The 112348-nt window shown below is 72.4% G+C and carries 107 protein-coding genes, 1 tRNA gene, 2 pseudogenes and 1 riboswitch (1 of these 111 running past the window's edge); of the genes and pseudogenes, 52 read left to right on the top strand and 58 right to left on the bottom strand.

Annotated features, from left to right (window positions below; all coding sequences use genetic code 11):
- The 6 genes and pseudogenes from ABZ815_RS22800 to ABZ815_RS22775 all read right to left on the bottom strand — a co-directional run.
- A protein-coding gene (locus tag ABZ815_RS22800) for a metalloregulator ArsR/SmtB family transcription factor (RefSeq protein ID WP_357700944.1) crosses the window boundary here: on the bottom strand, nt 1–131 show its start. The gene continues 238 nt to the left of window position 1, outside the view; 131 of the gene's 369 nt are visible here — the first part of the coding sequence; the start codon lies at nt 129–131; its stop codon lies off the left edge, out of view.
- 87 nt (nt 132–218) lie between these two features.
- Entirely contained in the window at nt 219–872 is a 654-nt protein-coding gene (locus tag ABZ815_RS22795) for an arsenate reductase ArsC (protein WP_357700942.1), read from the bottom strand.
- A gap of 117 nt (nt 873–989) precedes the next feature.
- Nucleotides 990–2219, bottom strand: coding sequence for a GNAT family N-acetyltransferase (locus ABZ815_RS22790; RefSeq protein WP_357700940.1), 1230 nt, complete (start codon nt 2217–2219; stop codon nt 990–992).
- 9 nt (nt 2220–2228) lie between these two features.
- Nucleotides 2229–2564 (bottom strand): metalloregulator ArsR/SmtB family transcription factor, encoded by a 336-nt coding sequence (locus ABZ815_RS22785; protein WP_357700938.1) that lies wholly within the window; start codon nt 2562–2564, stop codon nt 2229–2231.
- A 1400-nt stretch (nt 2565–3964) separates the two neighbouring features.
- Nucleotides 3965–4522: pseudogene (locus ABZ815_RS22780) on the bottom strand (IS5 family transposase); the annotation flags it as partial.
- On the bottom strand, nt 4462–5040 hold the full coding sequence (locus ABZ815_RS22775; RefSeq protein ID WP_357700936.1) for an IS5 family transposase: 579 nt from the start codon (nt 5038–5040) through the stop codon (nt 4462–4464). The gene ABZ815_RS22775 and the pseudogene ABZ815_RS22780, both read right to left, overlap by 61 nt.
- A gap of 182 nt (nt 5041–5222) precedes the next feature.
- On the opposite strand from ABZ815_RS22775, the gene ABZ815_RS22770 reads away from it, so the two are divergent.
- Nucleotides 5223–6815, top strand: coding sequence for a tyrosine-type recombinase/integrase (locus ABZ815_RS22770; protein ID WP_357700934.1), 1593 nt, complete (start codon nt 5223–5225; stop codon nt 6813–6815).
- Between the two features lie 390 nt (nt 6816–7205).
- Here the strand turns inward: ABZ815_RS22770 and ABZ815_RS22765 are convergent.
- A tRNA-Ile gene (locus tag ABZ815_RS22765) sits at nt 7206–7279 on the bottom strand.
- A gap of 238 nt (nt 7280–7517) precedes the next feature.
- Here ABZ815_RS22765 and ABZ815_RS22760 point away from each other — a divergent pair.
- Nucleotides 7518–8045, top strand: a complete 528-nt coding sequence (locus ABZ815_RS22760) for a histidine phosphatase family protein (RefSeq protein WP_357700932.1) — start codon at nt 7518–7520, stop codon at nt 8043–8045.
- Nucleotides 8046–8328: 283 nt separating this feature from the next.
- On the opposite strand, the gene ABZ815_RS22755 is transcribed toward ABZ815_RS22760, so the two are convergent.
- Nucleotides 8329–9261 carry a LysR family transcriptional regulator gene (locus ABZ815_RS22755; protein WP_357700930.1) on the bottom strand — a complete coding sequence of 311 codons (933 nt, stop codon included), beginning with the start codon at nt 9259–9261 and terminating at the stop codon, nt 8329–8331.
- 96 nt (nt 9262–9357) lie between these two features.
- Here ABZ815_RS22755 and ABZ815_RS22750 point away from each other — a divergent pair, with 96 nt between their 5' ends.
- A complete protein-coding gene (locus ABZ815_RS22750) occupies nt 9358–9582 on the top strand; it encodes a DUF6158 family protein (protein ID WP_125631040.1) in 225 nt (74 codons plus the stop codon).
- Nucleotides 9582–9821, top strand: a complete 240-nt coding sequence (locus ABZ815_RS22745) for a hypothetical protein (protein WP_357700928.1) — start codon at nt 9582–9584, stop codon at nt 9819–9821. Before ABZ815_RS22750 ends, ABZ815_RS22745 begins: the two co-directional genes overlap by 1 nt.
- Nucleotides 9822–10032: 211 nt before the next feature.
- Here ABZ815_RS22745 and ABZ815_RS22740 read toward each other — a convergent pair whose 3' ends face one another.
- Together ABZ815_RS22740 and ABZ815_RS22735 are read right to left on the bottom strand one after the other, a co-directional pair.
- Nucleotides 10033–10194, bottom strand: a complete 162-nt coding sequence (locus ABZ815_RS22740; protein ID WP_357700926.1) for a hypothetical protein — start codon at nt 10192–10194, stop codon at nt 10033–10035.
- Nucleotides 10191–11822 carry a sodium:solute symporter family protein gene (locus ABZ815_RS22735; RefSeq protein ID WP_357700924.1) on the bottom strand — a complete coding sequence of 544 codons (1632 nt, stop codon included), beginning with the start codon at nt 11820–11822 and terminating at the stop codon, nt 10191–10193. The genes ABZ815_RS22740 and ABZ815_RS22735 overlap by 4 nt, the downstream gene beginning before the upstream one ends.
- A gap of 76 nt (nt 11823–11898) precedes the next feature.
- Between ABZ815_RS22735 and ABZ815_RS22730 the strand changes: the two genes are divergently transcribed.
- Entirely contained in the window at nt 11899–12678 is a 780-nt protein-coding gene (locus ABZ815_RS22730; RefSeq protein ID WP_357700922.1) for a putative hydro-lyase, read from the top strand.
- On the opposite strand, the gene ABZ815_RS22725 is transcribed toward ABZ815_RS22730, so the two are convergent.
- Nucleotides 12587–14860: an excinuclease ABC subunit UvrA gene (locus ABZ815_RS22725; protein ID WP_357700920.1), complete on the bottom strand. Its 2274-nt coding sequence runs from the start codon at nt 14858–14860 to the stop codon at nt 12587–12589. The two genes, ABZ815_RS22730 and ABZ815_RS22725, sit on opposite strands and share 92 nt — an antisense overlap.
- A 52-nt stretch (nt 14861–14912) precedes the next feature.
- Between ABZ815_RS22725 and ABZ815_RS22720 the strand changes: the two genes are divergently transcribed.
- Nucleotides 14913–15533 (top strand): TetR/AcrR family transcriptional regulator, encoded by a 621-nt coding sequence (locus tag ABZ815_RS22720; protein WP_357700918.1) that lies wholly within the window; start codon nt 14913–14915, stop codon nt 15531–15533.
- Here the strand turns inward: ABZ815_RS22720 and ABZ815_RS22715 are convergent.
- Nucleotides 15475–16071, bottom strand: coding sequence for an AAA family ATPase (locus tag ABZ815_RS22715; protein ID WP_357700916.1), 597 nt, complete (start codon nt 16069–16071; stop codon nt 15475–15477). The two genes, ABZ815_RS22720 and ABZ815_RS22715, sit on opposite strands and share 59 nt — an antisense overlap.
- A gap of 85 nt (nt 16072–16156) precedes the next feature.
- Here ABZ815_RS22715 and secY point away from each other — a divergent pair, with 85 nt between their 5' ends.
- Entirely contained in the window at nt 16157–17446 is a 1290-nt protein-coding gene (gene secY, locus ABZ815_RS22710) for a preprotein translocase subunit SecY (protein WP_357700914.1), read from the top strand.
- Between the two features lie 23 nt (nt 17447–17469).
- On the opposite strand, the gene ABZ815_RS22705 is transcribed toward secY, so the two are convergent.
- From ABZ815_RS22705 to ABZ815_RS22695, 3 genes are all read right to left on the bottom strand, one after another.
- The gene (locus ABZ815_RS22705) at nt 17470–18159 is read right to left on the bottom strand and encodes a response regulator transcription factor (protein ID WP_357700912.1); all 690 of its coding nucleotides are present in this window, start codon (nt 18157–18159) and stop codon (nt 17470–17472) included.
- Nucleotides 18160–18257: 98 nt separating this feature from the next.
- Nucleotides 18258–19370 carry a histidine kinase gene (locus ABZ815_RS22700; protein ID WP_357700910.1) on the bottom strand — a complete coding sequence of 371 codons (1113 nt, stop codon included), beginning with the start codon at nt 19368–19370 and terminating at the stop codon, nt 18258–18260.
- A 107-nt stretch (nt 19371–19477) separates the two neighbouring features.
- The gene (locus ABZ815_RS22695; protein WP_357700908.1) at nt 19478–20383 is read right to left on the bottom strand and encodes an aryldialkylphosphatase; all 906 of its coding nucleotides are present in this window, start codon (nt 20381–20383) and stop codon (nt 19478–19480) included.
- Nucleotides 20384–20531: 148 nt separating this feature from the next.
- Between ABZ815_RS22695 and ABZ815_RS22690 the strand changes: the two genes are divergently transcribed.
- Nucleotides 20532–20987 carry a TIGR02611 family protein gene (locus tag ABZ815_RS22690; protein ID WP_357700906.1) on the top strand — a complete coding sequence of 152 codons (456 nt, stop codon included), beginning with the start codon at nt 20532–20534 and terminating at the stop codon, nt 20985–20987.
- 73 nt (nt 20988–21060) lie between these two features.
- Nucleotides 21061–21990, top strand: coding sequence for a hypothetical protein (locus ABZ815_RS22685; RefSeq protein WP_357700904.1), 930 nt, complete (start codon nt 21061–21063; stop codon nt 21988–21990).
- Here ABZ815_RS22685 and ABZ815_RS22680 read toward each other — a convergent pair.
- Nucleotides 21985–22305 (bottom strand): co-chaperone GroES, encoded by a 321-nt coding sequence (locus tag ABZ815_RS22680; RefSeq protein ID WP_357700902.1) that lies wholly within the window; start codon nt 22303–22305, stop codon nt 21985–21987. The two genes, ABZ815_RS22685 and ABZ815_RS22680, sit on opposite strands and share 6 nt — an antisense overlap.
- 86 nt (nt 22306–22391) lie before the next feature.
- On the bottom strand, nt 22392–23318 hold the full coding sequence (locus tag ABZ815_RS22675) for an endonuclease/exonuclease/phosphatase family protein (RefSeq protein WP_357700900.1): 927 nt from the start codon (nt 23316–23318) through the stop codon (nt 22392–22394).
- 55 nt (nt 23319–23373) lie between these two features.
- Between ABZ815_RS22675 and ABZ815_RS22670 the strand changes: the two genes are divergently transcribed.
- Nucleotides 23374–24627 carry an ArgE/DapE family deacylase gene (locus ABZ815_RS22670; protein WP_357700898.1) on the top strand — a complete coding sequence of 418 codons (1254 nt, stop codon included), beginning with the start codon at nt 23374–23376 and terminating at the stop codon, nt 24625–24627.
- 19 nt (nt 24628–24646) lie between these two features.
- Here the strand turns inward: ABZ815_RS22670 and ABZ815_RS22665 are convergent, their stop codons facing one another.
- Nucleotides 24647–24964 carry a rhodanese-like domain-containing protein gene (locus ABZ815_RS22665; RefSeq protein ID WP_357700896.1) on the bottom strand — a complete coding sequence of 106 codons (318 nt, stop codon included), beginning with the start codon at nt 24962–24964 and terminating at the stop codon, nt 24647–24649.
- 37 nt (nt 24965–25001) lie between these two features.
- Here ABZ815_RS22665 and ABZ815_RS22660 point away from each other — a divergent pair, with 37 nt between their 5' ends.
- On the top strand, nt 25002–25640 hold the full coding sequence (locus ABZ815_RS22660) for a helix-turn-helix domain-containing protein (protein WP_357700894.1): 639 nt from the start codon (nt 25002–25004) through the stop codon (nt 25638–25640).
- Here ABZ815_RS22660 and ABZ815_RS22655 read toward each other — a convergent pair.
- Genes ABZ815_RS22655 through ABZ815_RS22645 form a run of 3 tightly spaced genes read right to left on the bottom strand, consistent with a single transcriptional unit; the run spans nt 25637 to nt 28523 of the window.
- Nucleotides 25637–26446, bottom strand: coding sequence for an ABC transporter ATP-binding protein (locus ABZ815_RS22655; protein ID WP_357700892.1), 810 nt, complete (start codon nt 26444–26446; stop codon nt 25637–25639). The genes ABZ815_RS22660 and ABZ815_RS22655 overlap by 4 nt on opposite strands.
- Complete coding sequence (locus ABZ815_RS22650; protein WP_357700890.1) at nt 26446–27453, bottom strand: iron chelate uptake ABC transporter family permease subunit; 1008 nt, start codon at nt 27451–27453, stop codon at nt 26446–26448. The genes ABZ815_RS22655 and ABZ815_RS22650 overlap by 1 nt, the downstream gene beginning before the upstream one ends.
- Nucleotides 27450–28523, bottom strand: coding sequence for an iron chelate uptake ABC transporter family permease subunit (locus ABZ815_RS22645; RefSeq protein ID WP_357700888.1), 1074 nt, complete (start codon nt 28521–28523; stop codon nt 27450–27452). Before ABZ815_RS22645 ends, ABZ815_RS22650 begins: the two co-directional genes overlap by 4 nt.
- Nucleotides 28524–28608: 85 nt before the next feature.
- Here ABZ815_RS22645 and ABZ815_RS22640 point away from each other — a divergent pair, with 85 nt between their 5' ends.
- Nucleotides 28609–29625 carry an ABC transporter substrate-binding protein gene (locus tag ABZ815_RS22640; RefSeq protein WP_357700886.1) on the top strand — a complete coding sequence of 339 codons (1017 nt, stop codon included), beginning with the start codon at nt 28609–28611 and terminating at the stop codon, nt 29623–29625.
- Here the strand turns inward: ABZ815_RS22640 and ABZ815_RS22635 are convergent.
- Together ABZ815_RS22635 and ABZ815_RS22630 are read right to left on the bottom strand one after the other, a co-directional pair.
- The gene (locus ABZ815_RS22635) at nt 29619–32036 is read right to left on the bottom strand and encodes a helicase-associated domain-containing protein (RefSeq protein ID WP_357700885.1); all 2418 of its coding nucleotides are present in this window, start codon (nt 32034–32036) and stop codon (nt 29619–29621) included. The two genes, ABZ815_RS22640 and ABZ815_RS22635, sit on opposite strands and share 7 nt — an antisense overlap.
- Before the next feature lie 77 nt (nt 32037–32113).
- The gene (locus ABZ815_RS22630; RefSeq protein ID WP_357700883.1) at nt 32114–32608 is read right to left on the bottom strand and encodes an ATP-binding protein; all 495 of its coding nucleotides are present in this window, start codon (nt 32606–32608) and stop codon (nt 32114–32116) included.
- Nucleotides 32609–32840: 232 nt separating this feature from the next.
- Here ABZ815_RS22630 and ABZ815_RS22625 point away from each other — a divergent pair, with 232 nt between their 5' ends.
- The 5 genes from ABZ815_RS22625 (at nt 32841) to ABZ815_RS22605 (ending at nt 35817) form a co-directional block, all read left to right on the top strand.
- Nucleotides 32841–33662, top strand: a complete 822-nt coding sequence (locus ABZ815_RS22625) for a helix-turn-helix transcriptional regulator (RefSeq protein WP_352323686.1) — start codon at nt 32841–32843, stop codon at nt 33660–33662.
- Nucleotides 33663–33899, top strand: coding sequence for a DUF397 domain-containing protein (locus ABZ815_RS22620; protein ID WP_352323675.1), 237 nt, complete (start codon nt 33663–33665; stop codon nt 33897–33899).
- Nucleotides 33900–33987: 88 nt separating this feature from the next.
- A complete protein-coding gene (locus ABZ815_RS22615; protein ID WP_357700881.1) occupies nt 33988–34239 on the top strand; it encodes a hypothetical protein in 252 nt (83 codons plus the stop codon).
- A 43-nt stretch (nt 34240–34282) separates the two neighbouring features.
- Nucleotides 34283–35041, top strand: coding sequence for a hypothetical protein (locus ABZ815_RS22610; RefSeq protein ID WP_357700879.1), 759 nt, complete (start codon nt 34283–34285; stop codon nt 35039–35041).
- A 20-nt stretch (nt 35042–35061) separates the two neighbouring features.
- A complete protein-coding gene (locus ABZ815_RS22605; protein WP_357700877.1) occupies nt 35062–35817 on the top strand; it encodes a maleylpyruvate isomerase family mycothiol-dependent enzyme in 756 nt (251 codons plus the stop codon).
- A gap of 52 nt (nt 35818–35869) precedes the next feature.
- Here ABZ815_RS22605 and ABZ815_RS22600 read toward each other — a convergent pair whose 3' ends face one another.
- Together ABZ815_RS22600 and ABZ815_RS22595 are read right to left on the bottom strand one after the other, a co-directional pair.
- On the bottom strand, nt 35870–36454 hold the full coding sequence (locus ABZ815_RS22600; RefSeq protein WP_357700875.1) for a histidine phosphatase family protein: 585 nt from the start codon (nt 36452–36454) through the stop codon (nt 35870–35872).
- Entirely contained in the window at nt 36447–37373 is a 927-nt protein-coding gene (locus ABZ815_RS22595) for a TIGR03621 family F420-dependent LLM class oxidoreductase (protein WP_357700873.1), read from the bottom strand. Before ABZ815_RS22595 ends, ABZ815_RS22600 begins: the two co-directional genes overlap by 8 nt.
- Before the next feature lie 59 nt (nt 37374–37432).
- Between ABZ815_RS22595 and ABZ815_RS22590 the strand changes: the two genes are divergently transcribed.
- The 9 genes from ABZ815_RS22590 (at nt 37433) to ABZ815_RS22550 (ending at nt 45561) form a co-directional block, all read left to right on the top strand.
- Nucleotides 37433–38200, top strand: coding sequence for a phytanoyl-CoA dioxygenase family protein (locus tag ABZ815_RS22590; RefSeq protein ID WP_357700871.1), 768 nt, complete (start codon nt 37433–37435; stop codon nt 38198–38200).
- Nucleotides 38185–39141, top strand: a complete 957-nt coding sequence (locus ABZ815_RS22585) for a phosphotriesterase-related protein (RefSeq protein ID WP_357700869.1) — start codon at nt 38185–38187, stop codon at nt 39139–39141. The genes ABZ815_RS22590 and ABZ815_RS22585 overlap by 16 nt, the downstream gene beginning before the upstream one ends.
- The gene (locus ABZ815_RS22580) at nt 39138–40331 is read left to right on the top strand and encodes a cytochrome P450 (protein ID WP_357700867.1); all 1194 of its coding nucleotides are present in this window, start codon (nt 39138–39140) and stop codon (nt 40329–40331) included. Before ABZ815_RS22585 ends, ABZ815_RS22580 begins: the two co-directional genes overlap by 4 nt.
- 83 nt (nt 40332–40414) lie before the next feature.
- Entirely contained in the window at nt 40415–41272 is an 858-nt protein-coding gene (locus tag ABZ815_RS22575) for a Gfo/Idh/MocA family oxidoreductase (RefSeq protein ID WP_357700865.1), read from the top strand.
- A gap of 36 nt (nt 41273–41308) precedes the next feature.
- Nucleotides 41309–41416, top strand: a riboswitch (cobalamin riboswitch).
- Between the two features lie 71 nt (nt 41417–41487).
- Nucleotides 41488–42465 carry an ABC transporter substrate-binding protein gene (locus ABZ815_RS22570; protein WP_357700863.1) on the top strand — a complete coding sequence of 326 codons (978 nt, stop codon included), beginning with the start codon at nt 41488–41490 and terminating at the stop codon, nt 42463–42465.
- Between the two features lie 2 nt (nt 42466–42467).
- A complete protein-coding gene (locus ABZ815_RS22565; protein ID WP_357700861.1) occupies nt 42468–43514 on the top strand; it encodes an iron ABC transporter permease in 1047 nt (348 codons plus the stop codon).
- Nucleotides 43511–44287, top strand: a complete 777-nt coding sequence (locus tag ABZ815_RS22560) for an ABC transporter ATP-binding protein (protein WP_357700859.1) — start codon at nt 43511–43513, stop codon at nt 44285–44287. The genes ABZ815_RS22565 and ABZ815_RS22560 overlap by 4 nt, the downstream gene beginning before the upstream one ends.
- The gene (locus ABZ815_RS22555) at nt 44284–44922 is read left to right on the top strand and encodes an adenosylcobinamide amidohydrolase (RefSeq protein WP_357700857.1); all 639 of its coding nucleotides are present in this window, start codon (nt 44284–44286) and stop codon (nt 44920–44922) included. Before ABZ815_RS22560 ends, ABZ815_RS22555 begins: the two co-directional genes overlap by 4 nt.
- A gap of 21 nt (nt 44923–44943) precedes the next feature.
- A complete protein-coding gene (locus tag ABZ815_RS22550) occupies nt 44944–45561 on the top strand; it encodes a Uma2 family endonuclease (RefSeq protein ID WP_357700855.1) in 618 nt (205 codons plus the stop codon).
- Here the strand turns inward: ABZ815_RS22550 and ABZ815_RS22545 are convergent.
- A complete protein-coding gene (locus ABZ815_RS22545) occupies nt 45527–47212 on the bottom strand; it encodes a hydantoinase B/oxoprolinase family protein (RefSeq protein ID WP_357700853.1) in 1686 nt (561 codons plus the stop codon). The two genes, ABZ815_RS22550 and ABZ815_RS22545, sit on opposite strands and share 35 nt — an antisense overlap.
- On the bottom strand, nt 47209–49200 hold the full coding sequence (locus ABZ815_RS22540; protein ID WP_357700851.1) for a hydantoinase/oxoprolinase family protein: 1992 nt from the start codon (nt 49198–49200) through the stop codon (nt 47209–47211). Before ABZ815_RS22540 ends, ABZ815_RS22545 begins: the two co-directional genes overlap by 4 nt.
- Before the next feature lie 102 nt (nt 49201–49302).
- Here ABZ815_RS22540 and ABZ815_RS22535 point away from each other — a divergent pair, with 102 nt between their 5' ends.
- From ABZ815_RS22535 to ABZ815_RS22510, 6 genes are all read left to right on the top strand, one after another.
- Nucleotides 49303–50781, top strand: a complete 1479-nt coding sequence (locus tag ABZ815_RS22535; RefSeq protein ID WP_357700849.1) for a zinc ribbon domain-containing protein — start codon at nt 49303–49305, stop codon at nt 50779–50781.
- Nucleotides 50781–52475, top strand: a complete 1695-nt coding sequence (locus ABZ815_RS22530; protein WP_357700987.1) for a protein kinase — start codon at nt 50781–50783, stop codon at nt 52473–52475. Before ABZ815_RS22535 ends, ABZ815_RS22530 begins: the two co-directional genes overlap by 1 nt.
- A gap of 70 nt (nt 52476–52545) precedes the next feature.
- Nucleotides 52546–53202 (top strand): response regulator transcription factor, encoded by a 657-nt coding sequence (locus ABZ815_RS22525; protein ID WP_357700847.1) that lies wholly within the window; start codon nt 52546–52548, stop codon nt 53200–53202.
- Nucleotides 53203–53272: 70 nt separating this feature from the next.
- The gene (locus ABZ815_RS22520) at nt 53273–55336 is read left to right on the top strand and encodes a DUF6421 family protein (protein ID WP_357700845.1); all 2064 of its coding nucleotides are present in this window, start codon (nt 53273–53275) and stop codon (nt 55334–55336) included.
- Entirely contained in the window at nt 55333–55962 is a 630-nt protein-coding gene (locus ABZ815_RS22515; protein ID WP_357700843.1) for an SDR family NAD(P)-dependent oxidoreductase, read from the top strand. The genes ABZ815_RS22520 and ABZ815_RS22515 overlap by 4 nt, the downstream gene beginning before the upstream one ends.
- Nucleotides 55959–57008, top strand: coding sequence for a low specificity L-threonine aldolase (locus ABZ815_RS22510; protein ID WP_357700841.1), 1050 nt, complete (start codon nt 55959–55961; stop codon nt 57006–57008). Before ABZ815_RS22515 ends, ABZ815_RS22510 begins: the two co-directional genes overlap by 4 nt.
- 51 nt (nt 57009–57059) lie before the next feature.
- Here ABZ815_RS22510 and ABZ815_RS22505 read toward each other — a convergent pair whose 3' ends face one another.
- The gene (locus ABZ815_RS22505) at nt 57060–58481 is read right to left on the bottom strand and encodes an NAD(P)/FAD-dependent oxidoreductase (protein WP_357700839.1); all 1422 of its coding nucleotides are present in this window, start codon (nt 58479–58481) and stop codon (nt 57060–57062) included.
- Nucleotides 58482–58537: 56 nt separating this feature from the next.
- Nucleotides 58538–59179, bottom strand: coding sequence for a DUF305 domain-containing protein (locus tag ABZ815_RS22500; RefSeq protein ID WP_357700837.1), 642 nt, complete (start codon nt 59177–59179; stop codon nt 58538–58540).
- Between the two features lie 121 nt (nt 59180–59300).
- On the opposite strand from ABZ815_RS22500, the gene ABZ815_RS22495 reads away from it, so the two are divergent.
- A complete protein-coding gene (locus ABZ815_RS22495; RefSeq protein ID WP_357700835.1) occupies nt 59301–60002 on the top strand; it encodes a DUF3105 domain-containing protein in 702 nt (233 codons plus the stop codon).
- 59 nt (nt 60003–60061) lie between these two features.
- On the opposite strand, the gene ABZ815_RS22490 is transcribed toward ABZ815_RS22495, so the two are convergent.
- The gene (locus ABZ815_RS22490) at nt 60062–60343 is read right to left on the bottom strand and encodes an EF-hand domain-containing protein (protein WP_357700833.1); all 282 of its coding nucleotides are present in this window, start codon (nt 60341–60343) and stop codon (nt 60062–60064) included.
- Between the two features lie 74 nt (nt 60344–60417).
- Nucleotides 60418–61533 carry an alanine dehydrogenase gene (gene ald / locus ABZ815_RS22485; RefSeq protein ID WP_357700831.1) on the bottom strand — a complete coding sequence of 372 codons (1116 nt, stop codon included), beginning with the start codon at nt 61531–61533 and terminating at the stop codon, nt 60418–60420.
- 166 nt (nt 61534–61699) lie between these two features.
- On the opposite strand from ald, the gene ABZ815_RS22480 reads away from it, so the two are divergent.
- Nucleotides 61700–62617, top strand: coding sequence for an excalibur calcium-binding domain-containing protein (locus ABZ815_RS22480; RefSeq protein WP_357700829.1), 918 nt, complete (start codon nt 61700–61702; stop codon nt 62615–62617).
- Here ABZ815_RS22480 and ABZ815_RS22475 read toward each other — a convergent pair.
- From ABZ815_RS22475 to ABZ815_RS22465, 3 genes are read right to left on the bottom strand one after another with little or no spacing between them, the layout of a single operon-like run.
- Nucleotides 62614–63996, bottom strand: coding sequence for an NCS2 family permease (locus ABZ815_RS22475; protein ID WP_357700827.1), 1383 nt, complete (start codon nt 63994–63996; stop codon nt 62614–62616). The two genes, ABZ815_RS22480 and ABZ815_RS22475, sit on opposite strands and share 4 nt — an antisense overlap.
- Nucleotides 63997–64055: 59 nt before the next feature.
- Nucleotides 64056–64289: an EF-hand domain-containing protein gene (locus ABZ815_RS22470; RefSeq protein WP_357700825.1), complete on the bottom strand. Its 234-nt coding sequence runs from the start codon at nt 64287–64289 to the stop codon at nt 64056–64058.
- Nucleotides 64273–66486, bottom strand: coding sequence for a molybdopterin cofactor-binding domain-containing protein (locus ABZ815_RS22465; protein WP_357700823.1), 2214 nt, complete (start codon nt 66484–66486; stop codon nt 64273–64275). The genes ABZ815_RS22470 and ABZ815_RS22465 overlap by 17 nt, the downstream gene beginning before the upstream one ends.
- Nucleotides 66487–66581: 95 nt before the next feature.
- Here ABZ815_RS22465 and ABZ815_RS22460 point away from each other — a divergent pair, with 95 nt between their 5' ends.
- Nucleotides 66582–68111, top strand: coding sequence for a helix-turn-helix domain-containing protein (locus ABZ815_RS22460; RefSeq protein WP_357700822.1), 1530 nt, complete (start codon nt 66582–66584; stop codon nt 68109–68111).
- Nucleotides 68112–68113: 2 nt separating this feature from the next.
- On the opposite strand, the gene ABZ815_RS22455 is transcribed toward ABZ815_RS22460, so the two are convergent.
- Nucleotides 68114–70924 carry a BTAD domain-containing putative transcriptional regulator gene (locus tag ABZ815_RS22455; RefSeq protein WP_357700820.1) on the bottom strand — a complete coding sequence of 937 codons (2811 nt, stop codon included), beginning with the start codon at nt 70922–70924 and terminating at the stop codon, nt 68114–68116.
- Complete coding sequence (locus tag ABZ815_RS22450; RefSeq protein WP_357700818.1) at nt 70921–73719, bottom strand: BTAD domain-containing putative transcriptional regulator; 2799 nt, start codon at nt 73717–73719, stop codon at nt 70921–70923. The genes ABZ815_RS22455 and ABZ815_RS22450 overlap by 4 nt, the downstream gene beginning before the upstream one ends.
- Before the next feature lie 452 nt (nt 73720–74171).
- Between ABZ815_RS22450 and ABZ815_RS22445 the strand changes: the two genes are divergently transcribed.
- The 4 genes from ABZ815_RS22445 to ABZ815_RS22430 all read left to right on the top strand — a co-directional run bounded on the left by ABZ815_RS22445 (nt 74172) and on the right by ABZ815_RS22430 (nt 78679).
- Nucleotides 74172–75455, top strand: a complete 1284-nt coding sequence (locus ABZ815_RS22445; RefSeq protein ID WP_357700816.1) for a helix-turn-helix transcriptional regulator — start codon at nt 74172–74174, stop codon at nt 75453–75455.
- Between the two features lie 44 nt (nt 75456–75499).
- A complete protein-coding gene (locus ABZ815_RS22440) occupies nt 75500–76111 on the top strand; it encodes a copper resistance CopC family protein (RefSeq protein ID WP_357700814.1) in 612 nt (203 codons plus the stop codon).
- A complete protein-coding gene (locus ABZ815_RS22435) occupies nt 76108–78084 on the top strand; it encodes a cytochrome c oxidase assembly protein (RefSeq protein ID WP_357700812.1) in 1977 nt (658 codons plus the stop codon). Before ABZ815_RS22440 ends, ABZ815_RS22435 begins: the two co-directional genes overlap by 4 nt.
- 205 nt (nt 78085–78289) lie before the next feature.
- Nucleotides 78290–78679, top strand: a complete 390-nt coding sequence (locus ABZ815_RS22430) for an ATP-binding protein (RefSeq protein ID WP_357700810.1) — start codon at nt 78290–78292, stop codon at nt 78677–78679.
- A gap of 33 nt (nt 78680–78712) precedes the next feature.
- Here the strand turns inward: ABZ815_RS22430 and map are convergent, their stop codons facing one another.
- A complete protein-coding gene (map, locus tag ABZ815_RS22425; protein ID WP_357700808.1) occupies nt 78713–79561 on the bottom strand; it encodes a type I methionyl aminopeptidase in 849 nt (282 codons plus the stop codon).
- A 32-nt stretch (nt 79562–79593) separates the two neighbouring features.
- Between map and ABZ815_RS22420 the strand changes: the two genes are divergently transcribed.
- On the top strand, nt 79594–79770 hold the full coding sequence (locus tag ABZ815_RS22420; protein WP_357700991.1) for a hypothetical protein: 177 nt from the start codon (nt 79594–79596) through the stop codon (nt 79768–79770).
- A gap of 7 nt (nt 79771–79777) precedes the next feature.
- Here the strand turns inward: ABZ815_RS22420 and ABZ815_RS22415 are convergent, their stop codons facing one another.
- Both ABZ815_RS22415 and ABZ815_RS22410 read right to left on the bottom strand, forming a co-directional pair.
- The gene (locus tag ABZ815_RS22415) at nt 79778–80425 is read right to left on the bottom strand and encodes a cyclase family protein (RefSeq protein WP_357700806.1); all 648 of its coding nucleotides are present in this window, start codon (nt 80423–80425) and stop codon (nt 79778–79780) included.
- Nucleotides 80422–80673 carry a hypothetical protein gene (locus ABZ815_RS22410; RefSeq protein ID WP_357700804.1) on the bottom strand — a complete coding sequence of 84 codons (252 nt, stop codon included), beginning with the start codon at nt 80671–80673 and terminating at the stop codon, nt 80422–80424. Before ABZ815_RS22410 ends, ABZ815_RS22415 begins: the two co-directional genes overlap by 4 nt.
- Before the next feature lie 73 nt (nt 80674–80746).
- On the opposite strand from ABZ815_RS22410, the gene ABZ815_RS22405 reads away from it, so the two are divergent.
- Nucleotides 80747–81688, top strand: a complete 942-nt coding sequence (locus ABZ815_RS22405; protein ID WP_357700802.1) for a LysR family transcriptional regulator — start codon at nt 80747–80749, stop codon at nt 81686–81688.
- Nucleotides 81689–81734: 46 nt separating this feature from the next.
- On the opposite strand, the gene ABZ815_RS22400 is transcribed toward ABZ815_RS22405, so the two are convergent.
- The gene (locus ABZ815_RS22400) at nt 81735–82313 is read right to left on the bottom strand and encodes a hypothetical protein (protein ID WP_357700800.1); all 579 of its coding nucleotides are present in this window, start codon (nt 82311–82313) and stop codon (nt 81735–81737) included.
- Between the two features lie 111 nt (nt 82314–82424).
- Between ABZ815_RS22400 and npdG the strand changes: the two genes are divergently transcribed.
- A complete protein-coding gene (npdG, locus tag ABZ815_RS22395) occupies nt 82425–83078 on the top strand; it encodes an NADPH-dependent F420 reductase (RefSeq protein WP_221761998.1) in 654 nt (217 codons plus the stop codon).
- Here the strand turns inward: npdG and ABZ815_RS22390 are convergent.
- The 6 genes from ABZ815_RS22390 to ABZ815_RS22365 are packed head-to-tail and all read right to left on the bottom strand — an operon-like array spanning nt 83075 to nt 88624.
- Complete coding sequence (locus ABZ815_RS22390) at nt 83075–83680, bottom strand: response regulator transcription factor (protein ID WP_357700798.1); 606 nt, start codon at nt 83678–83680, stop codon at nt 83075–83077. The genes npdG and ABZ815_RS22390 overlap by 4 nt on opposite strands.
- A 43-nt stretch (nt 83681–83723) precedes the next feature.
- Nucleotides 83724–84821, bottom strand: coding sequence for a sensor histidine kinase (locus ABZ815_RS22385; RefSeq protein WP_357700796.1), 1098 nt, complete (start codon nt 84819–84821; stop codon nt 83724–83726).
- Nucleotides 84822–84840: 19 nt separating this feature from the next.
- Nucleotides 84841–85560 (bottom strand): ABC transporter permease, encoded by a 720-nt coding sequence (locus ABZ815_RS22380; RefSeq protein ID WP_357700794.1) that lies wholly within the window; start codon nt 85558–85560, stop codon nt 84841–84843.
- Nucleotides 85557–86438: an ABC transporter ATP-binding protein gene (locus tag ABZ815_RS22375; RefSeq protein WP_357700792.1), complete on the bottom strand. Its 882-nt coding sequence runs from the start codon at nt 86436–86438 to the stop codon at nt 85557–85559. The genes ABZ815_RS22380 and ABZ815_RS22375 overlap by 4 nt, the downstream gene beginning before the upstream one ends.
- 46 nt (nt 86439–86484) lie before the next feature.
- Nucleotides 86485–87174 (bottom strand): alpha/beta hydrolase, encoded by a 690-nt coding sequence (locus ABZ815_RS22370; RefSeq protein ID WP_357700790.1) that lies wholly within the window; start codon nt 87172–87174, stop codon nt 86485–86487.
- Between the two features lie 13 nt (nt 87175–87187).
- The gene (locus ABZ815_RS22365) at nt 87188–88624 is read right to left on the bottom strand and encodes a PLP-dependent aminotransferase family protein (protein WP_357700788.1); all 1437 of its coding nucleotides are present in this window, start codon (nt 88622–88624) and stop codon (nt 87188–87190) included.
- Between the two features lie 60 nt (nt 88625–88684).
- Between ABZ815_RS22365 and ABZ815_RS22360 the strand changes: the two genes are divergently transcribed.
- Both ABZ815_RS22360 and ABZ815_RS22355 read left to right on the top strand, forming a co-directional pair.
- Nucleotides 88685–89857, top strand: a complete 1173-nt coding sequence (locus tag ABZ815_RS22360; protein ID WP_357700786.1) for an aminotransferase class I/II-fold pyridoxal phosphate-dependent enzyme — start codon at nt 88685–88687, stop codon at nt 89855–89857.
- Between the two features lie 47 nt (nt 89858–89904).
- Complete coding sequence (locus ABZ815_RS22355) at nt 89905–90840, top strand: serine/threonine dehydratase (protein ID WP_357700784.1); 936 nt, start codon at nt 89905–89907, stop codon at nt 90838–90840.
- Between the two features lie 13 nt (nt 90841–90853).
- On the opposite strand, the gene panB is transcribed toward ABZ815_RS22355, so the two are convergent.
- Complete coding sequence (panB, locus tag ABZ815_RS22350; protein WP_357700782.1) at nt 90854–91681, bottom strand: 3-methyl-2-oxobutanoate hydroxymethyltransferase; 828 nt, start codon at nt 91679–91681, stop codon at nt 90854–90856.
- 133 nt (nt 91682–91814) lie between these two features.
- Between panB and ABZ815_RS22345 the strand changes: the two genes are divergently transcribed.
- The 3 genes from ABZ815_RS22345 (at nt 91815) to ABZ815_RS22335 (ending at nt 95461) form a co-directional block, all read left to right on the top strand.
- The gene (locus ABZ815_RS22345; RefSeq protein ID WP_357700780.1) at nt 91815–93041 is read left to right on the top strand and encodes an MFS transporter; all 1227 of its coding nucleotides are present in this window, start codon (nt 91815–91817) and stop codon (nt 93039–93041) included.
- 253 nt (nt 93042–93294) lie between these two features.
- Nucleotides 93295–94836: an MFS transporter gene (locus ABZ815_RS22340; RefSeq protein ID WP_357700778.1), complete on the top strand. Its 1542-nt coding sequence runs from the start codon at nt 93295–93297 to the stop codon at nt 94834–94836.
- Nucleotides 94837–94843: 7 nt separating this feature from the next.
- A complete protein-coding gene (locus ABZ815_RS22335) occupies nt 94844–95461 on the top strand; it encodes a TetR/AcrR family transcriptional regulator (protein WP_357700776.1) in 618 nt (205 codons plus the stop codon).
- Between the two features lie 38 nt (nt 95462–95499).
- Here ABZ815_RS22335 and ABZ815_RS22330 read toward each other — a convergent pair whose 3' ends face one another.
- From ABZ815_RS22330 to ABZ815_RS22310, 5 genes are all read right to left on the bottom strand, one after another.
- Complete coding sequence (locus tag ABZ815_RS22330) at nt 95500–96609, bottom strand: DNA alkylation repair protein (RefSeq protein ID WP_357700774.1); 1110 nt, start codon at nt 96607–96609, stop codon at nt 95500–95502.
- A gap of 94 nt (nt 96610–96703) precedes the next feature.
- The gene (locus ABZ815_RS22325; protein ID WP_357700772.1) at nt 96704–98473 is read right to left on the bottom strand and encodes an NAD+ synthase; all 1770 of its coding nucleotides are present in this window, start codon (nt 98471–98473) and stop codon (nt 96704–96706) included.
- A gap of 32 nt (nt 98474–98505) precedes the next feature.
- Entirely contained in the window at nt 98506–99972 is a 1467-nt protein-coding gene (locus tag ABZ815_RS22320; RefSeq protein WP_357700770.1) for a BTAD domain-containing putative transcriptional regulator, read from the bottom strand.
- Nucleotides 99973–100021: 49 nt separating this feature from the next.
- Nucleotides 100022–101902 (bottom strand): ATP-binding protein, encoded by a 1881-nt coding sequence (locus ABZ815_RS22315; RefSeq protein WP_357700768.1) that lies wholly within the window; start codon nt 101900–101902, stop codon nt 100022–100024.
- Nucleotides 101903–102007: 105 nt separating this feature from the next.
- On the bottom strand, nt 102008–103210 hold the full coding sequence (locus ABZ815_RS22310) for an MFS transporter (RefSeq protein ID WP_357700766.1): 1203 nt from the start codon (nt 103208–103210) through the stop codon (nt 102008–102010).
- A gap of 58 nt (nt 103211–103268) precedes the next feature.
- Here ABZ815_RS22310 and ABZ815_RS22305 point away from each other — a divergent pair, with 58 nt between their 5' ends.
- Nucleotides 103269–104234, top strand: a complete 966-nt coding sequence (locus tag ABZ815_RS22305) for a DUF5937 family protein (RefSeq protein ID WP_357700764.1) — start codon at nt 103269–103271, stop codon at nt 104232–104234.
- 38 nt (nt 104235–104272) lie between these two features.
- Here ABZ815_RS22305 and ABZ815_RS22300 read toward each other — a convergent pair whose 3' ends face one another.
- The gene (locus tag ABZ815_RS22300) at nt 104273–105253 is read right to left on the bottom strand and encodes a terpene synthase family protein (RefSeq protein ID WP_357700762.1); all 981 of its coding nucleotides are present in this window, start codon (nt 105251–105253) and stop codon (nt 104273–104275) included.
- 8 nt (nt 105254–105261) lie between these two features.
- Nucleotides 105262–105807, bottom strand: coding sequence for a hypothetical protein (locus tag ABZ815_RS22295; protein ID WP_357700760.1), 546 nt, complete (start codon nt 105805–105807; stop codon nt 105262–105264).
- 152 nt (nt 105808–105959) lie between these two features.
- Here ABZ815_RS22295 and ABZ815_RS22290 point away from each other — a divergent pair, with 152 nt between their 5' ends.
- Nucleotides 105960–107321, top strand: a complete 1362-nt coding sequence (locus ABZ815_RS22290; RefSeq protein WP_357700758.1) for a glutamine synthetase family protein — start codon at nt 105960–105962, stop codon at nt 107319–107321.
- 12 nt (nt 107322–107333) lie between these two features.
- On the opposite strand, the gene ABZ815_RS22285 is transcribed toward ABZ815_RS22290, so the two are convergent.
- Both ABZ815_RS22285 and ABZ815_RS22280 read right to left on the bottom strand, forming a co-directional pair.
- Nucleotides 107334–107678, bottom strand: coding sequence for a YciI family protein (locus tag ABZ815_RS22285; protein ID WP_357700756.1), 345 nt, complete (start codon nt 107676–107678; stop codon nt 107334–107336).
- Between the two features lie 52 nt (nt 107679–107730).
- Nucleotides 107731–108324, bottom strand: a complete 594-nt coding sequence (locus ABZ815_RS22280) for an AAA family ATPase (protein WP_357700754.1) — start codon at nt 108322–108324, stop codon at nt 107731–107733.
- A gap of 466 nt (nt 108325–108790) precedes the next feature.
- On the opposite strand from ABZ815_RS22280, the gene ABZ815_RS22275 reads away from it, so the two are divergent.
- Complete coding sequence (locus tag ABZ815_RS22275; protein ID WP_357700752.1) at nt 108791–109504, top strand: hypothetical protein; 714 nt, start codon at nt 108791–108793, stop codon at nt 109502–109504.
- Between the two features lie 83 nt (nt 109505–109587).
- Here ABZ815_RS22275 and ABZ815_RS22270 read toward each other — a convergent pair whose 3' ends face one another.
- A complete protein-coding gene (locus ABZ815_RS22270; RefSeq protein ID WP_357700750.1) occupies nt 109588–110436 on the bottom strand; it encodes an alpha/beta hydrolase in 849 nt (282 codons plus the stop codon).
- A 107-nt stretch (nt 110437–110543) separates the two neighbouring features.
- Here ABZ815_RS22270 and ABZ815_RS22265 point away from each other — a divergent pair, with 107 nt between their 5' ends.
- Nucleotides 110544–111230 carry a type 1 glutamine amidotransferase gene (locus ABZ815_RS22265; RefSeq protein WP_357700748.1) on the top strand — a complete coding sequence of 229 codons (687 nt, stop codon included), beginning with the start codon at nt 110544–110546 and terminating at the stop codon, nt 111228–111230.
- A gap of 96 nt (nt 111231–111326) precedes the next feature.
- Here ABZ815_RS22265 and ABZ815_RS22260 read toward each other — a convergent pair whose 3' ends face one another.
- The gene (locus ABZ815_RS22260) at nt 111327–111905 is read right to left on the bottom strand and encodes an HXXEE domain-containing protein (protein ID WP_357700746.1); all 579 of its coding nucleotides are present in this window, start codon (nt 111903–111905) and stop codon (nt 111327–111329) included.
- 91 nt (nt 111906–111996) lie between these two features.
- Between ABZ815_RS22260 and ABZ815_RS22255 the strand changes: the two are divergent.
- Nucleotides 111997–112348, top strand: a pseudogene (locus ABZ815_RS22255) (bifunctional glutamine-synthetase adenylyltransferase/deadenyltransferase); the annotation flags it as partial.

The raw sequence follows: 112348 nt of genomic DNA, 5'->3' as shown, positions 1-112348 counted from the left end.
ATGGACAGGATGCGCAGCCGTACGGGGTCGCCCAGTGCCTTGAACACGCGCGCCACCCCGGCCGCCTGCTCGCTGTCCAGCGGTTCGCGGGTCAGCGGCGGGCTGCACTCCAGGATCTCCAGCAGTTCCATCCACTGCCCTTCCGTATAGACGTTTATCGAAATAGATGCATGTCTATATTGACATCTGTCTCTGCGTGCTCGGAACGAGGAGTACTCTCAGCCGGCCGGGACGCCGATGTCGGCCAGCAGGGCGCGGACCCGGCGCTCGACATCGTCGCGGATCGGGCGGATCTGCTCCGGCGTCTTGCCGTCGGGGTCGTCCAGGTCCCAGTCCAGGTAGCGCTTGCCCGGGTGGACCGGGCAGGCGTCGCCGCAGCCCATGGTGACCACCACGTCGGCGGCCTGCACGATCTCGCTGGTCCACGGCTTGGGGAACTCACCGGTGATGTCGATGCCGCGCTCGTGCATGACCTCGACGACGGCCGGATTGATCAGCTCGCCGGGCTCGGTGCCGCCGGACCAGCCGAGGGCGCGTTCGCCGGCCAGGTGGGCGAAGAAGCCGAGCGCCATCTGTGAACGGCCGGCGTTGTGCACGCACAGGAACAGCACGATCGGCACGCTGCTGCCGTCCTTGCCCTCGACGCGGGCCAGCGCGCGCAGCCGCTGGCGGGCGAACCGCTCGGCCAGCAGCGGCAGGTAGTTGGCGATGACGGCACGGCCGGCGAACTGGTCGTAGCTGGTGTGCAGGAACCGCTCGATGGTCTCGGTGCCGAAGGTGCCGGCGAACTCCTCGGCGAGCGTGCGCCCTGCGGTGAGCAAGGCGTGCTGCTGATCGACGGTCAGATCAGCGTGGCGGTAGGTGCTGTCCATGAAGGGCTCCGGCGGCGTCGCTCATATCGACGGCTGTCGATTTCGATGCTCATCGATATTGGCAGCCGTCGATGTCGTGAGGATGAACGCCAGGCCAACATCGGCCCTCGTGGTTGCTCATGCGCCGATCACCGCGCTGCGGCGTTCGATCAGCAGCACGTCCCGCCAGACGCCGTGATGCCGGCCGATGCGCTCGCGCGTCCCCACCACCTGGAACCCGAGCGCCTGGTGCAGGTTCAGGCTCGCGGCGTTCTCGCCGAACACGCCCGACTGGATCGTCCACACGCCGGCGTCCTCGGCGGCGGCGATGAACGCCGCCAGCAGGGCCCGCCCGATGCCGTGGGCCTGGCAGCCGGGATGGACGTAGATGCTGTGCTCGACCACGCCCGCATACACCGGTCGGGACGACACCGCCGAAGCCGCCACCCAGCCGAGCACCTCGCCGGAGTCGCCATCGGTCGCCACATACCGCAGGTGTGGCAACCGGCTCGCGCTGAAGCCCTCCCAGCTGGGTGCGGTGGTCTCGAAGCTGGCCTGGCCGGTGTCCAGCCCGTCCTGGTAGATGGCCAGCACCTCGGCGGCGTCGCTCTCGCGCATCGGCCGGATCTCCAGGCCGGGCCCGATGGCGGGCTTGACGGCCTGGACGATGGCCGAGTGCACCCCGTCGCCGTGATCGGCGCTCAACGTGATGGCGACCTGGACGAAGCCGGCGGCGACGAGCAGGTCCCGGTACTCCTGCACGGTGAGCGATCCGGCGGCGCAGCCGATGCGCTGCTCGGCCCGCCGTCGCGCCTGCTCGTCGAGCACCTGCGCGGTGACGACGTCGCTCACGCCGAACCGGCCGCCAGGCCGCAGCACCCGGAACGCCTCGGCCAGCACCGCCGCCTTGTCGTCGGACAGGTTGATCACACAGTTGGAGATGACCACGTCCACCGTGTGGCCGGGCAGCGGGATGGCCTCGATCGTTCCGTGCAGGAACTGCACGTTGGCCACGCCTGCCTGTTCGGCGTTGCGCCGGGCCAGTTCCACCATGGCGGGGCTGGCGTCCAGGCCGAAGGCGGTGCCGTACAGGCCGACCCGGCGGGCTGACAGCAGCACGTCGATGCCGCCACCGGACCCGAGGTCGAGCACCGTCTCACCGGCACGCAACTCGGCCACGGCGACCGGGTTTCCACACCCCAGGCTGGCCCGAAGCGCCCCCTCGGGAAGCGCGGCGGTGTCGTCGTAGCCGGCCGGGCCGAAACCGCCGTCGGTGAAGGCGGCGGGGTCGCAGTCGGCGATGCGTTGCCCGTCGAGCGCGCTGCGGGCCAGGGCGGAGTAGTGGTCGACGATCTCGTCGTGTGCCATGGGATCTCCTCAGTCGCAGACCGGTGCGGCCGGCACGGGGTTGCCCATCACCACGTCCGCGGCGGTGGGGAAACAGCTCACGCAGTTCTCGTTGATCCGGTACAGGCTGGAGGTCCCCTGCCGCTCCACCAGGACGAACCGCACCTCGGACAGGATCTTCAGGTGGTGCGACACGGTGGACTGCCCCACTCCGGAGGCGGCCACGATCTCGCCCACGCTCATCGGCTCGCGCCGCCGCGCCAGCAGCGACACGATCTGGATGCGGGTGGCGTCGGCCAGGGCCTTGAACCAGCTCGCGTACTCCTCGGCCTCGGCACGCGGCAGAGGCTCCTTCGCTTCATTCATCGAACATCGACGATAGACGATTAATTGCGAAGAGGGAAGCCCGGCTTGCGGACTTCGACGTAGGGCATCGGCCGTCGCGTTCGGGATCTACGCCATCCGTGCCGAGAGCCTGGTGCGCATCTGCCGCAGGCCCCCTGGACTCGCGCGTCTCGTTCGGGAGGACGGCGCGGGAAACAGACCCAGATGCCAACAGCGACCTTCGGCGCAGGACGACCCGCACCGGCCTTCAGCGAGTAGGCAACAATCGCCAGACAGGACAACCAGTAGTCATGCCGGTCAAGGCCGGGACGGTACTCGAAGGAGCCTTGGCAAGTATCACCGAGCCGCATGACTTGACCGGAGAAATCTCGGATCGATTTGATGCGCGAAGTAGAGCACAACAGGCTTGACCGGTGCTTGGGCGAGTATGCGATCAAGCCCGGCGTGTTCCGCTCGTTTATCTTTCCATCCGGCCCTGCTGGTGGGCGTTGTGCGGTCGAGGCGCGCGGTAGTCGACAGCTCGAACCCAGACATTTTGCCCCGCTGTCGGGTCCCAATGCGCCGGGCGCGTGCCGAAGAGCATGTGATGAGCATGAACTCGGTCATTCTCGCCTCTCGGAAGAGGCTCAGGAACCGAGAAAGCCCAGGTCGGGCAGGGTGTGGAGTGTAGGGCGCCCGGGGCTCGAACCCGGAACCTACGGATTAAAAGCCCGCAGCTCTGTTTGTGCGTGTCAGAGCATGCCGCATTCTGTCCCACCCGTTCAAAAGGTGTCAGCGCGAATGCGTCGATGTCGGGATATACATGCACGAAGCGACCGTCGGTGATCCGTTCGTATATGTCGCGAGTAAAGCCATGCGCTGCTGCTGATTGCTGGAGCTGCTCGGCTCGGAGTCCGATGCCGGTTTGACCAAGAGTTGGCCTCCCGTCCTGTCCTAACTCGGCCTTTCTGGCCGGTATTTAGATCAGTGACAGGGGTGATTGGCCCGCCAGATCGGGGCGTCCGATGGTGACCGTACAGTCCAGCTACTTCGCCGGATCTTCATGTGCCTGTCGCGCAAGCTGAGGCTGCCGCCGTGCGATCGGCGAGGGGCTCTCTGCGTGAGGCTGGCGTTCTCCGGCGAGGCATGTAGCCCGAGGGCCCGGTCCTGGGTGCGACGTGGGCCGGGGCACTGTGACCAGCGGATATCGCTTGACATGGGTGGTGAAGGTGGGCGTCGATATCGACCGCCCCGGGCCAGCCGGTGGCGCCCGCGTCCCCCGCTACGGTCCCTTAACGGCCCGTACGGGCCGACCGGTGCCGCCCTCCGTGCCGGGGCGCGGCAATCCCCGCTCCGGGCCGCCGACGGCGGCCCTTGCGGTGACGGACACGGTACACCGAGCGCTGCCGGTGGCGTCTAGAGCCTGTACGGAGTTCGGATCTCTAGGCTGGTCGGAGGCTTCGGATCCATAAGACGGCCCCGCGTAGGTGCAAGCCGGCCAGATAGCTGTCGGGTGTCTTGTCGAACCGGAAGGCCAGCCCACGCCACTGTTTGATCCGGTTGATGCAGCGTTCGGCCGTGTTGCGCTGCTTGTAGAGCTCGGGATCATGGGTGACCGGCCGACCACCGGCAGATCCGCGCTTCTTGCGGTTGGCCGCCTGGTCGGCCTTCTCCGGAATGACCGCCTTGATCCGACGCCGACGCAGGTAGGCGCGGTTGCCGCGCGAGGAGTACGCCTTGTCTGCGGCCACCGCGCCCGGCCGGGTGCGGTGGCCGATCGGCAGGCGGATCTTGATGCGCTCCAGCACCGGGCGGAACTGCGGGCTGTCCCCGGCCTGGCCGGCGGTCAGGACGAAGGACAGCGGACGGCATCGGCCATCGGCCGCCAGATGCACCTTGCTGGTCAACCCGCCCCGGGAGCGGCCCAGCTTGCCGGCCTTCAGCCGGAACCGGTAGCGGCGTCGCAGCAGTCGCCGCTCGTTCCTCTCGTCGTCGTCCCCGTCGTCCCCGTCGTCCCCGTCGTCCCCGTCGTCCCCGTCGTCCCCGTCGTCCCCGTCGTCCCCGTTGTTGTTGTCGCTGCTCTTTTCGTTGTTGGGGTTGCTGTCGGGGGCGTTTTGCCTCCTTGGCGAAGCCCCCTTTCCTGCTCGACGGCTTCTTCCAGGGCTGCGCTCAGCTCACCGTCCAAGACCATCCCGGCGGCATGATGGTGGGCGCGCACGGTGGTGGAGTCGACGCTGACCAGGTCGAGGTCGGCCTGTCCCCGGCCGGCGGCCTCGGCGATCATGGCCTGCATCAGCTGCTCGAACACGCCGTCCCGCGCCCAGGTGCGGAACCGGTCGTAGGCGGTGGACCATGGCCCGTACTCCTCCGGCAGGTCACGCCAGGGGCTGCCGGTACGAAACCGCCACATCACCGCGTTGAACAGCCGCCGCAGATCCGGGATCGGACCCCGCTCACCCAGCGGTAAGTGGGGCTCGATCAAGGACCATTCTTCGTCGGTGAGGTCTCCACGCGCCATGTTCGATGGCCTACCAGGACTGCCGGCCGTACCGCAGGCAATCCCTCTGATCTCAACTCCGTACAGGCTCTAGCAGCGGCCGAACCGTACGGGGCGCCGGTGTGGGGAGCGCCGCAGCAAGCGCGACGTCAGGCAAGCCGGCGACGCGAAATCAGCGAACAAAGGAAGGCGCAACAGCGACGATGAACGGAACCACCTTCAAGACGTGTTCCTGCCGGGACGAGGCGACCGGCAAGAGGCTGGGCAAGGCGTGCCCGAAGCTGCGCCGCCCCGGTGGCAGGGAACGCTGGAGCAGCACCCACGGCACGTGGGCCTACCAGCTGGAGCTGCCCGCACACGCTGACGGTCAGCGGCGTAACCCCCTGCGGCGTCGCGGCTTCGCTAGCCTGGAGGAGGTCGAGGCTGACCTGGAGCAGGCCCGGGCGCTGCTGGCGTTGGATGAGGACCCGCACGTGCAGCGGAAGATCACCGAGCTGATGCTGGCCGTGCTCAAGGACAGCAAGGCGCTGCCGCCGGTGGAGGAGGTGCGCCGCAAGGTCCGTACCCGCCAGGACCTCAACCCCACCGTCACAGTCGCCGAGTGGATGGAGGAGTTCCTGCGGCGTAAGCGGAAGATCGATGTGACCACGCGCCGGTCGTACGAGGCGCACATCCGCCTGTACTTCACCCCCTACCTCGGTGACATCCGGCTTGATCGGCTGCGGGTGTCGGATGTGGCGGGGATGTTCGATGCGATCGAGGAGTTCAACGACGTCATCGTCACCGCCCGCGCCAGCGGCGATCCCGAGGAGCGGGTCAAGGTGCGGTATCGGCGGCCGGTGGGCCCGGCCACTATGCATCGCATCCGCGCCACCTTGCGGCATGCGCTGAACATCGCGATCAAGCAGGATCGGCTGATCGACTTCAACCCGGCCACGGTCGTCGAACTCCCTGACGCCGAACGGCCGAAGGCGCTGGTGTGGACCGATGAGCGGGTCGCCGCCTGGAACCGGGATCTGCAGGAGCGGCTCGATGTCGAGCAGCGGCGGCGCGGCGCTCGGCTCAGCCGTGCTTGCATGATCAACGTGTACGCGTCCGTGCCGCGTCCGTCGCCGGTGATGGTGTGGACGCCCTCGCACACCTTTGCCTTCCTCGCCCAGGCGGCTACCCATCGGCTGTTCGCGCTGTACCGGTTGATCGCCTTGCGCGGGCTGCGCCGGGGTGAGGCGGTCGGGCTGCGGTGGAAGGACGTCGACCTGGCTGCCGGGACCGCTGGGGTGCACTGGCAGATCACCCAGCTGGGGTGGGAGCCGGTGCAGGGCAGGCCGAAGACCGAGGCAAGCGACCGCACCATCGCCTTGGACGCCGACACCGTCACGGCGCTACGCGCACATCGCAAACGGCAGGCGGCCGAGCAACTGGCCGCGGGGGAGGCGTGGACGGACAGCGGGTTCGTCTTCACCGACGAGCTCGGCCGGCCACTGCATCCGCAGCAGGTCAGCGACCAGTTCTACCTGCTGGCCTTCCAGGCGGGGTTGCCACCGGTGCGGCTGCACGACCTCCGCCACGGCGCCGCGTCGATCATGCTCGCTGCCGGGGTCGATCTGAAGGTCGTGCAGGAGACGCTCGGGCATGTTTCATCCACCTTCACCCGAGACACCTACACCAGCGTTTACCCAGAGGTGGCCCGCGCCGCCGCCGAATCCACCGCCGCCCTCATCAACACCGCAGCCGCAGGCGCCCAGAGCGCCCGGCTGATCACACTGCCGAACCACACCGGCGACGCCACCATCTGATGCAGCGAGCCCGGCGGGCCCGCCCGGTTCGTGGGCGGGCCTTGCTTGTTTGTCTATACGGCTGTCGCGGAGACGGTGCTGCAGCCCTCTGCGAGAAGCAGCGGATCTTTTATCTGCTGGCTGGAAACGCCCGGGAAGCCTGACGGGGCGGCTTGGGCGAGACTTGACCCCGCCTGAGGTCATTACTGGCTCGCGACGCCGTCCAGGCCTTCTTGCTTGATCTTCTGTTGGTCGTCGCCGGGGTCTGAACTGACGATGGCGGTCTAAATGATCTACCGGCATACACGGTGCGTACACAAGAGCAACCATCGAGCAACCAACCATGATCAACAACAAGATCCGAGGGTGGCGAGAAGCGAGAAACCCCAGGTCGGATGCGGTTTTGATGAGTAGGGCGGGTGGGACTTGAACCCACGACCCACGGATTATGAGTCCGATGCTCTGACCGGCTGAGCTACCGCCCCTGGATTCAGTTGTGGCGTGCGGTGTGCGGCGGGTGGATCTTGGTGAGGCTCGCGCATGTCAAGGCTAGAGCATCGGATCCGGGTGTCGCACGGCCGGACGGGGACGGTGTCCCGCGGACATCATTCCATGCCCGGCAAGGTTGGTGGAGTCGTGTCGATCATATTCGGGTCTCGGTTACGGGTCGTGTTTGCTGTGGGCGGAATGAGGGGGCTTGAGGGGCGGAGGTACGGTGCCGTCATGGCGGTCAAAGTGGTGTACGAGACCCATTCCATCACTGTGGACAACGAGATCGGGGTTGCCACCGGGTGGCTTCCCGGGGAGTTGTCCGAGCGGGGGCGGGAGCTGGCCGCCGAGCTCGGGATGCGGAGGCGGGGAGTGGACGTCGTCTACTGCTCCGATCTGCGCAGGGCGGTCGAGACGGTGGAGGTGGCGTTCGGGGGTGGGAAGGAGGTCCGGCTCGACGCGCGGCTCCGGGAGTGCGACTACGGCAGTTACAACGGGCGGCCCGTGAGCGAGGTCGCGGCCCTGCGCAGGGGGCACATCGACACGCCTTGGCCTGGTGGGCAGAGTTATCGGCAGGTCGTGGCGGAGACGGCCGCATTCCTGGGGGAGCTGCGGGAGGAGTGGCAGGGGGCCACGGTGCTGGTGGTGTCCCATTCGGCCAATCGGTGGGCGTTGCAGAACCTGCTGGAGGGGACTCCGCTGGAGGATCTGGTGGATGCGCCGTTCGCGTGGCAGGAGGGGTGGGAGTACCAGGTGGAGTAGTGCCTCGCCTGGAGGTGGGTCCCCGGGGGCCGGGGTGCGGGGGCCCGATCGGAGGTGGGCTCGTCGATGAGGTGGACGTGGGTGTCGGCGGGGTCGCCAGGGCGCCGGGGCTCTTCTGGGCGTACGTCGGCGGCGTTCGGTGGACATGGCTGATGCGCCGATCGCGTTCGCGATCAGCGCCGGTGGGTCGAGCTGGTTGTCTCCTTGCCGCCGGGGGTGTCGCCACGCCACGTTAACGGCGGGCCCGGGGGGCGAGGAGTACTACTTCACTCCTATCAGGGTGTTATGGAGCGGTGCCGTACGCCGGGTTGCGTACGAGCCAATCGGAGTAGACCGGACTGCGACGTACGGCCTCGGTGTGCGCCTGTTTGGCCTGGGCGACGACCCAGGTGGCGTCGGGGGCGGTGGGGTGGCGGCCGAGGAGCTGCCGCCAGCGCAGCGGCGCGCCGGAGAGCGGGACCATGGCCAGCCCGGGCAGGGCCTGGTGGGTCGCCTGGCAGAGCACCACGGCGCGGCCCACCTGGGCGAGGTGGGTGCAGGTCGGCACGTCCGTCTCGTAGATCGTCTCGGGGGTGAAGCCGGCCCGTGCGCACGCCATGGCGAAGCAGTCGGCGAAGCAGCCGTCGCCGGGCGTGACCGCCCATTGTTCGCCGGCCAGGTCGGCCAGCTCCACCTCCTTCTCCTTGGCGAGCGGATGGTCCTCGCCGACGAGGCAGAAGACCGGGTCGAGGCTGATCGTCTCCCACAGGAGTGTTCCCGTGGGGGTGCCGGAGTCGCCGCAGGCGCCGGTCAGCACGTAGTCGAGGCGGCCGAGCTCGACCATGTTGATCAGCTCGTGCGTTGACCAGGACGTGAACGTGGTGACCGTGCGCTCCGCGGCCAGCCGGTCGACCAGGCCGCCGAGTATCGGGCCGTTGGTGGCGCCGATGCGGAAGCCGGGGGAGGGGGTGTGGGCGAATCGTACGGCTTCGTCCTGCAGTTCCTTTGCCGCGGGGAGCAGCACGCGCGCCCGGGCGAGAACCAGCTCGCCGAGTCGCGTGGGCCGGGCCCCGTGACGGTCACGTTCGAACAGGGCGCCGCCGAGCACCCTCTCGATACGTTTGAGCTGGGCGGTGAGGGCCGGCTGCGCCAGCCCGAGCAGGGACGCGGCCTTGCTCACACTTCCCGCGTCCGCTACCGCGCGGACGATCCTGAGGTGCCTGAGCTCGAGGTCCATAACGGGAAGGTAAGGCGACGAATCGCTCCCAAACAATGGCTATATGTCAGGAATTGTGACAGATATTGTCGGGGGTGTCTGGGGTAGAGGGAACCCATGACGACGATGGGAATAGATCCGGCCCAGCTCAGCGACGAGGATGTGGTACGCGAGCTGCGGCAACTCCATGCCACTCGTAGTGACACATTCTTCCATGGATCAGACGATGCTCTGGCACGTCACACTTCCCGTACCAATGAGCTAGAGGCAGAATACCTTCGCAGGTTCCCCGACCGCGAGGTCGATCCGGCCCGGCTGCGGGAGGGGGCGAGGCAACGTTGATGTCCGAGGGGCATGACGTGCAGGAACTGTCGGACGTCGACATCCACGTCTACGAGGCGGTGGCCTCGCAGGCGATCGAGTCCGACGGCGTGGCCGGGCTGGAGGCGGTGATCCGGGCGACCGGCCTGGAGGGGGACGAGGTGCGCGAAAGCCTGGCCACCCTCGCGGGCCGGGGGTACGTCGTCCCGCGTGGCGACGGGTACGGCCTCGGTCCCCACACCTTCGAGGTCGAGTACTGACGCCGAGGTTCCGGGGCGGGGGCGCGTACCGGATCCGGGTTCGGAGGGCGAGGGCCGAGCACAAGAACGGGCGCGGGCGGCTCCGGCCCGGTGCCACAGCGGCGCCGGGCCGAGCCCCCGGAACAAAACCGGACCATCGGCCCCCGCACGACCCCCGCACGGGCCCGGAGTGGGCTCAGAGGGGCCTCGGGCAGGGGAGGGGGTCGGAGGGTCAGATCGGGCGGATGCGGGCCCAGGCGACGAAGGCGGCGCCGAAGACGGCCATCGGAAGCCCCGTCCACAGATTGACCACGTCCCCGAGCACCCCCGCCACGATCAGGATCACCCCGTACAGCAGGAACAGCCCGCCGATCACCATCCGGATGTCACTCACAGGATCACTCCGTACAAGAGGGCGGCCAGAATGACGGCGCCGGTGCCGAGCAGCACCGGCGAGCGGTACCAGCGCCGGTCGCCGGCGAGGGCGTCGTCCTCCAGGTCCACGGCGCTCAGGCCGTACACCAGGCCGCGCAGTTCCGCCTCCGGCTTGGGCGTGGTGACCAGCGTGACGATCACCGACACCAGCACGTCCACCACGAAGGCCACGCCCGCGCCCCAGAAGCTGGCGTTCAGCTCGGTGCCGAAGTTCACCACCCCGGCCTTGTACGCGAAGTACGACGCGAAGGCGCTCGCCGTCCCCGCCAGCAGCCCCCAGAACCCCGCCCACGGCGTCATCCGCCGCCAGAACAGCCCGACGACGAACGTCGCGAACAGCGGCGCGTTGAAGAAGCTGAACAACGCCTGCAGGTAGTTCATGATGTTGGAGTAGCCGGCCGCGATGAACGCCGTGCCCACGCCGAGCGCCACCCCGGCGACGGTCGCCACCCGTCCCACCTTCAGGTAGTGGACGTCCGGGCGGCCGGGCCGTACGTGCGCCTGCCAGATGTCGTTGGTGAACACCGTGTTGAACCCGCTGATGTTGGCCGCCATCCCCGCCATGAACGAGGCCAGCAGCCCGGTCACCGCGACGCCGAGCACGCCGTTCGGCAGCAGGTCGCGCATGAGCAGCGGGATCGCGTCGTTGTAGTCCTGGCCCTTGCCCAGGTCGCCGAAGAGCACCAGCGCGATCATCCCCGGCAGCACCGTCACCAGCGGGATGAACAGCTTGGGGAAGGCCGCGATGATCGGCGTCATCCGGGCCGCGTTGGTGTTCCTGGCCGACAGGGCGCGCTGCACCTCGGCGAAGTTCGTCGTCCAGTAGCCGAAGGAGAGCACGAACCCCAGGCCGAAGACGATCCCGATCCAGTGGGCCTGCATCGGGTTGGAGCCCGCGGTCCCGGCCCAGGTGTGCAGGCCGCCCTCGCCGAGCGCGCTCCGGCGCACCTTGTCGAACAGGCCGGACACGCCGCCGACCTTGATCAGGCCGAGCACGGTCAGCGGGATCAGCCCGGCGAGGATCACGAAGAACTGCAGCACCTCGTTGTAGATCGCCGAGGACAGGCCGCCGAGCGTGATGTAGGAGAGCACGATCAGCGCCGAGACGACCACCGACACCGGTAGCGGCCAGCCGAGCAGGGCCTCCATGACCAGGGCGAGCGCGTACAGGTTCACGCCGGCGATGAGGATCTGCGCGACCGCGAACATGAGGGCGTTCAGCAGCTGGGTGGCGCCGTTGAAGCGCCTGCGCAGGAACTCCGGGACGCTGCGCACCTTCGAGCGGTAGTAGAAGGGCATCATGACGATGCCGAGGAACACCATCGCGGGGACGGCGCCGATCCAGTAGTAGTGCACGGTCATCGCGCCGTACTGGGCGCCGTTGGCCGCCATGCCGAGGATCTCGATCGCGCCCAGGTTGGCCGACACGAACGCCAGCCCGGTGATCCAGGCGGGCAGCCCCCGGCCCGCGAGGAAGAAGTCGAGGCTGGAGCTGATCCGGCGGCGGGCGGCGATCCCGATCGCGAGCACGGTGGCGAAGTAGACCGCGATGAGGAGGTAGTCGAGGAGGTTGACGTCTAATCGCACAACCGGCCCGCTACCCGGAAAACACCGCGATAGCCGCGTTGTGGACCGCGTGCACCGGCCGCCATAGTGTCGAAGGGTGGACGTCGCCACCTTGAGCCCCGCACAGGCGCGGGCGCGCTTCCGCGCCGGTGAACGGGTGCCCACGGCGGGCTGGTGCCGCGGCTGGACGCAGGCCAACTTGATCGCCGTGCCCGCCCGGCTGCGGTACGAGCTGCTGCTGTTCGCCCACCGCAACCCCAAGGCCTGCCCCGTCCTGGACGTGGGCGAGCCGGGCGCCTGGTCGACCACCCTGTTCCGCGGCGACCTGCGGACCGACCTGCCCGGCTACCGCCTCTACCTGGGCGGCGAGCCGGTGGCCGACCTGGACGAGGTGACCGGCCGGTGGCGGGCGGACCTCGTGCCGTTCCTCATCGGCTGCAGCTTCACCTTCGAGGGGGCGCTGCTGGCCGCCGGGGTCCCGGTACGGCACCTGGAACAGGGCCGGAACGTGCCGATGTACCGCACGAACGTGCCGTGCGAGTCCACCGCCACGCTGTCGGGCCCGCTCGTCGTCTCGATGCGGCCGGTCCCGGAGGAGCTGGTGGAGACCGCTGTCGAGGTGACCGGCAGGTATCCGCGGGTGCACGGCTCGCCGGTGCACGTCGGCGACCCGGCCGCGATCGGCGTCCTCGACCTGGACCGGCCCGACTTCGGGGACCCGGTGGAGGTGCGGCCCGGCGAGGTGCCGCTGTTCTGGGCCTGCGGGGTGACGCCGCAGGCGGCGGTCATGGCGAGCGGCGTGGAGTACGCGATCGGCCACCTGCCGGGCCATATGGCCGTGCTGGACGCCCGGGATGACGACTATCGAGTGACTTGATCAGATATTTCGCGGTATAGGTGGATGCTTCGGTCAGTTCGGCCGGAGTGCCCTCGAAGATCACCTCGCCGCCGTGCCGGCCCGCCTCGGGGCCGAGGTCGATGACCCAGTCGGCGTGCTTGACCACGTCGAGGTCGTGCTCGACGACGACGACCGTGTCGCCCTCGTCCACCAGCCGGTCGAGCAGGGCCAGCAGCGTGTCGACGTCGGCCATGTGCAGCCCGGTCGTCGGCTCGTCGAAGACGTACACCTGGCCGCGCTCGCGCATCCGGTGCGCCAGCTTCAGCCGCTGCCGCTCCCCGCCGGACAGCGTGCTGAGCGGCTGCCCGAGCGTCAGGTAGCCGAGCCCCAGCGCGCCGAGCCCGCCGATGCCGGGCAGGTCGAACAGCCCCGTGGCCTCCTCGGCCGTCATCGCCAGCACCTCCGCGATCGTGCGGCCCGCCACCGTGTACGACAGCGCCTCCTCGCTGTACCGGCTGCCCCCGCAGGCGTCGCACGCGCGGGTCACCGGGTCCATGAACGCCAGGTCCGTCCGGATCTCGCCGCGGCCCTTGCACACCGGGCACGCGCCGGCCGAGTTGAAGCTGAACAGCCCCGGCCGCACCCCGTTGGCGTCGGCGAACAGCTTGCGCAGGGGGTCCATGGCCTCCAGGTACGTCGCCGGCGTCGAGCGCGGCGACCCGCCGATGGCCGACTGGTCGATGAGCACCACGTGCGGATGGCGGGCGACCAGCTCCCGGCGCATCAGCGTGCTCTTGCCCGACCCCGCCACGCCGGTGACCGCGGTGAGCACGCCGAGCGGCACGCGTACGGTGACGTCCTTGAGGTTGTGGGCGTTCGCGCCCTCGACGGTCAGCCAGCCGGACGGCGCGCGGACGGCGTCCTTGAGCCCTGTGACGCGCCGCATCATGCGGCCGGTCAGCGTGTCACCGGACGCCAGCCCGGCCACCGTGCCCTCGAACACGACCCGGCCGCCCCGCGTGCCCGCGCCCGGCCCCATGTCCACCACGTGGTCGGCCAGCTCGATCAGGTCGCGGTCGTGCTCGACGACCAGCACCGTGTTGCCCTTGTCGCGCAGCTCCACCAGCAGGTCGCCGAGCAGGTGGACGTCACGCGGGTGCAGCCCCACGCTGGGCTCGTCGAAGATGTACGTCATGCCGGTGAGGCTGCTGCCCAGGTTCCGCACGGTCTTGAGCCGCTGCGCCTCGCCGCCCGACAACGTCGGCGTCTCCCGGTCGAGGCTGAGGTAGCCGAGCCCGATGGCGTCGATCCTGCGCAACGACTCCACCGCCGCCTCCGCCACCGGGTCGTCCAGGCCCTCCAGCACGCCGATGAGGTCGGTGACCTCCATCGCGCAGTGGTCGGCGATGGACAGCCCGCCGATGAGCGAGGCCAGCGCGGCCGCGTTGAGCCGCCGGCCGCCGCACTCCGGGCACGTGCCCTGGCGCACGTACGGCGCCGCGGCCTTGTCGAGCCGGTCGAGGTCGCGCTTGAGGTGGACGCGCTCGAACCGGGTGACCAGGCCCTCGTAGGTGTTGGTGTACTCGCCCCGGTTGACCTTGAAGCCGCCGCCGTACAGCAGCAGGTCGCGCTCCTCGGGCGTGAAGGCGCGCACCGGCTTGTCGGGGTCGAACAGCCCGGACCTGGCGTAGAGCTGCCACACGTACGACCCGGGCGGGGCCATCCGGATCGCGCCCTCGTTCAGCGACAGCTCCTCGTCGAGCAGCCTGCCGAGGTCGGCCTCCACCTTCTTCCCCAGGCCGTCGCAGACCGGGCACATGCCCTGCGGGTCGTTGAACGAGTACGCCGTCGCGGGCCCGGCCGACGGCTCGCCGCGCCGCGAGAACAGCACCCGCAGGATCGCGTGCACCTCGGTCATCGTGCCCACGGTCGAGCGCGCGCCGCCGCCGACCGGCCGCTGGTCCACGATCACGGCCGCGGTCAGGCCGGACATGCGCTCGGCGCGCGGGCGCTCGTGCTTGGGCAGCCGGTTCCTGACGAACGCGCTGAAGGTCTCGTTGAGCTGCCGCTGCGACTCCGTGGCGACGGTGCCGAACACGATCGAGGACTTGCCCGACCCCGACACACCGGTGAACACGGTCAGCCGCTCCTTGGGCAGCCGCAGCGTGACGTCCTTCAGGTTGTTCTGCCGCAGGCCGATCAGCTCGATGTCGCGCGACACGTGCCACACCTCCCATAGCTTTGGCTACTACCTATAGCTTAAGCTAATACACGTGGCTGACATTCCCGACCGGCGAGCGCGACGGCGAGCCGAGACACAGGCCGAGATCCTCGCCATCGCGCTCGACGTGATGGCGGAGGAGGGCGTCGCCGGGCTGAGCCTGGCGACCGTGGCCAGGCGGCTCGGCATCCAGCCGCCCTCGCTGTACAAGTACTTCCCGTCCCGGCACGCGGTCTACGACGCCCTGTTCAGGCGCGGGCAGGAGGGCTACCTGGAGGCCGTGCGGCGGGGGGCCGAGCCGCACGAGCCGGGGCTGGCGGCCATGGGCCCGTCCCTGGAGGCCGGGGCGCGGTGGATCATGGAGAACCAGGTGCTGGCCCAGCTGATGTTCTGGCGGCCGGTGCCGGGGTTCGCGCCCTCGCCCGAGGCGTACGCGCCCGCGCTGGCCGTCCACGAGCACTTCGCCGTCCTGATCAGGGCCGCCGTCGAGCGCGGTGAGCTGCGTGCCGACGCCGCGGGTGAGGACGGGCTCGCCCTGGCCGCGAGCCTGATCGCCGGGCTCGTCTCCCAGCAGCTCAGCAACGAGCCCGGCGCCTCCTACGAGGAGGGGCGGTTCACCCGGCTCGTCCCCCGGCTGCCGGCGGTGTTCGCGGCGGTATACCCGCCGCCGTGAGCTGGTCGCCGACCGATGGCGCGCCCGGCCGGTTGTCGATCTCCAGGTGCGGCACGACGGGCGGCTCGTCCACGCGGACGTTCCGCAGGTAGTCGGCGAAGGCGGCCAGTTTGCCGGCGTCCCTGCCCAGGCCGCGCGCCTCCAGCCGGGCACGCAGCGTCGGCCCGTCCGAACGCACCCACAGCAGGCGTACGGGCGGCCCGCCCAGCTCCCCGGCCCACCGCGTCCAGCGCGCCGCGTCGTGCACCTGCGTGGTGAACGGGCCGTCGAGCAGCACCGGGCAGCCGTGGCCGCGGATCTGCGCGGCGAGCCTGGTCAGGCCCTCGTACTCATGGCGTTTGACGTGCCGGTCGTACCAGGGGCCCTCGCGCTCGCCCTGGTCGCGGCCGTGCGCCCGCAGGACCTCCGCGACGAGCCCGCCGTAGACGGTGTCCTTGTCGAGCAGCGCGGGCACTGGCGACAGGCGGGCCAGCAGCTCGGCCGCCACCGTGGACTTGCCCGCCCCCGGCGGCCCGCTGATCACCCACACGGTCGTCATGCGATCAACCTACGCGGATCTGCGTACACGGGTGCCTCGCCTGGACGGACGACGTCCGGCGCGCCCGCCGACAGACTTCCTGCTCATGCTGACCGTCTTCGCCAGAGCGTTCCGGGTGCCGGAACTGCGCAGGAAACTGCTGTTCACCCTGGGACTGATCGTGCTGTTCCGCCTCGGCCAGATCATGCCCGCCCCCGGCGTGGACGTCGTGGCCGTACGGCAGTGCGTGGGCTCGGCGAGCGGCGGCGTCTTCGACATGATGCAGATGCTCAGCGGCGGCGCGATGCTCCAGCTCTCGGTGTTCGCGCTGGGCGTCATGCCCTACATCACGGCCAGCATCATCATGCAGCTGTTCGCCGTCGTGGTGCCGCGCCTGGACGCGCTCAGGAAGGAGGGCTCCAACGGGCAGGCCCGGATCACCCAGTACACCCGATACATGACCGTCGGCCTCGCCGTGCTGAACGCCACCACCATCGTCGCCATGGCCCGCTCGGGGAACCTGCTGCCCGGCTGCGCCCGTCCGCTGCTGCGCGACCAGGGGCTCTTCGCGGTGTCGGTGATCGTGACGACGATGGTCGCGGGCACCTGCGTGGTGATGTGGATGGGCGAGCTGATCACCGACCGGGGGATCGGGAACGGCATGTCGATCCTGATGTTCACGCAGGTCGTGGCGGTGTTCCCGGGGTACATGGCGAAGATCTTCGTGCTCACGCCGTTCGGGTTCGGGGTGATGCTGGCGGCCGGGCTGTGCCTGGTGGCGGCGGTGGTGTTCGTCGAGCAGGCACAGCGGCGGGTGCCCGTCCAGTACGCCAAGCGCATGGTGGGGCGGCGCATGTACGGGGGGAGCAGCACGTACATCCCGCTCAAGGTCAACCAGGCGGGGATCGTACCGGTGATCTTCACCTCGTCGCTGCTCTACGTGCCGACGCTGGCCGCGCCGCTGCTCGGCGCGGAGGCGGGCGCGTGGGTCTCGCGCAACCTGACCGCCGGCACCCATCCGCTCTACATGACCGTGTACGTGCTGCTGATCGTCTCCTTCGCCTACTTCTACGTCTCGATCACCTTCAATCCCGTCGAGGTGGCCGACAACATGCGGCGGTTCGGGGGGTTCGTGCCGGGGATCCGGCCGGGCGTGCCGACGGCCCGCTACCTGGCGTACGTGCTGTCGCGGCTGACCGCGCCCGGAGCCGTCTACCTCGGCGTGCTGGCGCTGCTGCCGCTGGTGGCGTTCGCGATCCTGCGCGACCCCGGCACCCAGCAGAACTTCCCGTTCGGCGGGACGAGCGTGCTCATCATGGTCGGCGTGGGGCTGGACACGGTCAAGCAGATCGAGGCCCAGCTCCAGCAGCGCAACTACGAGGGCTTCCTCAGGTAGCCCCCGGCCCTGCCCGATGCCGCTCAGGTCGGCAGTGCGAGGCCGGCCCGCATGGCGAACACCACGAGCTGGGCCCGGTCGCGGGCGCGCAGCTTGACCATGGCCCGGCTGACGTGGGTGCGCACGGTGTCGGGGCTGATCACCAGCTCCCCGGCGATCTCGTCGTTGGACCGGCCCGTCGCCACCCACGCCACCAGCTCGCGCTCGCGCGGGGTGAGCGTGTCCAGGCCCTCGACGGGCTCGGCGCCGCTGCGGCCGAACAGGCCGATGACCTTCCTGGTGATGGACGGCGACAGCAGCGCCTCACCCGCGGCCACCACCCGCACGGCGTTGACCAGCTCGTCGGGCGCGCTGTCCTTGAGCAGGAAACCGCTCGCCCCGGCCTGGAGGGCGGCGAAGACGTACTCGTCGACGGCGAACGTGGTCACCACCACGATCCGGGTGCCGCCCAGCGTGGGGTCGGCGGCCACGGCGCGCAGCGTGGCCAGGCCGTCGGTGCCGGGCATGCGGATGTCGAGCAGCAGCACGTCGGGACGGGTGCGGCGGATCAGGTCGAGTGCCGCCGCGCCGTCGGCCGCCTCGCCCACGCACTCCATGCCGGGCTCCCGCTCCAGCAGCGCCCGCAACCCCATCCGCACCACGGCCTGATCATCCGCAACCGCCACCCTGATCACCGGCTCCCCGGAAGTGGGGTGGTGTGCGTCCCTGATCACGGGCTCTCCGGAAGCGGGTCGTGGGGCGTTCGTGATCACCGGCTGCCCGGAGGCGGGGTCGGGGGTGTCCGGGGCCGGGCCGTGGGGGGTGTGGGTGGTCATGCCGTGGGCCGGGGGAAGCGGGCGGTCACCTGGAAGCCGCCGCCCTCGCGGGGCCCGGCGGTGAACCGGCCGCCCGCCTCGGTGACGTGGGCGCGCATCCCGGCCAGCCCGCGGCCCTCGTCCGCGCCGTTCCAGCCCGCGCCGCGGTCGGCGACCTCCAGCACGAACGCGCGGTGGTCGTGCGCCAGACGCACCGACGCCCTGGTCGGCCCGGCGTGCCGGAGCACGTTGGTGAGGGACTCGCGGACCACCCGGTAGACGGCGCCCTTGAGGTGAGCGGGCACGGCGGGGTCGGCCGGCTCGACGTCGACGGGCAGCCCGGCGGCCCGTACGCCCGCGATGAGGCCGGGCAGGTCGGCGGCCGGCGGGTCGATGCCGTCGAGCGCGGCGCGCAGGTGGGCGAGGGCGGTGGTGCTGGTCTCCCTGATCGCCCGGAGCGAGGCCCGCGCCTGCTCGGGGTCGTCGTCGAGGGCGACGAGCGCGAGCCCGGCCTGCATGGCGATGGCGGCCAGCCCGTGACCGGCGGCGTCGTGCACCTCCCCGGCGATCCGCGCCCGCTCGGCCGCCACGACCCCCACCCCACCGGGCACGGCGTCGGACGCGCCGGGGCCGGCGGTCGTGCGGCCCGGAAGCAGGCACGCGCCCGCCACGAAGGCGTCGCCGTCCGCGACGGCCTGGCCGGGACGGACGGTGGCCGCGGGATGGGGTACGGCAGGTGCCGGAATCCCCCACGCCGCACCCGGCCGGGGCCCACGAACCGGAGCCGCACCACCGGCCACCGTGTACGGCGGCGCCCCGTCCTCCGGGGTGAGCGTGTACGGCGGCGCGGTGTCGAGGGCGTATGGCGGTGCCGCGGCCTCGAAGGCGAGGGTGTGCGGTGGTGGGGCGGTGTCGGCGGTGTGGGCCGAGGGCGGGGGTTCGGTGTCGGCCGCGGCGGCCGCCGCGGCCGCTCTGGCCTGGGCGAGACCGCTGAACGACCACGGGACGGCCAGCCACCCGGCCCAGGCCAGCATGACCACGACCGGGATGTCACCCACCCGGTTCAGGCGCGACAGCGCGGCGAACGACCCGCGCAGGCGCCCGCCGCGTTGCGTGTGCTCGCTCACCATCCCCCACCCGGCCAGGCTCGTGTCGTCCCGATCCTAGCGAGTTCCTAGCGGCACGGTTCGATCGCGGGCCCGTCCGGCCGCCCCGGGACGATCTTGCCGGGAGGGCGTCAGCGCATCCCGTCGGTCAGCCAGCGCAGGGGGTTGTCGCGGGTGATCAGGCGGATGACGTCCTCGGCGGTGCCGGCCTCGCGCAGGCGGGGGAGCACGCTGTGGAACAGGTGGGCGTAGCCGCAGCCGCCGTAGCGCTGGACCTGGGCCACGCGGCTCAGTCCGGTGCTGAGCAGCAGGCGGTCGGCGTGGCCGTCCTCGATGAGGCCGAGCGCGATCCTGGCCGCCTGGTCGGGGCCGAGCGCCACGGCGCTGAGACTGACGTACGCGCCCGCCTCGGCGATCTTGCGGGCGCCGCCCAGGTCGCCGGAGTAGCCGACGGTCACGCGGGAGCCGGGCAGGTTCTCGCCGAGCAGGATCTCCAGCAGCGCCAGGGCGTTCTGGCCGTGGGTGGCGACGGGCAGGCGCGACTGCCGGGAGGCGCGGGCGGCGGCGCGCAGGCAGCGCTCCTCCCACGCGGTGGGCTCGGCGCCCCAGCTGCCGACCTCGCCGATCACGCCGGGGAAGACGCCTGTGCCGTCCACGCCGCTGGAGATCTCGGTCATCAGGCGCCGGGTGAGCTGCTCGACGTCCTCGTCGCCGACGCCGGTGAACGGCTGGGCGAAGAAGCCGGTCGAGGCGATCACCGGCACCCGGCTGCCCGCCGCGATGCGGGCCAGGGCGGCGGCGTCGCGGCCCATGCCGAGACAGGTCAGGTCGACGACCAGGTTGAGCTCGTCGGACTGGCGGAGCTCACGGAGCTCCGCGGTGACAGTGGTCTCCTCGTCGAGCCAGCGGTGCGGGTCGGAGTCGATGCCGACCGCCCAGCGCATGTCGTTGCGCAGATGCTCGTGGGGGAGTACGGCTCCGTTCACGGCGGCCGCGCGAATGGGGCCGGTGACGGTGCGAAGGATGACCTCGGGCATAGCAGACATTAACCGATAGTTACCGAATCCTGTGCCCCACGTCCGGAAATTTTACCCTTAGTCCCGTTTGGTGAGCTGCTAGTGGTCTGCAAGTGTTCCTGCCGGTGTGGGCCTTATCCTGAAGGGAAGCCGACGACACGGGGGAGACGTGCCGATCCAGAACTCCGAGACGGGCGACGCCGACGTGATGAAGGACGAGGCCGCCGAACGTTCCGCCATGCCCGGCCGCCGTACCGGCCTGAAGGGCTGGCTCGACGGCGTCAGGTCCACCCGCGCGGGCGCGCTCACGTTGAAGATCGTGGTGGGCGCCATCGGCGCGGTGATGGTGGTCGGCGGCCTGATCATGGTGCCGTTCCCCGGGCCGGGCTGGCTCGTGGTGTTCGCCGGGCTGGCGGTGCTGGCCACCGAGTTCCACTGGGCCCACCGGGTGCTGGAGTTCGGCAAGCAGACCCTGCACGCCTGGACGCAGTGGTACAAGCGGCAGGGCTGGACGGCGCGCATCCTCGTGCTGCTGGTGACCGTGGCCGCCGCCGGGGTGATCGTCTACTTCGGCATGCTGACGCTCGGCATCGACCTGCTGGAAATCGCCCAGCGCTTCGTCTGATCCGGCGAAGGGCTTTCAGACCGGGTCGTTATCGTTCCCGGAATCGCGGCCTTTCCCTGCCTATTCTGCGGGCGTGATCGCTCACCTCGCCGTCGCCTTGTCGCTGACGTTCCTCGCTCCGGCCGCCGCCAGGGCCGACCTGGAATTGCCGGGAACCGGTGGAATGAAATATCAGGAAAAGTCGGGCGATCCCGTACGGCTCAGCGCGTACGGCCTCGGCACCGCCGGCACCTACCTCCGCGCCGCCACCGGCGACGCCTTCACCCGGCAGAAGAGCCTGTCGGAGGTGTCGGTCTCGCCCGACGGACGCCTGACGGCCGGGGTGCCGTCGTCGTACCGGGCGGGCTTCGACTCCGTGGTCGTCACCGACCGGACCACGGGCAAGACCGCCACGATCCGTACCGTCAAGAAGCCCATGACGGCCTCCTACGCCTCCTGGTCCAGGGACGGCAGGAAGGTCGCGCTCACCGTCGAGCAGAAGGTGAGCGGGACGTGGCGGGTGCTCGGCTTCACGGTCGTGGACGTGCGCGCGGGCACCGCGAGCACCGTCCGGGTCGCCGGGCTCGCCCGGCGGGCCGGCTTCTGGTGGAGCCCCGACGGCAACCTCGTCAGCATGTACGGCACCGGCCTGCGCGTCTACCGCCCCGCCGACGGCACGGTGCTGCGCACGTACGCGGACGTGGGCCTGCCGACCGGCCCCGAGGACTCCTACGCGCCCTCGGGCAAGCGCCTGACGACCTGGTGCCCGTCGCGCTTCAAGGAGCAGGTCTGCCTGGTCGACCTCGCCACCGGCACGATCGCCCAGCGCGTGGCCGTCAAGCCGGAGGCCCTGTTCGGCTGGTGGGACGACAGCCACCTGATCGCCGTCACGAAGGCCGGGAACGGCCGCCGCCTGTCGGTGCTCGACCTGACCGGCCGCACGACGCGCGTGCTCGCGGACGTGCCCGCCGCCACCTGGGCCGCCGAGCTGTGGGTCAGCTTCGCCAGGACCCGCGTGTCATAGGTAGAGGCCCGTGCCGTGGTCGGTCTCCTGGGTGGCCACCGCGTGCAGGTCGCGCTCGCGCATGACCAGGTAGACCCGCGCGTGCACCTCGACCTCGAACTGGTCCTCCGGGTTGAACAGCACCTTGTCGCCCACCTTGACCGCGCGCACGTTCGTGCCGACGCCGCAGACCTCGCCCCACGACAGCCGGTTGGCCATCTTGACCGTCGCGGGGATGACGATGCCGGAGCCGCTGCGCCGCTCCTCGGCCTCCTGCTCCAGCCGGATCATCACGCGGTCGTGCAGCATCTGAATCTCGAACTTGGGCGCTTCCACGGGTCACAGTTTACGAGCCGCCGCGCCCCCGCCGGTCCGCGATCGTCCCAGGTCCCGCCGGACGCCGGTCAGGGCCCGGTGGTGGGTCAGGGCAGCCGGAGCTCGGCGTACACCGGGCGGTGGTCGCTGCCGATCGGCCCGAGCACCCGGAAGTCCCGCACCGCCATGCGGCCGTCGGCCAGCACGTGGTCGATCGCCACGCCGGGCACCGGACCCCATCCGCCCCACGTCGGCGACAGGCCCCGGCCCATGGCGGCGGCCGCGTCCCGGTAGCCCGCGGCCAGCAGTTCGCGGACCGGGCGGTGGTCGAGCGTGGCGTTGAAGTCGCCGGCCAGCACGCGCAGCCGTCCGCCGCCGCGCGGCAGCCGTTCCAGCCCCGCCAGCCAGCACGGCTGCCGGCCCATCCGTTTGGGCGCGCAGGGATGCACCGAGACGATCTCCAGCCGGGCCCCGCCGGGGTGCGTCAGCACGGCCGTGGCCTGCCCGAACCCGCCCAGCTTGATCAGCTCGCCGGCCGCGAGGGGATGGCGGGCGTACACGGCCGAGCCGCCCACGCCCTCGGTGGCCCGCGTCACCGCGTACGGCAGCGGTTCGCGCACTCCCGCCGCCTCCAGCCGCCGCTCGGCCGCAGGCGTGAACTCCTGCAACGTGAGCACGTCCGGGCGCAGCGATCTGACCAGCCGGGCCAGCTCGGCCGCGTCGGCCGTGCCCACCAGCAGGTTGGCGGCCAGCACGCGCAGCGTCGCGCCGCCCGCGGCGGCCCCAGCGGGCTCAGGGAGGGCGCGCGGCAGCACCGCGACGCCGAGCGCCAGCACCGTGACCAGCGCGACCGCCCCCGCGGCCCACCGCCGCAGCAGCCCGGCGAGTGCCAGGCTCAGCACCGCGCCCGCCGCCGCGTGCGGCGTGAACGCCACCATCGGCACCCACGGCCAGTCCGGCTCGAACCCGCTCACCCGCACCGCCGCCCACACGGCGAACGGCGTCACCGCGATCCAGCTCATCCAGGTACGCACGCCCTGTATCACCACATGTCCTGCAAGGAGTTCACGGCGTGAGAAAGTGTGCTCCATGCGCGACGTGGAAGCCAGGGTCCTCAACGCCATCGACGAGACGGAGACGGTCGGCCTGCTGGCCGAGACCGTGCGGGTCCCCAGCGTGACGGGCACCGACGCCGAGTCCGACCTCCAGCACCGCTTCGCCCGCCTGCTCACCGAGGCCGGCCTGGACGTGGACGTCTGGAAACTCGACCTCGCCGGTCTCACCGCCCAACCGGGCTTCCCCGGCACCGAGGCCCCCAGGCGGGAGGGCTACGGCGTCGCCGCCGTGACCGAGGGGGAGGGCGTGCCCGCGCTCGCCCTCCAGGGCCACGTGGACGTCGTCCCCACGGGCGACCTGGCCAAGTGGGAGGGCAGCGACCCGTTCGCCGCCCGGATCACCGGCGACGTGCTGCACGGCAGGGGCGCCTGCGACATGAAGGCCGGCCTGGTGGCCAACCTGGCCGTCGTACGGGCGCTGAAGCGGGCGGGCGTGCGCCTGGCCAGGCCGCTCGCCGTGCACTGCGTGATCAGCGAGGAGGACGGCGGTCTCGGCGCGTTCGCCACCCTGGCCCGGGGGCACACGGCGGAGGCCGCGGTGATCACCGAGCCCACCAGCGGCGCGGTCATCACCGCCAACGCCGGCGCGCTGACCTTCCGCCTGGAGCTCGCCGGCCGGGCCGCGCACGGCGCCACCAGGTACGAGGGCGTCAACGCGATCGAGGTCTTCTGGCCGGTGTTCGAGGCGATCAGGCGCCTGGAGGCCGAGCGCAACCGGGACGTCCCGGAGATCTTCGGCGGCAACCCGATGCCGTACCCGATCGAGGTCGGCACCGTGCGTGCGGGCGACTGGGCGAGCACCGTGCCCGACCTGCTGGTCGCCGAGGGACGCCTCGGCGTGCGGCTGGAGGAGGACCCGGCCGCGGCGCGGGCGGCCTTCGAGGAGGCCGTCGCCTCGGCCGCCCACCCGTGGCTGCGGGACAACCCGCCCGCGGTGACCTGGCCGGGCGGCCAGTTCGCCAGCGGCCGGCTGCCCGCCGGGCACGAGCTGCTCGGCGAGGTGAACCGGGCCGTCTCCGACGTCGCGGGCCGCCGTCCGGCCGAGGCCGCCGCGCCGTACGGGAGCGATCTGCGCCTGTACGTGGCCGGCGGCGTCCCGACCCTGCACTACGGCCCCGGCGACGTCCGGTTCGCGCACGCGCCCAGGGAGCAGGTCGAACTGGCCGAGCTGCGCGAGGTCACCCGCGCGCTGGCGCTGCTCGCGGTCCGCCGCTGCGGCGTCCTGTGAGCAGTTCCCGGTACGACGGTCACAGGGACGACTCGACCGGCAGGCCGGCCCCGACCCAGTCCTCGATGCCCTCGACGTACCGGCGGACGTCGGTGTAGCCGAGCGCGGTCAGCCGGTTGGCCACGGCCTTGCTGTTGCCGCAGGCCGGGTTGGAGCAGTAGGTGACGATGGGGGCCTCCTTGTCGGGCAGCAACTCGGCGGCGCGCTCGGCGACCTCGCTCTCGACCAGCGCGACGGCCCCCGGCAGGTGCTGCTGGGCGTAGTAGGAGCCGCCGAGCGTGTCGAGCACGGTCACGCTGCCCAGACGGGCGTGCAGTTCCTCGCGGGTGATGGTCATTGTGGCCTCCAAGAGAAATGGACTAAAGTCCGGATGTGTGGATGGCCAGAAAGTTAACGGACCGCAGTCCGGTTCGTCAAGCGAGCCGCTGGAGCTGCTGACCGGCAAACCGGTCAAGGAACGCGCGGACGCGGCGCGCAACAGGGAGAAGGTGCTGGCCGCCGCCGCGCGGCTGTTCGCCGAGAAGGGCGTGGAGGCCGTGTCGATGGACGCGGTCGCCGCCGAGGCGGGCGTCGGCAAGGGCACGCTGTTCCGCAGGTTCGGCGACAAGTCGGGGCTGGCGGTGGCGCTGCTGGACGCCCGCGAACGCGACCTGCAGCAGCGCGTGCTGTCCGGGCCGCCGCCCGTCGGCCCCGGCGCGCCCGCCGCCGAGCGCCTGACCGCCTTCACGGCCGCCTACCTCGACTACCTCTACGCCCACCTCGACCTGGTACGCATGTCCGAGACGGCCAGCCCCGGCGCCCGCTACCGCATCGGCGCCTACCGCTTCTGGCATCGTCATTGTGCGATCCTGCTGGCCGAGGCCCGTCCGGGCGCCGACGCCGACGTGCTCGCCCACACCCTGCTGGCCGCGATGGGCGCGGAGGCGGCCGGGGTGCTGCGCGAGGAGTACGGCCGCGAGCGCGCCGTCGCGGGTGTCACCGCCCTGGCCGACGCCCTCGCGCGGCCGGTCTAGCCCAGCGCGGGGGCGGTCACGCGCCGCCGCGCCTCGGGGACGATCATCGGCGTCCCCGTCTGCGGGTCCTGGATGATCTCGCACCGCAGGTCGAACACCCGGCGGACCAGCTCGGACGTGACGATCTCGGCCGGCACGCCCTCGGCCACGACCTCGCCGGCCCGCATGACGATCAGGTGGGTGGCGTACCGGCACGCCTGGTTGAGGTCGTGCAGCACGGCCACCATGGTCCGGCCGGCCTCGTGCAGGTCGGCGCAGAGGTCGAGCACCTCGATCTGGTGGGAGATGTCCAGGAACGTGGTGGGCTCGTCCAGCAGCAGGATCGGCGTCTCCTGGGCCAGTGCCATGGCCAGCCACACCCGCTGCCGCTGCCCGCCGGACAGCTCGTCCACGATCCGGTCGGCCAGCTCGGCGACGTCGGTCGCGCGCATGGCCTCGGTCACGGCCGCCTCGTCGGCCCGCGACCACTGCCGCATGAGCCGCTGGTGCGGGTACCGCCCGCGGGCCACCAGGTCGGCCACGCTGATCCCGTCGGGCACGATCGAGCTCTGCGGCAGCAGGCCCAGCCGCCGCGCCACCTCCTTCGACGGCAGCGAGGTGATCACGCTCCCGTCGAGGTGCACGGCGCCCTTCCTGGGCCTGAGCATCCTGGCCAGCGCGCGCAGCAGGGTGGACTTGCCGCACGCGTTCGGGCCGATGATCACCGTGAAGGACTCGTCCGGGATCGCCACGCTGAGGTCGGTGGCCACGACGCGCTGGTCGTAGGCGAGGGTGAGGTCGGTGCCCGAGAGGCGAGGGGCGTCCATCAGTGGCGGTCCTTCCGCAGGAGCAGGGCGAGATACGTGCCGCCGACCGCGGCGGTGACCACCCCGACCGGGAGCTGGGCCGGGGCGAGCAGCCGCTGGGCGACCAGGTCGGAGGCGGTCAGCAGCACGGCCCCCATGAGCGCCGACGTGCCCATGGTGACCCCGGGGGAGCGGGTCAGGCGGCGGGCGATCTGCGGCGCGGCCAGCGCGACGAAGACGACGGGCCCGGCCGCCGCGGTGGCCACGCCGGTCAGCAGCACCCCGGCGGTGACGGCCACGGCCCGTACGGCCTCGACCTTGACGCCCATGGCCTTGGCCGCGTCGTCGCCCATCTCGATCATCCGCATCGGCCGCGCCACCAGCGCGCACACCGGCAGCAGGACGGCCAGCGCCACCGCGACCGGGATCGCGTGGTCCCAGCCGCGCCCGCTGAGGCTGCCGGTCAGCCACGCGCCCGCGGTGGCCGCGTCGTTGATGTTGGCCCTGGTCAGCAGGTAGTTGTTGACCGCCAGCAGCAGCGTGTTGGCGCCGATGCCGACCAGCACCAGCCGGTAGCCCTGCACCCCGCGCCGGAACGCCAGCGCGTAGACCAGGACGGCGGTGACCACGCACCCGGCCAGCGCGCCGCCCGCGATCGTCATGGCCGACCCGCCCGCGACGACGGCGACGATGCCGCCCGTCGAGGCGCCGGCGCTGAAACCGATGAAGTCGGGGCTGCCCAGCGGGTTCTTGGTCAGGCTCTGGAAGATCGCGCCGCCCGCCCCGAACGCCGCCCCGACCAGCAGCCCGGTGACCACGCGCGGGGCCCGCAGCTTACTCACGATCAGCTCGGCGACCGGCGTGCCCTGGCCGAACAGGGCGTCCAGGACATCGGGCACGGAGACGGTGAACTCGCCGGTCGCGATCGCCGCCACGGCCACCCCGCAGCCGATCGCCACGAGGGCGGCGCAGACGAGCAGGGACCGGGGCGCGAGCCGTACGGACCACGGGCCGACTCGTACGGTCACAGCGCCGTCACCCGCCTGCGCCTGGCCAGCAGGATGAAGATCGGCGCGCCGATCACCGCCCACACGATGCCCACCTGCACCTCTCCCGGACGCGCGATCAGCCGTCCGACGACGTCGGCGCCCAGCAGCAGCACCGGCGCGGCCAGCGCCGAGTACGGCAGCACCCACCGCTGGTCGCCGCCCACCAGCGCGCGCACGGCGTGCGGCACGACCAGCCCGACGAACCACAGCGGCCCGGCGGCGGCGGTCGCGGCCCCGCACAGCAGCGTGACGGCCACGCCGGTGAGCACCCGCGTCCTGCCGACGGCGACGCCCAGCGAGCGCCCGGCGTCGTCGCCGAGCGAGAGCATGTTGAGCGGCCTGGCCAGCGTCAGCCCGAGCGCCAGCCCCGCGACCATGAACGGCGCCAGCCGCACCAGCGTGTCCGCGCTCTGCCCGGCCAGCGAGCCGGTCAGCCAGAACCGCATGCGGTCGAAGGTCTGCGCGTCCATGCGCAGGATCGCCGAGGCCACCGCCGTGAACACCATGCCGAGCGCGACGCCGGCCAGCGCCAGGCGTACCGGGCCGGCACCGGAGCGGCCGGCCGAGGCCAGCGCGTAGACGACGACGGAGGCCACCGCGGCACCGCCGAAGGCGAACCAGACGTAGACGGCGGGGTCGGACAGGCCGAACAGGCCGAGCGCGAGCGTGACGCCGAGCGCGGCGCCCTCGTTGATGCCGAGCAGCCCGGGGTCGGCCAGCGGGTTGCGGGTCAGGCTCTGGATGAGCGCCCCCGCCAGGCCCAGCGTCGCGCCGACGCCGATGCCAAGGAGCGTTCGGGGGATGCGCAGCTCGCGGATGACGACGTGGTCGCTGGAGCCGTCCGGGGCGAACAGCGCGTCGATCACCGTCGAGAGCGGCATCGACCGTGCCCCGAGCGCCACGCTCGCCGCGGCCACCAGTGCCAGCACCCCCGCGGTCACGACCAGGCCGGTCACCAGCACGGTGGCGGGCCGGCGGGGTCGCGGGCCCTCCACGGTCGCGGCCGGTCGCCCGGTGGCGGGCTCAGCGGTGTCCTCTGCCGGGCGCACCCGACCCCCTCTCGTCGCGGTCAAACTTAGGTAAGGCTAATCTAATGCCTCGGCATGAAGGCAAGCCTAACCTTAGGAGATGGACATGTCGGGACCGGTACTCGCGCGCAGGGGCTTCCTGGCCGCCACGGTAGGGCTCGCGGCGGCCCTGACACTGTCGGCCTGCGGCGGCACCGAGGCGGCGGGCGGCGGCGCGTCCGCGTCGGCCGCGCCCTCCGGCACGGCCGCGCGGAGCTGGACGTTCACCGACGACCGTGACAAGAAGCTGGACCTGCCCGAGCGCCCCTCCCGGGTGGTGGCCCAGGTGGGCGCGGCCGCCGCGCTGTGGGACTTCGGCGTGCGCCCGGTCGCCGTCTTCGGCCCGCACAAGCTGGCCGACGGATCGAGCGACCCGCAGGTCGGCAACGTCGACATCACCAAGGTCGAGGGCCTGGGCAACGTCTGGGACGAGTTCAACGTCGAGAAGTACATCTCCGTCCAGCCCGACCTGCTGGTCAGCAGCATGTACGTCAAGGGCACCCTCTGGTACGTGCCGGAGAAGTCGAAGGAGACCATCGAGCAGGTCGCCCCCACCGCCGGCGTCATGCTCACCGGCCGCAGCGCCACCCAGGTGATCGGCAAGTACGAGGAGCTGGCCAGGTCGCTGGGCGCAGACCTCCAGGGCGTGCCCGAGGCCAAGGCCCGCATGGAGGCCGCGACCAGGGAACTGGCCGCCTTCAAGGACCTCAAGATCCTCATGATGTCCGGCGGCGCCGACGCCATGTGGGTGGTCAACCCGCCCGAGTACCCCGACATCGTGCATCTCACCGAGAACGGCCTGAACGTCGTCAAGCCCTCGAAGGTCGACGACGGCGGCTTCTTCCAGACCCTGAGCTGGGAGAACGCCGACACCTACGACGCCGACGTGATCCTCTACGACACCCGCACCCAGTCGCTCAAGCCCGAGGAGATGCTGAAGAAGCCCACCTTCGCCAAGCTCCCGGCGGTCAAGGCCGGCCAGTACTACCCGTGGCGCGCCGAGGCGCCCTTCAGCTACCAGGGCTACGCGGCGTTCCTGGAGGAGCTGGTGTCGAACCTGAAGAAGGCCGAGAAGCTTCAGTAGGCTCCGCGCACCTCGACGATCTCGGCGAGGGGGAACTCCAGGTAGTCGCCCGCCTCCTCGCACCAGGCGTCGAGCGTCCCGGCGCGCAGCTCGCCGTGGCTGATGGTGGCCGTCAGACCGTCGGTCAGCGTGATGCCCGCCCGGACCCCGCGGTCGACGACGAAGCCGAGCAGCGACTGCTGGGCGGTCGGCAGCCTGTTGGCCATCCGGCCGATGACCGCCCAGGTGCGGCCGTGCTTGTCGGAGTCCTCCCGGCCGGCCGCGACCAGGCGGCGGGCGTGCTCGTGCGGGTCGGGGGCCGGCTCGGCGATCACGTACGTCGGCTGCGCGCCGGAGCCGGCCGCGAACTCCGACAGCTCGGCCACCTGCCCGCCGGGCAGCAGGATCAGCTTGCCGTTGTGCGGCTCCTCGGCCCTGGCCCGGTGGATGGTGATCTCGCCGGTGTCGGAGACGGGCACGGGGGAGTAGCCGTTCTCGCGCAGGGCGGCCAGCGTGCGGTCGGCCGGGGCGGCGCTGATCAGCACCGTGGGGGCCAGCAGCCGCAGCCCCAGCCGGGCCAGCCGCCGGTGCCCGGCGATCTCGGCGAGCAGCCCGGTGTCGCCGGCCTGCACGACGCAGCCGACCGTGGAGACCGTCACCTCGCCGTGCCGGCGCGCGGTGTCGCGCACCAGGTACTCAAGGGGCTGCGGGATCGTGCCGACCGCGGCCAGCTCGTCGAGCAGCTCGTCGGCGTCGTAGCCGTGGTCGAGCGCGCCGCGCACGCTCTCGGTGGTGAAGCGCCACACCGAGGCCGCGCCGCGCGACTCGCGCTCGGCCACCCGGTCGAGCAGCGCCGCCAGCTCGGCCGACGGCGGCCCGGTCACCACCGCGGTGAGGTCGGGGCCGAACAGCGCGCTCCTGCGCACGCTGGCCAGCGCCCTGGTGGACGCCTCGGCCAGCACGGGATCGTGCTCGACCTGCGGGACGGCGTCGTCGTTCTCGTCGCCGGGGTCCGCGGTCAGCCCGGCCAGGGCGCGGCCGAGGTCGGTGAGCGCGCCGTTGGCCAGCAGGCCGAGCAGCGTGGCCTCGTCGAGGACGGCCGGCGCGCACTCGGCCAGCAGCGCCTGGTCGAGCAGCGGGGCGTGCCAGTGGACGTTGCGCACGAGGCTGTCACGGTCGGCGAAGGCGGTGCCTGCGGGCAGGTGGGCCAGCGCCGCCAGCACGGCCCTGCGCACCCTGGCCACCGCGCTGCCCGAGGGGTCGTCGCCGAGCACGGTGGCGTACTTGCCGTCGACCTTGCGCAGGGACGACCGTTCCATCCGCCACCATGCCGACAGCAGCACGCGCAGCCGGGCCGAGCCCTCGTCGAGGCGCCAGCGGTCGAACCGGTCGGTGGGGATCATGCCGCCTGACTGCTCGTCCCAGGCCAGCAGCCTGGCCACCGCGCAGACCTCCAGCAGCAGGCGGGTCTCGTCCTCGTCGCAGCCGGTCTCCTTGGCCACCCTGCGCACCTCGCGCACGCCCACGCCGCCGGTCTTGAGCAGCGGCAGCGGGTTCTTGGAGGTGTTGTCCAGCAGGGCCGCGCACCGCTCCACCACGTGCGGCGCGGCCAGCGTCATCAGGTGGTCGACCTCCTCGGGGTCGACCGGGATCGAGGCCACCTCGGGAGCCTCGGGCTGGAACGGCGGGTGGTAGCCGGGGCCGCGCACGCACAGCGCCACCTCGCGGGGGATCTCGGCGACGTGCCAGCTCGGGCGGAACAGCAGGCCGTGGTCGGCGCACCACTTCTCCGGCGTGCCGGGGACGACGAACCGGCCGCCGTCGACGTCGCGGGCGGGGCCGTCCCAGGCCAGGCGGCCGAGCAGGGCGAGCGTGCCGTCGGGGGCGGTGGCCGCCAGCCGGTCGAGGCGGCCGGGGTCGGACAGCAGCTCGATGACGCGGGCGATCGTGCGCCGCTTGTTGCCTTGGGCGGGCAGGCCGAGCACGCGGGCCAGGGCGCGCAGGGCGTCGTTGCTGATCGTCCAGGAGTTGAGGTAGTGCTCCAGCGGCTCGCCCAGGCCGAGCGGCGCCGCCCACCAGCGCGCGACGCCCTCGGCCAGATGGATCACGCCGTCGGGGTCGGGCCAGGCCAGCGCGTGGTCATGCAGATGGTCGAGCCAGGGGGTCACGGTCTCACCCGGGACGCCGAGGAAGGCGGCCAGCCCCTCGGGCGTCGGCCGGCTCATGGTCAGGCCCGCCTCGGCCAGTTGCAGGGCGGGCAGCGGCAGCCCCCGCATGGCCTCCATGACGGCGAAGCCGTTGCCCAGGCGCTGGGCCAGCGTGTCGAGCCGGCGGGGCCAGGGCGGCGCGATGGCGTCGGGCCTGTTGGCCAGGATGCGGGCAAGCCTGTTTTCGTCTAGTGTTCGCAGCCAGCCGAGCAGGTGATCTTCCATCTGTCAGCACTCTCATGGGGTCGCGTGGGACTCACCGTGAGCCATGACCATCCACGGTAGTGCAGAGCACCCCTCCGTCAGGAGAGGACTGCCCAGACGATCTTGCCGTGGGGCGCGAGTGCCGACCACCCCCAGCGGAGGCTGAGCGATTCGACGATGTGGAGACCCAGGCCGCCGGTGTCAAGGGGGCCAGGGTATCGCAGCACGGGCACCGAGGTGCCGGGATCGGTGAACGCGCTGGTGACGAGTCCGCCGCGGCGCACCAGGGACATGTGGACCGGGCGCTGGCAGCGGGGCTCGTCGAGGCGCAGGCCGTGACGCAGGGCGTTGGTCGCGAGTTCGGAGACCACCAACTCCATGTTCTCGACCAGCTCGCCGAGCCCCCAGCCGGACAACGTCCCCATGGTGAAGCTGCGCGCGGAATGGACCGAGGAGGCGGTGGGGGGGAGCACGTACGTGGCGCTCGCGGACGGGCCGGTCACCAGGAGATCGCGAGCCGCCTCCGGCCACCAGCCGACGGGCGGCCACCAGTCGAACGTGGTCCACTGGCCGGGCGCCGTGGTGGATTGCACGTGATCATTCTGCGCCAATCTCTCGTGCAGGTGCAAGAGCGAATGCACGTGCAGACAACTCGTGCAGGCGCTACGGTTCTCCCCAAGTGGTCAATATGGGGGAAAGGGGATCTTGTCCGCGGCCCATGATCTTTCGGCCGCTAAGTGACAGACTGTGTCTTCAAGGAAACGACACAAGGAGCAGCACGTGTCCATTGATCCGCCCGGCTCCGGTTCGACCGTTCGGCGCATCATGCTGGGTGCGAGCCTCAGGCGCCTGCGCGAGGCCTCTGGTCTCGACCGCGGCCAGGCCGGATTCCACATCCGGGCGTCCGAGTCCAAGATCAGCCGCATGGAGCTCGGGCGTGTCGGGTTCAAGACACGTGACGTGGAAGACCTGCTCACCCTGTACGGCGTCGTCGACGATGCCGAACGCCGTGCCCTGCTGGAGATGGTCCGCGAGGCCAACACCCCCGGGTGGTGGCACAAGTACTCCGCCGAGCTGCCCTCGTGGTTCACGACGTACGTGGGCCTGGAGGAGGCCGCGAGCGTGATCCGCACCTATGAGGTGCAGTTCGTGCCCGGCCTGCTGCAGACGGCCTCGTACGCGCGATCGGTCTTCCAGCTCGGCAACCCCGATGCCAGTCCGGACAAGATCGAGCGCCGCGTGCACATGCGCATGCAGCGCCAGGAGCGCTTCACCCAGAAGGACGGCCCCAAGCTGTGGGCCGTCATCGACGAGGCGGCGCTCAAACGGACCATCGGCGGGCGGGAGGTCATGTCCGAGCAGCTCCAGCATCTGCTGGAAGTCGCCGCCCTTCCCAACATCACCCTCCAGGTGATGCCCTTCAGGTTCGGCAAGCACGCCGCCGAGGGGGGCGCGTTCAGCATCTTGCGGTTTCCCGAGTCCGACCTGTCGGACGTTGTCTACGTCGAGCAGCTCTGGGGTGCCCTGTACCTGGACAAACGTGAGGACATCGACCCGTACCTCACCGCCATGGAGCAACTGTGCGTGGAAAGCACCACGCCAGGGGGCACCGTCGAGCTCATCGGCGGTCTTCTCAGAAAGATGTAGATGAACCACACCTACAACGGCATGCCCGCGGCCGACCTCACCCAGGTCGCCTGGCGCAAGAGCCGCTACAGCAACTCGCAGGGCAACTGCGTGGAGCTCGCGGAGCTTCCCGACGGAGGGATCGCGGTCCGCAACTCGCGCTTCCCCGACGGTCCTGCTCTCATCTATACCCGCGACGAGATCCGGGCCCTGGTGCTCGGCGCGAAGGACGGCGAGTTCGACGGCCTCCTCGTGTAACAGCCTGTTCACCTCCGGCGCGCTCCCGTAACGGGGGCGCGCCGGTGGCGTAACCGGCCTGGACCTTCCGCCGGTCAGGATGGCGGACATGCTCGACCGGATGAATCTCTACCCGATCGCCGACGACGTGCTGTTCGCGCCGGGCGGCAAGGTCGTGGTCCGCACGTACGGCGTGGCGCCCGCGGGCGCCTCCATCTCCTACCGCACCTGGGTGACCGGGCTGCGTGACCAGCCGCGCTACTGGCACTGGGGGCACTTCGAGGACGCCGCCTCCGGGCACCGCCGGGTGCTGGAGTGGCTGACCGGCAGGGGGCCGCAGCCTTCCCAGGCGCTGACCTGATCGCTATTCTCGTGCCAAGCAAATGCTTGGTAGAGGAGGCGTGGTGCGGCGCGCGATCCACCTGCTCGAAGAGGTCGACTTCCGGCCGATGAACTCCCGGCGTCCGCTGGAGTACCTGACCTGGCTGACCCGCTACAAACGCGAGGACGAGAGCCGCGCCGAGCCCGCCCTGACCTCCGGCATGTCCATCAGGTCGCGCGAGATCGACCTCGTCGGCGCCTTCTACGCCGTGGGCATCACCGGGCACCCCCAGTTCAAGGCCGTCACGCTGTGGGACTGCCACGGCGGGTGGGACGGCGGCTGGCGCCAGATGATGAACATCTACCAGGGCGTGGACGAGCGCCTGTTCCTGTCCGACATCGACGACCTGCGCTTCTCCGCCTTCTCCAGACCGCTCGGCGCCGCCCCCGGCTGCCCGCCGCTCGGCGAGGCCCCCGCCGCCGAGTTCTACCTGTTCGAGAGCGCCCGCGTACGCCCCGGCGCCGCGCTGGACTACCTGGAGGCCGTCCGCACCGAGCGCGCCCCGCTGCTGGCCGAGCACGGCCACACCCTGACCGGCCTGTACGAGGTGCTGTTCTGCGACACCGAGGCCGTCACCATGTGGGCCGTCTCCCTCGACGACCACCTGGCCGCCCAGCGGGCCCGCGACGCCGCCCTCGGGCTCGACGACGAGGTCCGGCCCGATCCCCGGCTGCTCGACTGGGGCAGGCGGGCCCGCGGCTACCTCGAAGGCCCCTGGCGTGAGACCCTGCTCGCGCCGTTTCCCGGCAGCCGCCTGGCGCGGGGGGCGCGGCCGGGTTAACGTCGGCCGCGGAGGCAGCCATGACGGACCCGTACCTCTACGGCGCGGGCGAGGGGGACCACCTCGCCGCGTGCCCGGCCGTCGCGTCCGTGGCGGTGCCGTACGCCGAGCAGGTGGCGCTCATGGGCGACCTGCTCGCCGGGCTGAGCCCGGCCCAGTGGGACGCGCCGATCGCGCGGCACGGCACGGTCCGCGACCTGGTCGGCCATCTGGCCGCCAACGACGGCGCCGTGGCGTTCGTCATGGGCCTGCCGGGCGCGTCCGGGGACCACCGGCGCTGGCGGGAGCAGGCCGGGTCGCTGGTCGAACGCCTCTCGGTGGCAGGGGAGGTGCTGCTCGGGGTCGAGGTGGGGCTGGCGGGGGTGCGTCCGGCCCGCGCGCCGCTGCGCCAGGCCCTGATCCAGCGCACGTTCGAGACCTGGACGCACGCCGACGACATCAGGGCCGCGACCGGCCGCCCGCCCGTGCCGCCGCGCGACGGGCACGTGCGCCTGGCCGCCGGGTTCGGCCTGGCGCTGCTGCCGCGGGCGCTGAAGGGGCCGCGCCGCGACGTCCGGGTCACCGTCGTGCTGACCGGCCCCGGGGGCGGCACGTGGACCGTCCCGCTCTCGCGCGCCCCCGGCCGGGTCGCGGCGCTCGTGTCGGCGGACGCGGTGGACTTCTGCCGGCTCGTGGCCGGCCGCCGGCCCCCGGACGCCTTCACCTGCGCGGTGGAGGGCGACCCCGGCCTCGCCCGCGCGCTGATCCACGCCGCCGCCACCCTCGGCTGCGACTGACGGGGCCGCCGGACGACCGGCGAGTTCGAGCCGCGACCGACGGGACGGGCCGTCAGGCGGCCGGCGAGTTCCAGCTCAGCAGCACCGGCTCGGAGTGCTCGAAGCCGAGCCGCGAGTAGGTGCCGGTGTCGAGCCTCAGCAGCCGGCCGTCCGCCGCGTCGAGGCCGAGCCAGCGGGCGGCCAGCACACGCAGGAAATGGCCGTGCGCCACCAGCACGACCCGCCCCTCGGCCCGCCGGGCCCGCTCGATCACCCGGTCGGCGCGCGCGGCCACCTCGGCGGCGCTCTCGCCCGGATGCTCGGCGTCGCCGGGGATCACGCCGTCACGCCACAGGTACCAACCCGGCCGGGTCTTCCTGATCTCCACCGAGGTGATGCCCTCGTAGCCGCCGTAGTCCCACTCCCACAGGTCGGGGTCGACCTCGTAGTCCGTCAAACCGGCCAGCTCCGCCGTACGGCGGGCCCGCTGCGCGGGGGAGACCAGCGCCAGCCCGAACGTGCCCTCCTTGACCAGCGGCGCCAGCGCCCTGGCCTGGGCCTCCCCGTCGGGCGTCAAGGGCAGGTCGGTACGGCCGGTGTGCTTGCCGACCGTGCTCCATTCGGTGGCTCCGTGCCTCAGCAACAACATCTCATCCATGTGGTCCATCATCCGGCAGGCCCGCCAGCTCCTCGACGATGGGGGTGAAGGCGGGCAGGTCGCGCTCGTGGTGCAGCACGAAGTAGGACACGCCGTGCTCGTCGCGCCAGTGGCGGAGCTTGTCCACGATGTCGCGGCGGGTGCCGAGCAGCACCTGCGGCGTCTCGCCGAGCCCGGAACTGTCGGCGGCGCTCCACGACTCCTCCGGCTTGCGCTCGCCCACCTGCATCACGCTGGTGCCGACCTCCAGCAGGTGGTGACGGGGGCCGCGGCGCAGCAGCGCCAGCTTGGCGAGGAACGCCTCCAGGCCCGCGTCGCGCGGGTCGGGGCCGGTGCCGTCCGGCTTGACGCGGGTGCCGAGGTTGACGATGTCGGCGTGCTCGGCGGCCAGGCGCAGCATGCGGGGGCCGCCGCCGCCCAGCAGGATCGGCGGGTGGGGGCGCTGCATCGGCGTGGGCGCCTGCTCCAGCCCGGCCAGCCGGTAGTGCTCGCCCTCGTAGGTCAGCGGACCGCCGGCCCACAGCCCTTTGATCACCTCCAGGGCCTCGCGCAGCCGGTCGAGGCGGACGCCGGGCGGGTCCAGCCGCAGCCCGGCGCCCGCGTACTCGCCGGCCATCCAGCCGGTGCCGAGGCCCAGCTCCAGCCGTCCGCCGGAGAGCACGTCGAGGGTGGCGGCCTCCTTGGCCAGCACGGCCGGGTGCCGGAAGTCGTTGGCGAACACCAGCGTGCCGACGCGCAGCCGGGTGGTGGCGCAGGCCGCCGCCGTCAGCGCCGCGACGGGCGCGAACCGGGGGCCGACCAGATGGTCGGGGACCAGCAGCACGTCGAAGCCGGACGCCTCCAGCCGCCTGGCCTTCTCTGCCCACGCCTTGCCGGACCGCGCCTCGCGCAGCACCGCGCCGAACCTGAACCGTCGCACGGCAACCTCCTCGCGCCGGATCTTAACAAGCGCTTGCTTGGAATGGCACACTGGTGGCCATGGAGATCCCGGTACGCCAGGCGACGGACGACGAGGTGGCGTTCTTCGGCGCGCACGGCTGGGTCCGCCTGGACCGGCTGGTCGACCCCGGCACGGTCGCCGACCTGCGCGAACGGGCCCGCGAACGCCTGCGGGGCCGCAGCCGGGCCGGGGACACCCCGGTCGACCGGGCCTTCGGCCAGTCGCGCGACGTCGCCGCCGAGGACGAGCTGTTCGGCGCCCTGAGCACCAGCCCCGCCATGGGACGCAACGCCGTACGGCTGCTCGGCGGCGTGCGGGCCGTGCGCGTCCAGGTCACCAACCTGCTGGTCAAGGAGCCGGGCGAGCACGGCGCCACCGAGTTCCACCAGGACTTCCCGTGGATGCCCATGGACCGCTCGGCCATGCTGACCGTGTGGCTGGCGCTGGCCGACGTGCCCGCCGACATGGGATCGCTGCGCTTCTACAGCGGATCGCACCGCTGCGGCCTGCTCGGGCGCAGCTTCACCCGCGCCGGGGACGACCAGCTCAGCCAGCATCCCTGGATCGGCGAGCTGGAGCTGTCGCCGCCGCTCGACCTCAGGGCCGGGGACGCCACCGTGCACCACGCGCTCACCGTGCACGGCGCGCCCGCCAACCGCCGCGACGCCGCCCGCCTGTCGTTCACCGTCACCTACTTCGACGCCGACGCCCTCTACACCGGGCTGCCGTACCGGCAGACCGACGGGCTCGGCCTGGAGGTCAACCGGCCCTTCGAGCACGAGAGGTTCCCGTGCCTGAGACCGTGAGAGGGCCGGTCGCCGACCTCGGGGCGACGCTCATGCACGAGCACGTGTTCGGGCTCAGCCCGGAGATCCTGTGGAACTGGCCGGACGTCCCCGAGGGCTGGGACCTGGAGAAACGCGCCCGCGAGGCGGCGGCCAAGCTCGACGCGCTCAAGGCCGGGGGCGTCGACACGATCGTCGACCTGACCGTCGTCGGGCTCGGCCGGTACGTCCCGGCCGTCCAGCGGGTGGCCGAGCTGACCGAGGTCAACATCGTGGCCGCCACCGGGCTCTACACCTACGACGCGCTGCCCCCGTACTTCGGGAACCGGGGGCCCGGGTCGTTGTTCGGCGGCCCGGACCGGCTGGCCGAGTTCTTCGTCCGCGACATCGAGGAGGGGATCGGGCGGACCGGGGTCAAGGCGGCCATGCTCAAGTGCGCCTCCGACCACCTCGGGATGACCAAGGGCTGCGAGCGGGTGTTCCGGGCCGTGGCCGAGGCCCATCTGGCCACCGGCGCGCCGATCACCACGCACTCGCACAGCGCCTCCAGGGGCGGGCTGGAACAGCAGCGGCTGCTCGGCTCGCTCGGCGTGGACCTGGAACGGGTGGTGATCGGGCACGCGGGCGACTCGACGGACCTGGCGTACCTGGAGGAACTGGTGGCGGGCGGCTCCTACCTGGGCATGGACCGGTTCGGCATCGAGACGATCAGTCCGTTCGAGGACCGGGTGGCGGTGGTGGCGGCGATGTGCGAACGCGGCCACGCCGGACGGATGGTGCTGGGTCATGACTCGTACTGCTTCAACGACCGGTTCGACCCCGACGTCGTACGGCGGCGCCACCCGAACTACCACCTCCTGCACATCTCCCGCGACGTCGTGCCCGAACTGCGCGAGCGCGGCGTCACCGGCGACCAGCTCCACCAGATGCTCGTCGACAACCCCCGGAGGATCCTGCGATGACCGAGGACTTCGACGTCGCCTCCGACTGGCACGTCGCCGCGCCGTACGACTTCCTGCGCCGCCTGCGCGCCGAACAGCCGGTGTTCCGCAGCGAGCACCTGGGCGCGTACGTGCTGACCCGCCACGCCGACGTGCGCGCCGCGTACGGCGACCCGGCCCGCTTCTCCTCCGAGGGGTCGCTGACGATCTCCCGCAGCCTCACCCCGCGGACCCGCGCCAAGCTGGGCGAGCACGGCTCGTTCCTGTCCAGCTTCGTGGCCAACGTGGACCCGCCCGACCACACCCGCCTGCGCCGCTCGGTCTCCCGGGCCTTCACGCCGCGCGCGGTCGCCGCCATGGAGGAGCGCTTCCGGCGGCTGAACGAGGACGTCCTCGACCGGGTCGCCCCCCGGGGCCGGGCCGACTTCGTCGGCGAGATCGGCCACGAGCCGTCGATCAAGCTGACCGCCCGGTTCATCGGCGTGCCCGAGGCCGACGAGGCGTTCGTGCAGGCGCACGTCAAGGACTGGTTCATGCTGTTCCTGTCGCCGCAGCCGCCCGCCCGCCAGCTTGAACTGGCCGACAGCTTCCTGGCCTACCTCGACTACGTCGACCGCCTGGTGGCCGCCCGCGCCAAGGACCCCCGGGACGACTTCACGTCCCTGATGACCTCGCTGATCGGCGACGAGCTGTCCCACCGGGAGGTCGTCGAGCTGATCTCCACGATCCTGCTCGGCGGCAACGACACCGTCCCGAACCAGCTCGGCAACAGCGTCCTGCGACTGCTGCGCGAGGACGCCTGGCCGGTGCCCCCGGCGCTGATCCCGGGGGCGGTCGAGGAGTGCATGCGGATCGACGGCGCCTCGCTGGGCTCGTTCCGCCACACCGTCCAGGACGTCGCGCTGCACGGTGTGACGATCCCGGCGGGCTCGCTCGTCCTGCTGTCCACCGACTCCGCCGGGCACGACGAGACCGTCTTCGCCGACCCCGAACGGTTCGTGATCGACCGCCCCAACGCCGCCGACCACCTGGTCTTCGGGTACGGCATCCACTTCTGCGTCGGGGCGGCGCTCGGCCGCCTCCAGCTGCGCACCGCGCTCGACGTCCTCGGGCGCCGCCTGCCCGGCCTGCGGCTCGCCCCGGACGCGCCCGTCGTCCACCGCAGGTCGCTGGTGGGCCGCGGGCTGAGCGCGCTGGAGGTGGAGTGGTGACCCGGGCCCGGCCGCAGGGGGCCGGTGGGAGGGGAACGAGGAAAGGGATCTAAGGTCGGGAGAAAGCGGACTTAGGGGGATGGATGGAGCCGGTCGCGGTCGGGTTGATCGGGGCGGGGCCCTGGGCGGAGATGGCGCACGCGCCGATGCTGGCCAGAGGCCCGCACACCCGGCTCGCCGGCGTCTGGGCCCGCCGCCCCGACCAGGCCGCCAGGCTCGGCGCCCCCGTGTTCGAGCGCGTCGAGGAGCTGTTCGACGCCTGCGAGGCCGTGGCGTTCTGCGTGCCGCCCGGCGTGCAGGCCGAGCTGGCCGTCCGCGCCGCCCACGCGGGCAAGGCGCTGCTGCTGGAGAAGCCGCTGGCCGACTCGGTCGAGGGCGCCATGCGCGTGGCCGAGGCCGTGGCGGAGACGGGCGTGCCCTCGCAGATGATGCTCACCATGCGTTACGCGACCCCGACGCGCACGTTCCTGGCCCGCTGCGCCGAGATCCGGCCGTTCGGCGGGCACGCCGTCAACATCTCCGGCGCGCTGCTCGGCGACAACCCGTTCGCCACCCCGTGGCGGCTGGAGCGCGGCGCCCTGCTGGACGTGGGCCCGCACGTGATCGACCTGCTCGACGCCGCGCTCGGCCGGGTCGTCGGCGTGCGCGCGCACGGCAACCCGCTCGGCTGGACCGGCCTGCTGCTGGAGCACGAGGGCGGCGCGGTCAGCGAGGCGTCCCTGTGCATGGCGGCCGTCGGCGACCTGCCGCCCTCGACCGTCGAGGTGTACGGCAGGACCGGCAACGCCGTCCTGCTGCCCGGCGACGAGGACCCCTTCGAGACCGTGGCGGAGGAGTTCGCCCAGACCGTCCGGCGCGGCGGCGGCCACCCGCTCGACGCGGCGCACGGCCTGCGGCTCCAGGAGATCATCGCCGCGGCGGAGGAGCAGCTCGCCCGCTGAGTCCGCGCACCCTTGACGCCGAGGACGTCTGCGGCATTGATAACGTTTGTCCGACGCGCAGTGCTGCAGCGAAGTCCGGTGCGAATCCGGCGCTGTCCCGCAACTGTCATAGCCAGGTCGCCTGCCTCTGCGCCGACGTCATCAACCCTCGTGGAAAAGGGTGATCCGTCGCTCATCGCGGGTCTCTCGGTTCCGACAGTGTGAAAGGACTACTCGTGAGGCCCGTACGCACGGCCTTCGCGGGCGCGCTGCTGGGAACGCTCGTCCTGGCCGGATGTGGCCAGACCGGCGCCAATGTCGCCCCCTCGAATTCCCCCACCGATTCCCCCACCGCCCCCCCTGCCACGACCGCGGCGGCGAGCACCGGGGACTTCCCGGTCACCGTCGAGGCCGGCAACGGCAAGGTCACCCTCGCCAAGAAGCCCGAACGCATCGTCTCGCTCTCGGCCACCCACACCGAGACGCTGTTCGCGCTCGGCGCCGGCCCCCAGGTCGTCGCGGTGGACGACCAGTCGAACTACCCGCCCGAGGCCCCCAAGAGCGACCTGTCCGGCTTCAAGCCGAACGTCGAGGCCATCGTCGCCAAGAAGCCCGACCTGGTGATCCTGTCCAACGACCAGGACAAGATCGTCGCCGAGCTGGCCAAGGTGAACGTCCCCGTCCTGCTCGAACCGGCCGCGACCAAGCTGGAGGAGGCGTACGAGGAGATCGCCGAGATCGGCGCGGCCACCGGCAACAAGGCCAAGGCCGACGAGGTCGTCACCGGCATGAAGACCGCCATGGACAAACTGGCCGCCGACGCCCCCAAGGACAAGAAGCTCACCTACTACCACGAGCTCGACCAGACGCCGTACGCCGCCACGTCCGGGACGTTCATCGGCCAGGTCTACGCCATGTTCGGCCTGACCAACATCGCCGACCAGGCCCCGGACGCGGCGGGCGGCTACCCCAAGCTGTCGGCCGAGTTCGTCGCCCAGGCCGATCCCGCGCTGATCTTCCTGGCCGACGTCAAGTGCTGCCAGCAGAGCAAGGAGACGCTGGCCAAGCGGCCCGGCTGGAAGAACCTGTCGGCCGTCAAGAACGACCAGGTGATCCAGCTCGACGACGACCTCGCCTCCCGCTGGGGCCCGCGCGTCGTGGACCTGGCCGAGGCGATCGGCGCGGCCGTGGCCAAGGCCGGCGGCACGGGCTGACGGTGACAGGCAAGGCGCAGCCGTCCAGGGCGCGGCCTGTGTGGGTGGCGGGCGCCCTGGTCGTGCTGGCCCTCACGATGGTCGCCGGGCTGCTCGGCGGCGCGGCGGACATCTCGCCGTGGCAGGTGGTCCTCCAGGTGGTGGACTGGCTGCCGTTCGTCTCGGCCGACTCGGGCCTCGCGCCGGTCGAGCAGGGCCTGCTGTACGAGCTGCGCCTGCCCAGGGTGCTCGTCGCCGCGGTCGTGGGCGGCCTGCTGGCCATGGCCGGCGCCGGGTACCAGGGCGTGTTCCGCAACCCGCTGGCCGACCCGTACCTGCTGGGGGCCGCCTCCGGCGCCGGGCTGGCCACGACGCTGGCCATCGTGCTGCTGCCCGGCGCCGGCGCGAGCATCCCGGTCGCCGCCTTCGCGGGGGCGGTGGGCGGGGTGTTCCTGGCGTACACGCTGGGCAACGCGGCCGGCCGCTCCGGCGGCCCCGGCGGCGGCACCGCGACCCTGGTGCTGGCCGGGGTCGCGGTCACGTCGTTCCTGACCGCGATCCAGACGTTCGTCCAGCAGCTCAAGGTCGAGGAGCTGGAGCGCATCTACTCCTGGATCCTCGGCGACGTCGGCGGCGGTTGGGACCAGCTCCTGCTGGTCCTGCCGTACGCCGCGGTCTCCTCCGTCCTGCTCCTGCTGCACGGCAGGATGCTGGACGTGCTCAGCGTCGGCGACGAGGAGGCCGGCAGCCTCGGCGTACGGGCCGGCCGGGTACGCCTGACCGTCCTCGTGGCCGCCTCCCTGGCCACCGCGTCGGCCGTCGCGGTCAGCGGGCTCATCGGGTTCGTCGGCGTGGTCGTGCCGCACGTCGTCCGGCGGCTGGCGGGCGGGTCGTACCGGATCGTGCTGCCGCTGTCGCTCATCGGCGGCGCGGCCTTCCTCGTGGCGGCCGACCTCATCGCCCGTACCGTGATCGCGCCGGCCGAGCTGCCCATCGGGGTCGTCACGATGTTCGTCGGGGCGCCGTTCTTCGTCGGCGTCCTGCGCATGACCAGGCGGGTGGCCACGTGATCGGCGTATCGGCCCTGTCGGTGCGCCTGGGCGAGCGCGACGTGCTGACCGGCGTGGACGCGCACGTCCGGCGCGGCGAATGGCTGGCGATCATCGGGCCCAACGGCGCGGGCAAGTCCACGCTGCTCAAGACCGTCATGGGCGCGATCGTCCCGCACCGCGGCGAGGTCGTGCTCGACGAGCGTCCGCTTGCCGCGCTCAAGCCCCGCGAGCGCGCCAGGCTGCTGGCCTACGCCCCGCAGACGCCTGCCCTGCCGCCCGACATGACGGTCTTCGACTACGCCCTGCTGGGGCGCACGCCGTACATCCCCTACCTGGGACGGGAGAGCGGGCACGACCGTGACGTGACCGCGTCCGTGCTGGACCGGCTGGACCTGACCTCCTTCGCCGGACGCCGCGTCGGCGAGCTGTCCGGCGGCGAGCGCCAGCGCGTCGTGCTGGCCAGGGCGCTGGCCCAGCAGGCCCCCGTGCTGCTGCTCGACGAGCCCACCACCGCGCTCGACCTCGGCCACCAGCAGCAGGTGCTGGAGCTGGTCGACCGCCTGCGGCGCGCCGACGGCCTGACCGTCGTCACCACCCTGCACGACCTGACCGTCGCCGGCCTGTACGCCGACTCCCTGATGCTGCTGGCCGACGGCCGCGCCGCCGCCGCCGGCCGCCCCGACCAGGTGCTCACCGAGGCGCTGATCGGACGGCACTTCGAGGCCCGTGTCAAGATCGAGCCGGGCCCGGACGGCCGGCCCGTGGTCCACCTGGTACGAGGGGGAACGTGAAGCTGACCTATCGCGTGGAGGAGGGCACCCGGCTGGGGTCCCTGCTGTGGGAGTTCGGGCCCGGCTTCCGCATGATCTCCTCAGCCATGCTGGGCGGCGGCATCGGCCCCCGCGAATGGGTGCTGAACGCCCAGGTCGTGGCCGGTTACGCGCGGATGGACCCGGTCGACCACCTGGTCGAGCTGGGCCCGCCCGGCCCCGGCGTCGGCATGCTGACCGCCGCCTCCGTCGACCGGTACGTACGGGCCGCCGACGGGGGAGCGGAGGCCGTGGCCACCGTCGGGCTCCGCGTCCCCACCTGGGCCGCGGCCCCCGAGGGCGCCGCCGACCCCGAACTCGCCCCCATGCGGGCGGGGACCGTCAACATCGTGACCGTCCTGCCCGTCGCCATGACCGACGCCGCCCTGGTGAACCTGGTCATGACGGTCACCGAGGCCAAGACCCAGGCGCTGATCGAGGCCGGCTACCCCTGCACGGGCACCGCCTCGGACGCCGTCTGCGTGGTCGTCCCGCAGGACGGGCCGGAGCAGGTGTTCGGCGGCCCCCGCTCGGAGTGGGGCGCCCGCGCGGCCCGCGCCGTCCACACCGCCGTCCGCCGCGGCGCCGAGTCGTGGCGGCCTGGTGACTACAGGTGACCATTTTGGGGGAAGTAGCATGTGGACAAGGGCGTGACTCCCGATACTGAGTGGGTGACCGCATTGGCGATCGAACCGACTACGAGGCGCACCGTTCTTCCCGGCGCACCGCCGTTCACTGTCGACGACCTGCTCAGGTTCCCCGACGACGGGAACCGCTACGAGCTCTTCAACGGGAGTCTGGTAGTGAGTCCTGCCCCCACCCCCCCGCACCAGGATGCGATCTTCCTGCTTCAGACGATCCTGCACCGCGACCTGCCGCCGCAGCTGAAGGTGTACTCGACCGTCAACGTCCGCGCCTCGCAGAGAGACCTCTTCATCCCGGATCTGGCCGTCGTCCCCAGGGACAAGGCCAGAAACGTCAAGCTCGTCTTCGAGGCCGCCGACGTCCTGCTGGCCGTTGAGGTGGTCAGTCCGAGCACCAAGACTCATGACCGGGGAAACAAGGCGGCCGCCTACGCCGCTGCGGGAATCCCCGCCTATTGGCGTATCGAACTCGACGAAGGGCCTTCGCTCTACGTGTATGAGCTCGACGGCGACTCCTATCGTGAACCCGTCGCCCACAAGGCCGGCTCGATGGTGAGGCTGTCGTCACCCTGCCCGGTCAGCTTCGATCCCGAGGAACTGGTCGACTACTGAAGCCGTAGTCGTTCGCGGCGCCTTCGGGGGTGATGTGGCCTGATTCCAGGTCGGCCTGGATCGCCGCCGGGTCCCTTTCCGACGGGGGGCCGAGGCCGCCGCCGCCCGTGGTCTCCACGACGAACGCCTCGCCCGCCGCGAACCGCACATTGTTGACCTTCGAGGCCAGGCGTTCCAGCCGCCCGTCCAGGTGGCGCTTGTGGAAGCCGCCCACCCTGCCGGGCAGGCCGCCGTCCCGGCCCGGGGGCGGGAGGCGGAGGCGGTCGCCGCGGGTGGTGACGTGGCAGTCGGCCAGGAAGCGGTAGACGGTACGCGAGCCGAGCCCGCCCCGGAAGCGGCCGGGGCCGCCGGAGTCGGCGATCGTCCCGACCGACTCCACGATCAGCGGGCAGCGGCTCTCCACCGGCTCGGCCTGCGGTACCGAGTTGCGGCCGATGCCGAAGTGCACGCCCGTCGCGTCCGGCCCGTCCAGCCCCTGCCGGGCGCCCACCCCGCCGAAGTCGTAGGACAGGTGGATCCAGTACGGCGCCCCCACCGCGGCGATCGAGAACGGCTGGAGGATCCCGCTGGCCGCGATCGCGCGGTCCGGCATCGCGTCCGACATCGCCTGGAACACGGCCTCCATGGCGGCGTAGATGGGGACGTACCGGCCGCCGCAGGGGTACGGGGAGCGGGCGTTGAGCAGGGAGCCCTCCGGCAGCACGACCTCGATCGCGCGCAGGCAGCCGTCGTTCATCGGGATCGTCGGGTCCAGGAAGCAGCGCACCGCGAAGACGGCCGCCGCCAGCGACTGCGAGGCCGAGGCGTTGATCGCGGCGGGCACCTGCGGCCCGGTGCCGGTGAAGTCGAGGACGGCCGCGTCCCCGCCGAGCGTGACGGCGACCCGTACGTGGTGCGCCACCCCCGGCCGCATCCCGTCGTCGTCGATCGGGTACGACGCCTCGAACCGCCCCCGGGGCAGCTCCGCCAGCGCGGCGCGGGTCCGGGTCTCGGTGTGGTCCAGGTAGTCCGTGACGCCCGCGGCCAGGCCCTCCTCTCCGTACTCGGCCAGCAGGGCCTCCACGCGGGAGGCGGCCACCGCCGTCCCGGCGACCAGGGCCCGGACGTCGCCCATGACCTTGTCGGGCGTGCGGCTGTTGGCCCGCAGGACGGCCTCCACGGCGGGTTCGAGTCCGTCCCGGGTGGCCAGGCGGACCGGCGGGAGCTGGAGCCCTTCGAGGAAGATGTCGGTGGCCAGCGGGGCCATGCCGCCGGCCGACAGCCCGCCCAGGTCGGAGACGTGGATCATGGTGGCGGTGAAGTACGCCGGGACCCCGCCGGCGAACACCGGCCGGTAGACCAGCAGGTCGTTGGTGTGCACGCCGCCCCGGTAGGCGTCGTTGAGCGCGTACGCCTCGCCGGGCCGCATGGTGTGCGGCGGGATGTCCTTCAGCAGCTCGGGCAGGGCGACCTTCAGGGCCATGCTGTTCATCAGCGTGGTCGCCATGGACTGCGCGACCAGCCGTCCGCCGGCGTCCAGGATCGCCGCCGAGGCGTCGGACCCCTCCACGATGAACGTCGAGTACGCCGACCGCACCACCACGATGCTGGCCTCCTCGGCCGCCACGACCAGCGCGTTCCTCAGCACCTCGGCGGTCAGGGCGTCGTTCACGCGGCGCCCTCCAGGGTCAGGCGCACGGCGCCCGACACCTCGTACGAGGCCAGCCAGCCGGGCGGGACCACGATCGTGGATCCGGCGTCCTCCACGATCGCCGGGCCGCGCACCCGGCCAAGGGTCCGGCGGGTGTGCACGGGGACGTCGACCCACCCCCCGGCCTCGGGGAAGTACGCCCTCCTGCGGCCCTCCGCGTCCCCGCCAGACCCAGGTGCGGCGGGCGTGGCAGGCGTGGCGGGCGTGGCGGCGTCGGTGACGCGGACGCGGTAGCTGACCAGCTCGATCTCCCCCTGCTGGACAATCCCATACACCTGCGCATATTTCGCGAAGAATCGCGCCGCCAGCTTCTCCCGCGACTCCGACCAGTCCACGGTCAGGTCGTGCGACTGCCCCTTGAACCGCACGTCCACCGACCGCGTCACCCGCACCTCCGCGAGGCCCAGGTCGGCGGCGGCGTCGGCGGCCAGGTCGGCGAAGATCCGCTCCGGGTCGCCGGCGTCCAGGCGCGACAGCACCCGGTCCGTCGACAGCGCCCCCGACAGCAGCCCGGCCGCCGAGGCCACCCCGCAGTGGGCGGGCACCACCACCGTCGCGATCCCGAACCGCCGCGCCACCCCGGCCGCGTGCATCGGTCCCGCGCCCCCGAACGCCACCAGCGCGAACCCCCGCGGGTCGATCCCGCGCTGCACCGTCACCACGTGCACGGCGGCGGCCATCGAGGCGTTCACGATCTCGTGCACGGCGTGCGCCGCCTCCTCCCGCGACACGCCGAGCGGCCCGGCCAGCCGGTCCAGGGCCTTGGCCGCGAGGGACGCCGAGAGCGGGATCGAGGCGGAGGAGAGGTAGCCGAGCACGAGGTCGGCGTCGGTGACCGTCGGCTCGCCGCCGCCGAGCCCGTAGCAGGCGGGCCCGGGGGAGGAGCCGGCCGACCGCGGCCCGACGCGCAGCGCGCCCGCCGGGTCCAGCCACGCGAGGCTGCCGCCGCCCGCGCCGACCTCGGCCAGGTCGATGGCCGGCGTCTTGATCGGCACGCCGGTGCCCGCCCGCCGCCCGCCGAAGCTGCCCTTGCCGCCCACATGGAACTCGTGCGTGATCTCCGGACGCCCTCCGCGCACCGCGCACGCCTTGGCCGTCGTGCCGCCCATGTCGAACGAGATCACGTCCGGCAGCCCGGTCCCGGCCGCCGCCAGCACCCCGGCGGCCGGGCCCGACTCGATGGTGGACACCGCTCGGCGGGCGGCCAGCTCGGCCGAGACCACCCCGCCGCCGGACTCCATGACGTGGACGGGCGCGCTGATCCCGATCGCGGCCAGGCGCTCGCGCAGGCGCGACAGGTAGGAGGTCATCAGCGGGCCGATGTAAGCGGACATGATGGTGGTGGTGGCGCGCTCGTACTCGCGGATCTCGGGCCAGATCTCGCAGGAGGCCACCACGTGCGGCACGTGCTCGCGCAGGATCGACGCGGCCCGCCGTTCGTGGGCGGGCTCGGCGTAGGAGTGCAGCAGGCAGACGGCCGCCGAGGTGATGCCGCGCCGGGTGATCTCCGCCGCGGCCCGCCGTACCGAGGCGGGGTCCAGGGGCCTCAGGACGGCGCCGCGGGCCGAGACGCGTTCGTCCACCTCGAAGCAGTCGCCGGGCGCGACCGGCGGAGGGGGCGGGGTGAAGCGCAGGTCGTACCGGTCCTCCTCGACGCGGGCGTAGCGGCCGAGCGGGACGGCGGCGCGGAAGCCCCGGGTGGTCACGAACGCCACCCGCGCGCCCGTGCGTTCGAGCACGGCGTTGGTCGCCAGCGTGGTGGCGTGCACGACCCGGGTGACCTGGGCGGGGTCCACGGACCCGAGCGCGCGAGTAACGCCGGTGAGTATGCCCGCGATGGGGTCGTCGTGGGTGCTCAGACACTTGGCCACCGCGGTGACGCCGCCGGGGCCGCTCAGGACCACGTCAGTGAAGGTGCCGCCGACATCGACGCCGATCGCGAACCCCATCCCGGTACGTTAAGTCCCCGAGCAAGCGCTTGTCTATGTATTGATCCCTTGACTTACGGCATCTGATTGGGAACCTGGACCTATTCAGTGTTTGGAGCGAAGATGGCGCGCATCACAGCTCTGGCGGGCGGCGTGGCGGCGGTCCTCGTGCTGCTCGCGATCCCTCTGCTCGCGGCCCCCGCCGCCGCCCACAACCATCCGAGCGGGATCACCGACCTGGTGACGCCGGCCGTGGTGCGGGTGGAGGCGGTGTCCCACGTCGAGATCACCCTGCTCGACCACATCGGCGAGCTGAAACACGTGGAGCGCTCCTACGACATACCGTTCGCGTCGGGCACGGGGGCCGTCGTCAACCCCGAGGGCGACGTCGTCACGCTCCGGCGCAACGCCGTCAACCCGGACGACGTCGCGATCTACGCCGCCAACAAGATCTTCGCCGAGCACCACAAGGTCAAGATCCCGCTCGACTACAAGAAGCACACCCTCAAGGACGACCAGCTCAACCACCACCTGCAGGAGTGCTACCCGCCGAAGACCAGCACCGCCACCTGCATCATCGACGTCACCACCGACATCACGGTGTTCCCCAACGTCTCGCCGCCGAGCGCGGGCCTGAAGTACAAGTGCATCAAGGCCGGCAAGACCCCCGACACCCCCGCCGTGCTGGTCCCGCTCACGCCCGCCGCCGGCAGCGTCGGCATGCCGACCGCGCCGCTCGCCGACAAGGTGCCCGACCAGGAGGGCTCGCCGACCAACGTGGCCGGCTTCACGGGCCGTCCCGGGCCCGGCGTCCAGGAGACCGTGCAGATCGCCCACCTGGCCAAGGGCGGCCAGGCCGGCGCGACCGGCCGGCCGTTCGCCGACCCGGAGAAGAAGGTCGACGAGCCGGTCAAGCTGGGCGCCCTGGTCGACCAGGGCCTGGCCGGCGCGCCGGTGATCGGCGACAAGGACGGGCACGTGATCGGCCTGCTCATCGGCGGCGGCAAAGAGGCCACCATGCTGGGTGTCAGGGAGATCACCGCCACCCTCGCCGCGGCCAAGGTCGCGCCGCGCAGGGGCGCGATCGACACCGCCTTCGAGGCCGCGCTGACCCGCTACCACACCAAGTACTACACCGAGGCCGCGCCGGGCTTCCAGCGCGTGCTGGAGCTGTATCCCGGCAACGTGGTGGCCGCCACGCTGCTCAAGACGTCCCTGGCCAAGCGCGGCGGGCCCGAGGACCAGGGCACCAAGCAGGCGGTGGCCCCCGTGTCGCGGTCGACGCCGATATGGCCGTTCCTGGTGGCGGCCGGGGTGCTGTTCATCGCCGCGGGCGGCGGGGTGTACCTGCTGTGGCGGCGGCGGGCGCCGGACAGACCGGCCGAACTGCCCGAGCCCCTGGCGGCGGCCCCGCCGTTCGACGACGCCGGGAGCCAGACCGTCGTCGTACGGCGCTCGCAGCCGTTCCAGATGGTCCCGCAGCAGCAGCAGGTGATGACCGCCCCCGACACGCCGCCGGTCAAGTACTGCACCTCGTGCGGCATGAGGCTCGGCCCGGCCCACCGATTCTGCGGCTACTGCGGCCATCCCATCGAGACGTGATGCAATTGAACGACAGATCGCTCATCGGCCAGGAGGTGGCCGGGTACTACATCGAGGACATCGTCGGCAAGGGCGGCATGGCCGTCGTCTACCTGGCGCTCGACCCCCGGCTCAGCCGCCGCGTGGCGCTGAAGATCCTCAACCCGGTGCTCTCCGTGGACGACCGGTTCCGCCAGCGGTTCATCCTGGAGTCCAGGACGGTCGCCAGCATCGAGCACCCCAACATCATCCCCATCTACGAGGCCAACGCCGACGCCGACGGCGTCCTGTACATCGCCATGCGCTACGTGGACGGCCTCGACCTGCGCAGGCTCATCTACGACCGGGGTCCGCTGCCGATCGCCCAGGCCAACCAGATCTTCGCCCAGACGGCCGCCGCGCTCGACGCCGCGCACGCCCACGACCTGATCCACCGCGACGTGAAGCCGGCCAACATCCTGCTCGCCGGCGACCACGTCTACCTGACCGACTTCGGCATCACCAAGCACCGCTCGTCGATCTCCGGCCTGACCCAGACCGACCAGTTCATCGGCACGCCCCGGTACATGTCGCCCGAGCAGATCAACAAGGAGCACATCGACGGCCGGTGCGACCAGTACGCGCTGGCCTGCGTGGTCTACGAGGCGCTGAGCGCGCGGCTGCCGTTCCAGCGGGAGAACGACATCGCGCTGCTGTGGGCGCACCTGGCCGAGCAGCCGGTGCCGCTGACGCAGCTGCGGCCCGAGCTGCCGCCGCAGGTGGACACCGTGATGTCGCGCGCGCTGGCCAAGGCGCCCGAGGAGCGCTACGCCACCTGCTCCGAGTTCGTGACCGCGCTGCGCGACGCGATCAGCGGCCAGGACGCCGAGCCGGGCGGCCGGCACCCCTCGGGGCCCCACCCGGTCCCGCACGCGGCGCCGGTTCCGGGGCCGGTTCAGGGGCCGGCCACAGGGCCCCGTACCGGGCCTCAGGTGGCCCCTCAGACCGGATCGCGACTCAGTCCGTACGCGGTGCCGCAGACCGGCCCGCACGGCCTGGGACAGCCCTCCGGGCCGCACGCGGCCAACCCGCACAGCGCGGCCCCCACCCATCCCACGGCCCCGGCCAGGCGTCCGGGGCGGCTGCCGATCGTCGCCGTCACACTGGTGGCCGCCGTGGCCGCGCTGGCGCTGGTCGCGATGATCATCTTCAACCACCGCGGCGACACCTGGTCGCGCTACGCCGCCAGCGCCGCCGCGCCGCTCGCCTTCGACTACCCCGGCGACTGGACCGCGCGCACCCACCAGGACCTGTTCGCGGTGGCCTCGCCGCACGCCACCGAGTTCGAGTCGCTGTTCGTGGCCGGTCCGGGGGCCGACTGGTCGGCCGTCTCCCAGATCGTCGCCGACGACCCCGACAGCGCCGTGGGCGTGTACGTCCAGGTCTCCGACACCCTCGACGCGGGCGGCGACTCCGAGCAGATGAAGAGCAAGATGGACAACCTGCTGCCCGGCCAGGTGGACCTGGGCAAGCCGGTCCAGGACCAGGCGGGCGACAGCCCGGCCACCCGCTTCGACGGCGCGCTGCACGACCCGGCCAGCGGCACCCGGCTCGGATTCGTCAGCTACGTCATCGACCGGCAGCCCAAGACCATGCTCGTGATGTACTTCTGTGCCAGGAACACCTGCGACGACGCGGTCCAGACGCGCATCAGGCAGAGCGTGCGCCCTTCGTAGACTTGTAACTGACTTGTGCCCGGCTTGACCTGGGTGTCCAAGCCGGGCATCCGGCGTCTACCCTCCGCGTGTGGGCATACGAATCGTCATCGCCGACGACCAGGCGATGGTCAGGGCCGGGTTGCGCATGGTCGTCGAGAGCGACCCCGGCATGGAGGTCGTCGGCGAGGCCGGCGACGGACGCGAGGCCATCGCGGTGGCCCGCCGCACGAGACCCGACATCGTCCTCATGGACATCTCCATGCCCCGGCTCGACGGGCTCGCCGCGGCCAAGGAACTGCTCGACACCCCCTCGCCGCCCAAGGTCATCACGCTGACCACGTTCGACACCGACGAGAACCTCTACGCCGCGTTGCGCGCCGGAACCAGCGGGTTCCTGCTCAAGGTGTCGCCGCCCGAGCAGCTCCTGGAGGCGATCAGGGTGGTGCACTCCGGTGACGCGCTGCTAGACCCGGCCGTGACCAGCCGGGTCATCGCCACGTTCGCCGGGCGCGCCGACCCCACGCCCTCGCCGATGCTGGCCGAGCTGACGCCGCGCGAGCTGGAGGTGCTGCGGCTGCTGGCCAGGGGCCTGACGAACGCCGAGATCGCCAGAGACCTGTACGTCGGCGAGGCCACCGTCAAGACGCACGTGGCCAGGGTGCTGATGAAACTGTGCCTGCGGGACCGGGCCCAGGCGGTCGTCTTCGCCTACGAATCAGGGGTTGTGCGCCCGGGTGCGGCCTGAGGTTTGACGGACAGGGGGGTACGTATGTGTATATTTTCCGTAAGAAGGCGGTAGTAACAGGAGATATTTCATGCCATCGTTCCCCCGAGTGCTGTTCGACGAGGCCCACAGCGAGTCGTGGACCATCCGCCGCGACGTCGCCGAGACCATCAATCCCGCCCACCCCGACGACAACAGCTACGCGCGCGCGGCCGCCGCGCTGCGCCATCTGGGGCACGACGTGCTCGCCCACACCGAGGGCTCCCTGACGGCCGGGACCCTGGCCGGCCAGGACGTGCTGGTGATCGCCCACCCGTCCGGCGACCGGTGGGAGCGCACCACCGGCCAGGGCAGCCCCGTCTTCGCCGCCGCCGAGCTGGACGCCGTCGAGTCGTTCGTGGCCGAGGGCGGCGGGCTCGTGGTGCTGGCCGAGGAGGAGCAGGACAAGTACGGCAACAACGTCGCCGAGCTGCTCTCCCGCTTCGGGGTGGGCGTCGGTCACACGACCGTGCGCGACCCGGGGAACGCCCATCGCGAGGTCGCGACCTGGGTGCTCGGCGAGCGTGCCACGGGCGACGGCGTGCTGGCCGGCGTCCAGCGGGCCTGCTTCTACCGCTCGGGCGTGCTGACCGCCCCCGAGGAGGCGACGGTCCTGTTCGCCACCTCGGCCACCGCCGACCCGGCGGGCGCGCCGCTGGCCGTCGCCCTGCGGCACGGCAAGGGCCGGGTCGTCGTGTTCGCCGACTCCGACCTGTTCGGCGACGACTCGATCGAGGACTACGACCACCGCAGGCTCTGGGGCAACGTGATCACCTGGGCCGCCCGCGTCCCCGGCGGCGACGAGGCCGCCGGAGCCCGGGACGAGGCCAAGGCCGCCCTGTTCGCCCGGCTCAAGGAGGCCGTGGAGGAGCTGAGGCCGCTGCAGGTCAAGGACGGCTCGGTGCCGGAGGAGAAGGAGCGGGCCAAGGCGCTGGTCGCCGAGATCGGCCGCCGCGTGGGCGAAATTTCGCCTTACTTCCCCCATGACGCCGCCTACCTCCAGGCCGTCCAGGACGACCTGGCCGCCTGGGCCGACCAGGACCTCGGCGTGCCCGACTTCCTCGGCGCCCTCGACCTGTTCCACCCCGACACCCAGCGCGTGGACGGCCTGGAGCACGTCGTGGTGTTCCCCATGTACACCCAGAACGGCAACCTCCACCGCAACCTCGAAGCCGTCTGGATCCGGACGATCTGGCCCGACTGGCTGGCCCGGCTGGAGGCCGGCGGCTACGACAACCCGATGTTCGTGCCGATCGCGTTCGAGGACTTCACCTCCGGCTACGACACCCACTCGGCCGTGCTGTTCCCCGAGACGGTCGCGGTGCGCCAGGCGCCCGCCCGCTTCACCTGGGGCGGCATCTTCGCCGACCGCGAGGCCGCCAGGTTCCGGCGGGTCTCGGCGGCGGCCGCCGCCACCCTCAGGCTCGACCTGCCGCCGGACGCCGCCCGCCTCCTGGACTCCCAGCAGCTCGCCCAGGACACGTTCGTGCTGTGGGACCTGATCCACGACCGCACGCACAGCCACGGCGACCTGCCGTTCGACCCGTTCATGATCAAGCAGCGGATGCCGTACTGGCTGTACTCGCTGGAGGAGCTGCGCTGCGACCTGACCGCGTTCGGCGAGGCCGTGGAGCTGGAGGCCAAGGGCGTGCCGCACGCCCGGTACGTCCAGCTCGCGATCCTGTTCGACCGGCTGTTCAGGTTCCCGGTCACCGGTGACCGGGTGCGCAACTACGACGGGCTCGGCGGCCAGCTGCTCTTCGCCTACCTGCACCGCAACGACATCGTCCGCTGGACCGACAACCGGCTCACGATCGACTGGGAGCGTGTCGCCGACGGCGTGGCCGACCTGCGGGGCGAGGTCGAGAAGTTGTACCGCGACAGCATCGACCGCTCCAAGCTGGCGCACTGGCTGGCCGCGCACGAGCTGGTCGGCGCGTACGTGCCGCCGGCCCCCGGCTCGGTGTGGGCCAAGGGCGTGCAGGCGCTGCCCGAGGAGCAGAAGGCCAAGGTGGACGCGGTGCTGCCGGACGAGTTCCCGCTCAGCATGTTCTACGAGGCCCTGCGCCGTAAGCTGACAGACGTGGTCGATTCGACTAAGGGGATCCGCGCATGATCATCCTGGTGACGGGGGCCGGCGGCCCCACGGGTGAGGCCGTTTCCGAGCACTTCCGCAAGCAGGGGCACACCGTGATCGGGGTCGACAAGGACGACGTCGACCTGCTCGACCGCGCGGCCGTCCAGGACCTGGCGGCGCGGATCGACGCCGAGCACGGCCGGGTCGACGGCGTCGTCCACCTGGTCGGCGGCTGGCGCGGCTCGCGCACGTTCGCCGACACCAGCCTGGAGGACTGGGACGTCCTGCACGACCTGCTGATCCGCACGCTCCAGCACGTGTCGCTGGCCTTCGAGCCGCTGCTGCGCAAGAGCGACAACGGCCGGTTCGTCATCGTCTCGGCCAAGGCCGCCCAGCGCCCCACGGCGGGCGGCGCGGCCTACTCAGCGGCCAAGGCGGCCTCGGAGGCGTGGACGCTCTCCCTGGCCGACGCGCTGTCCGGCACGAACGCGGCAGCGGTCATACTGGTGGTGAAGGCCCTGGTCAACGACGCCATGAGGGCCGCGAAGCCGGAGGCGAAGTTCCCCGGCTTCACCGACGTCGGCGACCTGGCGGAGGCGATCGCCGGCCTCTACGACCGCCCCGCCGCAGACATCAACGGCACCCGATTGGACCTCACTTCTTGATCCCCCGGCACGACCCCCAGCTCAAGGCGTTCGCCAGCGACAACTACGCCGGCGTGCACCCGGAGATCCTCCAGGCCATCGTCCAGGCCAACGGCGGTCACCAGATCGCCTACGGCGACGACGTCTACACCGAGGCGCTGCAGCAGGTGTTCCAGCGGCACTTCGGCGACCGGGCGCGGGCCTGGCCGGTCTTCAACGGCACGGCGGCGAACGTCGTCTCGCTGCGCGCGATGACCGCCCACTGGGAGGCGGTCGTCTGCGCCGAGAGCGCGCACATCCACACCGACGAGGGCGGCGCCCCCGAGGTGGCGGGCGGCATCAAGCTGCTCACCGTGCCCACGCCCGACGGCAAGCTCACCCCCGAGCTGATCGACCGCCAGGCGTGGGGCTTCGGCGACGTGCACCGGGCCCAGCCCAAGGTGGTGTCGATCTCCAACACCACCGAGTGGGGCACGGTCTACACGCCCGAGGAGATCGCCGCGATCTGCGCGCACGCGCACGAGCTCGGCCTGCTCGTCCACCTCGACGGCTCGCGGCTGACCAACGCCGCCGCCGCGCTCGACGTGCCGATGCGGGCCCTGACCACCGACGCGGGCGTGGACGTCCTGTCCTTCGGCGGCACCAAGATCGGCCTGCTGTACGGCGAGGCCGTCGTGGTGCTCAACCCGGAGGCGGCCACCGGCGTCGACTACATCCGCAAGACGTTCATGCAGCTGTCGTCCAAGATGCGGTTCGTCTCGGCCCAGTTCGAGGCGCTGCTCTCGGGCGACCTGTGGCTGCGCAACGCCCGGCAGGCCAACGCCATGGGACGGCGGCTGGCCGAGGCCGTGGCGCGCATCCCGGGCGTCACGGTGCCCCGGCCCGTCGAGGCCAACGCGGTCTTCGCGATCCTGCCCAAGGACGTGACCGAGCGGCTGCAGAAGCGCTTCCGCTTCTACACCTGGAACGAGGCGACCGGCGAGGTGCGCTGGATGTGCTCCTTCGACACCACCGAGGCGGACGTCGACGCGTTCGCGGCGGCGGTCGCCGAGGAGATGCGGGCCTGACCGGCGGCCTTCTGACCGGCGGTCAGGAGGCCGTCCGCTCCACCGGAGCCGTCAGGAGGCGTGCCGCTCCGCCTGGGTGGCCAGGCGGGCGGCCTGCCAGCCGCCCATCCCGTGCACGCCGGGGCCCGGCGGCGTGGCGGAGGAGCAGAGGAACACCCCCGGCAGCGGGGTGCGCCACGGCGCGGGCGACCAGACCGGCCGCCGCACGAACTGGACCAGGTCGTTGAGCCCGCCGCCGATGTCGCCGCCGACCAGGTTGGGGTTGGCCGCCTCCAGGCCGGCCGGGCCTGTCGCGTGCCTGGCCAGCACCCGGTCGCGGAAACCGGGCGCGTAGCGTTCGATCTGGGCCTCGACGGCGTCCGTCATGTCCGCCGGCGAGCCGTTGGGGACGTGGCAGTAGGCCCACAGCGTGTGCCCGCCCCTGGTCGGATCGGCCGCGTACGGCTGCACGACCAGCACGTACGGGCGGGGCGAGAGCCGTCCGGCGGCGACCTCGGCCTCGGCGAGCGTGATCTCCTCCAGCGTGCCGCCGAGGTGCACGGTCCCGGCCCGCGCGACCTCCGGGTCACGCCACGGCACCGGCCCGTCGAGCGCCCAGTCCAGCTTGAAGACGCCGGGCCCGTACCGGTAGCGGCGCAGGCTCCGGCGATACCCGGCTGGCAGGTCGGCCATCGCGAGGAACTGCCGGGGTGTCACGTCGAGCACCACCGTCCGGGCGTCGAGCTCGTCGAGCCGCTCGACCCGGTGGCCGGTGACCGCCTCGCCGCCCAGCGACCTCAGCTCGGCCACCAGGGCGTCGGCCAGCACCTGCGAGCCGCCGCGCACGACCGGCCAGCCGACCAGGTGCGCCAGCGCCCCGAGCACCAGCCCGTAGCCGGCGCTGGTGGGGGAGCGCAGGTCGAGCATGGCGTGCGCGGACAGCCCGGCCAGCAGCGCCCGCCCCTCGACGGTCCGCAGCGCCCCCCGGCCGAACGTCGTGGCCGGCAGCACGGCCGCCGCCCCGAACCCGGCCGCCCGCGCGAACGTGCCAGGACCGGCCCGCCACGGCCCGAGCGGGCTGAGCAGCAGGTCGATGAGCGGGAACCCGCCCCGCGCCGCCGCGCCCGCGGTCGCCCGCCACACCCGGCCGTCCCGGCCCAGCCCCTCGGCCGTACGGGCGGCGTCCCGGTGCAGGAGCACGGCCGGACGGTCGTCGAGCGGATGGGCGGCGGCCACCGGAGGGTGGGCGAACTCGACCCCCTTGAGATCGAGCGCCCGGAACGCGGGCGAGGCCAGCGCCATCGCCATCACGGTGGCGCCCAGGTCGTGGACCCTGCCGGGCAGCGTCAGCTCGCCGGAACGCAGCCCGCCGCCGAACCGGTCGCCCGCCTCCAGCAGCAGCACCTCACGCCCGGCGCGGGCCAGCATGACGGCGGCCATCAGCCCGTTGGGCCCCGAGCCCACGACGACGGTCTCGGCTCCTGCGGTGATCATGGCGCCCGCCCTTCCCGCTCCGGGTCTCCAGCCTCTCACGCGCCCCCGCGCGGGGCTCAGGAGGCCAGGATCGACGGGTACGGCTGCGCGCCACGCTGCCTGAGCAGGTCGGTCATCAGCTTGATCTCACCGCTCTGCCCCTGGACGATCTTCTGGGCCATGCTGACCACCTCGTCCCGCTTGGACAGCTTCAGCAGCCCCTCGGCCATCTCCACGCCGCCCTCGTGGTGGCGGATCATGAGCTGGAGGAACAGCACCTCGGCCTGGACGCCCTGCAGCTCCTTGAGCTTGGCCAGCTCCTGCGGCGAGGCCATGCCCGGCATCGCACCCGGCATCGCGCCCGGCGCGGCGGGCGTGGCCCCGTGGCCGTGGCCCGCCATCCAGGCCATCGGCCGCTGGTCGGTCGCCTGACCGAGATCCCACTGCTGCAACCAGCCCTGGAACATGCCGCGCTGGTTGGACTGCGTGGTGATGATGTCGAAGGCGAGGTTCCTGATCTCCTTGGCCGGGCCCTTGTCCCGGATGACGAACGCCATCTCCACGGCCTGCGCGTGATGCGTGGCCATGTCGCGGGCGAACCCGGCTTCGGGCGAGGAGTCTCCAGGAGTGCCGTCCCTGCCGAACAGCAGGGCCGCCGCGGCGGCGAGCACCAGCACGGCGCAGAGGATCAGAACGGGTTTTCTTGCGGGCTTTTCCATGGCCGCTCCAGACTACCCATGCCCCGCGCGAAGCTGTGATCCGACGCTTATGCGCCCCTTATTCTCCGCATACGCCGGTAGGGCATAGGGTGACCGCAGTCAGTACGCCGATGGAGGGACGATGACGAAGGAGAAGGCGCAGGCGAGGCGCGAGCATCTGCAGAAGATGCGGGCCGAGCAGCAGCGCAAACAACGCCGCGCCGCACTGCTCATGTGGGGGACGGGCGGTCTCATCGTCGTGGTCCTCGTCGGCGTGGTCGGGATCTACCTGGTCAACCAGGCCCGCGCGACCTCGCTCGACGCGGTGTCCAGCTACAAGTACGAGGCCGGCCAGCACGTCGCCAAGACGGTCACGTACAAGGAGACCCCGCCCGTCGGTGGCGAGCACAACAACTACTGGCAGCAGTGCGCGGTCTACGACAAGCCGATCCACAACGAGCACGCGGTGCACTCGCTGGAGCACGGCGCGGTCTGGATCACCTACCGCCCCGACCTGCCCAAGGCGCAGATCGACGCGCTGAAGGAAGTGGCGACCTCCACGGGCCAGCAGGACTACATGCTGGTGAGCCCCTACCCGGGCCTGCCCGCGCCGCTGGTCGCCTCGACGTGGGGCCACCAGCTCAAGCTGCAGGACCCCGCCGACCCCAAGCTCAAGGCCTTCATCAAGAAGTACCAGAACGGGGCCGACACCCCTGAGCCGGGCGCCATCTGCGGCGGCCAGGACGCCATCACCACCACGTCCGACCAGGCCCCGCTGCCGCCCGAGCCGACCGGCAACACCCCGATGGAGACGCTCGCTCCCTCGCCCACCCAGTCGAAGTAGCACGCGTTCGAAGCACGTCGAAGGGCCCGGCTCCGGCCGGGCCCTTCGACGTGTTCCCGCTAGAGTTCGCCGACGAGCAGGCCGCGGCGCAGGCGCGCGTACTCCTCGAAGGTGATGCGGCCGTCGCGGTCGGCGTCGAGGGCGTGGACGTGGGTGTCCCAGGCGTCGACGAACGCCTCGACGACCTTCTTCGCCTCGGGGGTGTCCGGCCGCGCGCCGGCCCGGTGGATGCGGTGCCGGGCCAGCGCGACGTAGTCGTCCCTGGTCAGGAAGCCGTCGCCGTCGGTGTCGAGGTCGTCGAAGTTGCGTTCAGCGCTGTCGCGCAGGAGCACCGGGTCCATCAAGCCTCCACGGTCACGGGTCGTCATCGTCTTGTGACTCACCGTAACCCGTCGGTTCTCCGGAGGCCAGGCGCTCAGGCCAGCACCTCCTCCAGCGGCGACCACTCCAGGCCGTGCGCCTCGGCCACCGGCCGGCTGGTCAGGCGTCCCTCGTGGGTGCTCACGCCCGCCGCCAGGGCGGAGTCCGTACGGACCGCCTCGCGCCAGCCCTTGCCCGCGACGGCCAGCGCGTACGGCAGCGTCACGTTGGTCAGCGCGAACGTCGAGGTGTGCGGCACCGCCCCCGGCATGTTGGCCACGCAGTAGAAGACCGACTCGTGCACCCGGTACGTCGGCTCGGCGTGCGTGGTCGGCCGTGAGCCCTCGAAGCAGCCGCCCTGGTCGATCGAGATGTCCACCAGCACCGAGCCCGGCTTCATCCGGCTCACCAGGTCGTCGGTGACCAGCATGGGCGCCTTGGCCCCCGGCACCAGGACCGCGCCGATGACCAGGTCCGCCTCCAGCACGGCCTTCTCGACCTCCAGGGTGTTCGACGCGACCGTCTGGCAGTGGCCCTGGTAGATCATGTCCGCCTGGCGGAGCTTGTCGATGTTGCGGTCGAGGAGCAGCACCTCGGCCTGCATGCCGAGCGCGATGGCGGCGGCGTTCATGCCGGACACCCCGGCGCCGATCACCACCACGTTCGCCGCCCGCACGCCGGACACGCCGCCCATGAGCACGCCCCTGCCGCCCTGCGAGCGCATCAGGTGGTACGCGCCGACCTGCGGCGCCAGCCGTCCCGCCACCTCCGACATGGGGGCGAGCAGGGGCAGCGAGCCGTCCTTGTTCTGCACGGTCTCGTACGCGATGGCCGTGACGCCCGAGTCGAGCAGGGCCCTGGTCAGCGGGCCCGAGGCGGCCAGGTGGAGATAGGTGAACAGGATCTGGCCCTTGCGCATCCGGTGGTACTCCTCGGCCACCGGTTCCTTCACCTTCATGATCAGGTCGCACGTGGCCCACACCTCGTCGGCGTGCGGCGCGATGACGGCGCCCGCCGCGGCGTAGTCGTCGTCCGGGATGGCCGAGCCGAGGCCCGCCTCCCGCTCGACGTGGACCTGGTGCCCGTGGCGTACCAGTTCGTGGACGCCCGCCGGGGTGAGTGCGACGCGGTATTCGCTGTTCTTGACCTCGCGGGGAACTCCGACCTTCATGGGGTCATCCCTCGTTCGCGTGGAAAGTTGCCGACAACCTGCATTCTCATTTCCATTTTTCCTCCGATCTCACGGAAAGGTGAGGATTTTTCGGCTGATTACCCCGCTGCTGCCCGTCCTCGATAAGCTCACCGGCAGCCCGAACGTCAGGATGGGGTCGTCAACGATGGACAAAGCGGTAGAGGCGCCTCCCGCGGAGCCGGAAGAGCCGGCCGAGCCGAGGGCCAGCCGTCTCACCACCATCGTCCTGACCGTCTCCCTCGTGCTCGTCGTCGCCGTCGCGGGCGTGCTCGGCACGGTCGCCGTCCTGATGACCAGGAGCCCCAACAGCCCGCTCCTCGGCGGCGCGCCGCCGCAGCGCCTGGCCACGCCCCTGCACTTCGCGCCGGTCAAGGAGACCAAGACCGCGCCCTGCCCCGGCGAGCCGGCCGTGCTCGACGAGCAGCAGACCACCTGTTACCTCCTGGAGGACGGCGTCACGGTCGGCGCCGTGCAGCGGATCGAGGCCGTCCGGGGAAGTGACGGCTCGTACTCGGTGCGCATCGCCGTCGCGCCCGTCTTCAAGGACCGGCTGGTGCGGCTCATCGACGAGCTCCAGCCCACGCAGCGGCAGCTCGCGATCGTGCTGGCGCCCGAGGGCGAGCAGACGCCCAAGACGGTCCTGGCCGCGCCGGTCGTCACGCAGAGCATGGACGGCGACAGCCTGAGCATCGTGGGCCTCACCAAGGAGGACGCCGACGCGCTGGTCACCCGCATGCTCGGCACGCCCGCGTCCCAGCCCGGGCAGCCCCAGCCGTCCCAGCCGGCCACGGACCAGCAGCCCCAGCAACCCGCGGACACGGGCCAGGGCACCGTGACCACCGGTCCGACCACTGGCTCCACCACCGGCCCGACCACCGGCCCGACCACCGGCTCGACCGCCCCCGCGGGCGTCGGGCGCGTCCCCGACAAGCGCTACGCGAGCTGCAAGGAGGCCCAGGCCGCCGGCGACGGCCCCTACACGCGCGGAACGCATGAGGAGTACTCCTGGTATCCCGACCTCGACGGCAACGGCGTGGCCTGCAACAGCGGTGACATCCGCTAACCGAACAGAGCCCGGAGGCCGTCGATCCCGAAGTAGGCCAGGAAGACCAGCGAGACGGCCCACAACAGCCACGGGATCTCCGCGAAGCGTCCCCGGGCCGCCTTGATCAGCGTGTAGGAGATCACCCCGGCCCCCACCCCGTTCGTGATCGAGTACGTGAACGGCATCAGCGCGATCGTCAGGAACGCCGGTATGGCCAGCTCGATGTCCGTCCACGGCACGTTCTTGGACTGCGTCATCATCAGCGCCCCGACCAGCACCAGCGCGGGGGCCGCCGCGGCCGCCGGGACCACCGCGGCGATCGGCGTGAACAGCAGCGTCAGCCCGAGCAGCGCCCCGGTCACGACGCTGGCCAGCCCGGTGCGCGCCCCCTCTCCCACACCGGCCGCCGACTCGACGAAGACGGTGTTGGCCGAAGCGCTGACCGAACCGCCGATCATGCCCGCGACGCCGTCCACGGTGAGGATGCGGCCCAGCCGCGGCACCCGTCCCACCTGGTCCACCAGCCCGGCCTCGTCGCTGACGCCGATGATCGTGCCCATCGCGTCGAAGAAGCCCGACAGCACCAGCGTGAACAGCACGACGGTCGCGGTCAGCGCGCCCGCCCTGACGAACCCGCCGAACAGGTCGAACTGCCACACCAGCCCGAAGCTCGGCGCCGAGACCAGGGACTCGGGCATGTGCGGGACCACCACGCCCCACTCCTCGGGCGGGATGGGGACCACCGAGTTGACCAGGACGGCCAGGACCGCGGTGACCGCGATGCTGATGAGGATGGCGGCCGGGGTCCTGCGCACGTACAGGACGATCATCAGCAGCAGGCCGGCGCAGAAGAGCGCGACCGGCCAGCCCGTGAGGTGGCCGGTCGCGCCGAGCTGCACGGGCGTGCCGCTTCCCCGGGCCACGAAACCCGCGTCCACCAGGCCGATCAGGGCGATGAACAGGCCGATCCCGACGCTGATCGCGTGCTTGAGCGCCAGCGGGATCGCGTTCATGATCAGGGTGCGCAGCCCGGTCACGGCCAGCACGATGATGACCGCGCCCTCCAGCACGACCAGGCCCATCGCCTGCGGCCAGGTCATGTGCGGCGCGGCCTGGTAGGCGACCACCGCGTTCAGCCCGAGCCCGGCGGCCAGGGCGAAGGGCGCGTTGCCGACGAACGCCATGAGCAGCGTGGAGATCGCGGCCGCCAGCGCGGTCGAGGTGGTCAGCTCGGCGATGGACAGCCGGGCGCCGGTGACGTCCTTGGCGCCGGCCAGGATGATCGGGTTGAGCAGGATGATGTAGGCCATCGCCATGAAGGTGGTCAGGCCGCCGCGGACCTCGCGTCCGACGGTCGTCCCCCGCCCGGTCAGCTCGAAGAGTCTGTCGAGCACCACGCAGTCCCCCTCATCATGATCGAGGGGAGTGCGGGTCACCTACCCGGCGGGGGACATGATCACGCTTTCTCGTGCCGCCCGTGGCCGACCAGGCCGACGAACTCCTCCAGCCCGATCCGGCCGTCGCCGTCGGTGTCGGCGGCCTTGATGAACGCCTCGATCTCCTCCTCGGACGCGCCGTGCACCCCCAGCGCCTCGTTGGCCTGCCTGATCTCGGCCGCGGTCAGCAGACCGTCGCCGTCGGTGTCGAAGCGACTGAACTCCGCCTCGGCGGCTTCACGACCGCTCGCCATCGGATACCTCCCCGTGATTGGACAAGGCGATATCTTCCGGCCTGACCGGAACGCGAGTCAACCGGAGCCCGGTGGCGGCGCGTACGGCGGCGACGACGGCCGGGGTGGAGGAGAGCGTGGGCGGCTCGCCGGCGCCGCGGAGGCCGTACGGCGCGGACGGGTCTGGATTTTCCAGGATTTTCAGCTGCATGGGCGGCATGTCGAGCATGGTGGGGATCAGGTAGTCGGTGAACGACGGGTTCAGCACCCGGCCCTCGCGTACCTGGATCTCCTCCATGAGCGCCAGCCCGAGACCCTGCGCCGTGCCGCCGTGGATCTGACCCTCCAGCGCCTGCGGGTTCATGATCCGGCCCACGTCCTGCACCGCGGCCAGCTCCACGACCTTGACCAGCCCCAGCTCGGTGTCCACGTCCACCACCGCGCGGTGCACGCACAGCGCGAGCTGCGTGTGCGAGTCGCCCTGCCCGGTCACCGGGTCCATCGGGTACGTGGGCCGGTGCCGGTACTCGCGGATCTCCTCGATCGGCCCGAACCTGGCCAGCGCCTCCCGCGGCGGCAGCCCCTTGAACCGCTCGCGCACCGCCTCGCAGGCCGCCTTCACCGCACCGCCCGTCACGTACGACTGCCGCGAGGCCGACGACGAGCCCGCCGAGCCCACGGAGGTGTCGGCGGTCGCCACGGTCACGTCCTCGATGCCCAGCTCGGTACGCGCGATCTGGCCCTGGACGGTGACCAGCCCCTGGCCCATCTCGGCCGCGGCGGTGTGCACGGTGACCCGCGGCTCGCCGCCCACCAGCTCGGCCCGCACCCTGGCCGTGGAGTAGTCGTCGAAGCCCTCGGAGAAGCAGATGTTCTTGAGGCCGACGCCGTAGCCGACGCCGCGCCGCACCGACTCGCCGTGCGTGGTCTGGGAGACGCCGCCCGGCAGCGCCCGCAGATCCGCCTCCGTACGGGCGGCGGGCATCGGCATGGCCTCCAGCTCGCGCAACATGCCGGCCAGCGGCGCGGGGGAGTCGATCACCTGGCCCGTGGCCAGCGCCGAGCCCTGGGAGACGGCGTTGCGCACCCGGATCTCGACCGGCGACAGGCCGCACGCCTCGGCCAGCCGGTCCATCTGCGACTCGTAGGCGAAGCACGCCTGCACCGCCCCGAACCCGCGCATCGCCCCGCACGGCGGGTTGTTGGTGTAGACGCCCACCGCGTCGATCCACACGTTCGGCACCTCGTACGGCCCCGCCCCCAGCGACGCCGCGTTGCCGACCACGGCGGGGGAGGAGGAGCAGTACGCGCCGCCGTCCAGCAGGATGTCGGCCTTGACGTAGACGAGCCGGCCGTCGCGGGTCGCGCCGTGCTCGTAGCGCATCCGGGCCGGATGGCGGTGCACGTGGCCGAAGAACGACTCCTCACGGCCATAGACGATCTTGACAGGGCGGTTCAGGCGCAGGGCCAGCATGCACGCGTGCACCTGCATCGACAGGTCCTCGCGGGCCCCGAACGCGCCGCCGACGCCCGACAGCGTCAGCCGTACCTTCTCCGGCGGCAGGCCCAGGCAGGGGGCGAGCTGGTCGCGGTCCACGTGCAGCCATTGGGTGGCGATGAACAGGTCCACGCCGCCGTCCTCGGCCGGGACCGCGAGCCCCGACTCCGGGCCGAGGAACGCCTGGTCCTGCATGCCGACCTCGTACTCGCCGGTGACGACGACCTCCGCCTCGAACGTGTCGCCCTTGCGCACCGGCTGGCGTCTGACGTACTCGCGGGACTCGCGCGGGTCGGTCACCGCCGGGCGCGGCTCATAGGCGACGACGATGGCCTCCGCCGCCCTGCGCGCGGTCTCCGGATGCTCGGCGGCCACCAGCGCCACCGGCTCGCCCTGGTGCCGGACCTGGTCGATGGCCAGCACGGGCTGGTCCTTGTGGTCGAGTCCGTAGAACTTCTCGCCGGGCACGTCCTCGTGCGTCAGGACGGCCAGCACGCCGGGGATCCGCAGCGCCGGGCCCACGTCGATCGAGCGGATCCAGGCCGAGGGGTGCGGGCTGCGCAGCGTCACGCCCCACACCATGCCGTCGAGCCACAGGTCGGAGGAGTAGGCGAACTCGCCGGTCACCTTCAGCGCCGCGTCCGGCCGCCGCGCGCTCGTGCCGACCCCCTCGGACCCGCCGACGCCTTCGGACCTGGTGGAGTGGACCGTCTCCGTCATCCTCCGAGTAGAGCACCGGCCCGGCCCGCCCTCCTATGCCCATGACGTGAAATCCCGGTCATCCCTTGACACAACGGCCTTGTATATTCCTCCAAGTGCGCATCAGTGACCTGCTGGCGATCGACGAGCTGGGTCTGAGGCTGCTGTCCGGCGACCCGGAGCGCGAGTTCGGCATGGTTCACATCACCGACCTGCCCGAGCCGGGGCGCTACCTGTCCGGCGGCGAGCTGGTGCTGACCGGGCTGATGTGGCGCGACACCGCCGCCGACTCCGCCCGCTTCGTGGCCGCCCTGGTCGAGGCCGGGGTGTCCGCCCTGGGCGCGGGCGCGGCCCGGCTCGGGCACGTGCCCGCCGACCTGGTCACGGCCTGCCGGCGGGCCGGGTTGCCGCTGGTCGAGGTGCCGGTCGAGGTCTCCTTCCGTACGCTGGCCGAGCTGGTCGCGCCCCGGTTGTCCGGCGACGCCCGCGACGCACTCGGACGCCACCGCAGGCTCGTGGCGGCCCTGGCCGAGGGCGCCGACCTGCGCGGGCTGTTCGAGCTGACCGCCGCCGAGCTGGGCGTCACCGGCGCCGTCCTGTCCGCGTCCGGCGAGGTGGTCGTCGGTACGGCCGCCGATCCCGTGGGGCTGGCCAGGGCGTACCTGGCCGCGTCCCGGCTGCCCGCGTTCGCCGGCGGCGCGACGCTCTTCGCCGTCGGCCGCGGGCACCGGGCGGCCGGCTGGGTCCTGGCCTGCGACGGCGACCTGCTCGGCCGCGCCGACCTCGGCTACGAGCTGGCCGCCTGCGTGGCCCTCGAACGCGGCCGCCTGGAGGAGGGCCGCCGGGTCGAGCGCCGCCTGGCCGGGCAGCTCGTGGCGGCCGCCCTGGCCGAGTCCGACGTGGCCGAGCTCAACGCCCGGCTGCGCACCTGCGGGATCGGCGCGGACGAGCCGTACGCGGTGGTCAGCGCCACCGCGCCGCGCCCGGGGGCGGCCCGCGGCCCGTCCCCGGCGGTGCTCGGCGGCCGGATCGTGGAGGAACTGCTCGCCCGCGAAACCGTGGCCGCCCCCGCCGCGGGTGTGCCGGCGGGCAGCGGTGGCGCGGGGGCCGACGGTGGGGCGGTGGCCGTGGTGGCGTTGCGGGGCAGGACCGCCGGGGAGCTGGCCACGCGGTTACGGGCCGGGGCCGCCGTGCTGGCCGCGCTGCCCGGCACCCGCCTGAGCGTCGGCCTGAGCGGCGCGCTGACCGGCGCCGCCGCGCTCAAGGGCGGCGTGGAGGAGGCCGGGCACGCCATGCGGCTGGCCGAGGCCCGCGACGGCGGCGTGGTCACCAGCGACGAGATCTACACCCACGCGCTGCTCCTGGCCACCGTGCCCGGCGACGTGCGCCGCTCCTTCGCCGACCGGCTGCTGTCCCCGCTGCTGGCCTACGACCGCCGCCACCAGTCCTGCCTCGTACGCACGCTCGACGTCTTCCTCGACTGCTCGGGCTCCTGGAACGCCTGCGCCGAACGGCTCCACGTGCACGTCAACACGGTCCGGTACCGCGTCCGCAGGATCGAGGAGCTGACCGGCAGGGACCTGTCGGCGATGTCCGACCGCGTCGACTTCTTCCTCGCCCTGCGCGACACCACCCCACCCCGCTGACCTCACGCCTCCCGCTCCGCCGCGCCCATCGCCTCCCGCACGGCCGCCAGCTCGGCCTCGGCCTGCCGCTGCCACAGGGTGTTGCCCCAGGAGTCCGCGTCGGCCACCGCGCCGGTCGCGTGGGACAGCGCCTCCTCCAGCCGGCCGAGCATCCTGCAGGCCCTCGACATGGTGATGAAACGCTCGACCATGAACCGGTACCCGGTCCTTTCGAGCAGCTTCATCGCCCCGCTCATGTGCTCCAGAGAGAGCTCGGGGTCGCCCAGGTCGAGCACGACCTGCGAGAGGATGGCCCGCGCGTGAGCCTCATGCGTCGTGTCGCCGCTCTCGCGCGCCGCGGCCAGGGCCCGCTCCAGAGGGTCCCGCGCCCGCGCGGGGTGGCCCATGCCCTGATGGATCGTCCCGAGCATGAGGCAGGCGAAGCGGACGCCGACCGGGGAGCCGATGCTCGTGGCGACCGCGAGCTGCTGTTCTGCGTGGGGCAACGCCTGTTCGTAGAGCTGCTTGGCGACGTAGGCGTTCGACAGGTTCCCCAGCACCCGCATCTGCCCGAAGCCGTCGCCGAGCCGCGTCGCGATGGCCAGCTCGGCCTCCAGGTGGGGGATCCCCTCCTCAGGACGCCCCGTCAGACGCAGCCCGTTGGCGACGTGGCCGTGGGCGATCTGCGCGCCGGCGTCGTCGCCCAGCCGTTCGCACACCCGCAGCGCCATGGTGTTGAGCGTGAGCATGTCGTGACCGTCGTGCACCCGCTGCTGGTGCCACAGGAGCGCGAAGGCCAGCGTCACGCCCAGCTCCGCGATCTCGTCGTCGGCCGAGCCCAGCGCCTGGACGGCCGCCGCGTTCAGGACGTGCGCCTCCTGGAGCAACCAGCCCTGCGCCTCCTCGGCGGTCGAGAACTCGTGCGCCGGGCCGTCCACGTGCCGGGCGAGCTGCACCCGATGCGGATCGATGACGACGCTGGCCAGCCGCGCGGACGCGGCGAAGTAGGCCAGCGCCCGCATGACGGGCGGTTTCCAGTCCTCGGGGCGCAGCTCGCCGGCGAAGAGCCTGACGAGGTCGTGCAACTGGTACCGGCCCGGTTCGGACTCCTCGACCAGGTGCGCGTCGGCCAGCCGGTCGAGCGCCCGCCGCGCCTCCTCCACCGCTGTGCCGAGCAGCGTCGCCGCCACCTCCAGGGTGACGTCCGGCACGTTCAGCAGGCTCAGCAGCGGCAGGGCGTCCGCGGCCAGCCGGTCGAGGGGACGCGGGCTCGTCGCCAGCCCGGTGTGGCTGCCGCTGAGGCTGGAACGTACGGCCAGGTCGCCGGCGGTCAGCTCACGCAGCCGGTCGCGTTCGTCCGTCAGCCGCGAGGCCAGCGTGCCCACGGTCCACTCGGGATGGTCGGCCAGGCGCGCGCCCGCGATCCGCAGCGCGAGCGGGAGGCCGTCGCACAGGCCCACCAGGGCGGCGGTGTGGCCGGCGTCGGCCGACACCCGCTCGTCGCCGGCCAGGGTGGACAGCATGGCCACGGCCTCGGGCCCGGGCAGCGGACGGAGCCGCAGCTGCACGCAGTCGTCGCCCGCCGTGAAGGACTCCCTGCTGGTCACGAGCACCGTCACGCCCAGCGGCGTGCCGAGGAACGGCCTGATCTGCGCCAGGCCGGCCGCGTCGTCCAGGAGCACCAGCAGCTTCCTGCCGTGCAGCCTGCTGCGCCACATCGCCGCCGCCTCGTCCACGTCGACGGGGATGTCCGCGTTCGAGGCGCCGATCCCGCGCAGCAGCCGTGCGGCGATCTCGTGCGCCGGCATCGGCGCGACGCCCGGCGTGCCGCCGCGCAGGCCGACGGCGAGCTGCCCGTCCGGGAACCGGTCCTCGACCATATGCCCCACGTGCACGGCGAGCGCCGACTTGCCCACCCCCGGCGGCCCGGAGACGGCGACGACGGGATGGGGCGGCCCGTCCTGCGGCGCCAGCAGCGACCTCAGCCGGGCCACCTCCTGGGACCGGCCGACGAACCCGATGAGATCGCGCGGCAACTGCCGGGGCACGGCGGGACGGGCGGACGGGGGCTCCTCGTCGCCGCCGGACAGGACCAGCCTGTGCGCCGCGCGCAGACCTTCGCCGGGCAGAACGCCGAGCTCTTCGTCCAGGGTGCGCCTGGCCCTCTCGTAGGCCAGCAGCGCGTCCGCCTGGCGGTCGGCGCCGTGCAGCGCCAGGACGAGCAGTTCGTGCAGGTGCTCCCGCAGCGGATGACGTGCGACCAGCTCTCGTAGACCGACGACGGCCTCGCGGTGTCGCGCGAGCCGGAGCAGGGTCTCGGCGCGGGCCTCGGAGGCGCTCAGGGACAGCTCCTCCAGCCGGGCGCGCTCGGCCTCGGCGAAGGGACCGGTCAGGCCGCTCAGGGCCACGCCGTGCCACAGGGCCAGCGCCTGGTCCAGCACGCGCAGGGCGTCCTCCCCGTGGGCGGCGCCGAGGAGGCGTGCCTCGTCCAGCAGCTCTGTGAACAGGCAGGAGTCCACCTGGCGCGGAGAGAGCAAGAGCCGGTATCCGCCGGACTCCCCGACGAGGACCGTCGAACGCCGGCGGGGCTCGCGCCCCGGTTCCAGCGCCCGCCGCAGCCCCGCCACGTACGTGTAGACGCTCTGCTCGGCGCTGGCGGGCGGACGCTCGCCCCACAGGCCCTCCAGGAACTGCCTCATCGTGACGACCCGGCCCGGGGGAGAGGCCAGCATCGCGAGGACCGCGCGCTGCCGCGCGGGCCCGAGGTCGGCCTGCTCGCCGTCGAGCACAGCGGTCACCGGGCCGAGCAGGCGGATGCCGATGCCGTCGGTCATCGGCACCTCGCGCGGGCCTCGTGCACGGCGGCCTGCTCTTCCCTGGCCTCCGTCTCCCACTCCGCCAGCCCGTCGGCCCCGGCCACCGCCTCGGTGACGTGGGCCAGCGCCAGGTCGAGCTCGCCCATGGCCCGGTACGTGCGCGACAGCCCGACCAGGTCGCGCAGCCGTCCCACCCGGTAGCCGGCCCGCTCGATCAGCTCCAGGGCGATGAGGTAGTGGGGCAGGGCGTGCTCCGGCTCGCCCCGGCCGAGGTGCACCCGGCCGAGGACCGCGCGCAGCTGCGCCTGGTGCGTCCGGTCGCCCACCTCTTCGGCCTCGGCCAGGGCCTGGGTGAGGATCTTGTGGGCCTCCTCCGCCCGGCCGCGGGCCTGGTGGGCCTCGCCGATGACGAGCATGGCGTACCGGGCGCCCACCCGCGCGCCGATGAGGTCGGCGATCGCGAGCTGCTGTTCGGCCAGGACGATCGCCTGCTCGTACTGGCCGTCGTTGACATACGTGTTGGCGAGGTTGCCCAGCGCGCGCTGCTCGGAGAAGGCGTCGCCGAGCCGCCTGGCCAGGGCCAGCTCGGCCCGCAGGTGCTCGACGGCCTCCTCGTGCCGCCCCCGCATGCGCAGGGTGTTGGCGAGCAGGCCCCGGGTGTGCATCATGCCCTCCACGTCGCCGAGTCGTTCGCACACCTCCAGCGCCGCCGAGCTGAGCTCGATCATCTCCCGCGTCCGGAAGCTCCGCTGGCAGGGCCATTCCAGGGCGAGGGTGAGCGCGACCCCCATCGCGGCGACGTCGTCGTCCTGGGCGGCGAGCGCCTGGCGGGCCGCGGCCTCCAGCACGCCCTCCTCCTCCTGCAACCAGGCCGTCGCCTCCTCCTGACCGGCGACCAGGTGCGCGGCCGCCTCGGGAGCCGGGCCGCGCAGCACGCGGTGCGGGTCCATGACACTGCCGGCCAGCCGGGCGGAGGCCGCGTAGTACGCGACCGCCCGCAGCACCGGCTTCTTGGAGTCGGGGGGACGCAGCTCGCCCGCGAACAGGCGGACGAGGTCGTGGAGCTGGTAGTGGCCCGGCCGGGGACGGTCCAGCAGGTGCGCGTCGGTCAGCCGCTCCAGGGCCAGGTCGGCGTCGGCGGGATCGGCGTCGAGCAGCGCGGCGGCGGCCTCGGCGGTGATCTCCGGCACGTGCAGCAGGCCCAGCAGGGACAGCGTGCGGGCGGCCAGCCGGTCGAGGGGACGCGGGCTGCGTTCGAGCGCGGTGAGGCTCGCCGCCAGACCGGCGCGGACGGCCAGGTCGCCGGCCACGAGCTCGTGCAGCCGCCGCCGTTCGTCGCCCAGCCGGCCGGCCATCGTGGCGACGGTCCAGTCGGGGCGGCTGGCCAGGCGGGCCCCAGCGATGCGCAGCGCCAGCGGCAGGCCCTCGCAGAGCCGTACGAGCTCGGCGGTGTCGTCCGCGCCGGCCCGCACGCGCTCCTCGCCGGCCAGCCCGGCCAGCATCGCGGCCGACTCGGCCTGGGACATCCGGCCGAGTTCGAGCTGGTAGGAGTCCTCGCCCCAGGTCATGCTCTCGCGGCCGGTCACCAGCAGCGCGGTGCCGAAGGGGGTGGACAGCAGCGGGCGGATCTGCGCCAGGTCGGCGGCGTCGTCCAGCAGGACGAGGATCCGGCGGCCGTGCAGGAGGCTGCGCCACATCGCCGCCGCCTCGTCCAGGTCGGCGGGTACGGCGTCGGCCGCCACCCCCAGCCCCCGCAGGAACCGGCCGAGCACGTCGAGCGCGGTCAGCGCGGGCAGCTCCGGCGTCGCGCCGCGGCAGTTGACGAACAGCTGGCCGTCGGGGAATCGGTCCTGCACCAGGTGGGCGGCCTGGGCGGCCAGCGCGGACTTCCCGACGCCCGGCGGCCCTGAGACGATCACCAGCGGCGTCGGCGGACGCCCTTCGCCGGGGGCCAGCCGCCTCTCCAGCTCCTCCAGCTCGCGCGAGCGGCCCACGAATCCGGCCAGGTGGCGCGGGAGCTGGCGCGGCACGCCGTCACCGGGCCAGGGCCAGGACTCCCCGCGCAGCACCAGTTGGTGACACTTGCGTAACCCCTCGCCCGGCGTCAGGCCCAGCTCCTCCAGGAGCAGGACCCGGCCCTCGTCGTAGACCTCCAGCGCCTCGGCCTGACGGCCCGACCGGTAGAGGGCCAGCATGAGCAGCTCGCGGGCGCGTTCGCGTAACGGATGGCGGACGGTCAGGTCGCGCAGGTCGTCGGTGATCTCGTGGTGGCGGCCCAGATGTAACAGGCTCTCGTAGCGCTGCTCCAGCGCGGTCAGGCGTAACAGCTCCAAACGGGAGCGCTCCCGTTCGGCGAACGGGCCGGTCAGGCCGCTCAGCGCGGTGCCGCGCCACATCGCCAGGGCCTCGTCCAGGATCTGCACCGCCCGGCGGTCGTCGCCGTCGCGCCGGCACAGCAGGGCGTCGTCGAGCCGCGCGGCGAAGCGGAGGGAGTCGACCTGTCCGGGCTTGATGTCGAAGACGTATCCCGCGTCGGTGCCCGCCAGCAGCCGCGACGGTGCCCGCCGCCCGCGGTCGGGCTCGAAGGCGCGGCGCAGGCCGGCGACGTAGGTGTAGACGCTCTGCTCGGCGTTGCGCGGCGGTTCGTCGCCCCACACCTCGTCGACGAGCCGCCTCATCGGGACGGGCCGGGCGGCGGCCGAGGCGAGGACGGCCAGGGCGGCGCGCTGCCGGGCCGGGCCGAGATCGAGGGGCTGGAACGCGCGTTCGGCGCGCACGGTGCCGAGAAGGCGAATGTAGATGTCGTCGCTCACGCGTCCTCCCCGCTTGGGCCCCACGCCCCCCTTAACAGGGCAGCGTAATCACATTTGACGGGCGGTAAAGCGGATGGGCGACTGTAGATCAAATGTAGACGGCGTCCGGTAGGCTCGCCGCCAGATGCCGGAAGAGGGGGCACATCCAGGAGTTTCGGGGGCCGGGTTGCCCCCTGTTTGCCGGTGAGTACACGCCTACGGGCCAGGTGCGGTTCTGAGCCCAGACGTACCCTGTACCCCCTCTTGCGGATTGTGTCAGCAGCAGTCCTGGTCGTCCTGGAACGAAGTGAGGGCAGACGTCGAAGCCTGTGCGGCCGTAACATTGCCTCCAACAGTCACCAAGGCGACAACCACGGTGACTAGCGCCGACAGGGCAATACGCATGCGCATGGGGGGTTCTCCCTCGCCTATGTGGGGTTGCTCGGACCTCATCCTCTCAGGGAGCAACGACTGTGACCACTTCTGACCTGGTCGGACTCCGCATCAAGACCGTTCGGCGGCAACGTGGCCTGTCCCAGGCCCAGTTGGCGCACCCAGAGTTGTCGGACAGCTACGTCTCCTTGATCGAGAGTGGCAAGCGTACCCCGACCCCCGCGGTCCTGGAGCTGCTGGCGCAGAAACTGGACTGCTCGCTGTCCTATCTGATCAACGGCGTGACCGCCGAGCAGATGGAGGACATCGAGCTGGCCCTCGGCTACGCGCGCCTGGCGCTGGAGAACGGTGAGATCTCCGAGGCCCGCACCCGCTACACCGAGCTGCTGGCGAACAACAACCTGACAGGCTTGACGGCCCTCCGTCAAGAGACCGAGTTCGGGCTCGCGTTCGCCACCCACGCCAGCGGCGACTTCGACGGCGCGATCGCCATCCTGCTCCGGCTGTCGGCGGAGGAGGTGTCCTCCGACCGCCGCATCGAGATCGCCACGAGCCTGTGCCGGGCCTACCGGGAGAGCGAGCGGCTCACCGAGGCGGTCGAGGTCGCCGAGCAGATGCTGAGCAGCAGCACCCGGCCCGCGTGGAACGATCTGCTGGTCGAGCTGGGCGCCGGCTTGCTCGCGGCGTACCGGGAGCGCGGCGACCTGCTGCGCGCCCGGCAGTTCGCCGCGGAGCTGCTCAACGCCGCCGACGCCCTCGGCACCCCCCGCTCCGTCGTGGCGGCCAACTGGCAGGCCTCCAACACCGCCTCCGCCACCGGGCACGCCGAGGAGGCGCTGTCCTTCGCCGAGCGGGCCATGGCCGTGCAGCTGGAGACCGGGCAGCCGGGCAGCGTCGCCAGGATGCGGCTCGCGCTGGCCCGCAAGCGGCTGCTGGCCCGTCCCGAAGAGGCCGCGGCCGTGCGCGACGTGCTGCGCGGAGCGGTCGTGGAGTTCGAGCAGACCGCCACCAGCACCGTCGAACGGGCGCGGGTCCTCGTGGAACTGGCCCGTGCCGAGTGCGTGACCGGCGACCTCGGCGACTCCGTGGAGCACGCGAGCAGGGGCCGGGCGCTGCTGCCCAACACCGGCATGGCGCTCAGGGCCGAGGCGGACCTCCTGCTCGGCTGGGTCTACGGCTCGGTCGGCCGGATGGACCAGGCCGAACGGCACCTGTCCTCCGTACGGGAGTCGCTGGCGCCGTTGCCCGAGTCGCGCCGGTCGGCCTCCACCTGGTACGCCACCGCCGAGACGATGGAGAAACTGGGCGACTCCGACGGCGCCGTCGACGCCTACCAGCGGGCACTCGCCTGCGCGGGTCTATAGCGAGGTCAGGACCGGGCGGTGGCGTCGGTAGCCTTGGTGATGCCATGAAGAGTTCCCCGCTCGCGGCACTCACCGCGATTCTCGCCGCCCTGTTCGTGCTCGGCACCGCCACGCCGGCGCTGGCCCACGACTCACTCAAGACCAGCGACCCGGCCAAGGGCGCCAAGGTCGAGGCTCTCGACGAGGTCAGGCTGGAGTTCACCGCCAAGGTGCGCATGCCGTTCGTCATCGTCCGGGGCGCGGGCGAGGCCGTCTTCCAGGAGGGCAAGCCGGAGCTCGACGGCGCGGTGGTGCGGCAGGCGGTCAAGGGGCCGCTGCCGGACGGGAAGTACACCATCGCCTACCGGGTCGTCTCCTCCGACGGGCACCCGCTGGAGGGCGAGATCCCCTTCACGGTCGAGGGGGCCCCGGCGCCCTCCCCGAGCGCGTCGGCCACCGATCCGGCCACCGATTCGAGCACCGATTCGAGCACGGCCGTGCCCTCCACCGCCGCCCCCGCTCCCTCCACCGCCGCGGCGGCCGCACCGGCGGCCGAGGTCGACCAGGCGGCGGCCACGCAGAAGGGCGGCTTCCCGACCTGGCTGGTCATCGTGATCGGCGCGCTGGTCGGCATCGGCATCGGGTTCCTGTTCAGCGCGCGGAAGAAGAAGCCATGAGCAGAACGGCGCGTCTCGCGCTCGCGGGTGCGGTCGCCGCGGTCGCCGCCCTGGTGATCGGCATGATCGCCGGCGGCCGGGCCTTCCCCCGGATCATCCCCGGGCTGCCCGACGCCGGGGCGGTGGTCAGGTGGGGCCTGCCGCTGTCCAAGCTGCTGATGGACGTCACCGGCGTGCTCACCGTCGGCCTGCTGCTGACGGCCGCCCTGCTGCTGCCCAACGACAAGGGCATGCTCGGCAAGCCGGGCCTCCTCTACGTCAAGGCCGCGTCCTGGACGGCGCTCGCCTGGGCCGGGTCGGCGTTCCTGGCCATCGTGTTCTCCACGGCCGACTCCTGGGGCCGTACGGTCCCGCAGATCCTCAACAGGGAGTACCTGACCAGCACCGCCACCCAGACCACCCAGGGCGTGGCGCTCACGTTGGTGGTGCTGTTCGGGGTGGCCATCGCGCTGTTCTCGCGCGGCGCGATCACTGCCGGGGCCGCGGCCGGCCTGCTGGTGTTCGCGCTGGTGACGATGTTGCCTGCGCCGCTGACCGGCCACACCTCCTCCTCGCCCAACCACGACCTGGCCACCTCGGCGGTGTCGCTGCACCTGCTCGCGCTCGCCCTGTGGGTGGGCGGCCTGGTCGTGCTGGCCGCGCACGCGGTGCGCGGGCAGCCGCAGCTCACCGTGGCCGCCGCCCGGTTCTCCGCGATGGCGCTGTGGTGCTTCGTCGCGGTCGGCCTGTCCGGCGTGTTCAGCCTGGTCGCCCGGCTCGGCGCGGTGTCCGACCTGTGGACCACCCAGTACGGCCTGCTGGCCCTGGCCAAGATCGTCGCCTTCGTGCTGCTCGGCTACGTCGGCTACTGGCACCGGCAGCGCACGCTCGTCGACCTGGAGGCCGGCCGGCCCAGGGCGTTCACCCGGCTGGCCGGCGGCGAGACGCTGCTCATGCTGGCCACCGTCGGGCTGGCCGTCGCGCTGTCGCGCACGCCGCCCCCCGAGTTCAGCGTGCCCGCCGACCGGGCCTTCGATCTGCTCGGCTTCCCCCTCCCGCCGGAGCTCACGCTCGCGAACGTGTTCTCGCTGTGGTGGTTCGACCTGTTCTTCGCGGCGGTGGCCGCCGTGCTCGCCGGGCTCTACGGCGCCGGCGTCTACCGGCTGATGCGGCGGGGAGACTCCTGGCCGTGGGGGCGCACGGCCGCCTGGTTCATCGGCATCGCGCTGCTGGTGTTCGCCACGCAGAGCGGCCTGGCCCGCTACGCCAAGGTCCTGTTCGACGTCCACATGATCGAGCACATGACGCTCTCCATGATCGTGCCGATCTTCCTGGTCCTCGGCGGCCCGGTCACGCTGGCGCTGCGGGCGATCAAGCCGGCGGCCAAGCGGGGCGACAGGGGGCCCCGGGAGTGGATCACGACCATCCTGCACAGCCGGGTGGTCAAGGTCCTGTCCCATCCGGTCGTGGCGACGGCCATCTTCGTCGCCTCCACGTACGCCCTCTACTTCACGCCGCTGTTCGAGTCGGCCATGCAGGAGCATCTGGGGCACATCTGGATGACGCTCCACTTCCTGCTCAGCGGCTCCCTGTTCTTCTGGGTGATCATCGGCGTCGACCCGGGGCCGAGCAGGCTCCCGTACGTCGGCCGGCTGCTGATGCTCTTCGTCACCATGCCCTTCCACGCCTTCTTCGGCGTCGCGCTGATGATGACCGGCTCGGTGATCGCCTCCGGCTGGTACGAGCAGCTCGGCCGTACGTGGGGCGACAACCTCCTGCAGACCCAGCAGGACGGCGGGGCCATCGCGTGGGGCTTCGGCGAGATCCCGACGTTGCTCGTGCTGCTGGCCATCGCCGCGCAGTGGTACCGCGACGACGAGCGGCAGGCCCGGCGCACCGACCGCAAGGCCGACCGGGGCGGCGCGGGCGACACCGAACTCGACTCCTACAACGCCTATCTCGCCCGCCTCAACCGCGCTGACAAGGGCGAGTAGCGGTTCGGCCACGGCACCCTATCCTCCCACCACGGGTCTCAGGACCGCCAGGTAGCCTGTCTCACAGGGGAGATGGGCATAACCTCATCAGCTAGCGTGCGCAGCCTTGAGGGGGGATTGCGCGACGCGTGCGGGGCGCCGGAGTGGGGACCGGCGCGGGCCCGGGGTGCCGAGGAAGGCGAAACCATTGGCGGAAGAGACACGCATGCGCGGGGGGCAGAGCCTGGCCGAGGCGCTCGAAGGCCTTCTGGCGCAGTGGTCGGAGCGGACCGGGATCGCCGTCGAGACCTGGGCGCTGCCCGGGACGGACGTGCCGTCGCGGGTGTCGTCCGGCGTCATGGAGACGATGCGGGAGGCGTTGTCCAACGTCGAGCGCCACAGCCGGGCCCGCACGGTCGCGGTGGCGGTGACCACGGGTCCGAGTGGCCTGCGCCTGACCGTCAGCGACGACGGCCAGGGCTTTCCCGAGGGCGGCGCTGGGCGCGGGATCGCCCGGATGCGGGCCGCGTTCGCCGAGCTCGGCGGCAGCCTGTCGGTCAACGCCGTGCCCGGCGAGGGCACGACGGTGAGCGGGGCGATCCCCAGGCGGCGCTGACCGGCGGGAGCCGTCCAGGCAGGTCAGGGCAGGTCAGGGCAGGGTCAGGATCTCGCTGCCCGTCTCGGTGACCATGATGGTGTGCTCGAACTGGGCCGTGCGCTTGCGGTCCTTGGTCACCGCGGTCCACTTGTCGGGCCAGATGTCGTAGTCGATCGTGCCCAGCGTGAGCATCGGCTCGATGGTGAACGTCATGCCCGGCACCAGCTCCACCCGCAGCGACGGGTCCTCGTAGTGGGGGACCATGAGGCCGGAGTGGAAGCTCGTGCCGATGCCGTGGCCGGTGAAGTCGCGCACGACGCCGTAGCCGAAGCGCTTGGCGTACGCCTCGATGACGCGGCCGACGACGTTGAGCTGGCGGCCGGGGGCGACCGCCCTGATGGCCCGCATCATCGCCTCGCGGGTGCGCTCGACCAGCAGGCGTGACTCCTCGTCGACCTCGCCCACCAGGTAGGTGGCGTCGGTGTCGCCGTGGACGCCGCCGATGTAGGCGGTGATGTCGACGTTGACGATGTCGCCGTCGCGCAGCACGGTGTCGTCGGGGATGCCGTGGCAGATGACCTCGTTGATCGAGGTGCACAGCGACTTCGGGTAGCCCTTGTAGCCCAGCGTGCTGGGGTAGGCGCCGTGGTCGATCAGGAACTCGTGGCCGATGCGGTCGAGCTCGTCGGTGGTGACGCCGGGGGCGATGTGCCGGCCGACCTCCTCCAGGGCCTGCGCGGCGATGCGGCCGGCCACCCGCATGCGCTCGATGATCTCGGGGGTCTTCACGTCGGACTCGCCGGTCGTGGGGCGCTTCTTGCCGACGTACTCCGGCCGCTCGATGTGGGCGGGGACCTTCCGGACGGGCGAGACTCGCCCGGGCTGGAGCAGTGTCGTCATGAAACACGAGTCTACGGGGCAGAATTGACCCCGTGAGCGAAGGCCAGTGGTGGTTCTGTCTCAAGCACATGCGGGTCGAGCCCGAGCAGGGCTGCCCCAACAAGGACCGGATGGGTCCCTACGCCTCGGAGCAGGAGGCGGCGGGCGCGTTGCAGCGCGCCGCCGACCGCAACAAGGCGTGGGACGAAGCCGAGCAGGAGGACGAGTGACGCCCGCCTACGGCACCACGGCGTAGGCGCGTACCGGGAAGGTGCCCATGCCCGCGATCATCGGGGGCGCGGCATGGAACCTGAAACCCTCCGCGGGCAGCGCCGACATGCCCGTCAGGTGTTCGACCAGCGGGATCCCCGCTCCCAGCAGGATCGTGTGTGCGGGGCGTTCGCCGTGCGGCGGGGTGTCGTCGATGTTGAGCGAGTCGATGCCGACCAGCGCCGCTCCCTGCTCGGCCAGCCAGGCCGCCGACTCCGGCGCCAGGTACGGGTGGTCGCGGACGTAGGCGTCCGTGCCGAAGTGGCGGTCCCAGCCCGTGTGGATCAGCACGGCCCGGCCGCGTACGTCGAGCGCGGTGTCGAGCACCACCTCCCGGCCTCCTCCCGTGGCGGGCACCAGCAGGCCGGGCAGGTCGGCCAGCCTGCTCAACGGCATCTGCGACAGGTCCTGGCCGCCCGCGTAGCGGTGGTGCGGCGTGTCGAGGTAGGTGCCGGTGTTGGCGGCCAGCGTGATGACGCCGATCTCGAACTCGGTGCCCGGGGCGTACACCTCGCGTGAGTCCTCCCTGCTCAGGTGCGTGCCCAGCGTCGGCCCCGGAACGCCGGGATAGGTGGTCATGCCCTCGGTGATGCGGTGGCTGAGTTCGACGATCATTTGGCGGCTCCCACCCGGGCGAGTTTGACGAGGGCGACCGTCCCGATGGCGGCCCAGACGAGGTTCAGCCCGGTGGAGGGCCAGGCGGCGTTGTAGGCGCTGTTGACCATGAGCCCGAGCGCGCCGAGCAGGTTGATCAGCTGGTACGTCGCGCCGTCGCCGGACAGCCGTGCGGACGACACCAGGGCGTACCCGGCCAGCAGCAGGGCGGCTCCGGCCCAGCCGACGGCGTCGAGGAGGAGATCCATGGCCGATATTGTCTGGATTTTCGGGCGTAAAGCACAAATAAAGAAAGCTAAAGGTGGACGTAAGCTGACCTGCATGGATATTGATCCTCGGCGCCTGCGTGTCCTGCACGAGGTCGCCCGGCGCGGCGGCGTGATGCGCGCGGCCGAGGCCCTGTACCTGACCCCCTCCGCGGTCTCCCAGCAGCTCGCCCAGCTCGAACGCGAGGTCGGGCTGGCGCTCATCGACCGCTCCCAGCGCCGTGTCTCGCTCACCCCGGCGGGCCGCGTTCTGGCCGGGTACGCCGAGCGGGTGGAGGAGGAGCTCAGCGAGGCCAGGAAGGAGCTGACCAGGTTCACCGAACGCCTGGCCGGGCCGGTGCGGATCGCCGCCTTCCCCACGGCCATCAAGCACATGCTGGTGCCCGCGATGCGCGCCCTGGCCGAGCGCCATCCCCGGATCACGCCGGTCATCCACGAGGTCTACGGACAGCCCGCGCTCCAGGAACTGCGCCTCGGCGCGGTGGACCTGCTCATCACCGAGCAGGACATGAGCCTGCCGGTCCCCGCGCAGCCGTCGCTGACCGTCCGGCCGCTGCACGTGGACGAGTTCCGGGTCGTGCTGCCGCCGGACTGGCCCGAGCCGGAGTCGACGGCCGACCTGATGCGCCTGCCCTGGGTGGCCGGCGAGCCGGACCAGGCGTGCGGGCAGGCGCTCGACCGGCTGGCCGGGATCCACGGGGTCGAGCCGCGCAAGACGCACGTCGTCACCGACTTCGCGCCGGTGCTCGCGCTGGTGGCCGCCGGGCACGGGGTGGCGATCGTGCCCGCGCTCGCCCTGCTAGACGTGCCGGAGGGCGGGGTGCGGGTGAGCGAGGTGCGGGAGGTGGGGGCGCGCCGGCTGGACGCGGTCACGCGGGTGAGCAGGACGCGGTCGGGCGAGCCGGACCCGGTGCAGGCGGTGGTGATCGGCGCGATCGAGGAGGCCACCGAGAGCCTGCGGGCGGCCCTGGGCCCCCGCCTCGCCGCCCACCCCTGACCTCTGCGGCCCTGGGCTCCGCCGCCCAGCCCTGACCCCGACGTGCCTATTCCGACAGGCGGGGGCCGCTGACCTTCTCCAGCAGGCGGGCCAGGCGCTCGCGCAGCCCCGCGCGCCGCTCGATCTCCCCGGCCGCCGCGCTGACCAGATGCTGGGCGCCGTCGAAGGTGATCAGCCCGGTGGACGGCACGGCGATCGCGTCGTGGGCCAGCCCGCTCAGCTCGGAGTCGGCGCCCTCGATCGCCAGGATGGTCGCCCCCGTGCGGCGGGCGTCGTCCACGCGTTCCAGCAGCGGGACGGGCGCCGCCTGCTCCGACAGCACGAACAGGGTCTCGCCGCGGCCCGCCCGCTCCAGGCGGTCGAGGCCGACGCGCAGGTGGGCGGGGGCGTCGGCGGGCGGCGACCAGCGGATCAGGGTGGGGGAGAGCTGCGGCAGGCCGGAGAACTTCGCCTCGTCGCTGAGGTGGGCGGTGACGTGCCAGGGCTCGTCGTCCGGAGGGCCCACGAGCAGCAGGCCGCCGGGTGAGCGGGTGGTGCGCAGGGCCAGGCCGAGCTCGCGGGTGCGTTCGAGCCAGCCCGTCGTGGCCAGGAGCTCGCGCAGGAATGCCACCGAACCTGAGTCCATGCCTCCATGGTGCACGAGGAGCGACGAGGAGCGCGGACGAAGTGGCTGATTCGCCGCGGGTGCCCGCCCCGGCCCGCCGTACGGAAGGCCGGGGCTGGCATGATCTGAGCCATGACAGATGTGAACGGGCTTTCCATCGCGATCCTCGGCGGCACCGGCGACCAGGGGAAGGGGCTGGCGCGGAGGTTCGCGCTGGCGGGGCACACCGTGCTGATCGGCTCGCGCAGTGCCGAGCGGGCCCAGGAGGCGGCCGGCTCGATCGGCTCCGGCGCGCGGGGCGGGGCCAACGCCGACGTGGCGGCCGAGGCCGACGTGGTGATCGTGGCGGTGCCGTACGAGGGGCACAAGGCGCTGCTGGAGTCGCTGCGCGCCGAGCTGGCCGGGAAGATCGTGGTCGACTGCGTCAACCCGCTCGGCTTCGACAAGCAGGGCGCCTACGCGCTGCCGGTGGAGGAGGGCAGCGCCGCCCAGCAGGCCGCGGCGGTGCTGACCGAGAGCCGGGTCGTGGCGGCCTTCCACCACGTGTCGGCCGTGCTGCTGATGGATCCGGCCGTGGAGAAGGTCGACCTCGACGTGCTGGTGCTCGGTGACGACCGCGAGGCCACCGACACCGTGCAGGCCCTGGCCGAGCTGATCCCGGGAGTGCGCGGCGTCTACGGCGGCCGGCTGCGCAACGCCCACCAGGTCGAGGCGCTGACCGCCAACCTCATCTCGATCAACCGCCGCTACAAGGCCCACGCCGGGCTGCGGGTCACCGACGTCTAGAGCCAGCCCGCGTCCTCGGCGACGCGGACGGCGTCGATCTTGTTGCGGGCGCCCGTCTTGGTGATCGCCGCGGTCAGGTAGTTGCGCACCGTGCCGGGGGACAGGTGCAGGCGGGCGGCGATCTCCTCGGCGGTCGCGCCCCTGGCCGCCTGCCTCAGCACGGTGGTCTCGCGGGGGGTGAGCGGGCTCTCGCCGTACTCCATGGCCGAGGAGACCAGCTCGCTCTCCAGCACGCGCAGCCCGGCCGCGGTGCGCCTGATGGCCTCGGCCAGGCGCTCGCCCGGCGCGTCCTTGACCAGGAACGCCTCGATGCCCGCGGCCAGCGCCCGGCGCAGGTGGCCGGGCTGCCCCATGGCCGTGAGCACCAGGATCCGGCAGGACGGCAGCCGTTCGCGCAGCTCGGCGGCGGCGGTGATGCCGTCGGTGACCGGCAGGTCGATGTCCACGACCGCCACGTCGGGCCGGACGTCGAGCGCCACCGGCACGATCTCGTCGCCGCGGACGACCTCCGCCACGACCTCGATGTCCGGCTCCAGCCGGAGCAGGGCGGTGAGCGCGGCGCGGATCATGTGCATGTCCTCGGCCAGCAGCACCCGGATCACGCCGGAGCCTCGATGCCCAGCAGCGCCGTCAGCGGCATCCGGGTCACGCCGGAACCTCCATGGTCAGCAGGAAGCCGCCGCCGTCCGTGGGGACGGCCGTGCAGGTGCCGCCCGCCTGGGAGGCCCGTTCGGCCAGGCCCGTCAGGCCGGCGCCGGGCGTGCCCGGCTCGGCCGTCGCGCCCGGCGCGCCGTCGTTGGCCACCTCCAGGCGGACCGTGCCCTCCCGCAGCGACGTGGTGATCGTGCAGGTGGTGGCCCTGCTGTGGCGCAGGACGTTGGTGACCGCCTCGCGCACCCCCCAGGCCAGCGCCTCCTCGGCCCGCCGGGGCAGCGTCACCTCGGCCAGGTGCGCCTGGCAGCTCACGCCCGACGACTCCAGCAGCGCGGCCGCGCGGTGGGTCTCGCCGGTCAGCGACATCGCGCGGTAGCCGCGGGCCACGTGGCGGACGTCCTGGGCGGCCTCGCGGGCGACGCGTACCAGCTCGCCCACCTCGCCGCGGGCGGAGGCGGGGTCGCGGTCCATCAGGCGGGCGGCCAGGTCGCCCTTGAGCGCGATGGCGGTGAGGCTGCGGCCGAGGCCGTCGTGCAGGTCGCGGGAGATGCGCAGGCGTTCCTTGAGCACGGCCGCGTCGGCCAGCTCGGCCCTGGCCTCCTCCAGGTCGGCGGCGACGCGGACGAGCCGCACCAGGACGTAGATCATCGAGCCGGTGATGGGGATGGCGATCACGTAGAACAGAGTGATCACGGCGAAATGGGGGCCGATCCACATGGTGGCGCCCTCGTACACCATCATGAGGACGACCAGCGGCACGGCCCAGCGGAGCGCGAGGAACACCAGCAGGGTCCCGGCCAGCAGCGGGGCGGCGATCGACGACCACCCGCTCGGCAGCAGGTGGTCGCCCGCGTAGGTGACGACGGCCTGGAGCGCCAGCGTGGCGGGGAACAGCGGCGGGCGCCCGCCGCGCAGGGCGGCCCGCATGTTGACGTAGTGGGTGGAGACGACGGCGACCATCACGGCCGCCGCGAGCAGCCCGACCGCCGGGCCGCCCATGAAGTAGACCAGCCCGATGAGCGAGTAGACGACCGAGACGCCCGTGATGAGCACGCGCGCGAGCCTCTGCGCCGAGGACGAGACCACCACAGCTGCGATTATGGCCGAGTCAGGACCGGCGCGGTTCCCAGCGGAACCACAGCCGGATCGCGCCGGCGCCGATCACCGCCCAACCGGCCAGGACGAGCGCCGGCACGAGCGCCTCCCCGGTCCTCACCGCGTGCACCACGGCCGAGGTGGGCAGCAGGTCCAGCACCGGGATCAGCCACGAGGGCAGCGGGATCGGCCCCATCGCGCCCGCCGACACCGCGGCGACCAGGAACACCGGCATGGTGAACGCCCCGGCCAGCTCGCTGCGCGGGATCACCGCCGTGTACGCCGTCCCCAGCAGCGCCATGACGGCCGAGCCCGCGGCCGTCATGGCGGCGAACAGCAGCGGGTCGTCCGGCAGCGGCACCCCGGCCGCGAACCGCACGGCCACCGCGCACAGCACGATCACCAGGAAGGTCTGCGTGGCCGTGCTCGCGACCTGGCCGGCCAGGATCTGCGCGTCGGTCAGCAGCCCGGCCCGCAGCCGCTTGAGCACGAGCTGGTCGCGCCGGTTGGTCAGGGCCACCGCGATGTTCATGAACGCGGTCAGCGCCAGCACGATCGCCAGCGAGCTCTGGAACGCCGCGGTGGCGAACGGGACCCCGCCCGAGGTGACCTGGCGCATCAGGGCGGGCATGCCGACGGTCAGCCCGACCGGGGTGATCACCGAGGCGACCAGCATGGCCCTGTCGCGCCAGAACAGGCGGGTGCCGAGACGGTAGGTGGCGGTCAGGCTCATCGGGCGCTCCTGGGCAGGTTGAGGAAGAGGTCTTCGAGGGTGGCCGCGCGGACCTCCAGGCCGGTCAGCCGCAGTCCGCGCCCTGCCGCCCACGTCAGCAGCGTCTGCGCGGCCAGGTCGGGGTCCTCGGCCCGGCAGACGGCGGTGCCGCCGTCCAGCGTGACCGGCAGCGGCAGGTCGTCCGCGGCGACCCCGGCGGGCAGCCGGAACGTCACCCGTCCGCCCTGCGCGGCCAGCGTCTCGGCCATCCCGCCGGCCGCGACGATCCCGCCCCGGTCCAGGATCGCCATGGACGAGGCCAGGCGCTGGGCCTCCTCCAGGTAGTGGGTGGTGAGCAGGATCGTGGTGCCGCGCGCGGCCAGGCCGGACACGACCTCCCACGTGTTCGCGCGGGCCTCGGGGTCCATGCCGGTCGTGGGCTCGTCGAGGAACAGCACGTCGGGGCGGCCGAGCAGGGCCAGCGCCAGGTCGAGCCGGCGCTTCTCGCCGCCGGACAGCTGGCGCACCCTGGTCCCGGCCTTGTCCGTCAGGCCGGCCAGGTCGAGCGCCTCCCCGGCCGGACGCGGCGCGGGGGTGAAGTCGCGCCACACCGCGACCGTCCGGGCCACCGTCAGGTCGGGGAAGAACCCGGCCTCCTGGAGCATGACGCCGACGCGCTGCCGTACGGCCGCGCGGTCGGACCAGGGGTCGAGGCCGGCCACCCGTACGGTGCCGCCGTCCGGCCGCTGGAAGCCGGCCAGCACCTCGACCGTGGTGGTCTTGCCCGCGCCGTTCCTGCCGAGGAGGGCGAAGATCTCGCCCTCGCCCACCCGGAACGAGATCCCCTTCACCGCCTCGAACGTCCCGTGGTTCTTCCTGAGCTCGTTCACCTCGATCATGTGTCCGACTATGGCCGGACGGGTCAGGGGGCCGACAGTGAAGAATTCACGACTTCCTGGAGAGCTTCAGCAGCGCGTCCGTGACGCCCTCGGGGTCGATCACCTGGTGCAGGTGGAGGCCGGGCAGCCGGGTCACCGGCCAGCCGCGCCCGGCCGCGTCCTCGGCCACCTGCTCGTACGGCGGCCCGAACCACAGGCACGAGCACCTGACCGCGTCCCAGCCCGCGGGCACGGGGACGGGCTGCGTGTAGTAGTCGAGGGGCAGCCGCGGCTGCTCGCCCGCCACCAGCACCCGCTGGGCCGGGTCGGGGAGCATGGCCACGATGTCCTCCTCGTCCCACCAGTCGGTCCAGCGCGGCAGCACGCCGTCGGGGCCCGCCAGGCCGCGCAGGAACGGCAGGAACCCCTCCTCGGCGGTCCTGACCAGCCCCTGAGGCGGCGGCACGTGCGCGTCGGCGAACACGCAGGCCACCACCTGGTCGCCCAGCCCCTCCTTGATCACCGGCACGAAGAACCCGGCGTTGCTGTGCGCCACCAGCACGAGCGGCCCCTCGGAGGGGACGGCCGCGCGCACCGCCGCGACCACGCGCGGCCAGTACGGCGCCCCGCCGGCGGACACGCCGGTCAGGTCGGGGACGACGGCCGCCCGGCCGCGCCGCCCCAAAGCCTCGGCCACCGGAGCCCACGTCGAGGGCCCGACGGACGGACTGTGCACCAGTACGAAGGTCGTTTCCATGGCCCCCACCCTGTCAGACGACGAGGGCGTGCCGGGAGACGGGTTTCCCGGCGCCGTCGTAGGCCGCCCAGGCCGCCGCGAGGTCGATCACCGCCCGCGACAGCTCCTCCTCGGGGAACAGGAAGTGCAGGCGCAGGTGGTCGGCGTGGCCGCCCAGCGGGTCGAAGGAGCCGCCCGGCGGCACCGCGACGCCGTGCCGGAGGGCGACCTGGGCGAAGGAGCCGGCGTCGCCGCGCGGCAGTCGCGCCCAGACGGTCTGGCCGCCGCGGGCGGGCTCGAACGTCCAGGACGGCAGGCGGGCGCGCAGCTCGGCGCACAGGTGGTCGTGCCGCCGGCGCAGGGCGCGTACGCGGGCCTCGCGCACCTCGTCGAGGCGGCGCAGCAGCGCGACGGCGGCGAGCTGGCTGAAGACCTCGCCGCCGAGATCGTGCACGGCCCGCAGCCTGGCCAGCCGCGAGACCAGCGGCGCCGCCGCGCGGATCCAGCCCACCCGCAGCCCGCCCCAGACCAGCTTGCTCAGCGAGCCGACGGTGACCACGTGCTCGCCCCCGCCGAACACGGCCACCGGCGGGGGCGTCCCGCCCGAGAAGCACAGCTCGGCGCAGACCTCGTCGTCGATCAGCGGCACGCCGTGCTCGGCGGCCAGGGCGGCCAGCCGCCTGCGGGCCGCGTCGTCCATGATCGCGCCGTCGGGGTTGCGCGCGGTGGGCACGCAGTAGACCAGCGCCGGCCGCTCGCGCACCGCCCGCGACGCCCGGTCGTCGTCCAGGCCGACGGGCTTGACGACGGCCCCCGCGTGCCGGAACGCCTCCAGCGCCCCCGGGTACGTCGGCGACTCGGTCAGCACGGTGTCGCCCGGCGCGACCAGCAGCCCGGCCAGCAGCGTGAGCGCCTGCTGCGCGCCCGTCGTCACCATGATCTGGTCCGCCGTGGTGCGCAGGCCGCGCGCGCTGTAGTGGGCCGCCAGCGCCTCCCGGAGCGAGGGGTCGCCGGCCGGCTGGTAGCCCAGGTCGCGCAGGCCCGCCACCCGCGCCCCCGCCTCCTGGTACGCCTCGAACAGCGCCTGGGGCGGGTCGTCCGGCGCCGCGCAGGTCAGCAGCCGGACGCCGTCGGGCGCGTGCAGGAGGTGCAGCATCAGCGGGTTGGCCGCCACGCCCTCGGCGGTCCTGGCGGCCGGCGGGTCGCCCGGCGCGACGCGGGTGCCGCTGCCCTGGCGGCGCGTCACCCGGCCCTCCTGCTGGAGCAGGTCGTAGGCGGCGACGACCGTGCCGCGGCCGACCGCGAGCCGGGCGGCCAGCACCCGGTCGGGCGGCAGCGACTGGCCGGGCGGGAGCACGCCGTCGTCGATGAGCGCCCGCAGCCGGGCGGTGAGCAGCAGGTAGAGCGGCCCGCGTCCGGAGGCCCACCGGCCCAGCAGGTGGACGAGGTCATCGGGATTGGCTCTGTTCATGGACCAATTCTCTCGTATTGGCTCTGCTGTTGGAGGCCAATGCGGGGGATATTTGATGACATGAGTGATTTTCGCCCTGAAACGCGTGCCGTACACCTGCCTCAGCCCGCGGTCGAGGGCAGCCGGCCGCTCGGCATGCCCCTCTACCAGAGCGCCGGATTCGCCTTCGACGACCCGGAGGTCATGGGCGCGGCCATGGGCAGCCCCGACGGCGCCTTCGTCTACGGCCGCTACACCAACCCGACCGTGCGCGCGCTGGAGCTGGCGGTGTCCGGGCTGGAGGGCGGCGCCGCGGCGCTGGCCGCGGCCTCCGGCATGGGCGCGATCAACACCGTCCTGCTCGCCCTGCTCAAGCCCGGCGACCACCTGATCGCCCAGCGTTCCCTGTACGGCGGCACCGCCACGATGCTCAACGACCTGGTCGCCAGGTTCGGCATGACCGTCACCCACGTGCCCGAGAACGACCCCGACGCGCTGCGCGCCGCCGTGCGGCCCGAGACGCGGCTGGTCTACCTGGAGACCATCAGCAACCCGATGGCGCTGGTGGCCGACCTGCCCGCGATGTGCGCCACGGCCCGCGAGCTGGGCATCCTGTCGGTGGTGGACAACACCTTCGCCACGCCCGTGCTCTGCCGTCCCCTGGAGCACGGCGCCGACGTCGTCGTGCACTCCACCACCAAGTATCTGTCGGGGCACAGCGACGTGATCGGCGGCATCGCGGTCTTCGCCGACCCCGGTCTGCACGGGAAGGTCTGGCACTTCTCCACCGAGCTGGGGGCCGCGGCCGAGCCGTTCACGGCGTGGCTGACGCTGCGCGGGCTCCAGACGCTGCCGCTGCGCATGGAGCGCCACTGCGCCAACGCCGACCTCCTGGCCCGCCGGCTCGCCGAGCACCCCGCCGTGGCGGCCGTCCACTGGCCGGGGCTGCCCTCGCATCCGTCGTACGAGCTCGCCGGCAAGCTGCTGCCGGCCTTCGGCGGCGTGTTCTCCTTCGACCTGACCGGCGGGCGGGCGGCGGGGGAGGCGTTCATGAAGTCCGTACGGCTGGCGCAGCTCGCGCCCTCGCTCGGCGGCGTCGAGACCCGCGTCATGCACCCCGCCACCACCTCCCACCGCTCGCTCGGCGCCGAGGAGCTGGCCAGGCACGGGGTGGGCGAGGGCATGGTGCGCATCGCCGTGGGCATCGAGCATCCCGAGGACCTCTGGGCGGACGTGGCACAGGCGCTCGGATAGCGTCGGATCATGCTCGCCGACCGCGGGCGTACGACCAAGGGAGAACCGTGACCGCCGTCACATATCAGGACGTCCTCGACGCGGCCCGCCGGATCGAAGGGCACGTGCTGCGCACGCCCGTCCTGGAGATCTCGCCGGGCCTGTTCCTGAAGCTGGAACTGCTGCAGCACTCCGGGTCCTTCAAGGTGCGGGGGGCGTTCAACCGCATCCTGTCGGCCGGCGCGCTGCCCGCCGCCGGGGTCATCGCCGCCAGCGGCGGCAACCACGGGCTGGCCGTCGCCCACGCCGCCAAGGCGCTGGGCGTGCGGGCCGAGATCTTCGTCCCGGAGGTGACGAGCCCGGTCAAGGTGGCCGGGCTCAAGGCGCTCGGCGCGCACACCACGCAGACCGGGGCCATCTACTCCGAGGCCGCGGACGCCGCCGCCAAGCGCGCCGCCGAGACGGGCGCGCTGCCCGTGCACGCCTACGACCAGCCCGAGGTGCTGGCCGGGCAGGGCACGACCGGGCTGGAGATCATGGAGCAGACCGGGGGCGTGGACACGGTGGTGGTGGCCGTGGGCGGCGGCGGGCTCGCGGGCGGGATCACCCTGGGGGCCCGCGCCGGGGGTGACGCGCCGCGGATCGTGGCGGTGGAGCCGTACGCCATCCCGACGCTGCACGAGGCCCTGCGCGCGGGCGGTCCGGTGCCGGTGCAGGTGGGAGGCGTGGCGGCCGACGCGCTCGGCGCCACGCAGCTCGGCGCGCTGGCGTACGAGGTGCTGTCGGGGAGCGGGGTGGAGAGCGTCCTGGTGGAGGACGACGCGATCGTCGCGGCCCGCCGGACGTTGTGGGAGCGGCACCGGCTGGTGGCCGAGCCCGCCGGCGCGGCGGCGTACGCGGCGCTGCTGTCGGGCGCCTACCGGCCGTCGGAGGGGGAGCGGGTGGCCGTCGTGGTCTGCGGCTCCAACACCGACCCCGCCACGCTCTTCGGCGCGGCGGGGTGAATCGGTCCCGGGGTCAGCTGTAGGTGTGCTCGGGTGCCGGGAAGGCGCCCGAGGTCACCTCGTCGGCGAAGGCCCGCACCGCGCGGTCCATCTCCGAGGCCAGGTCGGAGTACTGCTTGACGAACTTGGCCGGACGCGGCGTCAGCCCCATCAGGTCCTGCCACACCAGCACCTGCGCGTCCGTGGACGGCCCGGCCCCGATGCCGACCGTGGGGACCGACAGCGACGTGGTCACCCGATGCGCCAGATCGGCCGGCACGCACTCCAGCACCACCGCGAACGCCCCCGCCCGCTCCAGGTCCTTGGCGTCGGCCATCAGCTCGTCGCCCGACTGGCCGCGCCCCTGCACCCGGTAGCCGCCGAACGCGTTGACCGACTGCGGCGTGAGCCCGAGGTGGGCCATGACCGGCACGCCCGCCGAGACCAACGCCTCGACCTGCGGCAGCACCCGCCGCCCGCCCTCCAGCTTGACCGCGTGCGCCCCCGCCTCCTTCATGAACCTGGCCGCCGACTCCAGCGCCTGCTGCGGCGACCCCTGGTACGACCCGAACGGCAGGTCGGCCACCACGAGCGCCCGCGACGACCCCCGCACCACGGCCGCGGTGAGCGGGACGAGGTGGTCGAGGGTGACCGGCAGAGTGGAGTCGAAGCCGTAGACGACCATGGCCGCGGAGTCGCCGACCAGCAGGACGGGCACGCCCGCCTGGTCGAACACCCTGGCCGTCATGGCGTCGTAGGCGGTGACCATGGGCCACCGCTCCCCGCGCTCCTTGGCCGCCGCGAGGTCGCGGACGGTGACCCTGCGCCCTGATGCGCCGCCGTACAGCGTGGTCGAAGACATGGACACCTCCAGAAACGTCTCGAGGCGTCCCAGTGACGTCCCCGGACTCCTTCGATGATGTCATGGAGGGAAATCCAGTGGCGAAACTGTCGGTGCCTCTTGACACAATCGACGCGGAGGTAAACGACACACCATGGCTCTCGACCAATACCGCCGGCTCTTCCGGCTCCCAGGCGTCCGCACCCTGCTCCTGGTGGGGATGCTCGCGCGCGTCCCGGCCACCGCCATGGGGATGGCGCTCACCCTGCACGTGGTCTTCGGGCTGCGCCTGGGCTACGTCGAGGCGGGCGTGGTGACGATGGCCAGCACGGTCGGCATGGCTATCGGCTCGCCGTTGTCGGGCCGGTTCGTCGACCGCCACGGGGTGCGTCCCGTGCTCGTCGTCACCACCCTGGCCCAGGCGGTGTTCTGGTCGTGCGCCTGGGCGCTGCCGCTGCCCGCGCTGGCCGTCGCGGCGGCGGTCGCCGGCCTGCTCAACCTGCCGGTGTTCAGCCTGACCCGGCAGTCGCTGGCCGCGCTGGTCCCGCCGGAGCAGCGGCGCACCGGGTTCACGCTCGACTCGATGCTGGTCGAGCTGTCGTACATGACCGGTCCCGCGCTCGCCGCGGCCGGCATCACCACGCTGGGCAGCACGACCACGCTCGTCGTCATCGGCGTCGGCATCACGGCGGCGGGCATCGGCCTGATCGTCTTCAACCCGCCCACCCGGTCGGCGGTCGAGCTGGAGGAGCCGGTGGTGAAGGTGCCGCGCCGGCAGTGGCTCACGCCGGGGTTCGTCGCGCTGCTCGGCACGACGGCGGCGGCCACGTTCATCCTCACCGCGACCGAGCTGGGGCTGGTGGCCACCATCAACACCGCGGGCGAGACGCAGTGGGTCGGCCTCGCCGTGGCGATCTGGTGCCTCTACTCGCTGGTCGGCGGCTTCGTCTACGGCGGGCTGTCGCGTGGTTTCTCGCCCCTGGTGCTCATCGCGGGCATGGGCCTGCTGACCATCCCCGTGGGCCTGGCCGGGGCCGACTGGCGGTGGCTGATCCTGGCGATGCTGCCGGCCGGCCTGCTGTGCGCCCCGGCCCTGTCGTCCACGGTCGACGTGCTCAGCCGCTGGGTGCCCGCCGCGGCCAGGGGCGAGGCGATGGGCCTCCACGGCACCGCCCTGCTCATCGGCGGGGCCGCGTCCTCGCCCATCGCGGGGGCGATCATCGACGGCAGCGGGCCCACGTGGGCGTTCGTGGTGGCGGGGCTGGTCGGGGTGGTCATGGTGGTGGTCGCGCTGCCGATGTGGCGGCGGCGTCCGCCGGTCGCGGTCCTGTCGGCCCCGGTCGAGGAGCACGCCGTGCCTCCGGCGGTGACCAAGAGCTGACCCGGGGGGTTCGAGCCTGCCGGCCTGAGGCCGGCGGGTCTGGTCAGCAGTGCCCGCGGCGGCCGTTCGCGGGGTCTGTCAGCAAGGTTCGCGGGGGCCTGTGCACGGGGTGAATCGGGGTTTCCCCGCTGTTTCCCTCCACGCACTCCCTCCGTCAGGCGGAAGTTACGAAACGGGACCGTTGCGTATCGGAATCTCTTGCGATACGGTGTCGTTGCGAAACTCAGGCGTATCGAAATTAAGGACGATTTCCATGGACCCGAACGCAGGGCATCCACGCAGGTGGGGGATCCTGGGAGTGCTGGTGTTCAGCCTCCTGGCGGTCGTGCTGGACAACACGATCCTCAACGTGGCGATGAAGACCATCGCCGACCCCCGTGTCGGATTGGGCGCGACGCAGGGCCAGCTGGAGTGGGCGATCAACTCCTACACGCTGGTGTTCGCCGGGCTGTTGTTCACCTTCGGCGTGATCGGCGACCGTACCGGTCGCAAGCGCATGTTGTTCATCGGCATGGCGCTGTTCGGCCTGGCCTCGCTGGCCAGTGCCTACTCCCAGGACCCGATGCAGCTGATCTTCGCGCGGGCGGCGATGGGCATCGGCGGCGCGGCGATCATGCCGGCCACGCTGGCGATCATCTCCAACGTGTTCCCGCCCGGTGAGCGTGGCAAGGCGATCGGCATCTGGGCCGGTGGCGTGGGGCTCGCCGTGGCGATCGGCCCGATCACCGGCGGCCTGCTCATCGAGCACTTCTGGTGGGGCTCGGTCTTCCTGGTCAACGTGCCGATCGTGGTGATCAGCATGATCCTCATCGGCGTCGTCGTGCCCGAGTCGCGTGACCCGAAGCCGTCCAAGCTCGACCCGGTGGGCGTGGTGCTGTCGATCATCGGTCTGGTGGCGCTCGTCTACGGCATCATCCGCGGCGGCGACCTGGGCACCCTGGCGAGCGCGGAAGTGATCGTCCCGACGCTGCTCGGCCTGGTCGTGCTGGGCGTGTTCGTGTGGTGGGAGCGGCGCATCGACAACCCGGTGTTCGACGTGCGCAACTTCAGCAACGTACGGTTCAGCTCGGCCATCGGCATGATGGGCATCGTCTTCTTCGCGATGATGGGCGGGATGTTCTTCCTGACCTTCTACCTGCAGATCGTGCTGGGCTTCAGCCCGATCCAGGCGGGGGCCCTGATGATCCCGTTCGCCGCCGCGCAGCTCATCTTCGCGCCGCTCAGCCAGCGGGTGCACCAGCTCTTCGGCGCCAAGCTGTCGGCCACGGTCAGCATGCTCGTGGTGACCGCCGCGCTGGGCAGCTACGCCCTGATGGACGTGGACACGCCCGTGGTGCTGATCGAGATCATCTTCTTCGTCCAGGGCGCGGCGATGGCGAACATCATGCCGCCCGCGACCACCGCCATCATGGAGGCGCTGCCCAGGGAGAAGGCCGGTGTCGGCTCGGCCATGAGCAACACCGTCCGCCAGGTCGCCGGCGCGCTCGGCGTGGCCGTGCTCGGCTCGGTCCTGTCGAGCAGCTACCGCGGCGAGATCGCCTCGGCGCTGCCGGCCGGCGCCCCGCACGCCGCCGGTGAGTCCATCATGGCGACGACGGCCTTCGCCAGGCAGCTCGGCGAGCACGGCCAGGCGCTGATCAAGCCCGCCTTCACCGCGTTCGTCGACGGCATGCACGTCACGGCGATGGTCTCGGCCGTGATCGCCCTGGTGGGCGTCGCGGTGGTGGCCAAGTGGATGCCGGGCAAGGCGCGCCCGGTCCAGCAGGCGGAACAGAAGGAACCAGCGGTAGTGTGAGGCCGCGATGACGATCCAGGATTCAGGGACTGCCCGCCCGGCGGGCCGTCCGCGCAGCGAGAAGGCCGAGAAGGCGATCATCGACGCGACCCTCGACCTGATCGGTGAGGGCATGGGGGTGTCGGAGCTGTCGATCGAGGCCATCGCGTCGAGGGCGGGCGTCGGGAAGACCACCATCTACCGGCGCTGGTCCAACAAGGAGGACCTGGTCGTCGACGCGCTCTCCACGCTGAAGGCGCCGCTCCCGCCGCTGTCCGGCACCTCCGTGCGCGACGACCTGATCTCCCTGCTCGACGCGATGCGCAGGGAGGCGGGCCAGGCCCGCACCCGCTGCGTGATGAACATCGCGATGAGCGAGGCCGATCGTTATCCGCGACTGATGGAACGCTTCGTGAAGCGGGCCGTCGAGCCGCGCAGGCAGGCACTGCGCTCGGTGATCGAGCGCGGCGTCGCCACCGGCGAGCTCAGGCCCGACCTCGACGTCGAGCTGGCGATGGCCCTGTTCTCCGGCACGATGATGTGGCAGTCGAAGTGGGGGCCGGCCGGAGACCTCCCGGCCGACCTGGCCGAACGCGTGGTCGACACGGTCCTGCTCGGACTGGCCGGAGACCGCGTCAGGCGCTGAGACGTCCGGGGTCTCCGGGTCTTCGTGCCGGTGATCCGCTACCCGATCGGCGAGGTGACCCCGCCGGGGGCGGCGGTCAGGGTGAAGGGCACGGTGGCCGCCACCCGGCCGTTGACGATGACGTCGAGCTCGCGTGGCCCGGGCGGCTCGTTGCGGGTGGTGACCGGGCGGAAGGAATGGCTCTTGCGCAGCGTGAACGCCGCCCCCTCGGCGGCGGCCACGCGCTCGCCCAGGTGGAAGACGCGGCGCGAGCCCGCCCGGCGGACGGCGTACTTGAGCAGCAGCGGGCCCGGCGCGCCCGCCGTGACCGTGACGGTGAACGTCAGCCTGCCGCCGACGGCGACCGTGTCGGACTCCAGGACGAGGGCCCGCGCCGAGCCGTTGCCCGGGGTGGCGCCCAGCAGTTCCAGCGCCTCGGGGTGCCCGGCACGCAGCAGCCCGCGGGCCGCGTGGCGCACGACCCGCTCGACGTGCGAGCCGCCGCCCGCGCGCCAGCGGGCCAGCACCGCGAGCGCCGTGTCGGGGTGGTCCTTGGCCAGGTCGTTGACGTGGTTGGCGACCGAGCGGCGGACGTATTCGCTCGGGTCGTCGCGCAGCAGGTCGAGCAGGGGCAGGGTGGGGCCGGGCGTCATCAGCCAGCCGACCCGGGAGGCCCACGGCAGGCGCGGCCGGGTGCCTTCCGAGGCCAGGCGGCGCAGGTGCTCGTCGGGGGACTCCGCCCAGCCGTACATGATCTTGAGGGCGTCGTCGCGGTGGCGGTCGAGAAGGGGGCGTACGGCGAACTCGCCCGTCGAGTACGGCGTGAGCGCCGCCAGCGTGGCCATCGCCGCCTCCAGACGGTCGAGCCCGTGGACGGCGGTGTGGTCGGTGACCGGCCAGCCGCTCCACAGGTCGAGCTCCCCGCGCGCGGCGCAGGCCCGCACCAGCTCGGCGGCCTGGGGGTAAGGCATCGGGAGGGCATGCTGGAAGGCGTCGTGGAGGGCGGCGGAGACGTGCCTGACGCGGTCCTTCAGCTCCAGCGGGGCGAGCCCGGCCAGGGCGCGCTCGGTGAAGCGGGCCTGCGGGAACGAGGGCCACACGGCGGCCAGGCCGTCGGCGAGCACCGACACGGACCGGGCGTTGATCAGGTCTTTCAGCGGTTGTGCCACGGCCCCACCCTGCCAGCCGCCACCGACAATCCCGCCGCCAGGCGCGACCCGCCCCCCTTGGGAGGGGAGGGGGCGGCCCGTCTCTCGGGAGGGGTCAGGTCGTCTCGCGCCAGCGGTTGGTGATGGGGAGGCGGCGGTCGCGGCCGAAGTTCTTCGGCGTGATCTTGGGGCCCGGCGGGTACTGGCGGCGCTTGTACTCCGCCAGGTCCACCAACCGGATCACCCGCGTGACCAGCGCGGGGTCGTGCCCGGCCGCGATGAGCTCCTGCGAGCCCATGTCCTTCTCCACATAGTCGTCCAGCAGCCGGTCCAGCACCTCGTACGGCGGCAGCGAGTCGGTGTCGCGCTGGTCGGGGCGCAGCTCGGCGCTGGGCTCCTTGGTGATCGAGTTCTCCGGGATCGGCCGCTCGACGGACATGAGGAAGCCCTCGCAGGTGTGCGCGTTGCGCCACCTGGACAGCTCCCACACCATCGTCTTGGGCACGTCCTTGATCGGGGCGAAGCCGCCGGCGGAGTCGCCGTAGAGGGTGGAGTAGCCGGTGGCCAGCTCGCTCTTGTTCCCGGTGGTGAGCACCAGGTGGCCGTTCTGGTTCGACAGGCCCATGAGGATCATGCCGCGCACCCTGGCCTGGAGGTTCTCCGCGGCCAGGCCGGACAGCTCGATCTCCTTCTCGAAGGCCGTGACGATCTCGGCGATCGGCGCGATCCTGGAGTTGATGCCCTGCCTGGCCACCAGGTCCTCGGCGTCGGCCAGCGAGTGGTCGGAGGAGTGGCGCGAGGGCATGAGCACGACGTTCACCCGGGACGGGCCGATCGCGTCGGAGGCGATGGCCGCCGTCAGGGCCGAGTCGATGCCGCCCGACAGGCCCAGGATGACCGACTGGAAGCCGTTCTTGGCCACGTAGTCGCGTACCGCCAGCACCAGGGCCGAGTACACCTCGGCGTGCAGGTCGAGCCGCTCGGCGACGGGGGCGGGCTGCGCCGGGTAGGGCTCGACGGGCTCCTGCGACAGGACCCGGCGCTCGACGGTGATCGTGGTGCCGTCGAGCGCGTCGTGGGGGAACGTGCCGGGCTCGGCGTCGGAGACCGGCAGGTCGAGGTCGGCGACCAGCAGCTCCTCGCGGAACTGGCCGGCCCGCGCCACCAGCTCGCCCGAGGCGTCCACGATGATCGAGTCGCCGTCGAAGACCAGCTCGTCCTGCCCGCCGACCTGGTTGACGTAGGCGAGCGCGCAGCCGGCCTCGCGCGCCCTGCGGGCGACCAGCTCCAGCCGTACGTCGTCCTTCTCCTTCTCGTACGGCGAGGCGTTCGGCACGACCAGCAGCCCGGCGCCCGCCTGGCCGACGACGGACACCGGCCCGCCCTCCTGCCAGAGGTCCTCGCAGACCGCGATCGCCACGTCCACGCCGTGCAGCCGGACGATCGGCAGCCGGTCGCCGCGCACGAAGTAGCGGTACTCGTCGAACACGCCGTAGTTGGGCAGGTGGTGCTTGGCCGTGCGGACGACGACCTCGCCCTTGTGCAGCAGCGCGGCCGCGTCCAGCGGTGCGCCCTTGGGCTGGCCCACCCGGGGCGCCAGGCCGGCGCGGTCGACGTAGCCGACGACCACAGGGAGGTCGCCCAGTCCCTCGCGGTCGAGCCTGCGCGCCACCTCCTCCAGGGTCCTGATGCTCGCGTCCACGAAGGACGTGCGCAGCACCAGGTCCTCGACGGGGTAGCCGGTGAGGAACATCTCGGTGAAGACGACCAGGTGAGCGCCGCGCTCGGCGGCGTCACGGGTCCACGCGACCAGCCGCTCGGCGTTGGCGGCCAGGTCGCCGACGGTCGGGTTCGTCTGTGCCAGGGCTATGCGCAGTTGTGCCACGTCATTAGCCTAGTACGACCCGATTTTTATCGTCAAAGCGACGAAAAGTGTCCCTTGTCCCCTGGAGTGACCAGACCGGACTCGTAGGCCGCCATGACGAGCTGCGCCCGGTCGAACAGCCCCAGGTGGTCCAGCAGCGACTTCACCAGCACCGACACCTCCTCCTCGGGCAGCGCCAGCGTCTGGCCGATCTGCCGGTTCGTCAGTCCGCGTGCGACGAGTTTGAGCACGTCGAGCCGGGCGTCGGAGAGTCCGGCCAGCGCCGGCGGCGAGGCCGGGTCGGTGCGGCCGGCGAACGCCGAGATCAGCCGGGTGGTGACCGCCGGGTCGATGAGCGCGTCCCCGACGGCGGCGGCCCTGATCGCGGCCAGGAACTGCTCGGGGGCCGAGGTCTTCAGCACGAAGCCGCTGACGCCCGCGCGCAGCGCCGCGTACAGGTTCTCGTCGCTGCCGAACGTGGTCATCATGACGACCTTGGGCGGGCGTTCCCCGGCCAGGATGCGGCGGGCGGCGGCCAGGCCGTCCAGGTGCGGCATCTGGATGTCGAGCAGCACGACGTCCGGCCGGTGCTCGCGTACGCCCGCGATGGCCTCCTCGCCGTTGGCCGCCTCGCCGGCCAGCGCCACGCCGTCCTCGCTGTCGAGCATGGCGCGCAGCCCCGCCCGTACGAGCGCCTGGTCGTCGGCCACCAGCACGCGCAGCACCCGCTCCCCGGCGGCGGCCGGGGCGGGGGCGGCGGACGGCGGGGGCGGCGGCTCCTCCAGCCGCTGGGCCAGCATGTCGGCCTCCAGCCGGCGCAGCCCGGCCGACAGGTCGAGCCCCAGCTCGTCCCGCCACACCGCGCGGGCCCGGCGCAGCGCGGCCAGCGCGTCACCCTGGCGGCCCATCCGGTACAGGGCGAGGGCCAGCAGCCGCCACGCCTCCTCGCGCAGCGGGTGGGCCGAGGCGTGCGCCTCCAGGTCGGCCACCAGGGAGGTGGCCCGGCCCAGCGTGAGCCCGGCGTCGGCGCGCCGCTCGACGGCGATCAGCCGCAGCTCCTCCAGCCTGCCCGCCTCGGTCGCCGCCCAGGTCAGCTCGGCGAACTCGGCCAGCGCCGGCCCGCGCCACAGCCCGAGCGCGCTCTCCATGGCGGCCCACACCTGCGGGGGCGGGCCCTCGGTCTTCACCAGGCTCTCGAACCGCCACGAGTCGACCTGCTCGGTCGCGGCCCGCAGCGCGTAGCCGGGCGCGGCCGAGACCAGCACCTCGGCCTCCTCGCGTGGTGCGCGGCCGGGCTCCAGCGCGCGCCGCAGCCGCGAGACGTAGCCCTGGATGGTGGACAGGGCCTGCGCGGGCGGATCGCCCGGCCACAGCTCGTCGATGAGCGTGTGCACGGGCACGGCCCGGCCGCCCGCCACGAGCAGACGGGCGAGCACCGCCCGCTGCCGTTGGCCGCCGAGGTCGAGGGGGACGCCGTCGCTCCAGGCGTGGAACGGTCCCAGTGCGGTGAATGTCAGCATGTCAGGGGTAAGCGTAGAGGGATAACACGTCCGGGGATATGGCGAATTGTCACAGGGGGAGTTCGGCGTGGACAACCGTGCCACCTCCCGGTCCCGTTCGTACGGCGCAGGTGCCCCCGAGTTCGGCCGCCCGTTCGCGCATCGAGCCCAGCCCGACGCCGGGCCGCGCGTCCGGCGGCAGGCCGATCCCGTCGTCGGCGACCGTGACGCGCAGGCGGTCGTCGCGGCGCAACGTCACCGTGATCCGCGAGGCGCGGGCGTGCTTGCGCGCGTTGGTGAGCGCCTCCTGCACGATGCGGTAGGCCGCGACCTCGACCGCGGCGGGCAGGCCGGTCAGCTCGCCCGACGTCCCGACCGGCGTCCCGGCCAGGTCCTCGATCGCGCCGGCCAGGCCCAGCTCGTCCAGGGCGGGCGGGCGCAGGCCGTAGACGAGCTGCCTGATGTCGCCGGTCACGGCGTCCATGCCGGCGCGCAGCCCGGCCAGCAGCCGGTCGGCCTGCTCGGGAGCGCTGTGCATGGTCAGCCGGGCGGCGTTGATCGACATGGCCATGCCGGTGAGCGACTGGCCGAGCCCGTCGTGCAGGTCACGGCGCAGCCGCCGCCGTTCCTCCTCCCGCGCGGTCAGGATGCGCTCGCGTGAGCGTTGCAGCGCCGCCGTCAGCCGTACGGCGTGCGCGGCGTCGGCGATGTACGGCGTGATCGTGGCGATCACCCGCTCGTCGTGGGCCGCGGGGAACCTGCGCCGGTCCGTCGGCCCGATCAGCAGCAGCCCGACCGGTTCGCCGTGCCACACCAGCGGGACGGTCCTGGCCGCCGCGCCCACCACGCCGGACGTGGTGACCGCGCCGTCGGCCTCGACCGCGACGCCGGTCACCGACAGGCCCTCGCGCAGCACGTCGAGCGTGGCCAGCAGGCCGTGCACGGGGTCGGTGTGCTGGAGCCGGTGCCGCAGCCGCCGGGCCAGCGTGCCGGGCACGCCGGTGCTGCCGTACAGCAGGCGGTCCACGCCGCGTTGCAGGCCGCGGCGCATCGGCTGGAAGAACGCCCCGGCGAACAGGGCCGCGGGGATGCCGGCGATCCGGTCCACCTCCGACAGGAACACGCTGAGGGCCGCGCTGACCGCGACGTACACGAGGGTGATCACGATGGCCAGGCCGGTGCCCACCAGCGCCCTGCTGATCAGCGTGTCGATGCCGAACAGCCGGTAGCGCAGCACCGCCACGGCGATGGCCGCCGGGATCAGCGGGATGGCCAGCGAGGCCACCCACCAGACGTCCGCGCCGAGCATCCACGGCACCAGCAGGCCGGGCAGCGCCACCAGCAGCCACAGGAGCTGCCGCCGCTCGACCGCGTCGCCGCGCCGGAAACGCACGACCAGCGAGGCGAAGGCCAGCACCATGCTCGCCGAGAGCGTGGCGTGCCCGGCCTCCCGCAGCCCGGGCCGGTCGGCCAGCAGCCCGGCCCAGTCCAGCGCCTGCCCGGCCACGGCCAGCGCGATCACCGGCCGCCACCGCCGCGACGGCAGCCTGCCCACCGGGTACAGCAGGGGCAGCAGGACGCCGAGGGTCAGCTCGCAGACGTTCCAGGTCAGGTTGACGATCGGCCAGCGCGGGCCCGGCCCGCCGTCGAGCAGTTGGTAGAGGTTGGCCGACAGGATGTTGGCCGCCGCGCTCGTCCCGCCGAGGCACAGCAGCCAGCCGATGACCAGCCGCGGCCTGCTGTGCACGAGGATCGCGCCGAAGACGGGGAACGCCGTGCCCGCCATGTCCTCGGGCGCGAACGGCAGCGGCGTGTACGGCGACGGCGGCAACTGCGCGGTCACCCAGATGTCGGCCAGCTCCAGCACGACGGCGAACGTGGCGATCCCGATCGCGACGCGGGGCGTGGCCAGCCTCGTGCACGCCCGGCGCGCCCATCCTGCGTGGCGCATCCCACCATTTCCTTCCGTGATCGGCAGGAAATTATCGGGAATCAGCCAACATCCGATCAAAATTCTCTCAACGGCGGCGGATTCCGTGGACCGCCGCTCGCGATCTCAGGCCGCCGCCCGCCGCCGGATCGCCGGGCCGAGGGCCAGCATGCCCGCCGCCGAGACCAGCGCGACGCCGCCCACGCTGAACCACAACGTCTGCGACCCGGCCGCGAGCAGCGGCCCGCCCATCAGCGGCGCCAGCACCGAGGCCAGCGACCAGGCGAACCCGAACAGCCCCGAGTACCGCCCCCGCAGGTGCTCGGGGGCCAGCGCGGCCACGATCGTCCCGGAGATGCCCGCGGTGATGATCTCGCCCACGGTCCACACCCCGATCGTGACGGCCAGCCAGAACGTGGTGGTGACGAAGGCCGTCATCGCGAACCCGGCCCCCATGACCGCCAGGCCGAGCGCGAACGTGCGGGAGGCGTCCCTGCGTCCGAGCCAGCCGGAGACCAGCGGCTGCACGACGACGATGAGCACCCCGTTCAGGGCCATGGCCAGGCCGAACTGCGCCGGCGTCAGCTTCACCACCGACGTCATCGCGACCGGCAGCATGGTCACGGTCTGCAGGTAGACCAGCGCGTTGCCGAGCACCACCAGAGTGAAGGCGACCATCGCCCGGTCGCGCAGCACGACGCCGAACCCGCCGGACGACTCACGCGCCTGCGGCCTGGTCTCGGGCACCGCCCGCCACACCAGCGCGGCGAAGACCAGGCAGGAGACCGCGTCGATCCAGAACAGCCAGAGGAACCCGACGCTCGCCAGCCAGCCACCTGCCGTCATGCCGACCGCGTAGCCCAGGTTGATCGCCCAGAACAGCAGCCCGTACGCGCGGGCCCGCTCCGCCGGGGACACCAGGTCGGCCACCAGGGCGTTGGACGCCGGCCGGTAGATGTCGATCACCAGCCCGAGCACGAACATGGACGCGACGATCGCCGGCAGCGAGCTGCTGTAGCCCAGCGCCAGCATGGTGGCGGCGGTGGCCAGCATGCCGCCCGACAGCGTGACCCGGCGGCCGACGCGGTCGGTGAGCACGCCCGCGAGGATCTGCGACAGCAGCGAGCCCGCGCCGTAGACGCCCATGACCAGGCCCACGGCGGTCACCGACATGCCGCGCGAGTGGGTCAGGTAGACGCCGGTGAACGGCATGACGAGGGTGCCCAGACGGTTGACCAGGGTGCCGCTCCACAGGGCCCAGAAGGGGCGCGGCAGTCCGCCGATCTGGGAACGGAGGAAGGAAGGCTTCTCAGCGACAGTGCTAGACACGGGTAAAGGGTCAGGTCCCGGCGCTCGACGCGCCAACGATTTAGTGCACACTAAAAGCATGGCCGTCACCTGGGTCCTGAAGCCGGAGGACGTCGCGCGCATCAGGTTCGCGTTCTCGCCCATGTGGGAGCTGGTCGCGAGCCTGCGCACCCTCCAGGACCCCTCCAGGCAGTCGATCCACCTGCCGTGGATCAAGGCCGTGCGGCCCAGGCTGGCCCGGCTCGACCTGGACGAGCTGTTCGCGCTGGTGCCGCCGTCCGGCTACCTGGCCGACTTCATCACCCCGCCCCCGGAGACGCCGCTGCCCGACTTCGTGGCCGAGCTGGCGCTGGTCCGCGGCACGCCCCCCGAACGCGCCCGCTCGGAGGTCGCGACCATCGCCGGCACCGACCGGGCGCTGCTCGACCGGTTCACGGCCGACCCGGCGGCGGGCGTGGCCCGGGTGGCCGACGCGCTGGAGACGTACTGGCGGGAGTGCTTCGAGGAGTTCTGGCCGCGCGTCTACGGGCTGCTCGAACGCGACGTGCTGCGCCGCTCCCGCCAGCTCGCCCAGGGCGGGGCCAGGGAACTGTTCGCCGGGCTCGGTCCCGCCGTGGAGTGGACGGGGGAGCAGCTGCTCATCGACCGGCCGTGGTGCCACGCGGGCGGCCTGCACGGCGACGGGCTGCTGCTGGTGCCGAGCGCGTTCTACTGGCCGTCGGTGGCCGTGATGTCGGCTCCGTACCAGTCGATGCTCGTCTACCCGGTGCTCGGCGTGGGCACGTTGTGGGAGCAGGGCCCGCCGCCCGCCCCCGGCGCGCTGGCCGCGCTCATCGGGCGCAGCCGGGCGCAGATCCTGCTCGCGCTGGCCGAGCCGAGCACCACCTCGGCGCTGGCCGCCCGGATGTCGCTCACCCCGGGCGCGGTCAGCCAGCACCTCGGGGTGCTCAGCGACGGCGGGCTGACGGTGGGCCTGCGCCTCGGCAAGCAGGTCGTCTACCGCCGGACGGCGGCGGGCGACATGCTCGCCGCAGCCTCACCCTGATCGGCTCCTGATCTGCTCCTGATCGGCTCCTGGTCGGCTCAGGTGTACCGGGACGTCTCCAGCAGCCAGTCCAGGTGGGCGCGCGGCGCGGCCAGGTAGGCGCAGGCGACCTTGCTGACGTCCCTGGCCGCCTTGGGCGGCAGGTCGTCCAGCGGCAGCCGCCGGGCCGCCCGGTTCATGTCCTGACATCGTCCGACGATCCGGTCGAGCACCCATGCGACGGCCTCGCGCTCGCCCAGCCCGAGCTGCCGGACCGCCAGCACGACCAGGTTGTGCACGTCGCCGCGCTCCTTGGGCCGCGAGGCCACGTCGTTGCACCAGGCCGTGACGTCGTTGCAGGCGTCCACCAGCTCGCGCCACGGCTCGCACTCGACCATCCAGGCCGGCACCTCGACCCGCAGGCATGGCTCGACCAGGTCGTACAGGTAGGGGCCGACCGTCCCCCTGCGCAGCGCCGGGTACTCCTCCAGCGTCGGCATGCGCCCGGCGGCCCGGTTGTCGGCCTCGGTGCGGCACGCGTCCGCCTGGCGTCGCAGGTTGACCGCGAACCGGGCCCGCCAGTGGTCGCTCATCCGCGCGCTGGTCACCCGCCACAGGTCGGCGAAGGCCGCCTCCAGCGGGTGCCGGGACGCGCCCTGGAGCATGCCGCCGAAGATGTCCAGCGTGCACGACCCCTCGTCCAGCTCGTCGTCGAGGTGGAACAGCCAGGTCAGCCATTGCGCGAACAGCGCGGCGGCGGCCGCGTCGAACTCGGCGAAGGCGCGGCCGGCCATCCGGTGGAAGCCGACCCCGGCGTCGGCGCGCAGGCCCGTCCGCCTGGCCCAGTCGATGACCGCGGCCTCGATGGCGTACACGGCGGGGTGCATCCGGCAGGGCGCCCCCATCGCCGGCACCCGCTCGACCAGCGGCAGCAGCGCCAGCGCGGGCGAGCCGCCCTTGCGCGGCAGCGGCAGCATCGGCTTCCAGTGCAGGACCGAGCGGAGCGCGGTGCGCACCGTGGCGAACACGGTGGTGCTCACGGCGGTGTTCACAGCGGTCCGAAGAGCCAGTTGCCCGCGGCGTTCGGGTCTGAGCTGCGGTAGAAGTCCTCGGCCGCGAGGACCAGCCCCTCGACGGTGAGCGCGCCTCTGCCCTCGCGATCGAGCCGGTCGAAGGCCTCGTCCACGTCGTCGTAGGCGGTGCCGAACGCGCTCAGCATCGTACGGAACTCGCCCGGCCCGATCAGGCCGTCGCCGTCGCCGTCGCAGAGCTGGGCCACGGCCAGCGTCGCCGGCCGGAACACCGGCTTGTACCGGTCGCCCGTGACGAACGCGGCCGTCATCCCGCCGCGGAAGTCGGTGCGGGCGATGCCGGAGTCGCCGTCGCGGTCGAGCGCCCGTGACAACGTCGACCAGATGCCGTCGAAGCTGTCGACGAGCCGGTTGCCGGTGACCGAGGTGGGGGACTCCCCGAAACCCACCAGCAGGCGCGCGCCCAGCCCCAGCAGGTCCTCCCGCTCGACGACGCCGTTGCCGTTCGCGTCGATGTGGTCGAACGCCCGATCGAGCTTGTGATTGAGCAGGTCGATAGCCACCAATGCCTCCCCCGAGACTCACTGCGTGATCACAGTAGATCTGGGCGGCCCCTTTGTCAGTGAGGCTCGCACCGGCACCCCCTGTAACGTGTGCGAAACACGGGCACGGCATGCTGGTAGAAGACCCGCACTGTCTTCAACGAGGGGACACCTTGGACCGCCAGCAGGAGTTCGTGCTCCGCACGCTAGAGGAACGCGACATCCGGTTCATCCGGCTCTGGTTCACCGACGTCCTCGGCTTCCTCAAGTCCGTCGCGATCGCGCCCGCCGAGCTGGAAGGCGCCTTCGCCGAGGGCATCGGCTTCGACGGCTCGGCGATCGAGGGCTTCGCCCGCGTCTACGAGTCCGACATGCTGGCCAAGCCCGACCCCTCCACGTTCCAGATCCTGCCCTGGCGCAGCGAGACGCCGGGCGCGGCGCGCATCTTCTGCGACATCCTCATGCCCGACGGCACCCCCTCGCACGCCGACCCGCGCTGGGTGCTCAAGCGCACGCTCGCCAAGTGCGCCGACATGGGCTTCACCTTCTACACCCACCCCGAGATCGAGTTCTTCCTGCTGAAGAACCGTCCCGAGGCCGGTCAGAAGCCCGAGCCGATCGACTCCGGCGGCTACTTCGACCACACGCCCCACAGCTCCGGCCACGACTTCCGGCGCCAGGCGATCATGATGCTGGAGTCGATGGGCATCTCCGTCGAGTTCAGCCACCACGAGGGCGCCCCCGGCCAGCAGGAGATCGACCTGCGCTACGCCGACGCGCTCACCACGGCCGACAACATCATGACGTTCCGGCTGATCATGAAGGAAGTGGCCCTGGAGCAGGGCATCTGGGCCTCGTTCATGCCCAAGCCGTTCACCGAGCACCCGGGCTCGGGCATGCACACGCACATGTCGCTGTTCGAGGGCGACCGCAACGCCTTCCACGAGGCCGGCACCGACTACCGGCTGTCGAAGATCGGCCGCTCGTTCATCGCCGGCCTGCTGCGGCACGCCGCCGAGATCACCGCCATCACCAACCAGTGGGTCAACTCCTACAAGCGGCTGTGGGGCGGCGCCGAGGCCATCGCGGGGCAGGGCGGCGAGGCGCCCTCCTACGTGTGCTGGGGGCACAACAACCGCTCGGCGCTGGTCCGGGTGCCCATGTACAAGCCGCACAAGGGCGGCTCGACCCGCATCGAGTTCCGGTCGCTCGACTCGGCGTGCAACCCGTACCTGGCCTTCGCGCTGGTGCTGGCCGCCGGGCTCAAGGGCATCGAGGAGAGCTACGAGCTGCCGCCGGCCGCCGAGGACAACGTCTGGACCCTGACCAGCGCCGAGCGCCGGGCGCTGGGCATCCAGCCGCTGCCCGGCTCGCTCGACGAGGCCATCGCCGTCATGGAGCGCAGCGAGCTGGTCGCCGAGACGCTGGGCGAGCACGTCTTCGACTTCTTCCTGCGCAACAAGCGGGCCGAGTGGCGCGAATACCGCCGTACGGTCACCGAGTTCGAGCTGGGCCGCTACCTGCCGGTGCTGTGAGGCCGGGGCGGCTCAGCCCTTGAACTCGCGCACCTCGACCGGGAGCACGCCCACGGCGCGCGCGAGCCGGCGCCCCCACTCCAGCGCGCCGTCCAGGTCGGGCGCCCGGATGACGGTGAACCCGCCGACGTGCTCCTTGCCCTCGGTGTAGGGGCCGTCGGTGGTGAACGTCTCGCCGGCGCGCATCCGGACCACCGACGCCTGCTCCGCCGGTGCCAGGCCGCCGGAGAAGACCCACACGCCGGCCGCGCGCATCTCCGACTCGACCGCGCCGATGTCGCGCATGATCGGCTCCAGGACCTCGGGCTCGGGCGGCGGGCCGTCGGGCTCGAACAGGGTCAGCAGGTACTGCTTCATGGCGGGTCCTCCCTCGATGTCCCCTTGGCGTCTCCTCGGCGGGACGTCGTCGTCAGTCGGCGGGGGCGCGGTCGGCGCTGTCGAAGACGATGTGCTCCAGCCGGTCGGCCTCGGCGCGGGTGACGACGTGCGCGCTGACGGCCGGGCCCGGGTCGCCGCCGGCCACCCGGGCCAGCAGGCTGTCCCAGTTGCGGCGGTGGCGGGCGAACGTGCGGGGCGCGACCACCCGTCCCCTGGCGTGCTGGCCGGCGACCGCCGCCGCCGGAGGCGCGTCGAGCAGCAGCAGGTGGAAGCTCGCCCGCTGCCTGCGGGCCAGCCAGGCGAACCCCTTCAGCACGTACGTGGCGCAGCCCCGGTTGTGCGCGAGGACCGCCTGCCCCTTGGCCAGCGCCTGGCTGACCCGGCTCACGTGGGTGGCGAACACCACCGCGCGGCGGACCGGCCGGGGAGCCCAGGTGATGCGGCCGGCCCAGTGGAGCCGCGACTGCCCCGAGTCGATCACCACGACCGCGTCGGCGACGACGGGCGCGCTCTCGGAGCCGTGAAGGCCGTAGAGGCGGCGCAGCAGCGTGGTCTTGCCGGCGCCGGGCAGCCCGGTCAGCACGACCAGCGACCCGGGCGGAAAACGTAACGTCGCCCGCTGCACAGACCCACCCCGCCCGATCGGTTCGCTTCGACCCCTGTCGCGCCAGCATAGGGCGCGCGGGCGGGCAGTGGGTGGGCGGTGGGTGGGCGGTGGGCGGGCACAGCGGCCGGAACGGTCCGACGGGATTCACCGGGAATGGGCTCGGGGCGGGGAAATCACGGGATAAGGTACTGCCGACGCCTTGATCGGCCTCACCCCGGATACGCATCCGACTCCGGGTTGGGGCCGATTTTCGTTGTTCCTCACCCCCGAGTCACATCCGTGCCATGGACGGCGCCGACCCTGGGTGGGGATGGCGGGGGGTAGCCGGGGAAGTTTCGGCCACGCCTGTGGCGTTATGGCATGAGTCGGTCGGCGCTCAGGGACCCCCCAACATCGTGGTAATCCGGGAGTCCAGTAAAATCGGCCTACTCTTTACGATATTTCCGGACTTCTCGCCTGGTGGGGCGATATTGGAGGGTGTGGCATGACGACGGCTGCCCTGCAGACCGTGTTGACCGTTCCCGAGCGTTTCCGGGGCCCGGTGGGAGTCGCCAACGGCGGCTGGATCGCGGGCACCATGGCAGAGGCGCTGAACGGCGGCCGATCAGCGGTCGAGGTCACGCTGCACGCGCCCACGCCCCTGGAGACCGAGCTGCGCCTTGAGCACGTCGCCAACAGCGTCTCGCTGTCCGACGGCGACAAGGTCCTGGTCGAGGCCATCCCCGTCGCCGAGACCCTGACCGGGCCCGGCTTCGTGCCGTTCACCGACGCCGCCCGCGCCGAGGCCGGGTTCGTCGGCCTGAAGGCCCACCCGTTCGCCGAGTGCTTCGCCTGCGGCCTGCGCGAGCCGGGCGACGGCCTGCGCATCTTCCCCGGCCCGGTGGAGGGCTCCGACCTGGTGGCCGCCGGGTGGCGGGTGCCGTTCACGGTGAGCGGCGAGGACGGCGTCCCCGCCTCGATCGTGGGCGCGGTGCTCGACTGCATCACCGGCTGGGCGCACTTCGGCCCCGGTGAGTCGGCCCTGCTCGGCCGCCTGGTCGTGCAGATCAACGGCCCGGTGCTGCCGGGTGGCCGCTACTCCGTCGTGGCCCGTCCGACCGGCCGCGAGGGCCGCAAGATGTACGGCGAGAGCGGCATCTACGAGGACGACGGCACCCTGGTGGCCGCCGCCCGCGCCACGTGGATCGCTCCACGCTGACCTGTGCCGACAACGGCCCTCCGAGCTCGGCTCGGGGGGCCGTTTCTCGTCCGAGGCGAAGCCAGGACGGCTCGCCGCAGTGGTCAGGACCCGGTGATCCGGGCCAGGACGGTCGTCACCGGCTCCTCGTCGAACAGGATCGTGTAGTGGTTGCAGTCGGGCACCAGCTCGTCGCGCAGGCCGGGCACGCGGGCCGTCCACGTCCGGGCGACCTCGTCGGGCAGCATGCCGGTGTCCTGGTCGAGCAGGCCGCGCGGCGCCCTGAGCAGGTGCAGCGGCGCCTTGATCGCGGCCAGCGCGGCGCCGATCTCGGCCGTCTCGGTGCGCATCCAGCGCCCGTCCGCCATCACGGCCTCGCCGACGGCCCGTGAGCGCATCGCGCCCTCGGGGCCGGTGAGGTCGTAGCGGACGTACGCCTCGACGTCCGGGCTCCAGTGGGCGGCGAAGGCCGGATGGGCCTTGAAGAAGTCCACGTACTCCTGGGGGGAGGCGAACGTCCGGCGCAGGCGGGCGAGCGCGGGCCCGAGCGTGGCCTCCAGGGCGGCGTCGGGGTCGACGCCCTCGGGCAGCGGGAGCGGGAGGCCGCCGTCCACCAGGACGACCCGGGCGAAGTCGCGGGCGGCCCCGGCCAGCACGGCCACGTACGCTCCCATCGAGTGGCCGGCCAGCACCGCGTCCGGGCCCGCGCCGACGTGCTCGGCGACGCGCAGGACGTCCTCGGCGTGCCGGGGCAGCCCGTACGGGCCGGGCAGGGAGGCGCTGTGCCCGCGGCCGCGCAGGTCCATCGCGATCAGTGACCACTCCTCGGGCAGCCGCCGCCCGACCGCGCCCCAGGCCATGAGCGAGGCGCTGATGCCGTGGACCGCGATGACCTTGCGGGGCCCGGTGCCGAACGTGGCGACGCGCAGCCCGTCCACTTCGTCGAATCTCATAGCCGGATCCTAGGGACCCGCCCGGCGCCGGGCACCCACCGCCCGCGGCTGTCCCGGCAAGGGACGGATAGCCGCTTTTACGAAAAAAGGCGGATAAATTACCCGATATGCGCATCACCGTGATCGAGCACGAGGCCGGCGCCGGGCTCGGCCACCTGGCGGACTGGCTCGGCCCCACCTGCGACGTCGTCCGCCCCTACCTCGGCGACCCGGTCTCCGCACGGGCCGCCGACGGCCTGATCGTGCTCGGCGGCGCCGCGGCCGCCTGGGAGGACGAGCGCAGCCCCTGGCAGCCCGCCACCCGCGCCCTCCTGCGCCGCGCCGTGGACGAGGGCACCCCCACGCTCGGCATCTGCCTCGGCGCGCAGCTTCTCACCATGGCACTCGGCGGCACGGTCGAGCGCGGCGGGAACGGCCTGGAGGTGGGGGCGTGCGAGGTGGTCGCGCTGCCCGCCGCCGCCTCCGACCCGCTGCTGTCCGGCGTCCCGGCCAGGGCCACCGCCGTCCAGTACCACCAGGACGCCATGACGCGGCTGCCCGCGGGCGCGGTGCCGCTGATGACGGGCGCCCAGTACCCGAACCAGGCCTACCGGGTCGGCGAGCGCGCCTGGGCGTTGCAGTTCCACCCCGAGGCCACCCCGGAGATCTTCACCGCCTGGACGTCGGAGTCGGACCTGGAGTCGGCCGAGGACCTGAACGCCGCCGTCAAGGCCGCCGAGCCCGCCCTGGTGGTGACCTGGCGCCCGGTGGCGCAGGCGTTCGCCCAGGTGGTCGAAGCCTCCCGCCCGGCCTGACAGCCACCCCGGGACCCGCCGCCCCCACCCTGGAGCCCCCCCACGCGGCCTGGCCGCCCGGCGCGGCTCGGGCCGGCGGCGAGCCGCCGGTGCGGGTCAGAACCAGCGGTCGCGGCCGAGACCGTCCGTGGGCGAGGACTCAGTGGGCGAGGACTCGGCGGCCCGGTCGTGGCGGCGGGTGAGCAGATGGGCGACCGCGTGCACGCCCCCCGCCGTCAGCGGCAGCGCCGCGAGCCCGTACGCGGCAGACCGCCCCGGCGCCGCCACCACCCCCGCCCGCCGCAATTGCCGCCACGCCCAGGCCGAGAACGGGATCACCACCAGCGGCGCCGTCACCACCCCCGGCGTGTACCCCCGCGTGGCGACGGCCTGCGCCAGGTGGACGACCCCGTGCAGCCCGAACCCCGCCAGCACCGCCTGGAACGCCGGGCTGCGGCCCCCGCTGCGCGCCCCGAGCGCCGAGGCCCCCGCCACCACGCCGCCCATCAGCCCGATCGCCACGTTCACCCGCGCCTGCGACACCTCCAGCCGCTCCCACGGCACCCCCGGGTACAGCCGCTCCAGCCGGGGACGGGCCCGCCGCACCCATCCGGCCATGGTCGCCAGCTCCTCCGCGTCGTGCACGGCCCAGGCCGCCAGCATCCCCCAGGTCACCGCCGCGGACATCCGGCTCATGTCATCACCTCTCCGACAAAACACAACGCTACGTTGCGTTGCACTCTACGGCTTTCGGGCCGCCACCTGTCAAGATGAGCAGGTGCCCAGGATGGAATCGACCGCCGCACGCCTCGCCAAGCTCGGCTTCGCCGACGGGGCCAGGGCCGCCCAGCTCCTCGACCGCACCCCGGCCGACCTCGACGACCTTCTGGAGTTCCTGGTCGTCGTGGCCGATCCCGACCTGGCCCTGGTCTCGCTGACCCGCCTGGCCGAGCGCGAGCCCGCCGTCCTCGACGCCGTGCGCGCCGACGACCGGCTCAGGGCGCGCCTGTTCGCCGTCCTCGGCGTCAGCGCCGCGCTCGGCGAGCACCTGGTGCGCCACCCCGGCCAGACGGCCCTGCTGGCCGAACCCGACCTGGGCGAGGCGCGGGCCGCGCTGCTGCGCGCCGTCGGCGCCGAGC

Origin of the sequence: Nonomuraea sp. NPDC047529 (assembly GCF_040642995.1) — a bacterium.
Taxonomy (GTDB): Bacteria; Actinomycetota; Actinomycetes; order Streptosporangiales; family Streptosporangiaceae; genus Nonomuraea.
Note: the sequence above shows the minus strand (reverse complement) of the source record. Positions and strands in the feature narration are given on the sequence as shown.

Coding starts and splice junctions, on each gene's coding strand:
- ABZ815_RS22795 (WP_357700942.1), bottom strand. CDS start 872: ATGGACAGCACCTACCGCCACGCTGATCTGACCGTCGATCAGCAGCAC.
- ABZ815_RS22790 (WP_357700940.1), bottom strand. CDS start 2,219: ATGGCACACGACGAGATCGTCGACCACTACTCCGCCCTGGCCCGCAGC.
- ABZ815_RS22785 (WP_357700938.1), bottom strand. CDS start 2,564: ATGAATGAAGCGAAGGAGCCTCTGCCGCGTGCCGAGGCCGAGGAGTAC.
- ABZ815_RS22775 (WP_357700936.1), bottom strand. CDS start 5,040: ATGGCGCGTGGAGACCTCACCGACGAAGAATGGTCCTTGATCGAGCCC.
- ABZ815_RS22770 (WP_357700934.1), top strand. CDS start 5,223: ATGAACGGAACCACCTTCAAGACGTGTTCCTGCCGGGACGAGGCGACC.
- ABZ815_RS22760 (WP_357700932.1), top strand. CDS start 7,518: ATGGCGGTCAAAGTGGTGTACGAGACCCATTCCATCACTGTGGACAAC.
- ABZ815_RS22755 (WP_357700930.1), bottom strand. CDS start 9,261: ATGGACCTCGAGCTCAGGCACCTCAGGATCGTCCGCGCGGTAGCGGAC.
- ABZ815_RS22750 (WP_125631040.1), top strand. CDS start 9,358: ATGACGACGATGGGAATAGATCCGGCCCAGCTCAGCGACGAGGATGTG.
- ABZ815_RS22745 (WP_357700928.1), top strand. CDS start 9,582: ATGTCCGAGGGGCATGACGTGCAGGAACTGTCGGACGTCGACATCCAC.
- ABZ815_RS22715 (WP_357700916.1), bottom strand. CDS start 16,071: ATGACGACCGTGTGGGTGATCAGCGGGCCGCCGGGGGCGGGCAAGTCC.
- secY (WP_357700914.1), top strand. CDS start 16,157: ATGCTGACCGTCTTCGCCAGAGCGTTCCGGGTGCCGGAACTGCGCAGG.
- ABZ815_RS22700 (WP_357700910.1), bottom strand. CDS start 19,370: ATGGTGAGCGAGCACACGCAACGCGGCGGGCGCCTGCGCGGGTCGTTC.
- ABZ815_RS22695 (WP_357700908.1), bottom strand. CDS start 20,383: ATGCCCGAGGTCATCCTTCGCACCGTCACCGGCCCCATTCGCGCGGCC.
- ABZ815_RS22670 (WP_357700898.1), top strand. CDS start 23,374: ATGCGCGACGTGGAAGCCAGGGTCCTCAACGCCATCGACGAGACGGAG.
- ABZ815_RS22665 (WP_357700896.1), bottom strand. CDS start 24,964: ATGACCATCACCCGCGAGGAACTGCACGCCCGTCTGGGCAGCGTGACC.
- ABZ815_RS22655 (WP_357700892.1), bottom strand. CDS start 26,446: ATGGACGCCCCTCGCCTCTCGGGCACCGACCTCACCCTCGCCTACGAC.
- ABZ815_RS22640 (WP_357700886.1), top strand. CDS start 28,609: ATGTCGGGACCGGTACTCGCGCGCAGGGGCTTCCTGGCCGCCACGGTA.
- ABZ815_RS22635 (WP_357700885.1), bottom strand. CDS start 32,036: ATGGAAGATCACCTGCTCGGCTGGCTGCGAACACTAGACGAAAACAGG.
- ABZ815_RS22625 (WP_352323686.1), top strand. CDS start 32,841: ATGCTGGGTGCGAGCCTCAGGCGCCTGCGCGAGGCCTCTGGTCTCGAC.
- ABZ815_RS22620 (WP_352323675.1), top strand. CDS start 33,663: ATGAACCACACCTACAACGGCATGCCCGCGGCCGACCTCACCCAGGTC.
- ABZ815_RS22615 (WP_357700881.1), top strand. CDS start 33,988: ATGCTCGACCGGATGAATCTCTACCCGATCGCCGACGACGTGCTGTTC.
- ABZ815_RS22605 (WP_357700877.1), top strand. CDS start 35,062: ATGACGGACCCGTACCTCTACGGCGCGGGCGAGGGGGACCACCTCGCC.
- ABZ815_RS22600 (WP_357700875.1), bottom strand. CDS start 36,454: ATGGATGAGATGTTGTTGCTGAGGCACGGAGCCACCGAATGGAGCACG.
- ABZ815_RS22590 (WP_357700871.1), top strand. CDS start 37,433: ATGGAGATCCCGGTACGCCAGGCGACGGACGACGAGGTGGCGTTCTTC.
- ABZ815_RS22580 (WP_357700867.1), top strand. CDS start 39,138: ATGACCGAGGACTTCGACGTCGCCTCCGACTGGCACGTCGCCGCGCCG.
- ABZ815_RS22575 (WP_357700865.1), top strand. CDS start 40,415: ATGGAGCCGGTCGCGGTCGGGTTGATCGGGGCGGGGCCCTGGGCGGAG.
- ABZ815_RS22540 (WP_357700851.1), bottom strand. CDS start 49,200: ATGGGGTTCGCGATCGGCGTCGATGTCGGCGGCACCTTCACTGACGTG.
- ABZ815_RS22535 (WP_357700849.1), top strand. CDS start 49,303: ATGGCGCGCATCACAGCTCTGGCGGGCGGCGTGGCGGCGGTCCTCGTG.
- ABZ815_RS22530 (WP_357700987.1), top strand. CDS start 50,781: ATGCAATTGAACGACAGATCGCTCATCGGCCAGGAGGTGGCCGGGTAC.
- ABZ815_RS22520 (WP_357700845.1), top strand. CDS start 53,273: ATGCCATCGTTCCCCCGAGTGCTGTTCGACGAGGCCCACAGCGAGTCG.
- ABZ815_RS22515 (WP_357700843.1), top strand. CDS start 55,333: ATGATCATCCTGGTGACGGGGGCCGGCGGCCCCACGGGTGAGGCCGTT.
- ABZ815_RS22505 (WP_357700839.1), bottom strand. CDS start 58,481: ATGATCACCGCAGGAGCCGAGACCGTCGTCGTGGGCTCGGGGCCCAAC.
- ABZ815_RS22500 (WP_357700837.1), bottom strand. CDS start 59,179: ATGGAAAAGCCCGCAAGAAAACCCGTTCTGATCCTCTGCGCCGTGCTG.
- ABZ815_RS22495 (WP_357700835.1), top strand. CDS start 59,301: ATGACGAAGGAGAAGGCGCAGGCGAGGCGCGAGCATCTGCAGAAGATG.
- ABZ815_RS22490 (WP_357700833.1), bottom strand. CDS start 60,343: ATGGACCCGGTGCTCCTGCGCGACAGCGCTGAACGCAACTTCGACGAC.
- ald (WP_357700831.1), bottom strand. CDS start 61,533: ATGAAGGTCGGAGTTCCCCGCGAGGTCAAGAACAGCGAATACCGCGTC.
- ABZ815_RS22480 (WP_357700829.1), top strand. CDS start 61,700: ATGGACAAAGCGGTAGAGGCGCCTCCCGCGGAGCCGGAAGAGCCGGCC.
- ABZ815_RS22470 (WP_357700825.1), bottom strand. CDS start 64,289: ATGGCGAGCGGTCGTGAAGCCGCCGAGGCGGAGTTCAGTCGCTTCGAC.
- ABZ815_RS22465 (WP_357700823.1), bottom strand. CDS start 66,486: ATGACGGAGACGGTCCACTCCACCAGGTCCGAAGGCGTCGGCGGGTCC.
- ABZ815_RS22455 (WP_357700820.1), bottom strand. CDS start 70,924: ATGACCGACGGCATCGGCATCCGCCTGCTCGGCCCGGTGACCGCTGTG.
- ABZ815_RS22440 (WP_357700814.1), top strand. CDS start 75,500: ATGAAGAGTTCCCCGCTCGCGGCACTCACCGCGATTCTCGCCGCCCTG.
- ABZ815_RS22435 (WP_357700812.1), top strand. CDS start 76,108: ATGAGCAGAACGGCGCGTCTCGCGCTCGCGGGTGCGGTCGCCGCGGTC.
- ABZ815_RS22430 (WP_357700810.1), top strand. CDS start 78,290: ATGCGCGGGGGGCAGAGCCTGGCCGAGGCGCTCGAAGGCCTTCTGGCG.
- map (WP_357700808.1), bottom strand. CDS start 79,561: ATGACGACACTGCTCCAGCCCGGGCGAGTCTCGCCCGTCCGGAAGGTC.
- ABZ815_RS22415 (WP_357700806.1), bottom strand. CDS start 80,425: ATGATCGTCGAACTCAGCCACCGCATCACCGAGGGCATGACCACCTAT.
- ABZ815_RS22410 (WP_357700804.1), bottom strand. CDS start 80,673: ATGGATCTCCTCCTCGACGCCGTCGGCTGGGCCGGAGCCGCCCTGCTG.
- ABZ815_RS22405 (WP_357700802.1), top strand. CDS start 80,747: ATGGATATTGATCCTCGGCGCCTGCGTGTCCTGCACGAGGTCGCCCGG.
- ABZ815_RS22400 (WP_357700800.1), bottom strand. CDS start 82,313: ATGGACTCAGGTTCGGTGGCATTCCTGCGCGAGCTCCTGGCCACGACG.
- npdG (WP_221761998.1), top strand. CDS start 82,425: ATGACAGATGTGAACGGGCTTTCCATCGCGATCCTCGGCGGCACCGGC.
- ABZ815_RS22380 (WP_357700794.1), bottom strand. CDS start 85,560: ATGAGCCTGACCGCCACCTACCGTCTCGGCACCCGCCTGTTCTGGCGC.
- ABZ815_RS22375 (WP_357700792.1), bottom strand. CDS start 86,438: ATGATCGAGGTGAACGAGCTCAGGAAGAACCACGGGACGTTCGAGGCG.
- ABZ815_RS22370 (WP_357700790.1), bottom strand. CDS start 87,174: ATGGAAACGACCTTCGTACTGGTGCACAGTCCGTCCGTCGGGCCCTCG.
- ABZ815_RS22365 (WP_357700788.1), bottom strand. CDS start 88,624: ATGAACAGAGCCAATCCCGATGACCTCGTCCACCTGCTGGGCCGGTGG.
- ABZ815_RS22360 (WP_357700786.1), top strand. CDS start 88,685: ATGAGTGATTTTCGCCCTGAAACGCGTGCCGTACACCTGCCTCAGCCC.
- panB (WP_357700782.1), bottom strand. CDS start 91,681: ATGTCTTCGACCACGCTGTACGGCGGCGCATCAGGGCGCAGGGTCACC.
- ABZ815_RS22345 (WP_357700780.1), top strand. CDS start 91,815: ATGGCTCTCGACCAATACCGCCGGCTCTTCCGGCTCCCAGGCGTCCGC.
- ABZ815_RS22340 (WP_357700778.1), top strand. CDS start 93,295: ATGGACCCGAACGCAGGGCATCCACGCAGGTGGGGGATCCTGGGAGTG.
- ABZ815_RS22335 (WP_357700776.1), top strand. CDS start 94,844: ATGACGATCCAGGATTCAGGGACTGCCCGCCCGGCGGGCCGTCCGCGC.
- ABZ815_RS22320 (WP_357700770.1), bottom strand. CDS start 99,972: ATGCTGACATTCACCGCACTGGGACCGTTCCACGCCTGGAGCGACGGC.
- ABZ815_RS22315 (WP_357700768.1), bottom strand. CDS start 101,902: ATGCGCCACGCAGGATGGGCGCGCCGGGCGTGCACGAGGCTGGCCACG.
- ABZ815_RS22305 (WP_357700764.1), top strand. CDS start 103,269: ATGGCCGTCACCTGGGTCCTGAAGCCGGAGGACGTCGCGCGCATCAGG.
- ABZ815_RS22285 (WP_357700756.1), bottom strand. CDS start 107,678: ATGAAGCAGTACCTGCTGACCCTGTTCGAGCCCGACGGCCCGCCGCCC.
- ABZ815_RS22275 (WP_357700752.1), top strand. CDS start 108,791: ATGACGACGGCTGCCCTGCAGACCGTGTTGACCGTTCCCGAGCGTTTC.
- ABZ815_RS22270 (WP_357700750.1), bottom strand. CDS start 110,436: ATGAGATTCGACGAAGTGGACGGGCTGCGCGTCGCCACGTTCGGCACC.
- ABZ815_RS22265 (WP_357700748.1), top strand. CDS start 110,544: ATGCGCATCACCGTGATCGAGCACGAGGCCGGCGCCGGGCTCGGCCAC.
- ABZ815_RS22260 (WP_357700746.1), bottom strand. CDS start 111,905: ATGAGCCGGATGTCCGCGGCGGTGACCTGGGGGATGCTGGCGGCCTGG.